Here is a 110,228-nt window from a genome sequence, read left to right as displayed (position 1 = left end):
CTCGCGGCGGTGACGCTCCGCGGGATCGCCGCCGTGATCGGGGTCGCGCCGTCGCTCGTCGCCCACTACCGCCCGAACATGGAGGACCTGGTCGGCGAGACGTTCCGCACCGTCGCGGCAGCCGAGGTCGCCGAGGTCCGCGCGATCGTCGCCGCTGCGCCCGACCCGGTCTCGGGTCTCCGCACCCTGCTCGGCTGCATCGCCGATCCCGCGCGCGACGACGTCGCCACCCTGTGGGCCGACGCGTGGAGCATCGGCCGCACGAACGCGGCACTGGCGACCGCGGCACGGGACGTCATGGACGACTGGCAGCTCCTCGCGACCACGGTCGTCGTCGACGGGGTGCGCGGGGGCGTGCTGCGGACCGACGACCCGGACGGCGTGGGACGCCTGCTCTTCGCGCTCGTCGACGCCACCAACGGGTACGCCCTGGTCGACTACCTCGACCGACCGACCCGCGAGGGCCTGGTGCGCACGACGATCGCCCGAGCGGTGGGCCTGGACGGGTCAGCCCTGTCGGGGTGACACCCGCCGCAGTGCCACCCACTGCAGCAGCATGATCGTCTTGCCGTCGGCGATCCGGCCGTCCTCGACCATCGCGAGCGCCTCGTCGAGTGCCAGCTCGAGCACCTCGATGTCCTCGCCCTCGTCCTCGACCCCGCCGCCCGCCTCGACCCGGTCCGCCGGTGTGTACGCACCGACGTAGAAGTGGACGCGTTCGGTCACCGAACCGGGGCTCATGAAGACGTCGCCGACGCGCACCAGGTCGCCCAGCCGGATGCCGAGCTCCTCGGCGGCCTCGCGTCGGACGGCGGTCTCGGGGTCGTCCTCGTCGAGCAGCCCCGCCGCCGCCTCGATCAGCATCCCGTCCGGATGCCCGTTCACGTACGCCGGCCACCGGAACTGCCGCGTGAGCAGGACGGTACGGCGCTCGGCGTCGTACGGCAGCACGGTTGCACCGTTCCCGCGGTCGTAGGTCTCGCGCTGCTGCCGGTCCCACCGGCCGTCCCGGCGCCGGACGTCGAGCGTGGTGCGACGGAGCACGTGCCACCCGTCCGACACGACCTCGACGTCCCGCACGACGACGTCGGGGTTGCGGTCGAGGTCACGGCCGACGGCGTCGAGTCCGGTCCGCCCACGGGCATCGGGGACGTCGACGCCGGGACGAGGGGCTGCTGCACGATCATCGGTCACCTGGTCACGCTAGCGGGGCGGCCGCTTGCACGACCCGACCGCCCGGTACCGTGCAGCCATGACCAGGACACCGTTCACCCGTCGCCCGGATCGACCGCAGGTCGTCACGGTGTCGATCGTGCTCTGGCTCCTCTGGGTCGCGGTCTGCCTGGTGGCGACCGTCCTGCAGTTCGTGGCGGGCGCGGACGGGAACGCCCTCGGCACGGTCCTGACGGTGCTCGTCGCGGTCGCGGTCTGGGGACTCGTCGGGTGGGCGGTCGTCCGCACGGCCACCGGATCGCGGGTGGCACGCATCGTGCTGGTCGTCGTCGCCGTGGCCCGTGCCGTGCTCAGCATCACGAGCGGCGAAGTCGGACTCCTGACGATCGCGCTGTCGGTCGTCGCCGCGGTCCTCCTCTTCCTGCCCAGCGCGCGCCCGTTCTTCGCCCGCAGCGATGCGGGAAGAACCGACCACGGGTTCTCCGGACCCGGCGTGTCGGGGTCGAGCCGGGCCTCCTGGCCGGATCCCGACCACCCGACGGACGCCGATCGGACCTGATCCGCCATCCGGCGACGGCCGCTCCGGGACGCCCCGGAAGAACACGAAAGGCCCCGGATTGCTCCGGGGCCTTTCGCTGTTTCGCCTGGTGCGCGAGGGGGGACTTGAACCCCCACGCCGTTTCCAGCACACGGACCTGAACCGTGCGCGTCTACCAATTCCGCCACTCGCGCCAGCCCCAAAACACTACCACGCACAGACTGCCCCCTGCGCCAACCACTACCATGCAGTGGTTGACGACCGACGACTCTGGAGACACATGGGCCTGCTGGACAACTTCGAGCGAGGGCTGGAGCGCGCCGTGAACGGCGCGTTCGCGAAGACCTTCCGCTCCGGTGTGCAGCCGGTCGAGATCTCCAGCGCCCTGCGCCGTGAGCTCGACACGAAGGCCGCCGTGGTGTCGCGAGAGCGCATCCTGGTGCCGAACGAGTTCACCGTGCGCCTCGCGCCGCCGGACTTCACGCGCATGAACGACGTCGGCCGTCCGCTCATCGACGAACTCACGCAGATGGCCCACCAGCACGCCGTCGCGCAGAACTACTCGTTCTCCGGTCCGGTCACCATCCGGCTGCAGCAGGACGGCACGTTGTCGACGGGCATCCTGCAGATCGACTCCACCACGGTGCAGCGCGACGTCGCGTGGATCGCCGTGCTCGACATCGGCTCGCAGCGGCACCGCCTGCAGCGCGGACGCACCGTGATCGGCCGTGGCAGCGACGCCGACATCACCATCGCGGACACCGGGACGAGCCGGAAGCACGTCGAGGTCCTGTGGGACGGCAAGCACGCCCAGGCCACGGATCTGGGCTCGACGAACGGCTCGAAGCTGAACGGACAGCACTTCCAACAGGCGATCGTGGAGCCGGACTCCACCATCGAGATCGGTCGTACCCGTATGGTGTTCCGGGTGATCCCGGAGAACGACGGAGGTGCTCGATGACCACAGGCCTGACCCTGCTCGTCCTGCGCTTCGCGTTCCTCGCGGTGCTCTGGCTGTTCGTCTTCGTGATCGTCTTCGCCCTGCGCAGTGATCTCTTCGGCCAGCGCGTGCGCACGATCCCCACGGATTCCAAGTCGGCTCCCTCCGGACCGACGACCCCGACGATCCCCGCAGCGGCGGCGCCGGCAGCGGCCTCGGGTGGCGCGTTCACCGACCTGATCGGGCAACCGACCCAGGCGACGCAGTCCGCATCGCCAGCCGCGACCCGCCTCGTGATCACCGAGGGCGCGCGTGAGGGCATGGAGATGCCGCTCGGCGGAGGACCGATCACGATCGGTCGCTCCAGCGAGTCCAACGTCGTGATCCGCGACGACTACACCTCGACCAACCACGCCCGGCTCGACCTGCGCGCCGACGGCTGGCTCCTCACCGACCTCGAGTCCACGAACGGCACCTTCGTCAACGGTCAGAAGGTGAGCGCTCCCCTGATCGTCGCGGAGCGCACGCCGATCACGATCGGGACGACGACGTTCGAGCTGCGGCGGTAACCCGGCATGACCGCTCGCACGTTGAGCGCCGCTGTGTCCCACGTGGGCCGCATCCGCGCGAACAACCAGGACTCCGGCTACGCCGGGGCGCACCTGTTCGCGGTCGCGGACGGCATGGGTGGGCACGCTGGCGGCGACGTCGCCTCGGCGATCGCGATCCGGCGCATCAGGGAGGTGGACCGCGAGTTCCCCTCGGCCCACGACGCCGAGTTCGCGTTGCAGTCGGCCCTGATCGCCGCGAACCAGCTCATCACCGAGACGGTCTTCGAGCACCAGGAACTGACCGGTATGGGCACCACGGTGTCCGCGATGATCCGGGTCGGCGAGCAGATCGCGATCGCGCACATCGGTGACTCGCGCATCTACCGCCACCGTGACGGCGAGCTGCAGCAGATAACGTCGGACCACACCTTCGTGCAGCGCCTGGTCGACAGCGGCCGGATCACCCCGGAGGAAGCCGCGGTCCACCCCCGTCGCTCGGTGCTCATGCGGGTGCTCGGCGACGTCGATGCCGCACCCGAGGTCGACACCGCGATCATGGACATCCAGCCGGGCGACCGCTGGCTGCTGTGCTCCGACGGCCTGTCGTCGTACCTGGCCGAAGAGCGCATCCGGCACGCCCTGGCGTCGAACATGGACGCCAACCAGGTCACGCAGCGCCTGGTCAAGGAGACCCTCGACCACGGCGCCCCCGACAACGTCACCGTCGTCGTCATGGACGTCACCGCGGACGAGGTCGACGACGACGATGACGCGGCCACCACCGTCGGGTCCGCGGCCGCTCCCCTGACCTTCGAGGCGTCGACCGGTCGCAAGCCGATCCGCCTCCCCACGATCCTGCTGCACCCCCTCAAGGTCACCACGGCTCCGGAGGACTCGCACTTCGAGCCCGAGTCCGACCAGTTCTTCGCGGAGCTCATCGCCGAGGACCGCCGACGCCGCATCCGACGTCGGGTCTCGTGGACGGTCGCGCTCGTGGTGGCCGTCGCCGCCCTGGTGGGGGCCGTGTTCCTCGGCTGGCGGATCACCCAGGACCACTACTACGTCGGCACCGACCGCGGCACGGTCGCCATCTACAAGGGCGTGCAGCAGTCGATCGGACCACTGGCGCTGTCGGACGTCTACGAGGACACCGACATCACGGTGTCGATGCTGCCGGACTACACCCGCGAGAACGTCCGCTCGACGATCAACGCGCAGTCGCTCGGTGACGCGCGCGACATCGTCGACCGACTGCGCAAGGCCGCCGAGACCGGGCAGGACCAAGCCGGTACCGGCGGTGACGGCGGATCCACCTCGTCACCCTCGCCGTCGCCGACCCGGTCGTCGACGCCCACGCCGACCCCGACCCGGGGCTCGCGATGAGCAACGCCACCGCCCAGTCGTTCACGCAGGCGATCACGATCAAGCTCCGTGAACCCGCACGTGCTCGGAACCTCGAGCTCGTGCTGCTCGTCATCGCCTGCGGCATCTGCGCCGGCGCGATGGTCCTCGTGCAGCTCGGCACCAAGGGGCGGCTGTTCGACACCTCGGTGCTGTGGGTCGGCGCGGGCATCCTCGGGCTCGGGCTCGTGATGCACGTCGTGCTGCGGGTCGTCGCGAAGAACGCCGACCCCTTCGTCCTGCCGATCGCACTCGTGCTGAACGGCATCGGCATCGCGGAGATCTACCGCATCGACGTCCACAACGGCCTGACCGGCTGGGACGCCATCGGTGTGAAGCAGATCGTCTGGACGATGCTCGCGATGGTCCTGGCGATCACCACGCTGCTGCTGGTGCGGAACCACCGGTTCCTGCAGCGGTACCGCTACATCTTCATGTTCCTGACGATCGCGCTGCTGCTGTTGCCGATCCTGCCCGGCATCGGCCAGAACATCGGTGGCGCACGCGTCTGGATCAAGATCGGGCCGTTCTCCTTCCAGCCCGGTGAGCTCGCGAAGATCACCATGGCCCTGTTCTTCGCCGGCTACCTGGTGACCGCCCGCGACTCCCTGTCGATCGTCGGCAAGAAGTTCCTCGGCATGACGTTCCCGCGCGCCCGTGACCTCGGCCCGATCCTGGTGATGTGGGGCGCCGCGATGGCGGTCCTCGTCTTCCAGCGCGACCTCGGCACGGCGCTGCTGTACTTCGGCCTGTTCCTCGTGATGATCTACGTCGCGACCGCGCGCATCAGCTGGGTCGTCATCGGCCTCGCGCTGTTCGTCGGCGGCGCCCTCGTCGCGCAGAGCGCCCTCGAGTACGTGCACGGCCGGTTCGAGCAGTGGCTCGACCCGTTCAACCAAGAGGTCTTCAGCCGCGACACCCAGGCCAGCTACCAGCTCGTGCAGGGGCTCTTCGGCTTCGCGAACGGCGGCATCACCGGCACCGGCCTCGGCCAGGGGCGCCCGTACATCACACCGGTCGCCAACGCGGACTACATCATCGCCTCGCTCGGTGAAGAACTCGGCCTGATCGGCGTCTTCGCGATCCTGGCGCTGTTCATCGTGCTGGCCTCGCGCGGCATCCGCGTCGGGTTCATGGCGCAGGACGACTTCGGCAAGCTGCTCGGCGTCGGCTTCGGCTTCGTGATCGCCCTGCAGGTGTTCGTCGTCGTCGGCGGCATCACCCGCGTGATCCCGGTGACCGGCCTGACCACACCGTTCATGGCCGCGGGTGGTTCCTCGCTCATCGCCAACTGGATCATCGCCGCGATGCTGCTGCGACTCACCGATTCCATCCCCGCCGAACAACGCGTCCAGCAGGGCGCGATCCCCGCCGCGAGCGGGCGGTCTGCGCGCGCGACCAGGAAGGAGCGTCGTCGATGAACCGACAGCTCCGCGGTGTCTCGACCGTCATCGTGCTCATGTTCGTCGCACTCTTCGTGTCGACGACGTCCATCCAGTTCTTCTCGGCGGACTCCCTCCGCGCCGACTCCCGCAATTCACGCACCATCTTGGACAGTTACTCGACCAAGCGCGGTGCGATCCTGGTCGGCGGCAGCCCGATCGCCGAGTCGACCCCGGTGGACGACCAGTACGAGTACCAGCGCAAGTACACCAACGGCGAGCTGTACTCCGCCGTCACCGGGTACTTCACCATCGGCCAGGGCAACACCGGCATCGAGAGCGCGGAGAACACCGTGCTGTCCGGCAACTCGGACGCCTCGTTCTTCCAGAACCTCAACTCGATCCTCACCGGCCAGGACGTCCAGGGCGACAACGTCAACCTGACGATCGACCCCGCCGTGCAGCAGGCCGCGTACGAAGCCCTCGGCACGAACAGCGGCGCCGTCGTCGCCATCCAGCCGAAGACCGGCAAGATCCTCGCGATGGTCTCGAAGCCGAGCTACGACCCGAACACCCTCACCTCGCACGACACCGCGAAGGTCAAGGAGCAGTACGACGCCCTGCTCGGCGCCTCGTCGTCCCCGCTGCAGAACCGCGCGATCGGCGGCGACCTGTACACGCCCGGATCCGTCTTCAAGCTGGTCGTGGCATCCGCGGCGCTCGAGGGCGGCAAGTACAACCTCGACTCGACGTTCCCGAACCCGTCGCGCCTGCAGCTCCCCGGCACGAGCTCGTACATCAACAACGCCGAGGGCGGCACGTGCGGCGGCGGCGACAAGGTCAAGCTCCGCACGGCCATCCAGTACTCGTGCAACATCCCGTTCGCCGAGCTCGGACAGAAGCTCGGGTACGACGCGATCAAGAGCATGGCCGACAAGTACGGCTTCGGTGACGCCATCGAGGTCCCGATGTCCGCGACCGCCAGCCAGTACCCCGAGGTCGACTCCACCGCGCAGCTCATGCTCAGCGCCTTCGGCCAGGCGAGCGTCCGGGTGTCCCCGCTGCAGATGGCCATGGTGTCGGCCGGCATCGCGAACGGCGGCAAGGTCATGCAGCCCTCGCTCGTCGACTCGATCACCACGAGCGACCTGAAGACGGTCGAGTCCTTCTCCCCGAAGCAGTACAGTGATCCGCTGTCCTCCTCCGAGTCCGCTGACCTCACCGAGGCCATGCAGAGCGTCGTGAACGCCGGGACCGGAACGAATGCCAAGATCGACGGTGTCGACGTCGCAGGGAAGACGGGCACGGCCGAGGGCGGAACAGGCGATCCCTACACGCTCTGGTTCACCGGGTTCGCGCCCGCGAAGGACCCGGAGGTCGCCGTGGCGGTCGTCGTCGGAGACGGCGGCGGGCTCGGTCAGTCGGGAGTCGGCAACACGGTCGCGGCCCCGGTCGCGAAGAAAGTCATGGAGGCGGTGCTGAACAAATGAGACCCACCAGCGGACTCACCTTCGGTGGGCGGTACCAGCTCTCGTCCCGGGTCGCCATCGGCGGCATGGGAGAGGTGTGGCAGGCCACCGACCTCGTCATCGGCCGAACCGTCGCACTCAAGATCCTCAAGGACGAGTACCTCGGCGATCCCGGGTTCCTCGAGCGCTTCCGCGCCGAGGCCCGGCACGCTGCGCTCGTCAACCACGAGGGCATCGCCAACGTCTTCGACTACGGCGAAGAGGACGGCAGCGCCTACCTCGTGATGGAGCTCGTCCCCGGCGAAGCGCTGTCGACCATGATCGAGCGCGAGCACACGCTGCCCGTCGACAAGGTCCTGGACATCGTCGCGCAGACCGCGAACGCCCTGCAGGCCGCACACGCGGTCGGCCTGGTGCACCGTGACATCAAGCCCGGCAACCTGCTCATCACGCCGGATGGCCGGGTCAAGATCACCGACTTCGGCATCGCGCGCATCGCCGACCAGGTCCCGCTCACCGCGACCGGGCAGGTCATGGGCACCGTGCAGTACCTCTCGCCCGAGCAGGCGAGCGGGCATCCGGCGTCGCCGTCGACCGACATCTACTCGCTCGGCATCGTCGCGTACGAGGCCCTCGCAGGTCGTCGTCCCTTCACGGGCGAGTCGCAGGTCGCGATCGCGATGGCGCACATCAACGAGCAGCCGCCGGCGTTGCCCGGGGACATCCCCGAGCCCGTCGCCGCCCTCGTGATCTCGTGCATCGCGAAGAAGCCCGCCGACCGTCCCGCCACCGCCGCCAACCTGGCGCGCGCCGCGCAGGCGCTCCGCCGTGGTGACGTCGCAGCGGCCACCGTCGCCGTCCCCGCCATCGCGCAGGGCGGCACCGTCGCGTTCAACCCGCCGCAGGGTCAGGGCAACGACGCCGCCACGGCACTGCTCGGCACCCAGTCCGGCGCGGCAGCCGCGGGCGCCGGCGGACCCGGCGCACCGGTGTCCCCGGCGGACGACGCGGCCGAGGAACCGAAGAAGAAGCGCGCCTGGATCTGGTGGGTCGTGGGTGTCGTCGTGGTGCTCGCGATCGCCGCCGTCATCGGCGCGTTCGCGCTGAACGGGTCCCCCGATCCGAGTCCGTCGCCGTCCAGGTCCGTCTCGAAGAGCCCCCGCCCCTCGCAGACGCCGACCCCGACTCCGACGCCCTCGCCCACCGAGACCCGCGTCACGCTGAGCAACGACGAGTACGTCGGCATGTCCACCGCCGAGGCCGAGTCACAGCTCCAGAACCTCGGCTTCCAGACGGCGGTCGAGGACGGCGACGCCGCACCGAACGCCGACCAGGCGAACACGGTGCAGTCGATCACGCCGACGGGCAGCGTCCTGCAGGGCTCGCTGGTGACCATCCGGCAGTACACGACGCCGCCGTCGGTGGCCAAGCCCGCCGCGGCGAAGGCCGGCACCGTGTCGTCCGACGGCTCGGTCCTGTTCAGCTGGCAGGCGTCCGAGTGCCCCGTCGGGTACACGGTCTCGACGTACACCTGGGTCGCGAAGAACGGCAAGGACGCGTCCGGTGCGACCTCGGGCACGATCTCGTCGACGGCGGTGACCATCCAGGCAGACGCCGTGGACACCCCGGTCACCTTCGTGTACTCGGTCACGTGCGGCTCCAACGGCAACACCCTGCCGAAGTCGCCCGGCTCGGACGCTGCGACGGCGACCTGGACCGCGGACGAGACGGATCCGGGCGACACCACGGACCCCACCGACGGGACCAACCCCACCGAGACCCCGATGGACGGCAACTGAACGACCCCCGGACGGGGACTGTCGACACCGTTCGGTAACGGTTCGGTCGACCCCTCGCTGACCAGCGTCTCACCAGGTGGTGCTGCCGTACACTAGCCCGGACGGACAGACGGAGGAGTACGTGCCAGAAGGTGTGACCGCGGGGATCACCCTCCTCGCCAACCGTTACGAGATCGGTGATGTCATCGGCCGAGGCGGCATGGCAACCGTGCACCTCGGCAACGACACCCGTCTCGGTCGCAAGGTCGCGGTGAAGCTCCTGAAGCCGAGCCTGGCCAACGACCCGGCGTTCCGCACCCGGTTCCGGCAGGAAGCCCAGGCCGCTGCACGCATGGCCCACCCGACGGTCGTCCGGGTGTACGACGCCGGCGAGGAGACCGTGACCGAGACCTCGGGCGCCGAGGTGCAGGTCCCCTTCATCGTGATGGAGTACGTCGAGGGCCGTCCGCTCTCCGACATCATCGCCGAGGGTGCCGTCGCTCCGGCCGAGGCCGTCCGCATCACCGAGGGCATCCTCACCGCGCTCGAATACTCGCACCGCGCCGGCGTCGTGCACCGCGACATCAAGCCCGCCAACGTCATGGTCACGCACAACGGCCAGGTCAAGGTCATGGACTTCGGCATCGCCCGCGCCATCACCGACACCTCCGCCACGGTCGCGCAGACCACGTCGATCCTCGGTACTGCGTCGTACTTCTCGCCGGAGCAGGCCCGCGGCGAGACCGTCGACGCCCGCACGGACATCTACTCCACCGGTGTCGTGCTGTTCGAGCTCCTCACCGGCCGTGCGCCCTTCCTCGGCGACACCCCGGTGGCAGTGGCCTACCAGCACGTCAGCGAACAGCCCGTCGCCCCGTCCTCGATCACGCCCGAGGTCTCTCCGGCACTCGACGCCGTGACCCTGCACGCCCTGGTCAAGGACCGCACGCGCCGCTTCCAGAACGCCGCCGAGTTCCGCTCGGACCTGCAGCAAGCCGCTTCGGGCCGGGTTCCGGCGTCCACCAAGAAGATCCAGCAGAACGCGGCGAACGACGCCTCGACGGTGCTGTTCGGGGTCGACCCGCGCACCACGTCGAACCCCGCCGCGGCCTTCCGTGAGCTCGACGACGACACCGCCGAGCACCGCCCGCAGCGCACCCAGAACCGTCCACCGGTGGCGTGGATCTGGGTCGGCATCCTGCTGACGGTGGCGGTCATCGTCGGGGTCGTGTTCTTCGTCGCCAACCTGCAGCCGGGCAAGCCGCCGGTCTCGTCGTCCGTGAGCGTGCCGAACGTGACCGGGTCGACCTACAGCGCAGCGGTCAGCGCCCTCGAGAAGAAGGACCTCACACCGGTCAAGGTCGAGGAGAACTCCGACGACGTCGACAAGGGCATGGTCATCCGCACCGACCCGGGCTCCGGGATCAACGTGGGCCGGAAGTCCAACGTCGACGTGGTCGTGTCCCTCGGCCCCCAGCGGCTCCCGGTCCCCGAGTTGAACGGGCAGTCCCAGGCAGCCGCGCAGCAGACGCTGGAAGACGCCGGCTTCCGCGTCGGCGCGATCAGTTCCGACTACTCGTCCGACCTGCCAGAGGGCACCGTGATGAGTTCCGACCCCGAGTCCGGTTCGCTCCACACCAAGGGCATCGTGATCAACCTGACGGTCTCCAACGGCAAGGTGCAGCTGCCGAACGTCACGAACCAGCAGTTCGCCGATGCCAAGGCGTCGCTCGAGCAGCTCGGTCTCACCGTGACACCGTCACCGTCGGACTCGTGCACGGGTGGCCTCGTCACGCAGCAGGACACCCCCCAGGGCGACGTCGCCCAGGGAAGCGCGGTCGCCCTGACCTACTGCGCCGCGTCGAGCCAGCCGACCAAGGCCCCGTCCTCCGACGACGGGAACGACAAGGGTGACAACGGGGACAACGGCGGCGACAACGGCGACGGTCGCTGAACGTCCCGATCCGGAACGACGCCACTGCGGCCGTCGAGCAGGCCACACGGACACGCGTGCGGCCTGACGGACCGGTGACGGGCCTCCCGTCGGCACGCTGACGGCCAGGAGGCCCGGCGCCTCCCCGCCACGCGTCCGTGCGCCCGTCGGGTCGTCTCGTCCACTGCTCCAGGTGCGTCGCCGCGAGACACCGCCGGCCGCGCCCTCCTGACGCGTCAGGCGCGGTGCGTCGCGATGAGCGGGCCGAGCCCGTCGGCGCGCTCGGCAGCACCGGACAGGCCGGTGGTCTCGAGCCAGTTGCCGACCATGCGGTAGCCGCCCTCGGTCAGGACCGACTCGGGGTGGAACTGCACGCCGTAGAGGGGGTGGTCGCGGTGCTGGACGCCCATGATGACGCCACCGCCGGTCCGGGCCGTCACGGTCAGTTCGTCGGGGACCGTACCGTCGACGATCGCGAGGGAGTGGTACCGCGTCGCCGTGAAGGGGTGCGGGACTCCGGCGAAGAGCGTGCTGTCGTCGTGGTCGACCTGCGAGGTCTTGCCGTGCATGAGCTCGTCGGCGTGCGTGACCGTGGCGCCGAGGGCTTCTGCGATCGCCTGGTGGCCGAGGCACACCCCGAGCAGCGGGGTGCCGGACGCGATCGCCGAGTGCACCGTCGGGATCGAGACCCCGGCGTCGGCCGGGGTGCCCGGGCCGGGCGACAGCAGCACGCCGTCGTAGTCGGCGATGCGGTCGGCGATCTCCGACTCGGGGAAGGCGTCGTTGCGCACCACGTCCGTGTCGGCCCCGAGCTGCTGGACGTACCCGTTCAGCGTGTAGACGAAGCTGTCGTAGTTGTCGACGACGAGGATCCTGGTCATGGCGGTTCACCGTACTCGTGGGGGATGTGTGCAGCGGTCTGCGGGCCGATCCACACACGTGGTCACGGTAGGATACCGGCCATGGCCAGTGACAAGGACCGCACCAAGCCCGCCCGGACGACCCGAGCCGACTCGGTCGACACCGCGGGGGACGCCCCGAACCCGGTGTGGTTCAAGCCGGTCATGTTCGGCTTCATGATCATCGGCCTCGTCTGGGTGATCGTCTTCTACATCTCGAACGCGACCCTGCCGGTGCCGAGCCTCGGCTCGTGGAACATCCTGGTCGGCTTCGGCATCATGTTCATCGGCTTCCTCATGACCACCCGCTGGCGCTGATCCGCAGCCTCGAGACACTCCGACGCCCGTCGCACCACTTGGTGCGGCGGGCGTTGTCGTTCTCCACAGGACTTGCTGCCGCTGATCCCCAGATCATCGAGGATCCGGCCGGTTCTCCACACTTCTCCACACTCTCCACATCGTCATCCACACCCCGACCCCGGAGTTATCCACAGCCGAGTCCACAATGGGGATAATCACACGCGTGTAACTCACTGGTTTCTCCACACCTGTGGATAACTCGGCAGACGCCTTGTGGACGAGGACTTGTCGAGCCCGGGTCGCGCCACGAGGGGACGGTGGGACGACGAACGCCCCGCCGCGGATGCGACGGGGCGTTCGGTGACGTGTGTCCGGATCGGGTCAGCTGATGGTGACCGCGTACCCGACTGCGGTGAGGACGATGCCCACCAGCGCAGAGGCGACGAGCAGGCCGATCTGCAGCGGCCGCTGCCGGATGTTCCGGGTCTTGGCGAACACGAAGCCCACCAAGAAGCCGCCGATGATCCCGCCGACGTGCGCCTGCCACGAGATGTTCGTCCCCGGGAGGAACCCGACGACCAGGTTGAGGCCCATGATCACGAGGAGCTGTACGGCGTTCTGCCCGAGGCTCCGCTGCAGCACGAAGAACGCCGCGAAGAGCCCGAAGATCGCACCGGACGCCCCGACCACCCAGGTACCGGGGGCGAGGAACGTGACGAGCATCGAACCGAAGATCCCGGTGATGAAGTACAGCGCCACGAATCGCCAGGCACCGAGCATGTTCTCGAGCATCCGGCCGAAGATCCACAGCGCCCACATGTTGAACAGGATGTGGAGGATGCCCGAGTGGACGAAGAGCACGGTCACGACCCGCCACGGCTGCGTGGGCAGCAGCAGCGAGTTGTAGGCGAGCAGGCTGGTGAAGAAGCCCCCACTGACCTGGTCGAGCAGCCAGACGGCGACCGTGATCGCCACGATGACGACCGTCGCCTTCTGGTCGAGCATCGCGAAACGCCGCCGCGCGACCGTCAGCCCGCTGGGGGCTCCGGACGCACGGCGGTTCGCGGCGAACTGCGCGCGCTGTTCACGCACGCACTCCGGGCAGTGCACCCCGACTGCCGCCGGCGTCTGGCACTCCGGGCAGATCGTCCGCCCACAGCGCTGGCAGAGCACGAAGCTCTGCCGGTCCGGATGCCGGTAGCAGGTGTTGTTCGGGTTGTACGCCTGGTCGGTCACGTGAGGATCAGACGCCTTCGACGTCGATGCTCTGGATGACCACGTCCTCGACGGGCTTGTCACGGCCGTCGGTGGGGACACCCTCGATGGCGTCGACGACGGCACGCGACTCGTCGTCGGCGACCTCACCGAAGATGGTGTGCTTGCCCTGCAGCCACGGCGTCGCCACCGTGGTGATGAAGAACTGCGAGCCGTTGGTGCCACGGCCACCCTGGATGCCGGCGTTGGCCATGGCGAAGATGTAGGGGTTCTGGAACGTGAGCTCGGGGGAGATCTCGTCGTCGAAGCGGTACCCCGGGCCACCGATGCCCTGGCCGAGCGGGTCACCGCCCTGGATCATGAAGTCCTTGATGATGCGGTGGAACACGACGCCGTCGTAGAGCTTGTCGGTGGAGACCTTGCCCGTACCCGGGTGGGTCCACTCCTGCTTGCCCGTGGCGAGGTCGACAAAGTTCTTGACGGTCTTCGGTGCGTGGTTGCCGAACAGGTTGACGCGGATGTCGCCCTTGTTGGTGTGGATCGTTGCGACAGCGGTGTGCAGAGACATGTTCCGATTCTCGCATGCACCGGCTGCGTACGGACCGGACCCACAGGTGAGGCTCCGTGACCTGTCAGGGACTCTGGTGGCAGGATGGGGTCACGCCGATCCGATGGAGGTACCAGATGACGACGATCGAGATCCCGCGCAAGCGTCGGAAGCAGATCAAGAAGCTCAAGGGCCAGACCGCCTCGCTCCTCGGAGAGCAGCGCAAGGTCCTCGAGCACGCGAACGCGATCCTGGCGGAAGCCCGGTCGAACGCAGCCGACGCAGCCCGCAAGGACATCGCCCCTCGTGTGCAGAACGCGATCGACAACGGGATCCGTCCCGCGGTCGCGACCGGGGTCCACGCTGCGACGTCCGCAGCACAGAACGCTTCGCACAAGTTCCAGTCCGAGGTCATCCCCGGACTGGTGTCGACCGCCGGCTCCGTGCTGAGCGTGACCGACCTCGCGAAGGACCCCCGGGTGAAGAAGATCGTGAAGAACGCCCAGAAGAAGGGCAAGAAGGCCAAGAAGGCTGCTGTGAAGTACGTGCCGTCACAGCAGAAGAAGGGCATCGGCTTCGGTGGTGTCGCACTCATCATCGTCGGCGTCGTCGCCGTTGCTGGTGCTGCGTACGCCGCGTACCAGACGCTCCGCGCCGACGACGACCTGTGGGTTGCCGACGACGCTGACACGGCGGAGAAGCCTGCCGCCTGACCTCCACGGTTCGTACGAAGGGCCCCGGCACTCCGCCGGGGCCCTTCGTCGTTCCGGGCGCGGCGCTGCGAGGACGCGCTCGTGTTCCCGGGTCCGGCGCTGCGAAGACACGCCCGTCGGCCGGCGCCGAGGACGCGCCCGTCGCCGAGGTTCCACAACACGCCGCCCGTTGCCCGCCGAGGTTCCACGGAAGGCCTCAGGAGCGCTCGAGATCCCAAGATCTCGGAACCTCGGCGCACCAGCACCCGCCCGACCCGAGCACGCACGACGACGCGCCGCAGGGGCGGCGGCGCGGATGAGCAGAGAACGAAGCCCCTGGGCAGACGACGAAGTCGTCAACCAGGGGCTTCCGCGAGTGGAGCCTGGGAGAATCGAACTCCCGACATCCTGCTTGCAAAGCAGGCGCTCTACCAACTGAGCTAAGGCCCCGAGTGCCACCGAGGTGATCGGCGGCGGGATGGAATTGTCGTGTGTTCCGAAGAACTGGTGGGGCTACAAGGACTTGAACCTTGGACCTCTTCGTTATCAGCGAAGCGCTCTAACCGCCTGAGCTATAGCCCCTCAGACCGGATGAAAGCCTACCCCACGGATCTCGCAGAACGAAATCGAGCGATCAGCTCACCCGGCCCGGGTGTGTCAGTTGTTCGTGAAGCCGACGAGCAAGCCGCCGGTGATGCGGACACTGAGGTTGTAGAGGACGCTCACGATGGCGCCGAGCACGGTGCCGACGACCACGTTGAGGATGCCCACGACGATGGAGAACCCGAGCACCTGACCCAGTGAGAACTGGTCCATGATCGAGTAACTGTTCTGACCGGTGACATCCTTCAACAAGGCGTCCACCTGCGTGAACACGCCCGTCTGGTTGAGGATGACCCACACCAGCGCCGTGGCGACCACGAGCACGATGCTGCCGGCCAGGGCGATGAGGAAGCTGAGCTTCACCATCGACCAGAAGTCGACGTAGACCAGCCGCAGCCGCACTTGGCGGGTGCCGACGGGTCGCTTCGCCTTCTTCTGGAGCTTCTCGGCGACACTACTCATTGCTTGACTGGTCCTCTCCGGCCTCGTCCGCGACGGGCTCGGTGTCGATGGGATCAGTGGAGTCCGGGGCCGCTTCGGAAGGGCTGACCGTCTCCACCGGGCCCGCTGGCTCGATCTCGGCGTCGTCCTGGTCGACCAGGTTCCGCTCGGTGTTCTGGGCCACTGCGATGATCTTGTCGTTCGCCGCGAACCTGGCGAAGACGACACCCATGGTGTCGCGACCCTTGGCAGGGACCTCGGCCACGGCAGACCTTACCACCTTGCCCGATTGCAGCACGACGAGCACTTCGTCGTCCTCACCGACGATGAGAGCACCCACAAGGTCGCCTCGGTCGGTCGCCAACTTCGCCACCTTGATGCCGAGACCACCGCGTCCCTGGATGCGGTACTGGTCGACGGCGGTGCGCTTGGCGTACCCGCCCTCGGTCATCACCCAGACGAAACCGTCGTCCGCCACCACGCGTGCGGCCAGGAGCGAGTCGCCGTCGCGGAAGGACATGCCCTTCACACCCGAGGTCGACCGACCCATCGGCCGCAGGGTGTCGTTCGTCGCGGTGAACCGGAGCGACATGCCCTGTCGGGAGACGAGCAGCAGGTCGTCGTGCTCGTCGACGAGCAGCGCCTGGCGGAGCTTGTCGCCGTCGCGCAGGTTGATCGCGATGATGCCACCGGTGCGGTTGGTGTCGTACTCGGTGAGCGCGGTCTTCTTCACCAGCCCGTGCTCGGTCGCGAGGACGAGGTACTGCGCGACCTCGTAGTCACGGATGTCGAGCACCTGCTGGATCTGCTCGTCCGGCTGCATCGCGAGCAGGTTCGCCACGTGCTGGCCCTTGGCGTCGCGGCCGGCTTCCTGCAGCTCGTACGCCTTGGCACGGTAGACCCGGCCCTGGTCGGTCAGGAAGAGCAGCCAGTGGTGCGTCGTCGTGACGAAGAAGTGCTCGACGATGTCGTCCGCACGGAGCTGGGCGCCACGGACACCCCTGCCGCCGCGGTGCTGCGAGCGGTACTGGTCGCTGCGCGTGCGCTTGACGTACCCGCCGCGGGTGATGGTGACGACCATCTCCTCTTCGGGGATGAGGTCTTCCATCGACATGTCGCCGTCGTAACCGAGCATGATCTCGGTGCGGCGGTCGTCGCCGAAGCGGTCGACGATCTCCTCGAGCTCGTCGCGGATGATCGTGCGCTGCCGGGTCTCCGACGCCAGGATGTCCTGGAAGTCGGCGATCTTGCGCTCGAGCTCTTCGGCCTCGTCGTGGATCTTCTGTCGCTCGAGGGCGGCCAGTCGACGGAGCTGGAGTTCGAGGATCGCGCGTGCCTGGATCTCGTCGACGGACAGCAGGTCCATCAGGCCGGAGCGGGCCTCTTCGACGTCGGGCGACCGACGGATGAGCGCGATGACCTCGTCGAGGGCGTCGAGCGCTGCGAGGTAGCCGCGCAGGATGTGCGCGCGCTTCTCGGCCTCGCGCAGGCGGAACTGGGTGCGGCGGACGATGACGTCGACCTGGTGCGCGACCCACGCCGAGATGAACCCGTCGAGCGGCAGGGTGCGGGGCACACCGTCGACGATCGCGAGCATGTTCGCGCCGAAGTTCTCCTGCAGCTGCGTGTGCTTGTACAGGTTGTTCAGCACGACCTTGGCCACGGCGTCGCGCTTGAGCACGATCACCAGGCGCTGGCCGGTGCGACCCGAGGTCTCGTCGCGGATGTCCGCGACGCCGGCGAGCTTGCCGTCCTTGACCAGGTCGGCGATCTTGATCGCGAGGTTGTCCGGGTTGACCTGGTACGGCAGCTCGGTGACCACGAGGCAGGTGCGACCCTGGATCTCCTCGACGTTGACGACGGCACGCATCGTGATCGAACCACGACCGGTGAGGTAGGCGTCCTGGATGCCCTTGGTGCCCAGGATCTGCGCACCGGTCGGGAAGTCCGGCCCCTTGATGCGCTGCATGAGCGCGGCGAGGAGCTCTTCGCGCGTCGCCTCGGGGTTGTCGAGGGCCCACTTCGCTCCCTCGGCGACCTCGCGCAGGTTGTGCGGCGGGATGTTCGTCGCCATGCCGACGGCGATGCCGACGGAGCCGTTGACCAGCAGGTTCGGGAACCGGGCCGGCAGGATCGCGGGCTCCTGCGTGCGACCGTCGTAGTTGTCCTGGAAGTCGACGGTGTCCTCGTCGATGTCCCGGACCATCTCCATGGCGAGCGGCGCCATCTTGGTCTCGGTGTACCGCGGCGCTGCTGCACCGTCGTTGCCCGGCGAGCCGAAGTTGCCCTGACCGAGGGCGAGCGGGTACCGGAGCGACCACGGCTGCACCAGTCGGACGAGCGCGTCGTAGATCGCCGAGTCGCCGTGCGGGTGGAACTGCCCCATGACGTCACCGACGACGCGGGAGCACTTCGAGAACGCGCGGTCCGGGCGGTAGCCGCCGTCGAACATCGCGTAGATCACGCGACGGTGCACCGGCTTCAGGCCGTCGCGGACCTCGGGCAGCGCACGGCCGACGATGACCGACATCGCGTAGTCGAGGTAGGAACGCTGCATCTCGAGCTGCAGGTCGACCTGCGAGATGCGGTCACCGGAGACGACGATGTCCCCGCTGTCGCCGTGGACGATCTCGGGCTGCTCGTCGGGGGCGTTCTCGTTGTCGTCAGCCATTGGCTTGCGTTACCTTTCTGACGGCCGGGAGGCCGTGGTGACGTTCGTCGCGGTGGACGCGACCACAGGTGGTCCGGACCAGAGCGCGCGGCTGGCACCGCGCCTCCAGGCCAGGGTCTAGATGTCCAAGAAGCGGACGTCCTTCGCGTTCTGCTGGATGAACTGGCGACGTGCGTCGACGTCTTCACCCATCAGCGTCGAGAAGGTGCTGTCCACTGCGGCCGCGTCCTCGAGCGTGACCTGCAGGAGCGTGCGGGTGTCCGGGTTCATCGTGGTGTCCCAGAGCTCCTTGTAGTCCATCTCGCCGAGGCCCTTGTAGCGCTGGATGCCGTTGTCCTTCGGGATCCGCTTGCCGGCGGCGATGCCCGACTGCATCAGGGCGTCGCGCTCCCGGTCGCTGAACACGTACTCGTGTGCGGCGTTCGACCACTTCAGCCGGTACAGCGGCGGCTGCGCGAGGTACACGTAGCCGCGCTCGATGAGCGGACGCATGTAGCGGAACAGCAGGGTCAGCAGCAGCGTGGTGATGTGCTGGCCGTCGACGTCGGCATCGGCCATCAGCACGATCTTGTGGTACCGGGCCTTGTCCGGGTCGAAGTCCTCACCGATGCCGGCGCCGAACGCCGTGATCATCGACTGGATCTCCTGGTTGGCGAGCGCCCGGTCGAGGCGTGCCTTCTCGACGTTCAGGATCTTGCCGCGCAGGGGCAGGATCGCCTGGGTCATCGGGTTGCGACCCTGCACGGCGGAACCGCCGGCGGAGTCGCCCTCGACCATGAAGATCTCCGACAGGGTCGGGTCCTTGGACTGGCAGTCCTTCAGCTTGCCGGGCATGCCACCCGACTCGAGCAGCCCCTTGCGGCGGGTGGTCTCGCGGGCCTTACGGGCCGCGAGTCGCGCCTGCGACGCCTGGATCGCCTTGCGGACGACATCGCGGGCCTGGGTCGGGTTGCTCTCGAACCAGTGCGTGAGCTCGGCGCCGACGACACGCTGCACGAAGCCCTTCGCCTCGGTGTTGCCGAGCTTCGTCTTCGTCTGGCCCTCGAACTGCGGTTCGCCGAGCTTCACGGAGATGACGGCCGTCAGCCCTTCACGGATGTCGTCACCCGTCAGGTTGTCGTCCTTCTCCTTGATGATCTTCGTCTCGCGCGCGTACTTGTTCACCAGGTACGTGAGCGCCGCGCGGAAGCCCTCTTCGTGGGTGCCGCCCTCGTGCGTGTTGATCGTGTTCGCGAAGGTGTGGACGCTCTCCTGGTACGAGGTGTTCCACTGCATCGCGACCTCGAGCGCGATCTTGCGCTCGGTGTCCTCGGACTCGAAGCCGATGACGTCCGGGTGGACGAGGTCGGCCTTCTTCTGCGCGTTGATGTACTCGACGTAGTCGGCGAGACCGCGCTCGTACATGAAGGAGTCGTTCCGCGCCTCTTCCCCGTCTTCCGGGGTGCGCTCGTCGCGCAGGTTGATCCGCAGGCCCTTGTTGAGGAAGGCCATCTGCTGGAACCGGGTGCGCAGGGTCTCGTAGTCGAAGACGACGGTCTCGAAGATCTCGGCGTTCGGCCAGAAGGTGATCGTGGTGCCGTGCTCGTCGGACGGTTCGTCCTTGGTCAGCGGTGCGACCGGGACGCCGTCGGTGTAGCTCTGGCGCCAGACGTGGCCCTGCTGTCGGACCTCGACGTCGAGCTCGGAGCTCAGCGCGTTCACGACGGAGGAACCGACGCCGTGCAGACCACCGGACACCGCGTACGCGCCGCCGCCGAACTTGCCGCCGGCGTGCAGGACGGTCAGGACGACCTGGACGGTCGAGACGCCCTCGGCCGCGTGGATGCCGACCGGGATGCCACGGCCGTTGTCGACCACGCGGACGCCGCCGTCTTCACGGATGGTGACGTCGATGGTGTCGCAGTACCCGGCGAGGGCTTCGTCGACGGAGTTGTCGACGATCTCCTGGACCAGGTGGTGCAGACCGCGGGGCCCCGTCGAACCGATGTACATACCGGGACGCTTGCGGACCGCCTCGAGCCCCTCGAGCACCTGAATCTGGTCTGCTCCGTAGGACGGTTCGCTCTGCGGGGTCTCCGCGTCGAGCGGGTTCTGCGGGTCGTCTTCAGATTCTGATGCCATGTCGAGCGTGCTCCTGCCTGCGCGCGGAACGCCCGCGCACTGCACCTCCCAGTCTACCGCAGAGGCCCCTGTTTCGAGGGCTCATCCGGCCCACAGGCGGGCTTTTTTGGCACCACAGGATGATTTCGTCGGCTCAACCGTAGGTGTCGCGAGGACCGCGCCCCTGGACCGTCCTGGGGCCGCGTTTCCAGGTGGGGACGTCCGGCCCCGAAACCCGGATCGACTCGACCCCGGCTTCCGGGTGCCGCTCGGCGATGGTCGTCGTGACGCTGGCACGCATGAGTCGGAGCTGTGTCGCCCAGGCCGTCGAGTCGCACCGGATGACCAGCGCACCGTCGTCGATGGTGACCGGGGTGGAGTGCTTGGCGAGTTCCTCACCGACGACGCTCGGCCAGTCCACGAAGAGCTCCGAGCGGGCCAGGGGTTCGGTCCACCCGAGCTCGTTGGCCAGCGATCCGACGACGTCGCCGAGCCCTCGGGGTTCACGGCCTCGGCCGTAGGGGACGGTGTCGGCGTCGAACTCGCGGGAGCGCCGCCGGCGGGCGTCGACCCCGCGCTTCGACGGGTCGCCGAAGACGGCTCGGAGGTGTCGGTAGAGTCGCGACGGCTCGGTCGGCTTCCACGGGCGGGGCATCAGGCGTCGGCTTCCGGCGGGGTCGCATCGGTCACGATCCTGCCCGCCTCGATCCGCACCGTGTGCGCGGCCAGCTGCGCGGGCACGTCCCCGAACACCGCTGCCGTGATGAGCACCTGCTCGTAGTCGGCCACGGCGTTCCCGAGGCGTTCCCGCCGGGATTCGTCGAGCTCGGCGAACACGTCGTCGAGGATGATGATCGGGTCGCCGAGGTTGGACTCCGCCCGCAGGATCGACGCGCTCGCCAGCTGGATCGCCAGCGCGAAGGACCAGGACTCGCCGTGACTGGCGTACCCGCGGGCAGGTAACCCGTTGAGCTGGAACAAGACGTCGTCCCGGTGCGGCCCGACGAGGGTCAGCCCGCGGTCGAGCTCGTCGCGACGACGCCGCTCGAGGGCAGCTGCGAACGCCTCGGCCGCAGCGGTCACGCTCACCGGTTCGTCGGGGGTGCCGAGGACCGGGTCCGTCGCAGCTGCGGCCTCCGGGTCACCGCCACGGATCGAGAGCACACCGGCGATCGAGGCATCGTGGTCCTCGCCGGCGACGGTGGCGTACGCCTCGGCGACGAACGGTGCGAGCCGGCGGGTCAGGTGGTCGCGCGCGGCGACGATCTCGGCACCGAGTCCGACCAGCCGGTCGTCCCAGACGTCGAGCGTCGACAGCGCGTTCGCCTTGGCGCCGGTGGAACGGGCCGACTTGAGCAGGGTGTTCCGCTGGCGGAGCGTGCGGTCGTAGTCGGCCAGGACCCCCTGCATCCGCGGTGCGATCTGGCCGAGCAGTTCGTCGAGCATGCGGCGGCGACCGGCCGGCTCGCCACGGACCAGGGCGAGGTCCTCGGGAGCGAAGAGGACGGAGGTGCAGTAGCGCGGGAGTTCACGGGGCTTGATCGCCGACCGGTTCACCTGCGCACGGTTCGCCCCGGTGCGGTTGATCTGCACCTCGGCGAGGATGCTGCGGTCCTCGTGCGCCAGGCGGGCGCGGACGATCGCGGCGTCGCAACCCTGGCGAACGAGCGCGGCATCCGTCGGGACCCGGTGGGACCCGAGCGTCGACAGGTAGCCGATCGCCTCGACCAGGTTGGTCTTGCCCTGCCCGTTCCGCCCGACGAACAGGTTCGGCCCGCGTGCGAGATCGACGTCCGCCTCCCGGTAGTTCCGGAAGTCGGTGAGTTGGAGATGGTCGACGTGCACGCGGGCCGAGTCCGGGTTTCCCCGGGTGGTCCTAGGACTTCTTGACGGCGTGACCGCCGAACTGGTTGCGGAGCGCCGCGACGGCCTTCATCGTCGGGGACGCGCTGCCCTGACGCGAGACGAAGCGCGCGAAGATCGACGCCGACAGCGCCGGCATCGGAACGGCGAGCTCGATGCCCTCTTCCAGCGTCCAGCGACCCTCGCCCGAGTCCTCGACGTAGCCCTCGAGCTCGTCGAGCTTCGGGTCTTCGTTCAGGGCCAGGACCATGAGGTCGAGCAGCCAGGAACGGACGACCGTCCCGCGCTGCCACCCGGCGAACACGGCGGGGACGTCGGTGATCAGGTCCTTGGCCTCGAGGAGCTCGTAGCCCTCGCCGTAGGCCTGCATGATCGCGTACTCGATGCCGTTGTGGACCATCTTGGCGTAGTGACCCGCGCCGATCGGACCGGCGTGCGAGAAGCCCTCTTCGCGCGGGCCCTCGGGGCGCAGTGCGTCGAAGACCGGCATGGCGAACTCGACGTCCTTGACGTCACCGCCGACCATGAGGCCGTAGCCGTTGTCCTTGCCCCACACGCCGCCGGAGACCCCGACGTCCATGTAGCGGATGCCGCGCGCACCGAGCTGCTCGGCGTGCGTGGTGTCGTCGAGCCACTTCGAGTTGCCACCGTCGATGACGAGGTCGCCCTCGTTCAGGACGCCGGCGAGCTCGGTGATGACGTCGTCGGTGATCTTGCCGTGCGGCACCATCACCCAGACGAGTCGCTGACCCTCGGGCAGGGCGCCCGCCAGGTCTGCGAGGCTCGCGACGTCGGAGACGGCGGGGTTCGCGTCGTAACCGGTGACCTCGATCCCTGCGTTGCGGAGACGGGCACGCATGTTGTTGCCCATGCGACCAAGGCCGACAAGACCGATGTGCATGATTTCCTCTTCTGTTTCGTCGTCGCGCTGAGTCCGCAGGTGGTGCGTCAGCGCAGTGTTCCTGTTGCGCCTATCGCAGCAGCAGGTTGGGCTGCAGCAGGTACCGGTATCCATCGGTCGCGGCAGCCTCTTGCGAAGTCTGGCCGGTGATCAGCACCGGGCCCGGCTTGTTGGGGTTCTCCGTCTTGGTGAAGGAGATGCGGACGAACTCGGAGTGCACCGCGTTCAGTCCGTCGAGGAGGAAGGCGGGCTTCAGCGAGACCACCGTTTCCTCTCCGGTCAGCAACGCACTGATCGACTCTGACGCCTGCGCTTGTTCGGATCCGATCGCCTCGAGCGTGAGCCCGTCGACCGTGAAGGAGAACCGGAGCGCTGCTTCGCGCTCCAGGACGAGTGAGACCCGTCGGACGGCTTCGACCAGCTCGGCGGTGTTGATCACCGCGTGGTCGTTGACGTTCTCGGGGAAGAGCCGGCGGACCGGCGGGTAGTTGCCCTTGATGAGCAGGGAGGTCACCGTCTTGTCGTCGGCGTGGAACGCGATGAGCTCACGGTCCGAGTTGCCGCTGATCGAGACCGAGACGGTGGACGCCGACCCGAAGGTGCGACCGACCTCCTGCAGGGTGCGGGCGGGGACGAGCGCGTGCAACGGGTCCGAGCCGACGCGGCCGGAGTCCCACGCGATGGTGCGGACGGCCACGCGGTACCGGTCCGTGGCGATGAGCGACAGGTCGTTGTCACCGACCTCGAGCTGGACACCGGTGATGACGGGGGTGACGTCGTCGCGGCTCGCTGCGACGGCGACCTGCGACACCGCCTCGGAGAAGGCGTCGCCGGGGATGACACCGGTCTGCGGACCGATCTCGGGCAGCGTCGGGTACTCCTCGACCGGCATGGACAGCAGCGTGAAGTGCGCCGATCCGCAGGAGACCGAGATCTTGGAGTCCTCGGTCGTGAAGGTCACCGGAGCGTTCGGCAGTCGGCTCGCGATGTCGTTCAGCAGGCGACCACTGACCAGGACCGTGCCCGGGTCGTCGATCTGCGCCGAGATGGACGTCTGCGCGGAGACCTCGTAGTCGAACGACGAGAGCGTCAGACGATCGCCGTCGGCGTGGATCAGGACGCCCGACAGGATCGGGAGGGTCGTGCGCTGTGGGAGGAGTTTCACCGCGAAGGAGACGGCTTCGGAGAAGACGTCCCGGTTGACCTCGAACTTCACAGCTGGAACCCCTGTCGATCGGCTTGGACTGTCCGGCCGCCCCATTCTGGCACAGGCGGACGTGGGCCGGATTTCTTGTCATGCCGCCGTCCACAAGGTTGTCCCGCGGAGATGGATCGTTAACCAGGAGTAATGGTGTTAACGCCTGTGCACACTGTGGATAACCCTGTGCATGCCGGTCGGCCGTAGGGAACTACACGGTTGTGACTTGTGGGCGGTCTGTGGGCGACGTCGGGATGAATGAATCTCATCTATCCACTTCCACCCCCAGTTTCCACAGGAGGCCCCCTCGCTGTGAACAACCGGGCGGCGTGTCCTCCACAGTTATCCACAGGCTATCCACACTGTGAGAACTCCGGCCCATGGAACCGTCTCAGATGGTGGATGCGCCCGGGGACGTACCGATCTCAGCGGTAGCGGCGGTCCTGCTTGATGCGACTCGTGAGCTCGGTGACCTGGTTGTAGATCGACCGCCGCTCCTTCATGAGCTCGGTGATCTTCTTGTTCGCGTACATGACCGTGGTGTGGTCGCGGTTGCCGAACAGCTGCCCGATCTTCGGGAGCGACAGGCTCGTGAGCTCGCGGCACAGGTACATCGCGATCTGCCGGGCGGTGGCGATCGCCTGCGAGCGGGACGAGCCGTACAGGTCGTCGACGGAGAGCTTGAAGTACTCCGCGGTGTGGTTGATGATGTCCGTCGGCGCGACGACGTTGTCCTCGTCGAGGGTGATCAGGTCCTTGAGGACGGTCTGCACCAGGGCCATGTCGACGGCCGTCCGGTTCAGGCTCGCGAACGCCGTGACGCGGATGAGCGTCCCCTCGAGCTCGCGGATGTTGCTCGACACCTTCGAGGCCATGAACTCGAGGATGTCGTCCGGCACCTGCAGGTGGTCGGACTGCGCCTTCTTGCGGAGGATCGCGATGCGCGTCTCGAGCTCGGGCGCCTGGACGTCTGTGATCAGACCCCACTCGAAGCGGGAGCGCATGCGGTCCTCGAAGCCGGTCAGGTGCTTCGGTGCGACGTCGGACGTGATGACGACCTGCTTGTTGTGGTCGTGCAGCGTGTTGAACGTGTGGAAGAAGGCCTCCTGCGTGGAGTCCTTCCCCTGCAGGAACTGGATGTCGTCGATCAGCAGGATGTCGATGTCGCGGTAGCGCTGCTGGAACTGGTTCGAGCGGTTGTTCGCGATCGAGTTGATGAAGTCGTTGGTGAACTCCTCGCTCGACACGTACCGGACGCGGATCCCCGGGTAGAGGCTCTCGGCGTAGTGCCCGATGGCGTGGAGCAGGTGGGTCTTGCCCAGTCCGGAGTCGCCGTAGATGAAGAGCGGGTTGTAGGCCTTCGCCGGAGCCTCGGCCACCGCGACCGCTGCGGCGTGGGCGAAGCGGTTCGACGAGCCGATGACGAAGTTGTCGAAGTTGTACTTCGGGTTGAGCCGCGACTCGGGCCGGCCGCTCGTGCCCGGGGAGTCGATCTGGCTCGGCACGAAGGGTGCCTCGATGTACTGGCGGGGTGCGGCGCTCTGCTCCACCGCTTCCTGGACGGGCTCGGCGTACTCCGGCACGTTCGGGTCGACGCGCGGCTCGGACGCCATGTCGGGGTTCACCGTGATGGCGAAGTTCGCGACCGAGTCGTCACCGATGCGGGCGACGGCCTCGGTGATCGGGATGCGGATCCGCTGCTCGAGCATGCCGCGGGTCAGGTCGTTGGGGACCTCGAGGTACAGGGTGCCGGCGAGGACGCCCTTCGGTTCGACCAGGTTGAGGAACCCGTGGAGCTGCGGCGTGATGCGGGGGTCTTCGCTGAGGATTCCGAGTACGGATGACCAGAGGTCCTCGACGGGGTCGGCCGGCATCGTCATGTCGCGCTCGTCTCCAGGTGTGTGTCGTGCGTTCGGTGCCGGACCGGGGTGCGTCCTGCTGGGTCGGACGTGCCGGAGTGCCGCGGGGTGTGGCGCTCAGCGGACCGTGTCGTGCGCCGGCGGTTCGACGGGGTCTCGGGGGCTTCGTCGACGCCTCGTACCGCGCGTGTTCCCACAGGGTTGTCCACAGTGTTGTCCACGACCGCCCGGATCCGTCGGACAGGAGTACTTCCCTGTCGTACCGGGGCGCGGGGCCGATCGATGACCCCACTGTAAAGGACCGGGCCGGGTCGCACCGAACGGAAGTTGTCCCCAATGTGGAGAATGGACTGCAGCGGTGTCCTCGACGCCTCCGGCACCGAGGCCGGCCTGATCGGCGTTTGACCTGCTCGCTGCTGTCACGTACCGTTAACCAGTTGACTGCGGCCGATTGGTCGCGCCCATCTGCGTCGTTCGACACCGAGCGATGACACATACATACGTGACGGCTCGCCGCGAGCAGCCGTGTGGAGAGATCATGAGCAAGCGCACCTTCCAGCCGAACAACCGTCGCCGCGCCAAGAAGCACGGCTTCCGCCTCCGCATGCGGACGCGTGCCGGCCGCGCCATCCTGTCGGCGCGTCGCGCCAAGGGCCGCACCGAGCTCTCGGCCTGATCAGGCTCACCGCCTGATCCGGTCCTCGGTCTGACCCCGGCATCGCAGTGTTGGCCAGCGCCAACCGCATCGTCCGCGGGGACGACTACCGGAACGTCGTGCGTCGTGGTCGCAAGAGCGCCACGGCGCACGTCGTCGTGTCCGTGGTCCGTCGCTCGACGGACCCCACCGGACCGTCGCGGTTCGGGTTCATCGTCGCCAAGACGGTGGGCAACGCCGTGACCCGGAACCTGATCAGGCGGCGGCTCAAGGCGATCGCGCACGGCATCCTCGCCGACTCCCCCGTGGGGTACGACGTGGTGGTGCGCGCACTGCCAGCCGCATCGCAGGCCGGATGGCCTACCCTGCTCGAAGACGTCGTGCGCTCCTTCGCGCGCGGGGTGGAGAAGGCAGCATGAACCGCACTCTGTGGACCCGGCTGGCCTGGGTCGCCGCGTTGCTCCCACGCAACGCGTGCGTCGTCGTGCTCCGCGCCTACCGTGCAGTGATCTCCCCGCTGTACGGCAACGTCTGCCGGTACCACCCGTCGTGCTCCCGGTACGCCCTCGAAGCGATCCAGCAGTACGGCGTCGTCCGCGGATCCGCGATGGGCGCCTGGCGCATCGCTCGCTGCAACCCCTGGGCTGCAGGCGGGATCGACGACGTCACGGAACGTCGTCGCCCGTTCGTCGTCAACCGGTTCGGGTTCGTCCTCGCGCCGATCCCGCAGCAGCCGCACCCCGCGGTCGGAACGGCCCGGCCGGTCCTGCTCCCCCAGCGCACTCGAAAGGCGTAGTCGTCCCCATGGACATCATCGGTACGATCCTCTGGCCGCTCAAATGGGTGGTCTCCGCCATCCTCGTCGGCTTCCACTGGATCTTCGAGAGCATCGGCATGGACCCGGGCGCGGGTATCACCTGGGTCCTCTCCATCATCTTCCTGACCTTCGTGGTCCGCGCCGCGCTGATCCCGATCTTCGTGCGGCAGATCAAGTCGCAGCGCCGTATGCTCGAGGTCGCGCCGCAGCTGAAGAAGATCCAGGACAAGTACAAGGGCAAGAAGGACCAGTTCTCGCGTGAGGCCATGAGCCGCGAGACCATGGCGCTCTACAAGGAGACGGGCACCAACCCGCTGAGCTCCTGCCTGCCGCTGCTGCTGCAGATGCCGATCTTCTTCTCGCTGTACTCCGTGCTGCACGAAGCGCAGATCAACAAGACGGGCATCGGCCTGCTCACGAACGACCTCGCGGCATCGTTCGGCAACGCGGCCCTGTTCGGTGCTCCTCTGCACGAGACGTTCACGAACGCCTCCGGGTGGGAGGTCCGTGCGATCGCCGGCTTCATGATCGTGGTCATGACGGCCTCGCAGTTCATCACGCAGCTGCAGCTCGTCGCCAAGAACATGTCGCCGGAGACCAAGGCGTCGCCGATGTACCGCCAGCAGAAGATGATGCTGTACATCCTCCCGCTGGTCTTCGTGATCTCGGGTCTGAGCTTCCCGCTCGGCGTCATGTTCTACTGGCTCGCCTCGAACGTCTGGACGATGGCGCAGCAGTACTTCGTCATCCGCAGCATGCCGACGCCCGGTTCCGAGGCGGCCCTGGCACGAGAGGCACGCCTGGCCAAGAAGGCCCAGCGTCGCGGGATCGCGAACCCGGTGCTCGCCGAGGCCGGTGCCGGTGCTGGCGCCGCCGAGATCGAGGCCGTGCGCGTCACCACCCAGCGTTCGCAGCCGGTCGGCAAGCAGCGCTCGAAGAAGAACGGGAAGAAGTAAGTGACCGAGCAGGACACCGCCGCAGCCGTCGACACCACCGCGGTCCCGGACGAGGACGGCCGTGACGAGGCCGACATCGCGGCGGACTACATCGAGGAACTCCTCGACATCTGCGACCTCGACGGAGACATCGAGATCGAGGAGCGCGCCGGTCGCGTCTACCTGTCGGTCACCGACGACGGCGAGGCGCTCCGAGTCCTCTCGAAGCCGGACACCGTCACGGCCCTGCAGGAACTCACCCGCATCGCCGTCCAGGCCGAGACGGGCGAGTTCAGTCGGCTCATCCTCGACGTGGGCGGTTCCCGTGATGCTCGTGCCGACGAGCTGCAGCGACTGGTCGACACCGCCGTCGAGCGCATCGAAGCCGGATCGTCGTCCGCAGCACTCCCCCCGATGTCATCGTACGAGCGCAAGCTGGTCCACGACCTCGTCGCTGAGAAGGGCTTCCACTCGGAGTCCGAGGGTGAGGGTCGGGACCGCCACACGGTCGTCACCCGATGACGGACGAGTCGGTGTCCTCGGCCTCCGTTCCCGCACCTTCGGACGCTGCTCCGGTGCTCGAGGCTGAGCCTGCAGCTGCGTCCGCGCTCTTCGGCGATCAGATCGAGACGGCTCGGTCGTTCACGAACGAGCTGGCTCGCCGGGGCGAGGAGCTGGGCCTGATCGGCCCGCTCGAGTTGCCTCGACTCTGGACTCGACATATCCTCAACTCTGCATTGCTTGCGCCCCTCCTGGAGGCCCGTGGCCGGGTTGCCGACGTCGGCTCGGGTGCAGGACTGCCCGGTCTCGTGCTCGCGATCGCCCGTCCGGACGTGCACTTCACGCTCATCGAGCCGATGGAGCGTCGAGTGGACTGGCTCACCCGTGAGGCGAGCCGGCTCGGACTGTCGAACGTGACGGTGGTCCGCGGCCGCGCCGAGGACGTGTCTGACGACATCGTGGTCGATCAGGTCACGGCGCGCGCCGTCAGTGCATTGTCGAAGCTCGTCCCGATGACGGTTCCACTCGTCCGCTCGGGCGGGCAGCTCATCCTGATGAAGGGTGCGCGAGTCGACGACGAGATCGACAAGGCACGCAAGGTCATCCTGCGCCAGCACCTCTCGGACGTCGAGGTCCTCGAGCTCGGGGACGGTGTGGTCGCAGAGACCACGCGCGTCTTCCGGGCTACAGTTGACTGACCCTGCGGCTCGGATCGGGACGACTGATCCCTTGCTGCTCCACGTTTCACGTGAAACATCGAACCGGGGAAGAGGCACTCGTTGAGCTCATCGACCGATTACGACGCGTCGACTCCGCTTGCTCGCGAGATCGCCGATCTCAACCGCCGGCGCCGTGCGATCGCGACGCAGCAGTTCCCGTTGCCCCCGAAGACGCGGATCATCACCGTGTCGAACCAGAAAGGCGGCGTCGGGAAGACCACGACGACTGTCAACTTGGCCGCCGGGCTCGCCCACGGTGGCGCACGGGTGCTCGTGATCGACCTCGACCCACAGGGCAACGCGTCGACGGCCCTGGGCGTCGACCACCAGGCTGAAGTCGCGAGCATCTACGACGTCATCGTCGACGAGGCTGCGATGGCCGACACCGTTCAGCGGTCCCCCGAGTCCGACACCCTCTGGTGCGTCCCGGCGACGATCCACCTGGCGGGTGCTGAGATCGAGCTCGTCTCCTTGGTCGCGCGAGAGCAGCGGCTGCGTACGGCGCTCGACCTGTACCTCCAGTCGCTGGACGAGCCGTACCACTACGTCTTCATCGACTGCCCGCCGTCCCTTGGTCTCCTGACGATCAACGCGTTCGTGGCGGCGCAGGAAGTCCTGATCCCCATCCAGTGCGAGTACTACGCGCTCGAGGGACTCAGCCAGCTGTTGCGCAACATCGAGCTCATCGAGCGGCATCTCAACCCGAACCTCCGGGTCTCGACGATCCTGCTCACCATGTACGACGGTCGGACCAACCTGGCGAACCAGGTGGCGAACGACGTGCGTGAGCACTTCGGTGACCAGGTCTTGAAGGCGATGATCCCCCGGTCCGTTCGGGTGAGTGAAGCGCCGAGTTACGGACAGAGCGTCGTCGCGTACGACGTGAACTCCACCGGGTCGCTCTCCTACTTGGAAGCGGCCGCCGAGATCGCAGCACGAGGAGCGCAAGACTGATGGCACCCAAGCGAACCGGACTCGGCCGCGGCATCGGCGCGCTCATCCCCACGGCGACGGACCAGCAGGACCGCCCCGTCGATGTGTTCTTCCCGACCGGTGGGTCGCCGGCGTCGGTACCCACCGCGGACGAACTCGTCGCCGTTCCGGGAGCCCGACTCGCGAACCTCAACCCGCTGGACGTGATCCCGAACGGGCAGCAGCCCCGCAAGGAGTTCCGCGAAGAAGAGTTGCAGGAGCTCGTCCACTCTATCCGTGAGATCGGTGTGCTGCAGCCCATCGTGGTCCGCCCGATCCCCGGGGCTGTGGGGACGGAGCCGCAGTACGAGCTCATCATGGGTGAGCGGCGCCTCCGGGCGACCAAGGAGCTCGGGCTCACAACGATTCCGGCGATCGTCAAGGAGACGCCGGACGACGCGATGCTCCGGGACGCCCTGCTCGAGAACCTGCACCGGGCGCAGCTCAACCCGCTCGAAGAAGCTTCGGCGTACCAGCAGCTCCTGGCGGACTTCGGGATCACGCAGGAACAGCTCGGTCAGCGCATCGGCCGATCGCGTCCCCAGATCACCAACACCATCCGTCTGCTGCGGCTCCCCTCCCCCGTGCAGCGACGAGTCGCCGCCGGCGTACTCTCGGCCGGTCACGCCCGCGCGATCCTTGCTGCGCCCGACGCCGAGGCGATGGAGTACCTCGCCGAGAAGATCGTCAACGAGGACCTGTCCGTTCGTGCTGCCGAAGCGATCGCGCAGCAGTTGGCCACGAAGACTCCGCCGAAGACCGCGCCGCAGCCCTCCAAGAACCAGGCGCACTTCAACGACCTTGCTGAGCGCATCGGTGACCGCCTGAACACACGGGTCAAGATCGCTGTGGGTGCCCGGAAGAGCTCCGTGACCATCGACTTCGCGAACGGCGACGACCTCAATCGCATCCTGTCGGAGCTCGGGATCAGCGACGTCTCGTCCTGACGGCTCGCCGACGGCGCTGTGCGGCCCGTAGGGGGCTTCGCAGGCCCGGTACGGGTGTCGGTGCCACCGAGGGAGAATTCGACCCGATACGGGGCGCGGAGCGGTTCGACTGATCGAAGTTCACGAGCAGCGAACGGGAAGGCCGGACGTTTCACGTGGAACACTGCAAAGCTCAAATCATGAGATTCCGGAATCCCGAGCCGCTCTGGCGTGACGTCGTCGGTCAAGAACTCCGCGCTCGTCGCCGTGGCCGCGGGGACACCCTGCACGACGTCGCTCGCCGTGCAGGGGTGTCGCCGCAGTACTTGTCGGAGATGGAACGGGGGCGGAAGGAGCCTTCGAGCGAGATGCTGGCAGCCGTGGCGGGCGCACTCGAGAGCTCGTTGCTGGACTTGACCGCATCGGCAGCAGAACAGCTTCGCGAGCGAGCACGTTCGGCAGGTACCGGTGGCGAACAAGTGCGGAGCGCGTTCGTTCTCGCAGCGTGACGCTTCGCCAGTCAGCGTCGAGTGATCACGTGGTCCACGAGCCCGTACTGCTGGGCCTGACGGGCCGTGAAGACGCGATCGTGATCCGTGTCGGCTCGGAGTCGGTCGACACTCTGGCCGCTGTGCTGGGTGAGTAAGTCCTCGATCTCGGCCCGGATCCGGACGACCTCGTCGGCCTGCAGGATGAGCTCGGGAATTGCCCCCTGTCCCTGAGCAGCGGGCTGGTGGAGCACCACCCGAGCGTGCGGCAGGGCCGATCGCTTTCCTTCGGCGCCCGCGGCGAGCAGGACGGCTCCGACACCGATTGCCTGTCCGACGCAGGTGGTCGCGACGGCGGGGCGGATGAACCGCATGGTGTCGTAGACGGCGAGCATGGCACTCGGGTCGCCGCCGTCGCAGTTGACGTAGAGCTGGACGTCCGAGTCCGGGTTGTCTGACTCGAGGAACAGGAGTTGCGCGATGAGGGCATTGGCGACGCCAGCATCGATCGCGGTACCGACGTAGATGATCCGCTCGGTGAGCAGGTGCGAGTAGACGTCCAGGACCCGGTCGCCGCGAGCATCCCGCGCGATGACGTTCGGGATCGTGTACGCGCTCAACGGTCTCCCTCCCCTGCCGCGGATCCGCCGAAGCCCGTCACCGTGGAGCGGGGCTGCTGGGGCCGGATCACCGAGAAGTCCTCGACGATCACGTCGACGAACCCGTAGTCGAGGGCTTCCTGCGCGGAGTACCAGTGGTCGTGCAGCGAGTCCTCGAAGATGCGGTCGACCGTCTGCCCGGTGTCCGCTGCGATGAGTCCCAGCACGGTGTCGCGGGTGTCACGGAGGTGGTCTGCCTGCAGCGCCACGTCCACCGCACTCCCCCCGATCCCCGCTGATCCTTGGTGCATCAGGATCCGGCTGTGTGGCAGTGCTCGCCGTTTGCCAGGAGTACCCGAGGACAGCAGGAACTGGCCCGCACTGCAGGCGATCCCGAACGCGAGCGTGCTGACGTCGTTGGGGATCACTCTCATGAGGTCCCGCAGTGCGAGCATCGCCGGGACCGAGCCTCCGGGCGAATGGATCCAGAGCGCGATGTCGTTCCAGGGGTCCGCCGTCGCGAGCTGTACCAGCTGCGTCATGAGGACGGTGCCGTTGTCGTCGTCGAGTGGGCCGTCGAGTACGAGCACGCGTTGGTCGAGAAGGGCACGCCGGTGCTCGGTCGTGAAGGCTGCGGGGGGTGGTGTATCGGTCATGCGTCCACCGTGCGCCGGCAGATGATCAGACGCATCCGATGCTGCTCAGAGCAGATCAGCTCTCAGCAGCGAAGCGCGGGTGTCGACGTTCCACGTGGAACATCGACGCTTGCGAACGCACGTGTTCCACGTGGAACACGGAACGTGGGAGCGTACGGATCAGGCGTGGTGGTCGCGGATCGCCTGTTCGGCGAGCTCTGCGTACGTCCACCCGAGATCGAAACCGGATGCGGAGAGTGCCTGCGGCAGCAGGGATGTCTCGGTCAGACCCGGGAGCACGTTGGCTTCGAGGAACCACGGCGTTCCGGCGCCGTCGATGATGAGGTCCACACGGGACAGGTGGCGGAGGCCGAGGGCTGCGTGTGCCGCAACGGCGGCGTCGGCTGCAGCGGTCGCGAACTTGTCAGACAGTCGAGCGGGCGTGTAGAACGTCGTCTCCCCCGCGTTGTACCGCGCCTCGAACCCGTAGATGCCGTTCCGCGGAACGATCTCGACGGCGGAGAGCGCCACCGGCCCGTCGCCCGTGTCGATGATGCCGACAGCGACCTCGGTACCGCGGATGAGCTGCTCGACCACAACGTCGTCGCAGTACGTGTAGGCCGTGACCATGGCACGCGGCAGGTCGTTGACGTCATCGACGAGTGTCACGCCCTGCGCGCTGCCGCCGCGTGCCGGCTTCACGGCGAGCGGGACCGGGTGCTCCCCCGCGATGGCCTTGAGCACCCCGACGGCGCCGAGTTCACGGAACACGTCGTGGGACAGCGTGACGGATCGAGGAGTGCGGACGCCTGCCCGCGCGACCAGCGCTGACGCCGTGGGCTTGTCCCATGCCAACCGGGCCGACGTGGAACGTGAGCCGACGAACGGGATGTCCACCGCCTCCAGGATGCCCCGCAGGGCCCCGTCTTCACCGGAGGCGCCGTGCAGAGCCGGCCACACGACATCCGGGCGGGACTCGGCGAGGGCCGGCAGCAGCAGCGCGTCGGCGTCGCGGAGGTCGACCTGCCAGCCGTACCCGGTCAGCGAGTCGGCGACTCGTCGCCCGGAGCGCAGGGAGACGTCACGTTCGTGTGAGATCCCTCCGGCGACGACGACGACGTGACGACGAGTGAGCTCAGCCATGGGGATCCTCCGGTGTGGAACGACGGTGCTGGTAGGCCACGCACCGCGGAAAAGCGCTGATCAGGAGATGTTCGGCGGCGGAGCGCTGACCGAGGACGTCTCGCGGACGACGCTGTTCGGCCGAGTCGTCGGGCCGAACGTCTCGATCAGCTCGAGTTCGTCGTTGACGACGTTGGCGAGCCGCTTCACGCCGACGCGGATCTGCTCGGGGGTCGGGTAGCAGAACGACAGACGGATGTGCCCGCCGCCACGGCCGTCCGCGTAGAAGGCCGTCCCCGGCGTGTAGGCGACGAGCTCCTTCACGGCGCGTGGCAGCATGCCCTTCGAGTCGAGGGACTCAGGGAGCGTCAGCCAGACGAAGAAGCCACCGTTCGGCTTCGTCCAGGACAGGTCCGGCAGGAACTCCCCCAGTGCGGACAGCATGGCGTCACGGCGCTCTGCGTAGATGCCCCGGAAGGTGTCGACCTGACCCTTCCAGTCCGCGGCGTCCAGGTAGGCGTTCACGACGTACTGCCCGAAGGAGTTCGGGGCGAGGACGGCGGACTCGTTGGCGAGCACGAGCTTCTCGCGGATCGCGTGCGGTGCGAGCGCCCAACCGACGCGGAAGCCGGGTGCGAGGGTCTTCGAGAAGGACCCCAGGTACACGACACCCTCTTCGTCGATGGAACGGATCGCCTGCGGTGCCGGCTCGTCGAACCAGAGGAGCCCGTACGGGTTGTCCTCGAGCACCAGGATGTTGTTGGACCGGCAGATGTCGAGCACCTCGATGCGGCGCTCCCGACTCATGGTGACGCCGGCGGGGTTGTGGAAGTTCGGGATCGTGTAGAGGAACTTGATCCGCTTCCCTTGCGTGCGCAGGTTCGCGATCGCCTCGCGCAGCGCCTCGGGCACCAGCCCGAGTTCGTCGGTCGTCACGTGGACGGTCTCGGCCTGGTACGACCGGAACACACCGATCGCACCGACGTAGGACGGGGACTCGGCGAGGACGACGTCGCCCGGATCGATGAACAGCCGCGTGACGAGGTCCAGCGCGTGCTGCGAACCCGTCGTCACGACGACGTCCTCGGCACTGGCACGGATGCCCTCGAGGCTCATGACGTCCACGATGTGCTCCCGGAGGGACCGCAGACCCTGTCCGCCGCCGTACTGCAGCGCCATGGCCGCGTGCTCGTTCATCACGCGGTCCAGGGAGCCCGTGACGAGCTCTCTCGGCAGCGCGGAGACGAACGGCATGCCGCCGGCCAGCGAGACCACCTCGGGGCGCGAGGCGACGGCGAACAGGGCTCGGACCTCGGAGGCGCTCAGCCCGGCGGTGCGCTGAGCGTAGGAGTCGTACCAGGGGTCGAGGCTGTTGCCGTTCGTCATACCGTGCTCCGATCAGTGAGACATTCCCGCCACACTACGACATCGACCCCGGAAACCCGGGCTCCGCGGCGGGGGCCGATCCGCAACGGGTGGCATGCGAACGCCCCGCCCGCGTCTGCTGAGCAGGACGAGGACGGGGCGTTCGGTGGTGCTGGTGCGACCTACGCGAGGAACTCGGCGAGGTCGGCCTCGAGCGCGGGCTTCGGCTTGGCGCCGATGACGGTCTTGACGACCTCGCCGCCCTTGAAGACCTTCATCGCCGGGATCGACGTGATCTGGTAGTTCATGGCCGACTGGGGGTTGTCGTCCACGTTGAGCTTCACGATCTCGATCTTGCCGGCGTGCTCTTCGGCGATCTGGTCGAGGATCGGCGAGACGGCGCGACACGGGCCGCACCACTCGGCCCAGAAGTCGACCAGGATCGTCTTGTCGGACTTGAGGACCTCGTCCGAGAAGGTGGCGTCGGTGACAGCCTTTGCGTTGGACATGGGTGTCCTTTCGTGAGAAGTCGGTACTGGGTGTGGAACCGCGGACGGGCCCCCGGCATTCCGGGGCCGTACGGGTCAGGCGGAGATGGTGACCGGCTCGACCGGGGTCTCGCCCGCAGCAGCGTCGGTCAGCGTGTCCTCGAGGTCGGCGAGGTACTTCTCGGCGTCGAGCGCGGCGACCGCACCGGAACCGGCGGCCGTGATGGCCTGGCGGTAGGTGTGGTCGAGCACGTCACCGGCGACGAAGACCCCGGGGACGCCGACGGCCTTGGACGTTCGGCCCTCGACGGCGATGGTGCCCTCGGGAGCGAGCTCGAGCTGACCGTGCACGAGGTGCACGCGGGGGTCGTTGCCGATCGCGATGAACAGGCCGTCGAGGGCGAGTTCGCTCTCGGTGCCGTCCACGGTGTCCTTGAGGGTCACGCCCGTCACAGCGGAGTCACCCTGGATGCCGATGACCTCCTTGTTCCACGCGAACTCGATCTTCGGGTCGTTGTGGGCACGGTCCTGCATGATCTTCGACGCACGGAGGGTGTCCTTGCGGTGGATCACGGTGACCTTGTCAGCGAAGCGGGTGAGGAACGTCGCTTCTTCCATCGCGGAGTCGCCACCGCCGACCACGGCGATGTTCTTCTGACGGAAGAAGAAGCCGTCGCAGGTCGCGCACCACGAGACACCGTGGCCCGAGAGGCGCTCCTCGTCGGCGATGCCGAGGTGGCGGTACGCCGAACCGGTCGCGTAGATGACCGCGAGGGCTTCGTAGGTCTCGCCGGAGCCGACGGTGACCTTCTTCACGTCGCCGGTGAGGTCGACGGAAACAGCGTCGTCGTACAGGACCTCAGCGCCGAACTTCTCGGCCTGCTCCTGCATCTTGATCATGAGGTCGGGTCCCTGGATCCCCTCGGGGAAGCCCGGGAAGTTCTCGACCTCGGTCGTCTTGGTGAGTTCCCCGCCCGTCTCGACGCTGGACGCGACGATGAGCGGCTTGAGCTCTGCGCGCGCGGCGTAGATGCCGGCGGTGAACCCGGCCGGACCGGAACCGATGATGATGAGCTGGCGCATGCCTGACTGCCCTTCCGTTGCGTGCTGACCGGGTCAACACATCGTACCGGCGCGGCATTCCGCGACGTCCGGGAAGCGTGCGGTCAGCGACCGAGCTTGCTCTTCACCATGCCGACGGCGTTCTTGATCTCGCCGTTCTTGGCGACGACGAGCGCCCCGAAGTACACGAGGACCATGACGGCGCCGGTCAGGACGATGGTGATGAGTGCCCCGGTGCGGTCGGACATCGCGAACCCGGCTGCGGAGAACGCCCCGAAGAAGTTCACGACCAACAGGCCGACCACGCCGGCGATCAGCGCCGCGATGACGAACTGCACGTGCGAGCGGGTCACGACCGGTCCCTCGATGCTGCCGAGCTTGCGGCGCACCAGGACGAGGGCGACGATCGTCTGCGCGGTCCCGGCGAGGGTCGTGCACGCGGCCACACCGATGCCGATCACGGAGGTCGGGAACGTCGACACCGCGAGGGCACCGATGACGAACAGGACGGACTGGATGCACTGCATCAGGAACGGGGTCCGGTGGTCGTGCATGGCCCAGAACACGCGCTGGATGATGAACAACATGCTGAACAGCACCAGGCCCGGCATGTAGGCGACCAGGACGGCGCCGACCTGCAGCGCGCTCTCGAACGTGCCCTCGTACAGCCGGCCGAACGGCACCGCGACGACGACCAGCGCCACCGACGCGAAGACCGTGAAGAGTCCGACGATGCGCAGGGACAGCGACAGGTTGCGACGGACCGATGCCAGGTCGCCGCGTGCAGCATCGTGGCTCATCCGGGTGAAGTACGCCGTCGCGATGGAGACCGTGATGATCGAGTGCGGCAGCATGAAGATGAGCCACGCGTTGCCGAGCACCGCGTTGCCGGGTCCGTCGCCCTGACCCTTCCACGCGACCGATGACTGCACGATGCCGGCGACCTGCGTCACCAGGATCATCGCGAAGAGCCATCCGGCAGCGGTGCCCGTGGACTTCAGGCCGACGCCGCGCCACCGGAAGTCCGGTCGGAACGACAGCCCTGCACGCTTCCAGAACAGCGGGAGGAACGCCGCCTGGGCGAACACACCGAGCGAGGCGCTGCCGGCGAGGAGCGCGATCTTCGCCGGCGTCCAGTCGTCGACGGCGCTGCCGCCGCTGCCGTAGAGGGCGATGAACACCACGAGCCCGGCGATGGCGATGACGTTGTTGAGCAGCGGCGCCCAGGTGAACGGTCCGAAGACCTGCTTGGCGTTGAGCACCTCCCCCAGCAGCGAGTACATCGCGTAGAAGAGGATCTGCGGCAGGCACCAGAACGCGAAGGCGACGGCGAGGTCGGTCGCAGCAGGACCCCTGGTGTCCGAGGACGTCGTGTACAGGCGGACCAGGAGCGGTGCCAGTGCGGTCGCGACGATCGTGATGACGATGAAGACCGACCCGCCGAGCGTCACGATCTTGTTGACGTAGGCCTGCCCGCCGTCGGTGCCGTTCTTCATGGCGCGGACGATCTGCGGGATGAGCACGGCCGACAGCAGGCCACCCGCGATGAGCGCGTAGATGTTGTTCGGCAGCTGGTTCGCGACGGCGAACGCGTTCGCAGAGGGACTCGCGTTCTGCCCGATGGCGTAGGCGAGCACGAAGGTCTTGGCGAAACCGAGGATCCGGCTCACCATCGTCCCCGCCGCGAGCATCGCACTCGCACGCCCCAGGTTGCGCTCGGCGACCGGTTCCGCGTCGACGTCGGGCTGGGGCTGGGTGGCGCTGATGGTCGGCTCCTCGGGGTCGCGGGCGTCCGCGACGCGGCTGGTACGGGCGTCGGACGGGAGGCCCGGTTCGGCCCCGGCACGGGCGATCGCGTCCTGCAGGCGGTCGCCACCAGGAGCCGCGACAGCGGCCGTGCCGGAGCCGGCCACGGCGAACGCGGTGGGTGCCTCGGCGCGGTGATCCGTGCCTCCCGGTCCGGCGACCGATCCCGCGGGCGAGGCGGGCGCGCCGGGCGCACCCGGCTGCACGGCGAGCGGGCGGTTGGGGTCGTCGTCGTCCTCGTCGTCGAGTTCGCCGTTGCGACGACGGATGCGCTTCCGGATGCTGCGGAAGATGCCGAAGCCGAAGATCGCGATCAGCGCGACCGCTGCGGCGGCGGTGATGACCGTCTCCCACTGCGCCTGGACGTTGAGCTCGACGGTGGCCGGCTGGGCGATCGCGACGCCGGTCGGGCTCGACAGGGACATGGTCAGCTCGACGTTGCCGTTCGCGACCGACTGCACGGGGACGGTCGCTCGGGTCGACGAGTCCGGTTGGATCTCGACGACGATGTCGTTGCGGACGACCCGGAGGGCGGAGTTCGACGGCTGGACGGCCAGGTGCACCGTCACCGGGTAGTCGGAGCTGTTGCGGATGGAGACCGGCAGCGAGGACCGGTCGCCGAGCAGGGTCAGGCTGCTCGAGTCGACGATCCCGACCTCGGTGGTCTGCTTCGCCCAGGCGGCCGTGCGGGCGTCGACGGCGGCCGTCAGCCCGTCGTTGTCCCCCCGCCACGCGTTCGACGCGATGGCGAGCAGCCGGAGGCGTGCGGGTGCGGTCAGTTCGGCGGGGGTGTCGAGGATCGTGGCGAACGCGGAGAGCCCCTGTTCACCCTGCACCAGGCGCTTGAGCTGTGCGATGCGGCCGGCCCCGGTGGACGCGCTGTTGAGCGTGAGTGACCCGGCGACGGCGTTCGACGCCGTGGAGAGGTCGGAGGGCGCCACCCAGGCGGTGCCCTCGAGGGCGTCGAGGGTCTGGCTGAGGCGTGCGGAGTCCGAGGGCCAGTCGCGACCGAGGGTCAGCAGGATCGGCCCCGTGGCGGTGCCGTCGCGCGCCGAAGTGGCGAGCGTCGCCGTGAGTTCGGACATCGCCGACGACCAGCTCTGGCGGTCCGGTGCGGTCGCGGCCTTACGCAGGAGGGACGACATCGACTGGTCGGACACCAGGACGTGGTCGTCACCGATCTTCTCCGACGCCGAGACCGTGGCGTTCGCGCCGGCGGAGGTGTTCCCGCTCGAGACGATGGTGGTGTCCTTGTCGGCCCGCTGCAGTGCCGTGAGGTCGGCCGCGGTCACGGTGCCCTCTGCCGGCCATGCGATGGAGTCCATCGAGTACGGGAAGTCCAGCAGCTGCTCGGTCGTCGGCAGCGTCTCCGTGGTCTCGCCCGAGCCGGCGTCGGTGGTGGCGTCGTCGCTCGGGGACGCGGTGCTGCTCGGGGTCGTCGTCTGGCCGGGCGTCGCGGTCGGGGTCGGTGCGGGAGTCTCGGCGCCGGGGAAGTTCTCGGTCTTCACGGACTGGTCGAGCGAGATCGGAGCGAGGATGCCATCGGACCCGGCCTGGCGCAGCCCGGTGACGTCGGCGTCGGCGTACGACAGCGCGAAGGTCTCGTTGCGCAGGGACTCGAGGCGCTGGAGCCATGCGGTCGCCGCGGACGGCGCGTTCTCGCCGAGGATCCGGATCGAGGCGATGATGCGGGGGTCGACCGCGACGGCGACGTTGTGGTCCTCGGCGGCGTCGAGCTGCTGCGTGAGGGTGCCGTCCACCGAGGTCGCGGCGGCCAGGACGGCCGCGCTGAGGATGCCGTCGGTGGACTTCGGGACCGTCACCGGCATCGCCACCGAGACGCTGACCGGCACCTGCTCGAAGTCCGGGTACCAGGTGATCGCGGAGCGGGCGACGGCGAAGGTCTCACCGGCCGTGTACTCGGCCGCGATGCGTCGCGCACCGAACGAGGAGTACCCGCCGAGTGCCACGTTGCCCGAGACGATCTCGACCGAGTCGATGGTGACCGATCGGTGCGCCGGGACCTCCGGGATGTCCACCGAGTCCATCGGGGCGCCGAGGTAACCGGTCGTGGTGGTGTCGGCAAGCCAGTCGGCGAGGACGTCCCGCGTGCTCACGGAACGGAAGATGTCGAACTCGGCGGTGCCGGCGGGCAGCGCGGTGTCGGTGTCGTTCGTGACGGTCACCGAAAGGGTGAGGTCTTGGTCGCGCTGCACGATCCCACGGTTGGCGGGGGCGACCGAGATCGTGGCCTTGCCCGCATCGGCAGCAGCCGGATCAGCGAGGTGGGTCTTGGCCGACGAGACCGTCGCAGCATCGGCGTGCGGGGCGCTGACGGGCGCGACGACCAGGCCGAGCGCGACGAGGGTCGACGCGGCTGCGGCGAGCGTGGTGCGGAGGATGTGCATACGGAAGCGGGCCACGGGGTCGGTTCGGGCCGAGCACGAGTGTATGAGGCGTGACCATGAACAGGTCCCGTGCGCGCGGGGTTGTGGAGAACTCGGGGCCTCGATCTGGGAGGATGAGCACCGTCATGCAGTCCGTTGCCCAGGCCGTCGAACGACTCGACGCACTCGCCACCACCGAGCCCGTCGACCTCCTCGCTCGGGCCTTCGCCGACGCCGGACACGAGCTGGCCCTGGTCGGCGGACCCGTGCGGGACGCCTTCCTCGGTCGCCCCGTCACCGATCTCGACTTCACGACGAGCGCCCGTCCGGACGACATCCTGCGCATCGTCGAACCGATCGCGAGCGCCACGTGGGACGTCGGCCGCCAGTTCGGCACCATCGCCGCGCGGGTCGGTGGCGAGCAGGTCGAGATCACCACCTACCGCAGCGACGTGTACGACGGCGAGACCCGCAAGCCCGAGGTCGCGTTCGGCGACACCATCGAGGACGATCTGCTCCGCCGCGACTTCACCGTCAACGCGATGGCGCTCCGGCTGCCGGCGCGCGAGCTCGTCGACGTGCACGGCGGTGTCGAGGACCTGCTGGCCGCCCGCCTCCGCACCCCGCAGGCCGCCGTGGTGTCGTTCCGCGACGACCCGCTCCGGATGATGCGGGCAGCGCGGTTCACCTCGCAGCTCGGGTTCACCGTCGACGACGACGTCCGCGCCGCGATGGAGGACCTCGTCGACTCCATCGACATCGTGTCCGCCGAGCGGGTGCGCGACGAGCTCGTCAAGCTGCTCAACACGAGCGACCCCGTGCCGGGCATCCGACTGCTCGTGGACACCGGCCTCGCCGAGCGGTTCCTTCCCGAACTGCCCGAGATGCGGCTCGAGATCGACGAGCACCACCACCACAAGGACGTCTACGAGCACTCCTTGACGGTGCTCGAACAGGCGATCGGGTACGAGGCCGAGCGGCACGCGGGCGAGGCCCCGGACACCGTGCTGCGGCTCGCGGCACTGCTGCACGACATCGGCAAGCCGGCCACGCGCAAGCTCGAGCCCGGCGGCGCCGTCAGCTTCCACCACCACGACCTGGTCGGCTCGAAGCTCGCGAAGAAGCGGCTCCGGGCCCTGCGCTTCGACAACGACACGATCGCCGCGGTGTCCCGCCTGATCGAGCTGCACCTGCGGTTCTTCGGGTACACCGAGGGCGCCTGGACCGACTCGGCCGTCCGCCGCTACGTCCGCGACGCCGGCCCGCAGCTCGAGCGGCTGCACGAGCTGACCCGCTCGGACGTCACCACCCGGAACCGGCGCAAGGCCGACCGGTTGGCGTTCGCGTACGACGACCTGGAGGACCGCATCAAGGTCCTCGCCGAGCAAGAGGAGCTGGAGTCGATCCGGCCCGACCTGACCGGCGACGACATCATGCGGATCCTCGACATCCCGCCGGGGCGCGCCGTGGGTGAGGCCTACCGTTTCCTGCTCGAGGCGCGGATGGACGACGGGCCGCTCGGGGCCGACGCAGCCGAGGCGCGCCTGCGCGACTGGTGGGCCGCGCGGGGCGCGACCGGCTCCTGAGGCGACGCCGGCGCACTGGACGCGACCGCCGGACGGACGCGACGGTTCTGCACAGACCGGTGGCGCGCCTCCAGGCCGTCGGGTAGTCTGTGCAGGTTGCCCGGCGCGTGTCTGCGCGCTGTGGCACATGCATCAACCCTCCTGCCCCGGGAACTGCCCGGGGCCGCTGAGACCAGAGGAGGTGGGTTCCGCATGCACCAGTACGAACTGATGGCGATCCTCGACCCCGAGATCGATGAGCGCACCGTCGCTCCCAGCCTGGACAAGTTCCTCGCTGTCATCCGCAACGACGGTGGCACCGTCGACAACGTGGACGTCTGGGGCCGTCGCCGGCTCGCTTACGAGATCGCCAAGAAGTCCGAGGGCATCTACGCCGTCGTCGACTTCACGTCCTCGCCCGAGGCCGCCAAGGAGCTCGACCGTCAGCTCGGTCTCTCCGAGGCCGTGCTCCGCACGAAGGTCCTCCGCGCCGAAGAGGGCATCGCGCAGGTCGCCGCCCAGAAGCAGCGCGACGAGGCACGCGCAGCCCGCAAGGCTGCCAACGCCTCCGCAACCGCGACCGCGAGCGCCGAGTAACCCGTGGCCGGCGAAACCGTCATCACGGTGGTGGGCAACCTCACCGCGGACCCCGAGCTGCGCTACACGCAGAACGGGCTCGCAGTGGCGAACTTCACCATCGCCTCCACGCCTCGCACGTTCGACCGTCAGGCGAACGAGTGGAAGGACGGCGACGCGCTGTTCCTCCGCGCGAGTGTGTGGCGGGAGTTCGCCGAGCACGTGGCGGGGTCGCTGACGAAGGGCTCGCGCGTCATCGCGCAGGGCCGTCTGCGTCAGCGTTCCTACCAGGACCGTGAGGGTCAGCAGCGCACGAGCATCGAGCTCGAGGTCGACGAGATCGGCCCGTCGCTCCGGTACGCGACCGCACAGATCACCCGCGCAGCGGGTGGCGGCGGCGGTCGTGGCCAGGTCGGCGGCGGCAACGGCGGCGGTCAGCAGGGCGGCGGCAACGGCGGCTGGAACAACAACGGTGGCGGCAACGCCTCCGCTGGTGGCCAGTCCGACGAGCCGTGGTCCCCGCAGGGTGGCCAGCAGGGCGGCGGCAACGCACAGTCGAACGACGTGTGGAGCACCCCCGGCGGCAACTTCGACGACGAGACCCCGTTCTGATCCTCCTGGTCCCGACGGACACACAACTCTTCTTCTAAGGACAAATCACTATGGCTGGAAAGAGCACCGGCGACCGCCGGAAGCCTCGCGGCAAGGGCGGCAAGAACGCCGCCCCCGCGAAGTCGATCAAGGTCGGCGTCATCGACTACAAGGACGTTGCGACCCTTCGCAAGTTCATCTCGGAGCGTGGAAAGATCCGCGCCCGTCGCATCACCGGCGTCTCCGTCCAGGAGCAGCGCCTCATCGCCCGTGCCGTGAAGAACGCCCGTGAGATGGCGCTCCTCCCCTACGCCGGCTCCGGCCGCTGATCGGAGGTCGACACATGTCGAAGCTCATCCTCACCCACGAGGTCTCCGGCCTCGGTTCCGCTGGTGACGTCGTCGACGTCAAGAACGGCTACGCCCGCAACTACCTCATCCCCCAGGGCTTCGCTGTCGCGTGGTCCAAGGGCGGCGAGAAGCAGGTCGAGTCGATCCGTGCCGCGCGCACCGCGCGTGAGCTCGCCACCATCGAAGAGGCACAGGACCTCAAGATGAAGCTCGAGAACGCGACCATCTCCCTGGCGGTCAAGGCCGGCAAGGACGGTCGTCTGTTCGGCTCCGTCCGTCCGGGCGACGTCGCTGACGCCGTCCAGGCGCAGGGCGTCGGCTCGCTCGACAAGCGCAAGGTCGAGGTCCCCGCGACCATCAAGACCGTTGGTGACCACGAGGCCACCGTGCGTCTGCGCGAGGACATCACTGCCGTGATCTCGCTCAAGGTCGTCGCTGCCAAGTAGCACTGACGTTCCGCTCCACGACGGGCGGGTCTCCTTCGGGAGGCCCGCCCGTCGTTGCGTTGGCGGGCTCGGCTTGGCTGGCTGGTTACCTCTCAGGCGCGGTCCGGCTTGCTGGGAACGAACCGAGAACACTTCCCACAGGAGGGGCTCTTGTCAAGTCGTTTTACACAGTGGAAACGTGTCAAATCGGAACCTTCAAGGCGTACTTGAACCCCACTTTTCCACACACGGTGTGAACGAGAAAACCCCTGGTCAAGCGGTCGAAAGTGTGTTCCCATGCCTCGCTTTCCACAGGTTCATCCACACTTCTCCACACAGCATCCCGGCGTGTTCCGCAGTTCGTCCACAGAGTTATCCACAGGTCCGTTTGTTGGGGATAACTCTGCGGCCGTAGCTTGGCCCAGCGACTCGGGGATGTCGGTCGCTGGGGGTAAAAAGTCGTTGCGGGTGTCGGACCATCGTGTCCGGCCCTGCGTCGTTCAACAGAGGAGAGAGTGTGTCGATCGCGCATCTTGAGCCCGCACCGCAGGAGTACGCGGAGCGCGGCATGGAACGCACCCCGCCGCACGACCTGTTGGCTGAGCAGTCGACCATCGGCGGCATGCTGCTGTCGAAGGACGCCGTCGCCGACGTCATCGAGACCGCTCGTGGTGTGGACTTCTACGTCCCCAAGCACGAGGTCATCTTCGACGCGATCCTGTCGCTCTACTCGCACGGCGAGCCCACCGACGTCATCGCGGTCACCGACGAGCTGACCAAGACCGGTCTGCTCTCCCGTGGCGGTGGCGCCGAGTACCTGCACAGCGTGACGAGCATGGTGCCGACCGCGGCGAACGCCGGGTACTACGCCGGCATCGTCGCCGAGAAGGCAGTCCTCCGTCGCCTCGTCGACGCCGGTACCCGCATCGTGCAGATGGGCTACGCGTCCGAGGGTGAGGTCACCGACCTCGTCAACAGCGCCCAGGCCGAGGTCTACAACGTCGCCGGCGGCGTGCAGACCGAGGACTACGTCCCCCTGACCGATGCCATCTCCGCCGCCCTCGACGAGATCGAGGCCGCCAAGGGGCGCGACGGCCAGATGACCGGTGTTCCGACCGGGTTCGCACAGCTCGACGGCCTGACGAATGGCTTCCACCCCGGACAGCTGATCATCGTCGCCGCTCGACCCGCCCTCGGGAAGTCCACGCTCGCGCTCGACCTGTGCCGCGCCGCCGCGATCAAGCACGACCAGACCGCCGCCTTCTTCTCGCTCGAGATGGGTCGCGCCGAGATCGCCATGCGTCTGTTGTCCGCCGAGACCAGCGTGCCGCTGCAGAACATGCGCAAGGGCACCGTGGACTCGCGCGACTGGACCACCATCGCGCAGACCCGTGGGCGCATCAACGACGCCCCGTTCTTCATCGACGACTCCCCCAACATGACGCTGGTCGAGATCCGCGCCAAGTGCCGTCGACTCAAGCAGCAACACAACCTCAAGCTCGTCGTCATCGACTACCTGCAGCTGATGACGTCGGGCAAGAAGGTCGAGAGCCGCCAGCAAGAGGTCTCCGAGTTCTCGCGTGCACTGAAGCTCATGGCGAAGGAACTCCAGGTCCCCGTCATCGCGCTGTCCCAGCTGAACCGTGGTCCCGAGCAGCGTGCCGACAAGAAGCCGGCGATCTCCGACCTGCGTGAGTCCGGGTCGATCGAGCAGGACGCCGACATGGTCATCCTGCTGCACCGTGAGTCGGCGTACGAGAAGGACAACCCGCGGCAGGGTGAGGCCGACCTCATCGTCGCCAAGCACCGCAACGGGCCGACGGACACGATCACCGTGGCGTTCCACGGGATGTTCTCGCGGTTCGTGGACATGCCGCAGTAGGGTCTTGTGTCGCTGTGACTGTTCACGGAGGCCGTCGCGTGCTCACGGAATCTGTCGCTGAGGCCGTTGGGCGACAAGATCAATGAGCAACGCGCTGTGTACGACGGGGCGCTCCTGGCGTGGGTCCGAGACGCCCTTTGGTCACCTGACCATCCTCGTCGCGGCAGTGGGCTGGGCAGGACTGCGCCTTTTGCGTAGATACGGGCGCAGGCCGAATCTGCGGGCGCGGATGTGAACGACAGATCCCCCGAAGACGCCTAGCGCGCCAAGCGGCCTGACGACAGGCCGCGGACCGCTTCCTGAAGACAACAACCCTCGCCGATTGAGGGCGTGGGTGGGGGAGCTCTTTCGGTGCCGACCACTGCGGGGCAGCCCTGGGTCAGGAGTGCTAGCGATCAGGCGCCAGTTGCCGAGCCGGCGTCGTTCCGCACGCGCGCAACGGCACGTTCAGCGGTGACTCTCGTTGGGAATGCGGTGCCTGAACGCGCAAGGTTGATTTGGGAACGGCATGCCCGCCAACGCCACTCGCCGACTGCGTTGACGTAGACCACGAACCGCACGCTTGAAGAGATGGCTTTGAAAGCCGACGCTGCTCGCTGAGCGCTGAGAAACGTCTCGAACCCGGTCCCTGCCCGAGCGACGAGCTCGTTCTCCGATGAGTGCAAACGCCAGATGAACTGTCCGTTTTGCATCGGGACCGAGGTGAATCGAAGGGACATCGTGTCCCTGCTTCCGTTGCGGTGAGGCTGACTGCCTCGCGTTTTTTGTCCTGTCGCGGCGGACAGACGAGGGACGTCGCGATGGGCGGCGAGGAGCACAGCAGGAGCAAGCAGCTCGAGGCGATGCCGCAGGTGGTTCCGGACGCATTCAACCACTGGTTCCCGTCTTCCGCTCTGTGATGGAACCTGGCCAGACCCTGTCGCCCGCGGTCGGGACTCTCGCGACCAATGCGGAAGGTCCTACAACTGTGTGGGGGTGTTCTGTGGAGCACCCGTTCGCCGCTGCGATGGTTGAAGGCGGGACAGGCCCAGGGCACTACGCTCTTCGCCGACATCGAGCGAGCAGCCCGCGAACGAGTTGCCTTCCTCGCCGCCGGAGACTTGCACATCGACTGGGCCCGCGGAAGGTCAGCGTCCTCCTCCAGCGCACGATCGAGCCCATCTCCCTGCAGGATCCTCCGCTGTAGCGGGGCCTGAGCCTCGGAATGATTCGGAGGAGAACCGCGGGCGATGGTCGGCAGCGCGTTCCACCTGTCGAGTCCGAAGCCGCAGCCACTGCGGGTCGGGCTGCTCTCGACGCCTTTCGCGCCCCAGCGAACTCCTCGTGCACGTCCTCGACGTCAGCGAAGACTCGCACGCGTAGTACGTCCGCCCAAAGACTCCGAGGGAGCTCGAGATCCACCCGTCGGTCGAACCAGCCGAGGGTCAGGTCGTGCGGGCACCGAAGGCGCTTGTAGGGCTGTCGGGGCTGGTGACCTCTCTGATCAACCTGCCGCGCCACGATGGTCGCCGGTGTCCTGGCGCGACGCATTGACGCCAAGTCGGTCTGCCAACCAGTCCAACGCTCGACGCATGTACTCCCGGGCGACCGGTGCGTTCGGCACGACCGACTCGAACGCATGCGGTGCGCCCGCGACGGCCTCGAACGTCGTCTCGACTCCAGCCGACTCCAGAGCAGCGGCGTACGCCTTGTCCTCGGCGAAGAACAACTCGATGTCGCCCGCGCCGATCCAGGCCGGGGGAAGCCCGCTGAGGTCCGTGCGTCGCGCGGGTGATGCGTACGGCGGGAGGTCCTGTCGACCGGGGTGCTTCCCGAGGTAGGCGCTCCAGCCGATCCGGTTCGACCGGTTGTTCCAGAGGAAGTGGCCGAGCGCGTCCAGGCTGCGATCGGCCGCGGTCCGGTCGTCGAGCATCGGGCAGAAGAGCCACTGCGCTGCAGGCTGCACGGGCAGTTCGTCGCGGATGCGCTGGGCGAGCGACGCGGCGAGGCCGCCGCCGGCGCTCTGCCCGCCGACGGCGACACGCTCGGGGTCGATGCCCCGGTCGGCCGCATGCTGCTGCACCCACTGCCACGCCTCGAAGCAGTCGTCGAGGTGCGCCGGGAACCGGTGCTCCGGCGCGAGCCGGTGTTCGACCGAGACGGTGACGATGCCGAGGTCTTGTGCGATGCCAGCGAGACGCGCGTCTTCCTGCGCGGCGTTCCCGATCACCATGCCACCCCCGTGGATGAACAGGAGCGCTGCGCCGGTGCCGCCGCCTGCCGGCGTGAAGACCCGCACTCCCCCGCCTGCTGAGAAGTCGAAGCGCTCGCGAGTCACGCCGTCCGGGAGCTTCGCCTCCGGCAACGCGGCCAGCATCCTCCGGACCAGCCGGATCCGCCACGGTCGCCCGATGGGCGGGTTCGGAGCGAACCGGAACACCGAGCGGAGCTGCGGGTTCAGCGCGGAAGCCTTCATGGTCGTGGTCCTCTCGAGCGGTCACGACGCGGCGTCGTGATCTTCCCGAGCGTACCGCCGCCAACCGAGACGGTCGCGAGCGATCACACGGTGCTCGGGCTGGGATCGACCGCGAGCGCACGGAGGGCGTTCGCGACCTCCGTCGGCGCCTCGTGCATCGCCGAGTGGCCGGCGTCGACCACGGTGAGGCGGGCAGCGGGGATCAGTGCTGCGAGCTCGCGAGCGTCGGCGATTGAGCGGGCCCGGTCGTGGACACCGTGCACCACGTGCGTGGGGACGGCGAGGTCTGTGAGACGGGGCCGGAAGTCGACCGCGGCCTGGCTGGCGAGCACGGCCGCGACGGCGTCCTGACGAACCGCGTCCGACCATGTGAGCCAACGGCGACGCAGTTCCGGCGGAAGCGGCTCCGCGAACGAGCGGTCCAGGACGTCGGCACGCAGGGACGCTCCCCAGTCGACGTCGACCCGACGGATGATCGCGTCGACATCGCCGTGTCCGGTCATGCTCGCACCCGTTCCGGTGAGCAGGAGCCCCGCCACGAGATCGGGACGCTCGAGCGCGAGTTCGAGGGCGATCGCGCCCCCGGTGGAGTGCCCGCACAGGCACACCGGACCGAGGGATCGGGATTCGATCCGGCCGGCGACCGTCCGGGCAATGTCCGACACCGTCCACGGGCCGGGACCGGTCAGCCACGGAACGACGTCGACCTCGACCGCATCGCCGAGTTCACGGTCGAGCAGATCGAAGATCTCCGGCGGGCAGAGCGTTCCGGGCAGCGCGACGACGGTGGCGACCATTCCTCCATCTTCGCTGATGTCCCGATCCGGGGAACCGGTGTTCAGCTCCTCACCGCTCCATGGCACGCTCGACTGCGCGCATTCCCTGGTCGAGCGCGCGGAGGTCGTCGAGCGCGAGTCGTTCGATGACGGCGACGCCGTACTCGGGGCGGCGGGCCATCAGTCGCTGCACGGCCTCCCGGCCACGACCGGTCGCGCGGAGCCGTCGTACGCGCTGGTCGTCGGTGTCCGTCACCCGCTCGGTGACGCCCTGCGCGACGAGGCGGTCGACGATGCCCGACATCGATGCGAGCGACACGTCGAACGACGACGCCAGCGCCGTCAGCGTCGTGCCGGTGTCAGCGGTGACGAGGACGGTGAGGACCTTGAGCTGCTGGATCGTCAGCTCGAGCGACAGCAGCGGCTCGACGATCGCAGCGAGGGCACCGTTCTCGAACCGGGACGTCATCGTCGCGATCCGTCGCTCGAGCACCGCGCGCTCGTCGTCCGTCTGGGCCACCTCCTCAGGGTACGGCGGACGCTGCCAGGTTTCACCGAGCGCGGGTACTTAGCGTTGGGTTAAGTAATCGAGAGGACTCCATGACCGACTCCACCACCGCTGTCCAGACCGAAGCCGACCGGCTCGCCGAGCAGATCGACGTCGACGCGCTCCGAGCGAAGTATCGCCGGGAGCGCGATCGTCGCATCCGCCCGGACGGCGCTTCGCAGTACCGCCGGGCGGCCGGCTCGTTCGGCTACTACGCCAAGGACCCCTACACGGCGCGCGTCGACCGTGTGCCGATCACCACCGACGTCGAGGTGCTCGTCATCGGTGGTGGCTTCGGTGGGCTCGTCACCGCGGCACGGCTCCGCGAGTCCGGCGTCGAGGACATCCGGATCATGGACGAGGCCGGCGACTTCGGCGGCACCTGGTACTGGAACCGCTACCCCGGCATCCACTGCGACATCGAATCCTACGTGTACATGCCGCTGCTCGAGGAGGTCGGCACCGTCCCGAAGTGGCGGTACGCCCCGGGAGAGGAGATCCGCCAGCACGCGATGGCGATCGGACGCACGTTCGACCTCTACCGCGACACCCTGTTCCAGACCCGCGCGACCGAGCTCCGCTGGGACGAGGAGACGTCGGTCTGGGACGTCTCGACGGACCGCGGCGACCGGTTCCGCGCGCGCTTCGTGATCACCTCCTCGGGCACGCTGACCGAGCCGAAGCTCCCCGGCATCCCCGGGATCGAGACGTTCCAGGGGCACACCTTCCACACCAGCCGCTGGGACTACGGCTACACGGGCGGGAACGCCGACGGCGGACTCAGCGGGCTCGCCGACAAGCGGGTCGCCGTGGTCGGCACCGGTGCGACGGGCATCCAGGTCGTCCCGCACGTCGCGCGCGACGCGGAGCACCTGTTCGTGTTCCAGCGCACCCCGTCGACGATCGGCGTCCGCGACAACCGGCCGACCGACCCGGAGTGGGCGGCCTCGCTGCGCCCCGGGTGGCAGCGGGAACGCCAGGAGAACTTCATCCGCACGATCTCCGGCGCCCCGGTCGACGAGGACCTCACCCAGGACGGCTGGACCGAGACGGCACGCATCCAGCGCACCATGATCACGGGCACGGTCGACGAGTCCGTCGAACCGGCCGAGCGAGAGCGTCTGGACGAGCTGCTCGACTTCCAGAAGATGAACGAGCTCCGTGCGCGCGTCGACGAGGTCGTCGAGGACCCGGCGACCGCCGAGGCCCTCAAGCCCTGGTACCGGTACATGTGCAAGCGGCCCGGGTTCAGCGACCTGTACCTGCAGGCGTTCAATGAACCGAACGTCACGCTCGTCGACACCGCCGACGCCGGCGGCATCACGCGCATGACCGAGACGGGCGTCGTGGTCGGCGACACCGAGTACGCCGTCGACTGCGTCGTCTTCGCGACCGGGTTCGAGGTCGGCGTCTCCGGCGTGCTGTCCGGCACGCTCCCGGTGTACGGGCGGGACGGCACGACGCTGCTTGAGGCGTGGGCGCGCGGCCCTCGGACGCTGCACGGCTTCACGACACACGGGTTCCCGAACCTGTTCCAGCTCGGTCCCCTGCAGAACGCCAACTCGGTCAACTTCGTGCACATCCTGCAGGACCAGGCCGAACACATCGCGGAACTCGTCCGCATCGCCCGTGCCGAGGGCGCCCGGTACGTCGAACCGACGGAAGCGGCGCAGGAGGCGTGGGTCCGGGTGATCGCCGACCGCGCGATCGACAACGACGACTTCCGCGCCGAGTGCACGCCCGGCTACTACAACCGCGAGGGCAGCGCGACGTCCGGCAACACCTCCTTCGGTCCCGGCCCCGTCGTCTTCCGGGACGTCCTCCAGCAGTGGCGCGCGCGCCACGTCGACGAGGTGATGGTCGCCTGACGACGTGACCAGCTGACGGACTGGAGGCGCGGTGCGGCCTGGCACCGCGCCTCCAGTGCGTCCTTCATGCATTCCTGCATCACGGCCGGTTCCCGATTCCAGCTGCTGCTGGCAGCATGGCGACGTGCCTACTTACCAGCTCATCGCCGCCCTCGGCAGCTCGTTCGCAGCCGGTCCGAACATCGAACCGGTCGTCGACCGAGCGGCCATGCGATCCGGGAACAACTACGCGCACCAGCTCGCGGATCTCTTGGACGCGGAACTGGTGGACCTCACGGTGTCCGGCGCGACGACCGCGAACGTCATCGACACCCCGCAGCAGGTCGCGAAGGGCGTCTCGTTCCCGCCGCAGATCGACGGGGTGCCCGCAGATGCGGACGTCGTCACCATCACCGCAGGGGGGAACGACCTGCAGTTCGCCGGGGCCATGCTGTACAGCGCGTGGTCGCACGCCGAGCCCGACGGCCAGATGGCCTCGCTGCTCGGGCAGATGTTCACCGACGGGATCCCTGCTCCGACTCCGGCGGCCGTCGAGCAGGCCACCTCGGGCCTCGTGTCGGTCATCGAGCGTGTCCGTCAGGCGGCCCCGGCCGCGCGGATCGTCCTCGTGGACTACCTCACCGTCCTCGACCGAGACGTCACCCCCGCCGCCACGACGTTCACCGCCGACGAGCTGGACCGGTTCTTCGAGATCCAGGACGCGATCGTCCGGGTGTTCGCCGACGCCGCGGCCAGGACCGGCGCGGAGCTCGTCCGCGCGTCGGCGATCAGCACCGCGCACGCCCTCGGGTCGGTCGCACCGTGGGTGCAGCCATTCCACCAGGACATGCAGCGCACCGGCGGGTCGTTCCACCCGAACGGCGCGGGGATGGCTGCGATCGCGGTCGAGATCGAGCGGCTCCTCAACGCCTGAGGACTCGTCAGCCGAGGACGTCTGCCCATCCCGGGTACTTCGCCGACACCGTCTCCGCGTGCCGGATGAGGTCCCGCCCGTCGTCGGGGAGCCGGTGCGGGTCCCATGCCAACCCGAACGACCGCGACGCGTCATCGGATCGGATCAGCACCGACTTCGTCCGCGCACTCGGCGTCGCATCGGCGGGGAGCACGGCGATGCCCATGCCGGCTGCGACGTAGTCGCGGACAGTGAGCAGGTTGTCTGCCTCGAGCACGATGCGCGCTGCGAACCCCGCCGATGCGCAGAGTGCGTCGGCTCGGCGACGGGCATCGAACCGACGGTCGAGCGCGAGGAATGCCTCACCGCGCACGTCGGCGAGGGCGACGTCCTCCCGCCCCGCTGCCCAGTGACCGGCGGGCACGACGAGCACCAGGGCCTGCCGACCGAGCGGCATCCACCCGAGGCGTTCCGGCGGCCGGGGCGCTGTGATGGTGATGTCCATCCGACCCTCCGCCAGCGCGTCGGCGAGTTCCGCACTGGAGCCCTCCCGGTGGACGACGACCACGTCGGGTCGGCCACGCAGGAAGGACGTGATGAGCTCGCCGGCGACCGTGGGACCGAGCGATCGGAGGAACCCCACGGTCAACGTCGGCCGGGCCGACTCGCCGCGCACCTGTCGCAGGGCATCGTCGATGGTGTCCAGCGCGTCAGCTGCAGCGGCGGCGAGCACCCGGCCCTGCTCGCTGAGCGCGACACGCCGGCCGGACCGTGTGACGATCGGGAACCCCAGATCGCGTTCCCACGCCGCGATCGCCCGGCTCAGCGTGGGCTGACTCGTGCCGCTGCGCGCGGCTGCGTTCGTCACCGTGCCCTCGGCGGCCAGCGCAGCCAGCTGCGCCAGTGCCGGGGCGAGCGAGCTGGCTCGTCCTTCATGCATGAATGAATGAGACATCCTTACCGGGGGTGGACGCAACCCGGCCTCCACCCCAGGCTGGGTCCATGACCGATTCGCGCCCTCAGTGGTCCACCCGCCGGGCAGAGAAGCAGCTCCGACTCGCGCAGCTCGGACTCGGCGCCGGGACGAAGTTCGTCGATGCCGACAGGATCGACGACGTCCTGACGACCCTGATCCGGCCGCACGACCGGGTGTCGCTCGAAGGCGACAACCAGAAGCAGGCCGACTTCCTCGCGCAGTCACTCGCCGAGGTGGACCCTGCTCGCCTCCACGACCTGCACCTGCTGATCTCGTCGGTGAGCCTCCCCGCCCACCTGGACGTCTTCGAGCGCGGCATCGCGTCTCGGCTCGACCTCGCCTTCGCCGGACCACAGAGCCTCCGGCTCGCGCAGCTCGTCGAGGACCGTGTGGTCTCGATCGGTGCGATCCACACGTACGTCGAGCTGTACGCGCGCATGTTCGTCGACCTGGCGCCGCGGGTCGCGCTCATCTGCGCAGAAGCGGCCGACGCAGCGGGCAACCTCTACACCGGCGCCAACACCGAGGACACCCCGACGATCGTCGAGGCCACCGCGTTCCACGACGGCATCGTCATCGTGCAGGTCAACCGCATCGTCGACGAGCTCCCCCGGGTGGACATCCCGGGCGGCTGGATCGACGTCGTCATCGAGAGCCCTCGGCCGTACAAGCTCGAGCCGCTGTTCACGCGGGACCCGGCGAAGATCGGACGCGTCGAGATCCTCAAGGCGATGATCGCGATCCGCGGCGTCTACGAGCGGCACGAGGTCGCATCCCTGAACCACGGCATCGGCTTCGACACGGCGGCGATCGAACTCGTGCTCCCGACGTACGGCGAGGAACTCGGCCTCCGTGGGCGGATCGCGAAGCACTGGGTCCTGAACCCGCACCCCACGTTGATCCCGGCGATCGAGAGCGGATGGGTCGAATCCGTCCACTGCTTCGGTGGCGAACCCGGGATGGAGCGCTACGTCGCGGCACGACCCGACGTGTTCTACACCGGCAGCGACGGCAGCCTCCGCTCGAACCGGGTGCTCGCCCAACTCGCCGGCCAGTACGCGATCGACATGTTCATCGGCTCGTCGCTCCAGATCGACGGCGACGGGAACTCGTCGACGGTGACGGCGGGTCGGCTCGCCGGGTTCGGCGGTGCGCCGAACATGGGTCACGACCCGCACGGGCGACGCCACGGCAGCGCCGCATGGCTGGACCTCGCGTCGGGCGACGGTGCGAACCGCCGAGGGCAGAAGCTCGTCGTGCAGCTGGTCGAGACCTTCAAGGCCGGCGGCACCCCGACGTTCGTCGATCGTCTCGACGCCGTCGACGTGGGCGCGCAGGCGGGCATGCCGCTGGCACCGGTGATGATCTACGGCGACGACGTCAGCCACGTCGTGACCGAGGAGGGGGTCGCGTACCTCTACAAGGCGGCGAGCGTCGCCGAACGTCGCGAGGCGATCTCCGCAGTGGCCGGTGCTACGCCGATCGGACTCCGGGCCGATCCGGACGTCACGGAACGTCTCCGCCGTGACGGCGTCGTCGCGTTCCCGGAGGACCTCGACGTCGACGTCCGCCGAGCCGACCGGTCGCTCCTCGCCGCGAAGAGCATCGGCGACCTCGAGGCGTGGTCCGGTGGACTGTACGATCCGCCCGCCCGCTTCCGGAACTTCTGAACCGATGACCCGACCGTTGACGCCGACGATGATCGCGACCGCCGCAGTCGAAGCGATCATGACCGAAGCGCTCCTGACACCGAAGCCCGGACTCGTGGACCGCAGAGGAACCGGCGGTCACACCGACATGGACCTGGCGATGCTCCTGCGCTCCGCCGAGAGTCTGTTCGACACGTTCGAGGCCCTGGCCCACGCCGGATCTAGTTCGGCGCCCGGGCAGCTGCTCCGCGACGAGGTTGGCGCGCTCGGACGGGAGGGCGAGCACGTGATGCTCGAGACCACCGGGGGCGTGAACACGCACCGCGGCGCACTCTGGACGATCGGCCTGCTGGCCACCGGCGCGGGCGCCACCGGTTCGGCGTCGGGCGCAGTCGCGTTCGCCGCGGAGCTCGCTCGACGCCCCGACAGTGCCGGCCCTCCACGAGCCTCGTCGCACGGGCAACGAGCGGTCCGACGGTACGGGGTGAGCGGTGCCGTTGGTGAAGCCGTCGCGGGGTTCCCGCACATCGTCCACGTCGCGCTCCCGATGCTCCGCGGTGCTCGCGCAGGCGGTGCCACCGACGAGACCGCACGGCTGCGCGCGCTGCTCGCGCTCATCGCCACGGTCGATGACACCTGCATCCTCCACCGGGGCGGTGCCGACGGTCTGCGGTGGATGCAACGTCTCGCGCGACGCACGCTCGACGCACCACGGTTCGGCGTCGCGTTGCACCGCTTCGCCGACGAAGCAGATCGTCGACGCCTCTCACCGGGCGGGAGCGCAGACCTGCTCGCCGGGGCCCTGTTCGTCGATTCCCTGTCCCGCTCGTCCGTCTCGACTTCGTCCGCCAACCTGGAGCTCGCTCATGCGCACCTTTGAATTCGAATTCCCCGGCGACCGCCCGGCGACCCGTCGGGCCCATGCCGGCGTCGTCGGCTCCGGAGACCTCGAGGTACTCGTCGTCCCGGGCCCCACGGCGGCCGCAACGGTGCAGGTGCGCACCAGCGTCGACGGATTCGACGACGTCTGGCGCAACGTGCTGCACCGGTTCTTCGCCCGCTACCGGTTGACGGGCACCATCGAGATCAACGACTTCGGGGCCACTCCGGCGATGGTCTCGATCCGCCTCCTGCAGGCGCTCGACCAAGCCACCGGTGACCAGGAGGCCGACGCATGAACGACGTCATGCAGTACGTGCAGCGCGACAGTTTCATCGAACGGGATGCCCGATCGCGGGCCTTCGCCCTCCTCGATCGAGGATCTGCACGCGAGATGCTCGACCCCTTCGACCACCTCGAGTCTCCGTGGTTGGAACGGCAAGGAGTCGTCCCCGCCGCCGACGACGGCGTCGTCGTCGCCCTCGGGACGCTCGAGGGATCCCGCACGGTCGTCATCGCCATCGAGCAGGCGTTCCAGGGTGGGGGCATCGGCGAGGTCTCCGGGGCGAAGATCACCGCCGCGCTCACGAAGGCCGCGTCGGAGAGCCGCGCGGGCCGACCGACAGCAGCCGTGCTGCTCCTCGAGACCGGCGGCGTCCGCCTGCAGGAGGCGAACCTCGGTCTCGCCGCGGTCGCCGAGGCCTGCGCCGCGGTGCTCGAGCTCCGCGCTGAACAGCCGGTGGTGGCGGTCATCGCCGGCGGCCTCGGGAGCTTCGGCGGGATGAGCATCGTCGGCGGCCTGTGCTCCACCGTCATCATGACGCGTGAAGCCCGGCTCGGACTGAACGGCCCCGAGGTCATCGAATCCGAGGGCGGGATCGCAGAGTTCGATGCGTCCGACCGCGCTCTCGTGTGGTCCATCGACGGTGGCGCGCAGCGACATGCGCTCGGCCAAGCCGACGACCTCATCGCCGACGACACGGAGACGATCCGCCGGGCAGTGGCCGCGGCGATCGACGCGGGACCCGTCGACGTCCCCGCTTCGCGCGCCCTCGACGTCCTCCGCGACCGCCTGGCCGCCGTGGACCCGACGGACCCGCCGTCCCCGGCCGCGCTTCCCGACCGCTTCCGGGACGCCCCGAGGGCGAAGCGTCCGTCCGCGGCGCCGGACGGGGAACCTGTTGAGCACCGGAGTCGTGGACACCGCTGGCTCGCGGCCCTGGCCACGAGCGCGCCGGACCGGATCGCACCGACGGTCCTCGAAGCGCAGGCCCGCTTCGGCGGAGGCGATGCGACCCTCCTGTCCGTGGTGCCCGACCCGACGAGCCCCTTCCTCCGAGCGCGTCACGGCGAGGTCGGCCTCGTCGAGAGCCTCGCCCTCGCCGAGCGGGTCACGTCGATCGTCGCAGCGGCGGGAGCGCTCCCCGCTACGCAGAAGCGGCCGATCATCGCGGTCGTCGACCTCCCGAGTCAGGCCTACGGCCGACTGGAGGAGATGGTCGGGCTCCACCTGCACCTCGCCGCGGCCGTCGACGCGTACGCCACGGCGAGAGCTGCGGGCCATCCCGTCGTCGCGCTCGTCGTCGGGACCGCACTCTCCGGCGGGTTCCTCGCGCACGGTCTGCAGGCCAACCAGATCCTCGCCCTCGACGATCCCGGCGTCGAGATCCATGCCATGCACAAGCCGGCGGCAGCGCGGATCACCCGACGGAGCATCGAGGAACTGGACGCGCTCGCCCTCGACGTACCGCCGCTGTCGTACGACGTCCGGGACTGGGCGACGCTGGGGCTCTGCGACGACCTGATCGCGGTCGCTGATGCCGACGACCCTTCGGACGACGACGTGACGGTCGTCCGGGCACGCCTGGACAACGCCGTCGAGCGCGCACGCGACGGAAACCGTTCGCTGGAGGCCCGCTGGTCGGTGCAGCAGGCGGGTGACCGACGCGCAGCGACCCGCGCCGTGTGGGCGGCGATGACCGAGCAATGGCGCTGAGCACGGGACCCGACCTGCGGACGCACGACCTCGTCCTGTTCCGTGCGGACGACCACCGGCTCCCCGCCTGGGCCGACCGCAGCGACGGGCATGCGTGGGGCGTCGTACGGCGAGCGGACACACCGCCGGGGACGATCCCGCTGGGGGTGCGCGGTCGGACACGAGACGAACGACGAGCGCTCGACATCCGGTCGTCCGACGTCGTCCGGAGCGTGGCGCCGGAGACGCTCATCGACGGCGCACCGCTCATGGCGACCAACCCAGCCCTCGCACAGACGATCTCCGCCGTCGCCCGGGCCGCGCAGACCCTGCTTGATCACCGCGCATGGGGTCCCACCGGGTCCGCGGGGTTCGAACTCGCCACCGGCGTGCCCGTCGTTCACCGGACCAGTGACCTGGACATGGTCGTTCGCACCCCGGACCCGATGCCCCGCGCCGAAGCAGTGGAGATCGCCGCTTTCCTCACCGCGCTCCCGTCCCGAGTGGACTGCCTCCTCGAGACAGGAGCCGGCGCCGTCGCACTCACCGAATGGGCGGACAGGAGCCTCGCACAGGTGGTCGTCCGGACCCCGGCGGGCCCGATCCTGACCGCGGACCCGTGGTCTCCGGCGAGGTCGGCATGATCGCCTTCCTGTTCCCAGGCCAAGGGTCGCAGCGGGCAGGCATGATCGCTGCGCTCCCCGACGAACCGGTCGTCCGCTCGACACTCGACACGATCAGCGACACGATCGGCCAAGACGTCCACGACCTCGACTCGGCCCAGGCGCTGACGTCGACGTACGCGGCACAGGTCGGGCTGTTCGCCGTCGGTGTCGCCACCGATCGGTTGCTCGACCAAGCGGGCATCCGAGCCGACGTCGTGGCAGGTCACTCGATCGGCGCATTCGGCGCAGCCGTCAGCAGCGGCGTCCTGACTGTGTCGGAAGGTGCCCGCGCGGTTGCCGTCCGAGCGCGCCGGATGCAGGAGCTCCACCCGTCCGGGTACGGGCTCATGGCGGTCATCGGACTCACACGCCGGAGCGCGGACGACCTGGTCGCGGCGGTCCGTGCCGAGGATGCACTGTTCGTCGCGATGGAGAACTCCGCCGACCAGATCGTCCTCGCGGGCAGCGACGAGGCACTCGCCCGTGCGGCGACGCGGGCACCGGGGTTCGGCGCGCGCGAAGCACGCCGGCTCGACGTCGCGGTGCCGTCCCACTGCGCCCTCATGCATCCGGTGTCGGAAGCCGTCGCCGCCGTCCTCGGGACCGTCCCTGATCGGCGGCCCCGGTCGCGCTACATCGCGGCATCGACCGCCCGGGTCGCTGTCTCCGGCGCTCGAGTCCGTGCGGACCTCGCCGCCGGTGTCGCCGAGATGGTGCTGTGGCGGGACTCGACCGACCTGCTCGCCGAACTCGGGACGACGCTGACCCTGCAACTCCCGCCGGGGCACACGACCGGCGCGCTCTTCGCGGCGGCGCACCCAGACATCCCGACGGTCTCGCTCGACGACTCGACCTTCGACGACGCGGTCCTGCGCGTGCGACGCTTCCGCGAACGCGGTCCGGAGTGAACCGACCGGAAGGCACCCCGACGGGGTGTGTCTGCCAGGATCGCAGTCATGGCAGTCGGTCGCGCACGGAGCGAAGCATCTCGGAGAGCCATCCTGCTGGCCACGAGGGACGATCTCACCGAGCACGGCTACGACCGACTCTCGATCGATCGCATCGCGACGGCGGCCGGCGTGGGGAAGCAGACGATCTACCGGTGGTACCCGTCGAAGAGCGAACTCGTCGCGGACTGCCTCGTCGAGGGCTACATCGTCCGCCCGATCCTCACCACCTCCGACACCGGTGACGTCCGTCGCGACATCACCGCATGGATCCGAGCGTTCGCCGAGCAGAGCCGGGTGCCGGCCGCAGCGTCGCTGACGCGGGCGATCACGGCCGCGGCGGCGGAGAACACCGCCGTCGCCGCGCACTACCAGGAGCAGGCCCGAGCGACCCAGGAAGCGCTCGTCGGACGGCTGGAGGCAGCCGTCCGGGCCGGTCAGGTCCGACCCGGCTCCGGTGTCGAGACCGTCGCGGAGACGATCGTCGGCGGCTTGCTGTACCGGATCCTGACGCGGCAGGAACTGGACGACACCTTCGTCGTCGAACTCGCAGAGCTCGTGTTCCGCGGAGTGCTCGAGCCAGCGGACTGACGAGGGAACACTCGCGCCGTGGACCACAGTGGACTACCAGCCAATTTCGAGACTTTTTGTCTCGTTGAGTGCGAGACTCGATGCGCGATCGCACCGCTCGAGGACGGCATCCGCGGGCACAGGGCGATCGCACCGGGCCGGCAACCTCCGACCCCCGATCGAACGAAGGAACAGGTCATGACCCCTCGACTCGCAGGACGAACCGCACTCGTCACCGGTAGCGGGAACGGCATCGGCAAGGAAGTCGCGCTCCGCTTGGCAGCCGAGGGGGCGAACGTCGTCGTGAACGACCTCGGTACGAGCGCCTTCGGTGAGGGCGTCAGCTCGCAGGCCGCTGACGACACCGTCGCCCAGATCCTCGCCGCCGGCGGGTCAGCCGTCGCCAACTACGACTCCATCGCCGATCCGCAGGGATGCGAACAGGCCGTGGCCACCGCGGTCGACACGTTCGGCGCCTGCGACATCGTCGTCGCGAACGCGGGCGCGCTCGTCAAGGGAGCACTGTCGGGCATCCAGGCTGACGACGCGTCGTGGCGCAAGATGGTCGACCTCTACCTCGGTCAGAAGTTCTGGTTGGCCCGTGCGGCTGTCCCGGCGATGGTCGAGCGCGGCTGGGGGCGCATGCTCTTCGCGACGTCGGAGATCGCGCGCGGGACCCAGACGAGCCCGCTCGGTGCCGTCGTCATGAACGGCAGCATCGGCTTCTCGCACGACCTGGCGAACACGTACCGCGGCACCGGCGTGACGTTCAACTCGTACGCGCCGTCGGCGGGGACGCGCACGTTCGACCTGTACAAGGACGACATGGAGGACGCGCTCCGGGCTCAGGGGGTCCCGGAGGACGAGATGGGTAGCTTCCACCTCCCGCCGGCCGAGCTCATCGCGCCGATGCTCGCATGGCTCTGCTCGGACGCCGCGGCGGACGTCACCGGTGAGGTCTTCGGTGTCACGGGGTCGAAGGTGACCCGGTGGACCGACCCGGTGGACGGTGCGTCGATCCTGAAGGACGACGACCTCCGTGCGCTGTGGACGCTCGACGAGCTCGACCAGGCCGTGCCGGCGGGACTGCTCACCGAGGGCTGAGGCAGGTCCGGACGCCACGACGACGGCCGGGCGGCGAGGAACGGTTCGTTCCTCGCCGCCCGGCCGTCTTCTGTCAGTCCAGACGCAGGACGTCGGTTCAGACGTTGAACAGATGCCCAGCGGCCGACTCCATGGCGCCGAAGCCGCCGTCGACGACGAGGTCGGTGCCGTTGACGTAGGAGGCAGCCGAGCTGTTGAGGAAGAGCAACGGCGGGACCTGCTCCTCGGCGGTCGACTCACGACCGATCGGCTGCGCCGTCGCGGCCGACAGCTCCTTCGGGTAGGTCTCCTCGATGACGTCGAGCATGGGTGTTCGGACGGCGCCCGGGGTGGTGGTGTTCACCCGGATCCCGCGAGCGATGAGCGTCGTCGACTGCTGCATCGACCAGAGGTTGAGCGCTTCCTTCCCGAAGGCGTACGCGTGGCCGGCTCGTTCCTCGTGTTCCGTGTACCAGGCCGCGCCGGCTTCGAACGAGTCGATCGCGACGAACTCCGAGAGCAACGGCAGCCGCTTCCGCCACGCGGCGCCGCCGTCGGAAGAGGTGCTGACGACGGCGGATCCCGCAGGCATCCGCTCGACGACGAGTTCGGTGAGGAGTCGTGTCCCGAGGAAGTTGACCCGCAGCACGTCGTGCGCTGGGAACATCGGCGCGAGTCCGGCGCAGTTGAAGAGTGCGTCGACCGGCGCGTCCTGGTCCGCGAAGGCCCTCCGGATCGCGTCCGGGTCGCCGAGGTCCACCGAGTCGAACGCGGCAAGTTCGAGGTCGGGCTTCCGGCGGCTCACGCCGTGCACCTCTGCGCCCAGTCCGACGAGCGCTCGCGCCGTTGCCAGACCGATGCCGGACGAGCAGCCCGTGACGATGACCCGTTTGCCGTTGTACTCCGAGAAGTCCATCTGTATTCCTCTTCGAATTCGAGCGACGAGACGGTCGTCTCGCCGACGTGGGTGTCGCGTGCGCTGTGGGGCGAGCCGCCCATGACGGGGTCCGTCGACCCGGATCGGCCGACGGGCCCCGGCGTGTCAGTGCTGTGCGGTGTGGCGTGTCAGGAACCGCTGGAGTTCCGCGTCGAGTTCCTGGTCTTCCGGCGCGCCGCCGAACCCACCGTGTGGCATCGCTTCGCCGACGTGCAGCTCTGCTTCGACGCCCGCGTTGCGGAGCTTGCGGTGCATGCGGACCGTGTTCGAGAGGAACAGGTCGCGGGTACCGGTCTTGAGGAACGTGGGCGGGAAGCCGGTGACGTCGCCGAAGAGCGGGGAGAGGTACGGCTCGTCGAGCGCCTGCCCGGCCGCGTAGAGCTCGTTCACCTCGCGGAGTGAACTGAGCAGGTTGTCGTACGCCGCATTGGTGACGAAGGAGTCACCGGACTCGGTCAGGTCGAGCTCCGGGGTGTTGAGCACGAGCGCTGCCGGCATGGGGAGGCCCTCGTCCTTGGCGCGGAGCAGGAGCGCGGCGGCGATGTTCCCGCCGGCGGACCCACCCGCGACGACGATCTCGTGCGGCTCCCGGATCTCGAGCGCCGCACGGTAGACGGCCATCGCGTCGTCGAGGGCGGCGGGGAACGGGTGCAGGGGCGGCATTCGGTAGTCGACACCCCACGTGCGCAGGCCGGCTGAGAGTGCGGAGATCCCGGTCATCGCACGGCAGACGGCGCCACCACCCATGATCAGTCCGCCGCCGTGGAAGTTGATGTGGATCCGACGGTCGTCATCAGCGACGCCGGGGCCGGTGACGACGAAGACCGGCACGCCGGCGATCGTCTCGTCCTCGGTGGACACGGGCAGTGGCTGACTGGTGAACTGCGTTGCGATGGCGGAGTCGGCCTGCTCGATCATCGCGAGCCACCCTGCGGTGTCGTCCTGCGCCGGGTAGGTGGACTCCGCCTTCGGGATCGAGAGCCACTGCTGTGCGTGCGGGCTCACCGAGGCGGGGACGGGGACTGCTTGACCCGTGGTCATCTGTTCTTCTCCTTGTTCGCGTGGTCGTGGAGCGCTGCGGCGGCTCGCGTCACCGGAGCGCGCTGATCGCATCGATCAGCATCGACGGCGGGTTGGTCGTCACGGCACCGATGACGCCGCCGTCGACGAGGAGGTCCGTCCCGGAGACGTACGACGCCTCCGGGCTCAGCAGGAAGGCCACCGCGTTCGAGATGTCCGTCGGGGTCCCGATCCGGCCGGTGCCGGAGGCGTCGATCATCGCCCGCATGTACAGGCCGGATTCACCGTCGAGCTCCTGCTGGCCCATCGCGGTCGAGATCACGCCGGGGCTGACGCTGTTGACACGTCCGCCGCGTGCACCCCACGCCTGGCTCGCATGCCGCACACGCAGCTGGTTCGCCCGCTTGGCGAGTCCGTACGCCGCGCCCGGGTCCGGAACGGCATCGCCGGACGTGAACGGCAGCTGCAGCAGCTCGTCCGCGCCGACCGTCGCCAGTGCGTACTCCTGCTCGGGGGTCAGCCCTGGGTAGGTGAAGCCGGCCATGCTCGCGATCACCACACCGGCGCCCCCGTCCGCGATGACCGACCCGAATTCCTCGAGGACGAGTGCGACACCGAGGAGGTCCACCGCGAGGATCGCGCCGATCGGGGCCTGCGTGGGCGAGAGCCCGGCGGTGTGGATGACCTGGGTCACCGGCCCGAGGGCGCTGATCGCGGCGGCGAGCTCGTGGACGGACGCACGGGACGAGACATCGACCGTGAGCCCGCGGACGTCGAACCCGTCGCTCTGGAGTGCTGCGACCTTGCTGTTGAGGAGTTCCTCGTTGAAGTCAGCGAGGACGAGGGTCTTGCCCGCTCCCTGACGTCGGGCGATCGACTCGCCCATCCCACCGGCACCGATGACGGCGACAACCTGCTTGGACATGCTTGTGTGCTCCAAAGGAATCTGAATGAGACGAGACGGTCCGTCTCGTCAGTTGAACGATACGCTTCCCGTACCGTGAGTCAAGCGACAGAACCCGAACCCCGCCGACGCAGCGAGCGCGCTCGCTCCGCGATCTTGATGGCCACCCGGGACCTGCTGGCCGAGGGAGGTTGGGAGCGCGTCACCGTCGAGGGGATCGCCGGCCGCGCGCACGTCGGGAAACAGACGGTGTACCGCTGGTGGCGCTCCAAGAGCGCGATCCTCGCGGACTGCCTGCTCGAAGGGTTGATCCTGCCGCCCCAGACCGCACTGCCGCCGAGCGGGGACATCCGCGTCGTGATGACTGCGTGGTTGCGGGGAGCCCTGGCGTACATCGGTGACTCCGAACACGAGGGTCTGGTTCGTGGTCTCATCTCGGCGGCGGCGGATGATCCTGAGCTCGCGGCGACCCTGTACTCCCGGCTCACCGGTCCCTACGAGTCCGGGATCGCAGCACGTCTGGACGAAGCCCGCGACGCTGGCGAACTCCGCCCCGACCTGTCCTCGGCCGAGATCATCGAGATGCTCTTCGGCATGATCGTGTACCGATTGCTGAGTCGCCTCGACGTTCGCCCACGTCTTGCCGACGACCTGGTGAGCGCCCTGTTCGACGGCATCGAGCCGAACTGAGCCGCGGAGCGACTCGGTTGATCACACCGCGTCGCCGCCGTCGTCACGAGACCGGAGCGGGCGTTCGTTCAGCACGCGCGACGCGGACCTTCTGCCCCTGTCGGCGCATCACAGCCGTTCGCACACGCGCCAGGAACCGGTTGGACGGCACGAACACCTGCCCCTTGATGTGGGCCCCGAACTGGTGCTTCTTGATGAATGGTCGAAGGCCGGCTTCCCACTCCGTGAGGGCGGATTCGATCGACGCCGGGTTCGCCTCCAGTGCGGCGCCGAGCGCATCCGCTCCCATCAGGCCCGCCGTTGCCCCCATGCCCGAGTAGAGCGTGAGACACCAGGCGGAATCACCGAGCAGGACGACTCGCCCTTGGTGCCAACTCGGCATCTTGACCTGGTGTACCGAGTCGAAGAGGAAGTCTGGCGCGCTCTCGAGCTCGTCGAGCACATGCGCCACGGCTCCGTCACCATCGACACCCGCATACCGCGCACGAAGCGTCTCGATGGGAGGTCGACGGAACTCGGCGTCCTCGTCCGTGGTCCGGTACGTGAGCAGGGCGGTGGGAGTCCTGTCCCCGAACGGGAACACCCAGAGCGACCGACCGGGCTCGGCGAGGACGAGGCCGTCCCGCTCCGCGAACTGCGGGACCTGGCTGTCGAGTGCGAAGGCGCAGATGATCGCGTTGAACGGCTTCATGAACTGCTCGTTCGGACCGAACACGAGCTGTCGAACGGTCGAACGGAGGCCGTCTGCCCCGATCACCAGGTCGTACGACTCCTCGGTGAGCGTCCCGTCCTGCATGTTGCGGAGGACCACGTATGCGCGGTCGGACATGGAACGGATCGCCTCCGGCGTCACGGAGTAGCGCACCTCGATCTCATCGCGGACCCGTTCCCACAGCGCCGCCTCGATGTCGCCGCGCAGCACCCCCCGAGGATGCCCCGGCTGATCCAGGAACCCGATGCTGAGCGTGCGGTCCCCGTCGGAGTCGACCTCCCACGTCTTGCTCCCTGCAGGGTTCTCGCGCGTGATGTTGCCGAGCACGCCCAAACGCTCGGCAGCCTCGCGCCCCTCGGCGAAGAGGCCGATGAAGTACCCGCCTGACCGACGCTCCGGCGCCCGCTCGATGATCACGGGCTCCCATCCCGCGTCCTTCAATCGGACTGCGGTGGCCATCCCTGCGATGCCCAGACCGACGACGAGGACCCGCTTGCTCGACTGCATGATCAAACCCTTCATGTTTGCGACGTTGTGTCGTGAAAACTTTACGACGCCGCGTCGCGAAAAGGTTGAGAGTTCGCTGCTAACCGATGGATACTGGGGAACATGCCCAAGATCCTCGCCGGCAACCTGGCCGACCACCGCAGGAAGGTGCACGACGGGTTGCTGGATGCACTCGATGCCCTGCTCGACGAGCGTGACTACGACCGGATCACGCTCAAGGACATCGCGAGCAGGGCCGGAGTCGCGCGGAACACCGTCTACAACTACGCCCCCGACAAGGCGACCCTGCTGCTCGCTGCAGTCCGCCGATCGACCGTCGGCGTCAGCGACGCCGTCGACGAGCTGGTCAACTCGACCGACCTCGATGCCCCGCAGCGCCTCGCCGCCGTGATCGACTTCCTGCTCACGTCGTTCACCCGCGGCACCCATCGCGTCTTCGTGCTCCAGGCGCAGGTCGGCTCGCTCGAGGTCGAGGACCAGGCGATCGCGGCGGAGTCCATCGACGCCGTGCAGTCGAGCATCGGACGCGTCCTCGAAGCTGGCGCACGTTCCGGCGAGTTCGCGCCGGTGGCGAGCATCGAACGGACGCTCGCGTTCATCAGCGGCGTCATGGCTGCTGCGGTGCGGCAGATCGCGCACGAAGAGTCCGCACCCGGCCCAATCGTCGACGAGGCCACGACCTTCATCCTGCGCGCCGTCGGCGCGCACCAGCCGCACATCGCCGTCGATATCCAGCCAGGTCGACCCGCAGTGGTTGAAGAGGCCGCCGAGCCGTGACATAGTGCGCCTCTGGGTTGTCCGTCGACACGACGTGGCTTCCATCCTCCGGGTCCACAGACCGGGACCATCTGCTCGCGAAGTGCCTCCACCCGGCGCTTGAGTGTTCCAGATCCCTCCCCGACCCGAAGGCGACCACCTTGGCGCAACTCCGTTTTCGCGACTTCCATCCCGACGACATCGACGGCATCCTGCACCTGTGGGAAGAGCTCCGGGCGACTGGCGTCGAGCCGGTGTACGGGCTCTCGGAAGTACTCGCTTCCTGCCAGCAGGACCACGCCGTCGTCGCGGTTCTCGACGATGTCGTCATCGGCGCGGCGGTCGGACGCGCCGCACATGCCCAGGGCTGGATCGTGTTCCTCTCCACGGCGTCAGCACACCAGCACCAGGGCATCGGCGGCCGTATGCTGGCTGCCCTCGAGAAGCGCATGGCGCCGATCGGGCTCTCGAAGTTGTCCGTGCTCCTCCCGGACACCGCACTGCGGGTCGACGCGTTCAAGAACCAGGGATTCGAGGCGAAGAAGAACCTCGTCTACTTCGAACGGCAGATCCCCGTCCAGCGCAACGAACTGTCAGCCCTGCGCGAGCTGGGCGGACGCCTCATGCCCCGAGGTCTCTGGGACTCCATCGGCGGAATGCAGCACGAGAAGGACCTCCTCGAACGCCGGTTGGTCATGCCCCTGGCGCGCCCCGACCTCGCGGAACGGTTTGGAGTCGTCCCACCCAGCGCAGTTGTCCTGTTCGGCCCTCCCGGGACCGGTAAGACGACCTTCGCTCGCGCCATCGCCTCACGATTGGAGTGGTCGTTCGTGGAGGTGTTCCCCTCGCGACTCGCCTCGGATCCAGCCGGTCTCGCCGGCGCGCTTCGCGAGACCTTCACGAAGATCGCCGATCTGGAGCACGCGGTCGTGTTCATCGACGAGGTCGAGGAGATCGCGGTCCAGCGCGGTGGAGAGCCGCCGTCGGCAATGCAGGGGGTGACCAACGAGCTCCTCAAGATCATCCCCATGTTCCGCGATCAGCCCAACCGGCTCCTCGTCTGCGCGACGAACTTCATCCGCGCTCTCGACACAGCCTTCTTGCGCCATGGCCGCTTCGACTACGTGATCCCCATCGGCCTCCCCGATTCCGACGCGCGGACATCGATCTGGTCGCGGTACATCCCTCCGCACGTCCTCGCGGACATCGACGTGGATGCGCTCGTCTCCAGCACCGATGGTTTCTCACCAGCCGACATCGAATACGCCGCGCAGAAGGCCTCCCAGGGGGCTTTGGAGCGTGCCCTGTCGAGTGATGCCGGTGTGGACGGCGCAGCCGGACCGAGTTCCTCCGACTACCTGGACGCCGTTGCCGACACGCGCGCAACCGTCTCTCGGGAAGTGGCAGACGCGTTCCTCGAGGACATCGAGTCCATCGCGAGAGTATGACCTCGAGCCTCACGCGGTGGGTTGAGGAAGGACCCACGAGAGTCACGCGGGCGCCGCAGCGAGCATGGATCAGGCCACCGAGGTTGACTCCGGACGGCCTGTTCGTTAGACGGCAGAGGCGCCGCTCACATGTTCCGGACGATGTCTGTCTGGAAGCTATGAACTACACCCGGCCGCGTAGCCTGTCTCAGTTACCGATGGACTACCGGACACGGCTATCAGTCGCTCATATTCACTTAGTTCACTCACGCTCGGTTCGGGCGGACCCGTGTCGGGCGAAGCCGATCGCACCAACGATTGCCGCCAGCAGTCCCATCGCAGCGATGACCAGCCCGCCGGCTACGAGCCCGACGTAACCGACGCCGGCGCCGGCGCCGAGGACGGCCATGACGAGTCCCGCAACCAGAGCCCCGACGCCGATCGCAAGGCCGAGCACGCGAGGCTGAATACGGGACAACATGCGTGCATTCAACTCTCCACTAGCGGCGTCCGGTGACTCATCGATCACTGGACAGCAACTGTTCCGACGGGTCTGAGCGCGTCCAGACTGCTGTCCAGTGATCGATCCATGTCCGGTCGCGGCTACGTTGTCGGCATGGTCGATTCGGAGCGCCGTCGCATCAACATGTTCTGCGACTACGAAGCCCGGTGGCCGCTCTGGGACGACGGCATGCTCACCCCGTCATCGCTCGGGCTGTCGCCCGGGCTCACCTCGAAGCTCCGCGCTTGGACCGACTACTACCTCGACCACGCGCGAATGAATCAGCCGTGGCTCGTCTCGAAGGAACGTGATGCGGAGTGGTATGCCGAGGGACAACGCTTGAGCGAACACCTCGCTAGGGAGCTCGGCGGCAAGGTCGAGGTCCACTACCCAGGCACATGACTCTTGGCGTCCGTTAGCCGGTCGCCCGATCAACGGTCTACCGAGCCATCCACGGTCGGGCCTCTGACTACGGCGCTCACCTCGCAGACACACTGCGCAGCGCCGCTATGTCTGTGGTTACCGACATACTTCAACCGAGCGCATCCGATGAACGCGTGCGTTCTAGGTATCGAGGATCGGGTGGAGTGAATAGACCGATGAGGATCTCACGGCCGCCAGCCGCCAGCCACCACCTGCTCGCCCAGGTTCGCGAGGCCTTTGGAAGAGTCGCGTACTCTCACAAGACTCAGGAGAAGCAAGCGGACATCTGCTTCACTAAGCATCGTTGGCAGCAGGGCGAACTCATCGCTCTGACCGCGGTCAGCTCTGGCACGTTCTTGGTCGCCGTGGTGAGTCCGTTCGCCAGCACCACGGTTACCAGCCTCGCGACGTCTACCATCGCTGTCCTGGTGACCTGGGTCTCGCTGGGATCGAAAACATTTCGTTTCCATGAAGAGGCTGAAGCCCACCGGGACACTGCGTCGCGACTGTGGGACGTACGCGAGTCATATGTTTCGCTCATCGCCGACCTAATGTCTCACGAGATCACGGACCCCCAAGCACGGGTCCGCCGCGATGAGCTGCAGGAAGCTTCGCGCGATGTCTACTCCTCTGCTCCCCGTACCACCTCGAAGGCGTACGAGCGCGCGCAGGACGGCCTCAAGAACAACGAGGAGCTGACGTTCTCCTCCCGCGAGCTCGACCTTTTGCTTCCCGAGGCGTTGCGGCTTAACGAAAGCCAGGTCTGAGGATGGAAACCGATCAGATTTTTGACGGCTTGCTGGCGAACCTCAAGGTGGGGGAAAAGGCTAAGACGGTCCGATCGCGCCGGGACGAGATCACGAAGGCCTTAAATAAGAACTTTCGAGATAAGGACGCCTCGGTCGAGTACAAGTTGATGATCGGCTCGTTCGGACGCCACACTGCGATCAGGTCTATCTCCGACCTCGACATGATCTTCATCCTGCCGTCGAGCCTGCGTGGTGACTACAGCGAGGCCAACGGCCCTCGCCGGATGCTCGAGCGCGTGCGCGACGTCCTCACGGCGCGGTACACGAACACGGATATCCGCGTCGACCAGTGCGTTGTTCGCGTGCAGTTCGTGTCTGACGCGTTCAAGTTTGAGGTTCAGCCAGCGTTCGAGAACGAAGATGGCAGCTTTGACTACCCCGACACCAAAGCGGAGTCCTGGAAGACGACAAAACCGCGCGCGGAAATTGCCGAGACGAAGGAATGCAACGATCGCACTTCGACGAACATGCGTCATCTCGCGCGGATGACACGGGCCTGGAAAAACACAAACGGTGTCAATCTCGGTGGCCTTGTCATCGACACCTTGGTCAACAACTTCTTCGCGCAAACCAGCGAGTTCGATTTTGCCAAGACCGGCTCTTTTGATGTCATGTCCAGAGACTTCTTCGAGTTCCTCATGCATGAGCCGGAGAAGGACTACTACCTGGCGCTCGGAAGCCGCCAGCGTGTCCACGTCAAGGCCAAGTTTCAGGCCAAGGCAAAGAAGGCTTACAACCGCTGCGTCTCTGCCATCGAACTCGAGGGTAAGACCGCGGCAGTCAAGAAGTGGCGTGAGGTCTTCGGTACCGGTGTGCCCCTAACAGCACCCGGAGGCACCCTCAAGGCATCTGCCAGTGCCACGTATATCGGCGCCGAAGAGTTCATCGAGGATCACTACCCGGTAGACATCACCGCGAGCGTGTACATCGACTGCGAGGTAACTCAGAAGGGTTGGCGCCCGACGTGGCTGCGCTCGATGAGACGGGTCGGAGACCCGCTTTTGGCTGGCAAGCGCATGAAGTTTCAGGTCAAGAGCTGCTCGGCTTCGGAGCCTTATGTGCTGAAGTGGAAGGTGCTCAACCAGGGTTCGGAAGCGGAGAAACGCCGAATGATCCGCGGCGACATCATTGACTCGACAGAGCCCGGTATTCGGAAAGAAAGTTCAAGCTTCCGTGGCGAACACATCGTGGAGTGCTACGTCGTCAAGGATGGAATCGTGGTGGCTCGCGACCGCATCGACGTTCCAATCAGTACGACTGTGGACGTCTGAGACCATCCGGCCATCAGCGCTACTTCCTAAACCGAGCCGCGGCCCGATAGCCAATTGTCTACCGGACGGGCTGTCTGCTCCACCGTGACGATCTGGTCGAGATCACGGTAAGTCGCGAGGCCCTCTGAGCTGACCCCACCCGAGTTCGCTCTCCGCAATGAAGTCTTGGAGATCGCTCTGCACATTGCGAACGAGGGCGTCAGGGCCGTCCTCGACCCATAAGCCGCCGGACCAACCGCGTTCGTGCAGGATGCGCCAGCGGACCACGGCACTGTTCTGCTCGACGAGATCGTCCCCGTCCAGCGCTGGGCCGGTGACGTCGTCGATCGACACGATCTCCACCGTGAGCGTTGCGAGTTCGGGGGTCGTGAGCATGAAGTGGAACATCGGCCGCAGCAGGGCGATGACTTCTGACACTTCCAAGATCTCGTCCACCACTCGAAGCTAGCGCCCGAGATCATCGGGACGCTCGCCCGCACCGAGCGTCGCTCCTGTCCGTTGATCGATGGCCTACCGGTCGATGCGTGCGAGCCAGTCGCGTACCAGGGCGGCCGTGACTTCGGGTTGCTCGAGGTGCACGTTGTGTCCAGCGGCGTCGAGGACGACGAAGCTCCCTCGCGGGTAGTGGTCTCCGAGTGCGAGCCCGTCCTCGTACCCGACGACGTCGTCCTGCCGACCGAACACATGCAGCGCCGGCGCGATGAACGGCTCCCGATGGCGTTCCTCCGGGACGGCCTCCAGCGCGTAGTCAGTGGCGATGCGGTCCATCACCGCCGTGTCGGAGCCGCGGAGCCCGGGCAGTACGTACCGCTCGAACGCCGCGAACGCGGCCGCGTCCTGGATGACGCTGACCTCCTCGAACGCTTCTCGAGCGTCACCGGCATCTTCGAGGACGGACGGGTCGATGTGCAGCACGGTGCGTGGGGGGACGGCACGGTCTGCGTGCACCGGATGCACGACACCTGCCAGGGTCGCGACGCCGAGCACGTGGTCTCGGCGTTCGTGCGCGACGTGTCGGGCGATCATGCCGCCGAACGAGTTCCCGATGACGGCGAAGGGCTCGTCGCCGAGGTGGTGGTCGATCTCGGCGAGTACCTCGTCGGCCACGTCGACCGCGCTCTTCGCGGTCGCGGTCGCCGCGGCGGCTTCGGCCCATGGCAGGTCGAGGAACACCATCCGCCAGGGCAGGTCCTGCACCGCGTCCGCCAGTGGCAGCATGATGCGGTGGTCCACACCGAACCCGTGGAGGGCGACGAGCGGACGACCAGAACCGAGAACGCGCGTGATCACCTGGTAAGCCTATGAGTCGCCCATATCGACAGCCGGTCGTTCTCCGGGCACTTCGCTGCCGATTTCGAGCCATACTTCACTCGCCATGGTCGCACTGCACAGCGATCGCGGATCTCAGCCCCGAGCCCGCCCCGCGTACGCCCGCGCCTTCATCCGGTTCCCGCAGGTCGCCATGGAACACCACTTCGCGGTGCCGGGGCGGCTGTGGTCGACGAGGAACAGGTTGCACGCATCGTTCGCGCAGGCGCGGAGCCGCCCGGGTAGGCGAGCGCTGACGGCCGACCAGGCGAGCACGACCCGTACCGGCAACCGGTGGTCCGGGTCGTCGGTCCGGAGCTCCCAGGCGACGCCGTCGCGGGAGACGTGCGGGGTCCGCACGGTTCCGTCGACGATGCGCGTGAGCTCGTCGACGGCCGCGGCCGTGTCGCCACGGACGACGGACTGAACGGCATCACGTGCACGACGGAGCTGTTCGCGTTCCGTAGCGGTGCCGGTCCCACCCCAGTCCCGTGCCAGCGCCGCTGCGCCCGACCCCTCCAGGGAGTCGGTCTGGCGTCCGTCGACCACGGGTGCGCTGTTCAGCACCTCGAGCAGCAGTGCTTCGTCGTGGTCCACCGGTCCATGCCTTCCCGTGCACCGTCCGGTGCGCAGTGGCCATGCTACCGTCGTGGTAACCAGTAAAACAATCCAAAGGGGTTAGTCATGGTCGCTGTTCATCACCGCACCGTGTCCGTCGACGGACTCGACGTCTTCTGGCGCGAGGCTGAGCCGTCGGATGCACCCGTCCTCCTGCTGCTGCACGGGTACCCGTCGAGTTCGCACATGTTCCGGCACCTGATCCCGGCGATGGCTGATCGGTACCGCGTCATCGCGCCGGACCACATCGGTTTCGGGCGCTCCTCGGCACCGTCCGTCGACGACTTCGACTACTCGTTCGCGGCCCTCGCCGAGACGACCCGGCGGTTCCTCGAAACGATCGGAGTCGACCGGTACACGATCTACGTGCAGGACTACGGCGCTCCCGTCGGATGGCGCCTCGCTCTCGCCGACCCCGACGCGGTCACGGGGGTCATCTCGCAGAACGGCAACGCCTACGAGGACGGCTTCGTCCCCGACTTCTGGGATCCGATCTGGGCCGACGCCGCCCAGCGCACCGACGCGACGCGCGACGCGCTCCGTCCGGCCCTCGGGCGAGCGGCAGTCGAATGGCAGTACACCCACGGGGTTCCGGATCCGACGACGGTCGACCCGGACGCCTGGGAGCACGACCTCGCCCTGCTCGCGCGACCGGGGCAGGACGACGTGCAGCTGGCGTTGTTCCGCGACTACGCGACGAACCGCGCGCTCTACCCCGACGTACACGCCTGGCTGCGGGAGTCCAGGGTTCCCGTGCTCGCGATCTGGGGCAGGAACGACGAGATCTTCGCCGCAGCGGGTGCCCGGGCGTTCCGACAGGACGTGCCCACTGCGCGGATCGACCTGCTGGACGGCGGACACTTCCTGCTCGAGTCGGACCTCGATCGCGTCGTGACCACGATCCGGCAGTGGCTCGCCGACGAATGACCGGGCGCCGAGCCTGACGATCGACCGTCAGACTTGGCCACCTGGCCAAGTACGGCGGTACGGTCGGATCATGACCCTCCAGCAGGAGCACCGCAGCGTCGAGGAACGACGCGAGCAGCTCGTCGACGCCGCGATCGCCGTCCTGCGCGACGGCGGCATCAGCGCCGTGACCACCCGCGCGGTCACCGCCCGCGCCGGCCTGCCGCACGGCGCCTTCCACTACTGCTTCGCATCGAAGGCGCCGCTCTTCCGAGCAGTGCTCGAACGCCAGCTCCGCACGGCCATGGCGGTCGCGTTCGCACCGCCGGTCACGCGGCTCGACCTGGAGGCCCGGATCGCCTCCGGCCTGTCGGCCCACCTCGCGCAGACGCGCGACGATCCAGCGACCGCACTCGCCGTCGTCGAGCTGGTCACCCACTCACGACGCGACCCCGACCTGCAGGACCTGGCCGCGTGGGAGCAGCACGCGTACCTCGACGCCGTCCGCGAGCAGGTCGACGAGTGGACCGCCGAGGACGGCATCCGCTGGGCAGTGCCGGTCGAGCACGTCGTCCGGCTGCTCATCGCGACCGCCGACGGCATCAGCTCGACGTGGCTCGCCGACCGGGACGACACAGCCGCACAGGCCACCGTCCGGGTCGCGGCACGGGCGATCGCGGCCCTGGCGGACGGGAGCGACGCATGAAGTGGCTGTTCCTCGGGACCGCGATCGCCGCCGAGGTCACGGCGGCGCTCTCCATGCAGGCTGCCGTCGACCAGCCCGGGTGGTACGCACTCGTCGTCGTGGGCTACCTCGCCGCGTTCGCGATGCTGATCCTGGTGCTGCGCGCTGGCATGGCGGTGGGGGTCGCCTACGGCATCTGGGGAGCCTCCGGCGTCGCCCTGACCGCGGTGCTCGCCGCCGTGCTGTTCGGGCAGGCACTCACGCTCACCATGGTCGTCGGCGTCGTGCTGATCGCCGCCGGGGTGCTCCTGGTCGAGATCGGCTCGCAGCGAGCCCTCGCCGCACGGAAGCGCGCGACGCTGGAGCGGGGGGCGATCTGATGGCGTGGGTCCTGCTCGCCGTCGCGATCGTCTCGGAGGTCGGCGCGACGATCAGCCTCAAGCTCGCCACCGACGGCAAGAAAGTGTTCTTCGTGCCCGTCGTCGCGGGGTACCTCGTCGCGTTCAGCCTGCTCGCCGTCGCCCTGACGCTCGGCCTGCCGATCGGGGTCGCCTACGGGATCTGGGCCGCGACCGGTGTCGCGCTGACCGCGATCCTGGGCCGGGTGCTCTCCCGCGAACCCTTGACGGCGCTCATGCTCGGTGGGATCGCACTGATCATCGCCGGGGTCTTCCTCGTCGAACTCGGACACTGACCGGGGGCTGCGTCGAAACCGAACCTGCGCCAGAATCGCACCATGACCGACAACCGTGACGAGCAGCCGCGTGTGATCGCCGTGAGCCGCGACAGCGTCCATCGGTTCAGCAAGCCCGTCGTCGACGAGGTGACCCTGGTCGAGGGCTGGGGCATCGAGGGCGATGCCCACGCCGGCACGACCGTGCAGCACCGCTCCCGCGTGGCACGTGATCCCTCGCAGCCGAACCTGCGGCAGGTCCACCTGCTCCACGCCGAGGTGTTCGACGAGGTCGCTCAGGCCGGGTACCAGCTCGAGCCGGGCCAGATGGGCGAGAACGTCACGACCCGCGGTGTCGATCTGCTCGGCCTGCCGACCGGGACGGTGCTGCACCTCGGCAACGAGGCGTGCGTCCGGGTGACGGGCCTGCGGAACCCGTGCCAGCAGATCAACGGGTTCGAACCGGGTCTGTTGCGCGAGGTGCTCGGGCGGGACGAGGACGGTGCGGTGGTGCGGAAGGGCGGCGTGATGAGCGTCGTCGTGACCGGCGGTGTCGTCCGGACGGGTGACCGCATCCGCGTCGAGCTCCCCGCCGGCGAGCAGCAGGCGCTGCAGCCGGTCTGACGAGCACCCGAGCGCCCAGGCTCGGCCCCTACTCCCCCGCCGCCGCGGCCTGCTGGTACAGACTCGTCGCCAGGTCGTTGAGCACTTCGTGCAGCTCGCCGCCGTGCGCGCCGTCGACCGCCCGGAGCATGGCGGCGTAGCGCTGCCGGTAGTCCGCGACGACGTCGTCGCCGGCCGGCAGCAGCCGCAGCAACGACCCACGCCGGTCGTTCGGGTTCGGCGCGCGCTCGAGCAGTCCGGCGGTGCTCATCCGGTCGATCATGTTCGTCACCGCGCCTGAGGTCAGGCCGAGGTACCCGGCGACCTCCGTCGGCGTGGAGTAGCCGGTGTCGCTGATGAGCACGAGTGCTCGGAGGGCGTTCTCGTGCACCCCGGCCCGTGCACTGAGCTGGTTCACCAGGCTCGCGTTCGCGCGCACGACGGCGGTGAACGCGGCCATGAGGTCGGCGGCGTCGTCGGGTGCGGCGGGGGTCACGGGGGGAATCCTTGCATGTCGGGAACCCGGGGGACAGGAGCGTCCCCCGCACTGGGGTAGTTGTGCGAGTGGCTAACTTGGTCAAGCAATGACTATCTTAATGATTGAAGCAAATCAGCCCGAGTGACTTGCTTCCCCCAACCACTGCGAACCACCGAACCGATGAGGTACACCGTGTCCACCAAGCTCCGCACCTCCGCGCTGAAGCGGATCCGTTTCGCCCCCGTGGCGCTCCTCGCCGGCATCTTCGCCGCCGTGCTCCTCTCCCTCTCGCTCACCGGCACCCTGTCCGGGTTCGCGGCGAGCATCACGAACAGCAGCAACACCGCCGGCAGCGGCACGCTGATCATGCAGGAGCAGAACGCCGGCGCGACCGTCACCTGCCTCAGCACCGACGGCGGCTCGGTCTCGACGAACTCCGCGACCTGCTCGACGATCAACAAGTTCGGTGGCAGCACGACGATGACGCCGGGCAACACGGTGAACACCGCGATCTCGATCAAGAACACCGGAACCGCGGCCGCCAGCACCTTCACGCTGAACCCGGGCGCCACCTGCACCCAGTCGGCGAACGGCTCGGCCAACGGCACCGCGACCGACCTCTGCGCCAAGATGAACCTCGTCATCACCTCGGGTTCGACCACGGTCTTCAGCGGCACCCTCGCCAGCTTCAAGGGCGCGGCGGCCTCGGCCTTCACGATGCCGGCCGCTCCGGCAGCCGGTGTGAGCGTCCCGTTCAACTTCGCGGTGACCCTCGACTCCTCGGCGGGCAACACCTACCAGGGCCTCGCGGCCTCGGTCCCCATGACCTGGACGTTCACGGCCTGATCCCGCCCCGGGTCGGTGCCCCCAGCCGCCCCGTGACGAGCCCGTGACCCCAGACCGGCGACGCTCGACCGACCCCCCTCCGGCCGAGCGTCGCCACCCCCGTTCCACCAAGCGCAGCGAGCGCTGAGCCGAACCCCCCGAGCCGCAGGAGCAGCACATGAGCCAGACCGCAGCGATCCCGCTCAGCGGCACGCTCGACCGTCCGGTCCTCCGGGGCCGCGCGGTCACTCGCTCCGAGACCGCCCTCGCCTGGCTGCTGGCGCTGGTGGCCGCCGTGTTGCTCACCGCCGCCGTCCTCTTCCTTTCCGCCGGCGGCCGCTGGTTCGTCGTCGAGACGCCCTCGATGGGTGAAGCAGCCCCGGTCGGCACCCTCGTGCTCGACCTGCCGGTCGACGTCAGCACCCTGCACGTCGGCGACGTCGTCTCGTTCGAGACCTCCGCGAACCCCGACGTCGTCTACACGCACCGCATCATCGCGATCGACGCCGACGGCGGCCTGCACACCCGCGGCGACGTGAACGGCGCGGTCGACCCGTGGACGCTGTCGCAGGCCGACGTGATCGGCACCCCGGCGCTCCTGGTCCCGCACCTCGGCTGGTTGTTCCGCGCCGCGCCGATCCTGCTCATCGGCACGTTGCTGATCCTCACCCTGACCAGTGCCTTCACCGACCGGGTGACCCGCACCTGCCTCCGGATCGCCGGCTCCGCCCTGACGGTCTCCTATGCGGCGTTCGTCCTGAAGCCCTTCGTCAACGTGACGACCATCACGAACACCTCGAGCCCGACGGGCGTCGAGGCCACCGTCATCTCGTCCGGCATCTTCCCGGTGCGCATCGACGCCCACGGCGGCAACACCGTGCACCTGGTCGACGGTGAGGTCGGCCGCGTGGTCATCCACGAACTCACGAAGAACGGGCACTACCAGCTGACCTCGAACATCGACCTCGACCCGCTCGGGTGGGTGGCGCTGATCGCCGTGTGCCTGGTGCCGCTCGTCGCCTGCCTGGCCGTCGGTCGCGTCGAGGCGGTGCGCGCATCGTGATCCTCCGTCGCCTGCGTGACGGCCGTGTCGTCGCCCTCCTGCTCGTGGTCGCCCTGGCCGTCGTCGTCCTGCTGAACCAGTTCGCCCCGACGCGCTCCGCCTACAGCGCCACCGTGCGGAACGACACGAACACCGCCGCGACCGCGCCGTACTTCACCTGCACCGGTGCCGTCACCGCCGATGCCGCCAACGCGCTCTTCGCCTACCGGCTCACCGAGTCGACGAACGCGAAGACCGCGACCGACTCGTCGGGCCGCGGTGCGAACGGCACGTACCAGGGCTCGATGACCACGGCCACGACGACCCCGATCGCCTGCCCGCGGGACAGCGGCAGCGCCTACGTCCTGAACGGTTCGACGAGCTACGTCTCGACCCCGACCTCGTACGCCAACCCGACGACCTTCAGCGAAGAGGTCTGGTTCAAGACCACGGTCGCCGGTGGACAGCTCATCGGCTTCGGCAGCAGCCAGACCGGCGGATCAGGGCAGCACGACCGGAAGCTCTACCTCAACACGAGCGGACAGCTCGTCTTCGGGACCTACAACGGCACGACCCAGGTCGTCACCTCGCCCAAGGTGTACACCGACGGCACGTGGCACCACGCCGTGACGACGATGTCGCCGACCAACGGCATGCGCCTGTACGTCGACGGCACGCTGGTCGCCTCGAACACGACGTACAAGACGCCGGAGAACTACACCGGCTGGTTCCGGATCGGCTACGACACCATCGGCGGGTGGCCGGGTTCGCCCGCCAACGCCTACTTCACCGGGTCCATGCGGTACGCGGCCGTCTACGGGACGGAACTGTCCGCGAGCCAGGTCGCCGCGCACGCAGCAGCCGGTCGCTGACGCGCCGCAGGGCGGACGGGAGGCCCGTGGCGGGCCCGCCACGGGCCTCCCGTCTGCCCGCGGACGCGCCCACCCCGCCGGTGAGGTTCCGAGATCTCGGAACCTCACCGGCGTGCAGCGCCCCGATCGGAACCTCGGCGGAACGCGGGCGGGGTGTCGTGGAACCCCACGCTGTCCGGCACCGCCGCGGGCCTTCCGTCAGGAACCGGGGCGGGCGCACCAACCCCCGGATTCGGCGCGACGAATACCGCTGATCAGGCCTTTTCGTGTTGAGTACCGTGCCAGTATCGACAGGTCCTGAGACGTCGGCGTCTCCGTCCGACCGTCTCGAAAGGCGCCGCCCCCATGTCGTTCTGGGCCCTCTTCCTCATCGCGCTCGGCGTCTCCGCAGACGCCTTCGCCGTCGCCCTCGGCAAGGGCCTGCACATGAAGCGCTTCGACGTGCGGCACGCCCTCGTCATCGCGCTGACGTTCGGTGCGTTCCAGGCGCTCATGCCCCTGCTCGGCTGGTTGCTCGGGTCGGCGTTCGCCCGCTCCATCGCGTCCTTCGACCACTGGATCGCGTTCGGGCTGCTCGCGCTGATCGGCGGCAAGATGCTGTGGGAGGCGTTCTCGAAGCACGAGGACACCGAGCAGGACACCGACAGCCTGCCGATCCGTGAGCTCCTGGTCCTGGCGGTCGCCACGAGCATCGACGCCCTCGCGGTCGGGGTCACGCTGGCGTTCCTGCCGGTGTCGATCGGCGGCGCGGTGCTGCTCATCGGTGTGACGACGGCGGTGCTGTCCTTCGCCGGCGTGGTCGTCGGGCGCCGTGTCGGAGCCCGGTTCGGCAAGCCGGCAGAGATCGCCGGCGGTGTGGTCCTCATCCTGATCGGAGTGAACATCGTGCTCGAGCACACGGGCGTCATCGGCTGAGGTCGCGGACGGGCGCGATTCGTCAGATGTCGAGGACGCCGTCCACGGCGGCGTCACGCGCAGGGATGTCCCGGGTCGCGATGTCCTCCTCGAGGTACACCGTCACGTACGTCCAGTCCTCGACGTGGCCGGCCTCGTCGAACACCCGGTAGCGCCGACGGAGCCGCAGGTACGGCACGTCGCTGTGCTCGAACGACACGACCAACTCGGTCGCGGGCCACTCCCCGTCGACGACGACCTCGACGTTCCGGTAGGCGCTCGCCGCACGGCGGGGCTCCGGGTGTTCGCGGGTCCACAGGATCCCCGGCTCGGCCAGCGACTCGAACACCCCGACGAGTGCGGCGACCGCCTGCTCCTTCGTCGACTCGTCCGTGTCGTGCAGGGGCCACCGCGCGCCCTCGACCCCGGTGATGTCGAGCCGCTCGATCCACGGGGCGCGAGCCGCTTCGAGCCGTGCTTCCTCGGCCTCCCACGACGACTCGTCCTCGTCGTCGACCACCGTTCGTGCCGGCAGGTCATCGGTGGTGATGGTGGTCGGCAGACCGTCGGAGAGGTCGACGTCGACCTCGCGGTACTGGTACGTGTACAGCAGCCCGCCCGTGGTGTCCGGGATCCGCCGGGGCCCGGTGGGCGCGTACCGGACGGTCAGCACCGAGCCCTCGCGACCGACGCCCTCGACCAGGTGGTCGACAGCGATCGTCGCGCGGGTGCCGTCCGGTCGCACGAGCACGAGGTCGGTCGCCGGGGTGGGCAGCGGCGGACCCGGGTCCGCGACGGGCTCCATCGACGGGACGAAGCCCTCGGACTCGTCACCGAAGCCGATGCTCCAGGTGTACGGACCACCGTCGTCCTCGTCGTCGAGCAGTTCCGGGTCGTCGTGATCGTGCTCGGCGGCCGCCTCGGCCTCGAGCGTCGCCGTCCACTCCTCCGGTGTCGGCCAGAACGGCTCGGCCGGCGCCCACGGCAGGGCCTCCGGGTCGACGCCGTCGAGCGGATCGTCGGCGTCGGAGTCGTCGGAGCCGTCGGCATCCGCATCGACGTCCACGTCCTCGTCCTCGTCGTCTCCGTCCTACATCGACGCGGGTCGTGGATCACCGATCCACAACCCGTCCACGTCGGCACCGAGCGGCTGGCGATCCCCGAGGTCGACCGCGGTCGTCACACCGGTCGGCGTGACGTGCACGGCGGACCGGGACACCGCGTCGCCACCGTCACCGTTCGACTCGTAGACGACCCACGCACCCTCGGTGGTCGCCAGGACGCGCACGTCGTCGACCGCACCGTCGGGCAACGGGGCGTCGGGCCACGTCACCCACCGCACGTCCTCGCCCGTGACGACCGCTGCGACCGGACGTGTCGCGTCCGGCACGATCGTCGCGTCGCTGACGGCGACGGCGTCCGCGGGGTCGAGGAAGCTGCTCATGCTGCGACCGTACTGCAGCCGTGTGGCCGGGCCGAGAACGGACGGGAGGCACGCGGCGGGCCCGCACCGCGCCTCCCGTCCGCCTGCTGCTGGTCCACCGGCCGCACACGCCTCCGCCACCCGGCGCATGATGGCCACATGTCCCGCATCCTCGTCACCGGCTCGACCGACGGCCTCGGGCGGGCGACCGCCGACACCCTGCTCCGCGACGGGCACGACGTCGTCGTGCACGCCCGGAGCACGGCACGTGCGGAGGCGATCGCCGACCTGCTCGACCGTGGCGCCACCCTCGTCGTCGCCGACCTGTCCGACCGCGACGCCGTGATCGCCGCCGCGCGCGACCTCGACGCCGGCGACCCGATCGACGCGGTCGTGCACAACGCCGGCGTGATCTCCGGCCGTGCGTTGGTGCCGGTCAACGTCGTCGCCCCGTACCTGTTCACCGCGCTGCTCCACGCGCCGACCCGGCACGTGTACCTGAGCAGTGGGATGCACCGCGGCGGCCGCCCCCGACTGGACGGCGTCGACTGGGACGGCACCGCGGAGACGAACACGTACTCGGACACCAAGCTCTTCGTGACCGCGCTCGCCGCCGAGGTGGCAGGGCGCCGGCCCGGCGTCCTGAGCAACGCCGTCGATCCGGGCTGGGTGCCGACCAAGATGGGCGGCGCGGGGGCGTCGGACGACCTCGAGCTCGGGCACCGCACGCAGGAGGCCCTCGTGACCGACCCCGACGCAACCGTCAGCGGCGGTTACTGGTTCCACGGAGAGCGGCAGGAGCCGCACCAGGCGGTCGCTGACCCGCAGTTCCGCCGCCAGCTCGTCGACGCCCTGGCAGCGGCGACGGGCATCACCCTCTGAAGCAGGACTGGAGCAGCATGTCGACGGTCAGGGTCCACAACTTCGCGATCTCGCTCGACGGGTACGGCGCCGGAGCCGACCAGTCGGTCGACCGGCCGTTCGGGCACGCCGACGGTCGACTCATGGGGTGGTTCGCCGCCACCGCGACCTTCCGCGCGATGCAGGGGGCGTCCGGCGGGACCACCGATGTCGACGACGAGTTCGCCCGCGCCTGGGGACCGGAGATCGGTGTCGAGATCATGGGGCGGAACAAGTTCGGACCCCAGCGCGGACCGTGGCCCGATGACGGCTGGACCGGGTGGTGGGGCGACGAACCGCCGTTCCACACGCCCGTGTTCGTGCTCACGCACCATCCGCGCGAGCCCCTCGAGATGGCGGGCGGGACGACCTTCCACTTCGTCGACGCGACCCCGGCGGAGGCGCTCGCGCTCGCCCGCCAGGTCGCACCGGGCCGGGACGTCCGGATCGGTGGCGGGGTCGAGACCGTCCGCGAGTTCCTGCAGGCCGATCTGGTCGACCACATGCACCTGGTCGAGGTGCCGATCGTGCTCGGCCGGGGCGAGCGGCTCTGGGACGGACTCGAGGGGATCGAGGAGCGCTTCGCCGTCGAGACGGTCGCGTCGCCGTCGGCGGTCGTGCACCGCACGTTCACGCGGGTGGCGCGCTGATCGCACGGGCCGGCGGACGAACCTGAGCCGTCGTGTCGGCCGGGGACTACCGTCGACCGCAGGTGACCCAGGCCCCCGGCTGCCGGCACGATCCCTTCGTCCGATGCCGACCGGAAACGCCATGTCCTCCTCGCAGACCGATCTCCCACACCAGCACGACCCGACGAGCTGGACCGCGCTCGAAGTCGGCCGGTGGGAAGCCCGCTCCGGCCGGTCCCACATCGGGACCGTCGTCTTCACGAACCGGTACGAGGTCCGTGGGTGGTCGGGCGAGGTCTTCGGCGACCACACGAGCCTGGAGAGTGCGAAGGCACAGGTCGAGGCGACGGCGCGGTGGAGCCTCGGTGAGCGACCGTGGTCACCCGACGGAGTCGACTGATCAGTCCATCGCGTCGTCGTAGATCCCGATCAGGCGGTCCAGGAACGCCAGCACCGTGGCGCGTTCACTGTCGTCCATGTCGGCGACGACGTCCTCGATCCCCTCGATCAGTGGCAGCACCAGGTCGTACGCACGGTCGGAGGACCGCTCGGCCGCGATGACGACGAGCTTGCGGCCGTCGCTGGGGTGCCGCTCGCGCGTGACGTGGCCGGCGGACTCGAGTCGGTTGAGCACGAGGGTCATGGCAGCGGTCGAGATCTCCAACCGTCGCGCGAGCTCGGTCGGGGTGGACTGGCCGTGGCTGATGAGGTGGTCCATCGCCTCGAGCCCGGCCGCGTCGACGGCGAGCGCCCGGGCGAGGTGTCGCTCGAACCGCTGCTGGCGGACCCCGACCTGTTGGACCCGAGCGCGGATGTCGTCGTCGGGCAGCGGTCGTCCGTCACGGCGGGCCGCTTCGCGGTCGCGTCGGTCGTCGCGGTCGCTCCGGGCGTCGCGGTCTCGTCTTCCGTCGGTGGGCGCTGTCGGTTCGTCGTGCGGCACGAGGTCGATGGTAGTCGTGTACATTGCCAATCTCATTGGTAATCAAGATTCGAGGCAACATGTCGACCGACCGCAAGCGCGTCCTCATCTCCGGTGCGAGCATCGCCGGGCCCGCCCTGGCCTACTGGCTGCACCGCTACGGCTACCAGACGACGATCGTCGAGCGCGCCCCGGAACTCCGGACCGGCGGCCAGAACGTCGACGTGCGGGGTGCCGGGCGCGAGGTCTCGCGGCGGATGGGCATCGAGGACGACATCCGTGCCGCCACGACGGGTGAGGTCGGCACGCGGTTCATCGGCCGCTCCGGTTCGGTCATCGCGGAGTTCCCGGCGGGCACCACGGATTCGGGCGGCGCCACCGCGGAGCTCGAGATCCTGCGCGGTGACCTGGCGCAACTGCTGGTCAGCCGGACCACCGACACCACCGAGTACCGGTTCGGCGACCGCATCACCGGCATCGCGGACAACGACGGCGGCGCCGGCGACGGCGTGACCGTGCAGTTCGAGCACGCCGCGGACGAGCGGTTCGACCTGGTGGTGGCAGCAGACGGCATCGGGTCGAGCACCAGGCGTCTGGTCTTCGGCGACGAGCCCGAGATCCGGTCCCTCGGCCTCGAGACGTCCTACGCGACGATCCCCCGGACCGACGCGGACGACGACTGGTGGCGCTGGTACAACGCGCCAGGTGGGCGGTCCGTCACGCTCCGGCCGGACCCGCACGGCACGATCCGCGCGACGCTGTCGTTCGTGACCGACCGGACGCGGGAGCGCGCCGGCTCCGAACGACGGACGATCGAGGAACAGCGCCGACGCCTGCGCACCGTGTTCGCGGACGCCGGGTGGGAGGCGGGTCGTGTGCTCGAGGGCATCGACGCCGCCGGCGACCTGTACTCCGAGTCGATCGGGCAGGTCCGTGCGCCGCGGTGGTCCGAGGGTCGGGTCGCGCTCGTGGGCGACGCCGCCTACTGCGCCTCACCGGTCAGTGGCATGGGCACGAGTCTGTCGCTCACCGGGGCGTACGTGTTGGCCGGTGAACTCGCCGCCCACGTCGACCACCGCGACGCCTTCCGTGGCTACGAGCGCATCATGCGGCCGTACGTCGCGCAGGCGCAGCAGCTCCCGCCAGGGGTCCCGCGGGTCGCGAACCCGAAGAGCCGACTCGGGATCGCTGCGTTCGGTGCTGCGGTCCGGGTCGCCTCGACGCCGTTCATCGGTCGGCTCGGCGATCGGTTCTTCACACCTCCGGCGGACGCCATCGACCTGCCGGACTACGCGCACCTGGAGTAGCGCTCCGATCGCCGCGCGATCCGCGTCGCGGATCGGACCGTCAGGAGCCTGACCGGGCCGACTGCGGCTGGTGGACGGTCGACGTGAGGGACGGGAGGCCCGTGGCGGACCCGCCACGGGCCTCCCGTCCGTCCCGCACCACGTCTCAGGCCGCGACCGCTCCGTCTGCCGGCTCGCGCAGCGCCGGGCAGTGCTCGGCAGTCGGGTGCTCGCTGATGGCGATGACCTCGTCGAGCCGGCCGCGCGCGGCCTCGAGCTCCGCCATCTGCGCCGTGATCCGGTCGCGCTCGGCGACGAGCAGCGCGAACGACTCCGGCGTCGCGTGCCCGCTGTCCACGCACGGCAACAGCTGCACGATGGTGCGGCTCGGCAGACCGGCGGCGAACAGCTGCTGCACGAGCTGCACGCGTTCGACCGCCGGGGTGTCGTAGACGCGCTGCCCGCTGGTGGTCCGCGACGCCGTGAGCAGTCCTTGCTCTTCGTAGTAGCGCAGTGAGCGCACGCTGGCGCCCGTCTCTGCGGCGAGGTCGCCGATCCGCATGCGGTCTCCGATCCGGGGCTTGCCCCTGACATGGATGTGAGGTCTTAGCGTAACCGAGCCGCTGCGGGAGACACCCGCGCGGCAGGAGGAGACACCATGGACATCGCTGGATCGGTCGCACTCGTCACGGGCTCGAACCGGGGAATCGGACGCCGCTTCGCCCTGCAGCTGCTGGAGCGCGGCGCCACCAAGGTCTACGCGACCGCACGCCGACCCGAGCTCGTGGACATCGAGGGCGTCGTGGCGCTGCCGCTCGACATCACCGACCAGGCGTCGGTCGAGGCGGCGGCCGCAGCCGCCGGCGACGTCACCCTGCTCGTGAACAACGCGGGCATCTCGACGACGGGCTCGCTGCTCACCGACGACCTGACCGATGCACGCCGCGAGATGGACACGCACTACTGGGGGAACCTCGCGATGATCCGGGCGTTCGCGCCCGTGATCGAGCGGAACGGCGGCGGCGGCATCGTGAACGTCCTGTCCGCACTGTCCTGGTTCGTCTACCCGGGATCCGGCGCGTACGCGGCGGCGAAGGCCGCCGAGTGGAACCTGACGAACGCGGTGCGGCTGGAGCTCGCCGGCAAGGGGATCAGCGTGCAGGGGCTGCACCTCGGGGCGGCGGACACGGACATGATGGCCGGCTACGAGGGGCCGAAGGTCGACCCGGCCGACGTGGCGCGGGCCGCGCTGGACGGCGTCGAGCGGGGGGTGGCCGAGGTCGTCGTCGACGAGTGGAGCCGCGGGGTGAAGGCGTCGCTGTCGCAGGACCCGTCGGCGTTCTACGCGCAGTTCGCCTGAGTGGCGTGGCGCCGGGGCGTGGTGGAGCCCCGGCGCCGGGTCGCGGCGCCGGGTCGCGGCTGGGAGTGCGCACATCCGCGGGCCCCAGACTGGCGCTCGGTGTCGCCGTACCGAGTCCGAGATCCTCTCGAGCTCCCGCGGGGAGCCGCCGAGGGAGTCATCATGACGGACCAGTCGGAGGCGGCCTCGACGCTGCTCGCGCTCACGAATGTGGTGGCCTCCGGCCTGCCCACCGAGCTCGGCAAGCCCACGGCGGCGGCGAAGTACGACGACGTCCCCGCGGAGCCGAGCCACTCCGTGCCGGAGCCGTCGCGCGTCAGCGCGGTCTGACCGTGACCGCGCGATTCGGCGTGCCCGGCGGGCGACGCCCGCGCGGCACTGCGCTAGCGTTGCAGCACGCGGGGACCGGATCAGCCCCGCCCACACGGACCCGGACGGTTTCCTCGCGATGAACGACTTCACGACGGCAGTCTCCGCACTGCAGGCCGCACCCGACGGCACCGACATGTGCCCGCCGTTCCTGACGACGCTGCCCGTGACCGGGGTCGGCATCTCCACCCTCGGCAACCCACTCGGGTCGGCGACGGTGTGCGCGAGCGATGCGCGCGCCGAGCGGATCGACGAGATCCAGTTCGACCTCGGGGAGGGACCCTGCTGGGAGGCCCTCACCAACCAGCGGCCTGTGCTCGAGCCGGACCTGTCCCGCACGCTGAACCCGGCGTGGCCGGTCGCGCGCGAGGAACTCCTGCGGGCAGGGGTCGGCGCCGTCTTCTCGTTCCCGATGCGCATCGGGACGATCCCGGTCGGGGCGGTCGACCTGTCCGTGGACCGCGAACGCACCCTGACCGTGGGACAGATCCGCGGCGCGGTGGAGCTCACCGAGGTCGCGGCCCGTCGGGTGCTCCGTGATGCGCTGCTCGCCGCGGCCGCAGACGGCCGCGCCGACATGGACACGAGCCGTTACTCCCGACGAGAGGTGCACCAGGCGACCGGCATGGTCGCAGCACAGCTCGGGGTGGACGTCACCGACGCCCTCCTCGTGCTGCAGGCGCACGCCTTCGCCACCGAACGCACCGTCCGCGACGTCTCGAACGACGTCATCGCTCGCCGCATCGACCTCGCCCGGCCGTACGGTTCCGAGAACTGAGGAGCACGCACCATGGCACCGACCCGCGAGCGCCGGCTCATCGACACCTTCGTCACGCTGACCGACACCCTCGTCGACGAGTACGACGTCGTCGACCTCCTGCAGAACCTGGTCGACAGCGTCGTCGACATCTTCGACGCCTCGGCGGCCGGCATCCTGCTGGCCAACCAGCACCAGGAACTCGAGGTCGTGGCGTCGACCAGTGAGCGGTCCAGCTTCGTCGGACTCCTGCAGCTCGACGCCGGCGAAGGACCGTGCGTGGAGTGCTTCGCGACCGGGCGTCCGGTGTCCGTGAGCGACCAGGCGGAGATGCAACGCCGGTGGCCGACGTTCGCCGCCGCGTCCGCCGAGTCGGGGTACGCGTCGGTGCACGCGATCCCGATGCGGTTGCGGGACACCACGCTCGGGTCGCTCAACCTGTTCCGCGAGACCGAGGGGACGCTGAACCGCGACGACGCCCTGGCAGCACAGGCCCTGACCGACGTCGCGACCATCAGCATCCTGCAGCAGCGGACGCTGCAACACGCGGCGCTGACGCAGGCGCAGTTGCAGCGAGCCCTCGACAGCCGGGTCGTGATCGAGCAGGCCAAGGGCTTCGTGGCGTACACGCACTCGGTCGACACCGAAACGGCCTTCGTGCTGTTGCGACAGTACGCCAGGGCCCACCAGGAGCGGCTCGCCGACGTCGCCCGAGCCATCGTCGATCGCCGACTGGTCCTGCCCGCTTAGCTCGGAGCGCACCCGGCGAGGCGGCGTACCGTCAGCGACAACTCGTAGCCCGGGACCCCGGTTGCAGCAGGACCGCTGAGACCAGGAGGACACCATGGCCGACGAACTCGTCGTACCGACCGGCTACCGGAAGACCGAACGCCGGTCACCCCGCAGCGACACCACCTCGACGTACACCGCGCTGCTGGCGCAGGTCCGTTCCGCCGGGCTGCTCGGACGCCGTACGGGCTGGTACTGGGGCCTCATCGCCGTGCTCGCCGTGCTGCTCGGCGTCACCGGCGGGGCGTTCGCCGTGCTGGGCGGCTCCTGGTACCAGCTGATCGTGGCCGGCGTGCTCGGCGCGCTGTTCACGCAGTTCGCCTTCCTGTCGCACGAGGCCGCCCACCGACAGGTGTTCGCATCGCACCACTGGAACGACCGAGCGGCCCGGTACGCGGGCACGTTCCTGACCGGTATCAGCTACGCGTGGTGGATGAACAAGCACACCCGCCACCACGCCAACCCGAACACCGTCGGCAAGGACCCCGACATCTCGTTCGACGCGATCTCGTTCCGGCCCGAGGACGCTGCCAGGCGAACCGGGTTCCTGCGCGTGCTCGTACGCGTGCAGGGGTACGCGTTCTTCCCGATGCTCCTGGTCGAGGGTGTGAACCTGCACTGGCAGTCGATCCGCACGTACACCAGCCGTGGCCCGGTGAAGCGGCGGTGGGCCGAGGGATCCGTCTTCGTCGGGCGGTTCGTGCTCTACCTGGGCGTCGTGTTCTGGTTCCTGCCGGTCGGCATGGCCTTCGCGTTCCTCGGCGTGCAGCTCGCCGTGTTCGGGTTCCTCATGGGCATCGCGTTCGCACCGAACCACAAGGGCATGCCCGTCATCGAACCCGGCCGCCGCGTGGACTTCTTCTCACGCCAGGTCCTGACCTCGCGCGACATCGGCGGCGGCGCGTGGGTCGAGTACTTCATGGGCGGCCTGAACCACCAGGTCGAGCACCACCTGTTCCCGAGCATGGCCCGACCGAACCTGCGCGCGGCCCGGGACATGGTCCGCAGGTACTGCGCCGACCAGGGCGTGCCGTACACCGAGACCACCCTGGTGCACTCCTACGTCATCGTGGTCCGCTACCTCAACGAGGTCGGTCTGGCGGCGCGCGACCCGTTCGCGTGTCCGATGGTCGAACGGCTGCGCTGACCCACCGCGACGGCGGAGCCCGGCCTGTCCTGTTGGCGCAGCCCTGGACCTGACGGGTACCCATCGGCGAGCATGGACCCGATCAGGGACGGCGGGCACAGGTGCTCGCCGCGGGAAGGGCAACCATGCGTCCTGTCAGGAACACACTCACCACCGGGGCGGTCATCGCACTCGTCGTCGGCCTCACCGCCACGGCGGCACCCGCGCAGGCGGCGGCGCCGAGCGCGTCGGCGGCCGGCAGCCGTTGCGCCGCGGGGACGCTCTCGGTGCAGACGCTCCGGACGGGGTGCACGGTGGCGTCCGGCACGGTCGTGTTGCCGGACGGCCGCACGTTCGCCGTGCCGGCCCCCGGTGAGAGCGTGATGGCGAGCAGCTCCGCGGCGCCGGGTGCTCCCGAGCTGGCGGAGGTCGTCATCGCGAACACCGGTACCGGGGGTGTCGCGGTCCGCATCGACGAGGCGTGGAGCGGTTCGGCACCGGCGGTGCGCCGCGAACAGGCGAGGAGCGCAGCAGCCAACGCCGCGGCCAGCCAGGCGGCTGCCGCGCCGGCCGCCACGACCGCGGCCAGCACCAAGTGCACCAGCACGGCCAACGCACGGAACGGGTACCGCTGGCCGAGCACGGTGCAGTGGTACTACAACGAGTCCGGCCAGAAGTCGTCGTACGCGAAGGACGCCCTGCGCAAGGCGGCGAACACCTGGACCGGCACGATCACGTCGTGCGGCCGCACCGTGACCTCGTCGGCGCGGAACTCCTACGTCCGCCTCGCGACCCAGGCCCCTGGACTGACCGACAAGGGCGGCTGCACGGCGAGCAACGGCTACAGCGTCGTCGGCTGGGGCAAGCTGCCCGCCGGCACCCTCGGAGTGACGTGCGTCTGGTACGACGGCAACGGCATCGCGAAGGAGTCCGACCAGCGGTACGCCACGAGCTACAACTGGAGCTCGACGGCGACCTGTTCGGGCACCCGGTTCGACACCCAGGCCGTCGCCACCCACGAGTGGGGACACCTGTACGGACTCGGCCACGTGCAGACCGGCACCGATCAGGTCATGGAGCCGTCCGGCGGGTACTGCGACACCGGTTCACGCACGCTCGGGTTCGGCGACATGACCGGCATCGCGGCGATCTACTGAGCCGCGGCTGCTCGCTGCGGCCCGTCGTCAGACCGCGTCGGCGCGCAGGAAGTCCGCGATCGGGGTCGAGCCCGAGTTGAACCGGATGGTGTTGCCGGCCGTGCCCGGGTTCTCGAGCACGTCGGCGATCACGTGCGCGACGTCGCCGCGCGGCACGTCGCTCGACGAGCCCGCCCAGTCGACCGAGCCCGTGGCGTCGTCGTCCGTCAGGGTGCTCGGCGCCACGATGGTCCACTGCAGACCGGAGTCGCGCACCACGGCGTCGGCGATCGCCTTCGACTGGGCGTAGGCGAAGAAGTCGTCGTCCTGCGGCACCCCGTGGTCAAGCTGCGACCCGGACCACGACACCATCACGTAGCGGTCGACCCCGGCCTGCTTCGCACCCTGCACCGACAGGATCGCGGCGTCGCGGTCGATCGCCCACGTGCGGTCGACCGAGCCGCCGCCGGCACCGGCGGACCAGACGACGGCGTCGTGACCGTGGACGAGCTCCGCGAAGTCGGTCAGGGACTGCTGCTGGATGTCCGCGACCAACGGCTCACCGCCGTGGGCACGGATCTCGTCGGACTGGTCCGCGTCGCGGATGACCGAGGTGACCGAGTGGCCGCGGTCGCTGAGGATGCGGGTGGTGAGGAGTGCGACCTTGCCGTGGCCGCCGAAGACGATGACGTTGCTCATGCGCCGGACGCTACTCGGGCCGGCTCAGTACCCGCAGTCCGTGAGGACCCTCGGAGCGCTCGCGGCCCGCGTGCGTACGGTCGGACCTGATCACGACTGGAGACACGATGAGCACGCAGCACGAGCAGCACACCCTGGTCCGCACCCTGGTGCTCGGCATCCTGAGCGGTGGCCGCAGCGCCACCCCACTCGCGGTGCTGGCGCTGAACCACGACCGGTCCTCGCTGAAGGGGTCGTGGCAGGACTGGAAGGTCTTCAGCACCCCGCTCGGCCGCGGACTCCTCGTCGCCTCGGCCGTCGGTGAACTCATCGGTGACAAGTTGCCGATGACCCCGAACCGCATCTCCCCCGCCGGCCTGATCGGCCGCATCGGGTCCGGTGCGCTCGTCGGCGCAGCGCTCGGCACGACCGGCAAGCGCGACCTGCGCATCGAGGGCGCGATCCTCGGTGGCGTCGGTGCGATCGTCGGGTCGTTCGTCGGCTGGGGTGCCCGCAAGCTCGTCGGCGCCACCACCCGCCTGCCCGACCCGGTCGTGGCGCTCGCCGAGGACGCCGCGACCATCGCCGGCTCCGTGAAGGTCATCACCGCCGACTGATGCGCATCGTCGTCATCGGAGCCACCGGTCACATCGGCACGTTCCTCGTCCCCCGCCTCGTCCGCGCCGGTCACGAGGTCGTGGCCATCAGTCGCGGCACCAGCACCCCCTACGCCGACTCCCCCGAGTGGCAGCAGGTCGAACGCATCACCGCGGACCGCGAGCAGGAGGACCGCGACGGCACGTTCGGAGCGCGGATCGCCGCGCTCGGCGCCGCCGCCGTCGTCGACCTCGTCTGCTTCACCGAGTCGTCCGCCGCCGCCCTCGTCGAAGCGCTCCGCGACACGGGAACGCACCTCGTGCACTGCGGATCGATCTGGCGCGCGGGTGCATCCCGTGTGCTGCCGATCACCGAGGACGACTTCACGCCGCCCTTCGGTGACTACGGCGTGCAGAAAGACGCGATCGCCCGGATGCTCAAGAAAGAAACCGCGTCAGGGGGTTTGGCGACGACGACGCTGCACCCGGGTCACATCAGCGGTCCGGGCTGGATGCCGATCGGTGCGCTCGGCAACCTCGACCCGTCGGTGCTGACGAGGTTGTCCGCCGGCGAGGCGATCGAGGTCCCCGGCCTCGGCGCCGAGACCATGGCCCACGTGCACGCGGACGACGTCGCGCAGGCCTTCCAACTCGCCGTCGAACACCGCGAGGCGGCGGCCGGCGAGGACTTCTTCATCACGGCCCCGACGGCGCTCACCGCGCGTGGGTACGCCCACCTGGCAGCGTCGTGGTTCGGCCAGGAGGCCCGGCTCGACCCCGTCAGCTGGAACCGGTTCCGTGAGACCACGACTCCAGAGCACGCTGGCGCGAGCTGGGAGCACCTGTCACGCAGCCAGGTGTTCAGCGTCGAGAAGGCCCGCCGTCTGCTCGGTTACGCGCCCGGGTTCACCGCTGAACAGACGGTGCTCGACGCCGTCCGCTGGCAGGTCGAGCACGACCAGCTCGAGGTCGCCGGGCCCCTCGTCGTCTGAGGAGCACACCTCTCCACGACGTTGCCCTTGCGCTTGATATTAGTTGCAGGTATTATCAGTCGCAGGTAATGTCGCCGCATGCAGATCGACTGGCCGCGAGAGTTCAACGACCAGCTCGATCGTCTTGAGACCGACACGACCGAGCGTGGGCGAAAACGTCTGCAGTTGCTGACGTTCATGCTCAAGCGGTTGCGGGACCTGGACTCCACTCCGGTCCAGGACACCGCGATGATCAAGCGTGTTCGGCAGTCCAAGCAGCATCCGGTCTGGCGTGTGTCGCACCCCTACGTCGCGGGAGTGGCGCTGCGCTTGATCTGTTGGTTCCCGCCGGACGAGGACCGAGTCGTGGTGGCACTGTTCTCCGGCGACAAAGCGTCGATGGGTGACGTGTTCTACGACACGGTCGGCGTCCGAGCTGATCGCCTGGTCAATCGATGGCGGAACGAGACCGAGGAAGCATGATGGGCAAGAAAGACTTCGTACGCGGGAACGACCGCCTCGAACAGATGATGCAGCGGCCGGGCGTCGCAGACGCGGTGGCCGCACTCGAGGTCGAAGCGGACGAACTCGACCGCATCTACGCGATGAGCCTCGCGATGGTCCGCGAAGCGGGCAAGCGCACCCAAGCCGAGATCGCGCACGAGCTCGGCATCAGTCAGGGCGCGGTGTCCCAGATGGAGCGGCGCGAAGACATGCTGCTCTCCACGCTCCGCAGCTACATCACCGCGACCGGTGCCGAGAACCCACGCATCATCGTGACCGTCAACGGTCACGACGTCGAGCTCGCGATCTGAGTTTCAGTCGGCAGGCGCACCCTCGTTCACGGCGGCGAGTCCGTTGAGCGTCCGAGGGTAGCCGATCACCGGCACCAGGACGGTGAGCACGGCGAGCAGCTGCTGCCGGGTGTTCCCGACGTGCAGGTTGCCCGCGACGTGTCCCGTGACCTGCGCGTCGGCACCGCCCAGCGCGACGAGGACCGCGAACGTCAGCAGCTCACGCGTCGGCAGGTCGAGCCCGTCACGTCCGACGGTGTCACCGAAGCAGTTGCCGGACAGGAAGCGCTGGAAGTGCACGGTGTCGTCGGCCGCGTTCTCGTACATCGCGTCGACTCGTCCGGCGCCGACGACGGCGCTCTGGACCGCACGGCCCCGTTCGAGTCGGTCGCCGGGGGTGGTCGTCGACTGACCCGGCAACGGCAGCTCGACACCGCGCGCGGTCAGCACGTCGTTCGTGATCGTGAGGAAGTCCGAGGCGCGCGCGGACCCGACGTAGGCGACGGCCTGGTAGCCGATCTCCTTCGCCTCGACCGGGGTCAGTGACCCGTCGAGCGCGGTGCCGAGCAGCTGTCGGAAGGCGGCCTGCGCGCCGGCGGCGATCATCGCGCCGAGCTGCACGACCGCGCGGTCGTGGCTGCTGAGCGACGCGTGCTGCAGCGTCTCGTCCACGAAGTCGGCGTGGAACTGGGCGAACTCGGGGTCGGTCTCGGCGAACGTCATGCCCCCGACGCTACGACCGCCCCGCCAGCCGAGGGAGGTACGGGCCTCCCCCCTTTCGTCGGGGACGACCCGCCTAGCGTGGCAGCCGTGCCCGGCGAGACCCGCGGGCACGGAGAGGAAACCATGGAGTACCGCCAGCTCGGACGCACCGGCGTCGAGGTGAGCCCGCTCGCTCTGGGCACCATGATGTTCGGTCCGTGGGCGAACGCCGACGTCGACGACTCGATCCGGATCATCCACCGCGCCCTCGACGCGGGCATCAACTTCGTCGACACCGCCGACGCCTACTCGGACGGCGTCTCCGAGGAGATCGTCGGCAAGGCCATCAAGGACCGCCGTGACGACGTCGTGCTCGCCACCAAGTTCTTCATGCCGATGGGCCAGGGTTCGAACCGCTCCGGGGGCTCGCGCCGCTGGATCATGCAGGAGGTCGAGAACTCCCTGCGCCGCCTCGGCACCGACCACATCGACCTGTACCAGGTGCACCGTCCGTCCCCGACGACGGACGTCGAGGAGACCCTGGGCGCCCTGACCGACCTGGTCCGCCAGGGCAAGGTCCGGAACATCGGATCGTCGTCGTACTCGGGTGCCGAGATCGTCGAGGCCCAGTGGACCTCGGAGCGCCGTGGCCTGGAGCGCTTCCGCACCGAGCAGCCGCCGTACTCGATCCTGGTGCGCGGCATCGAGGAGGACGTCCTGCCGACCACGCAGCGCTACGGCATGGGCACCCTCGTCTACAGCCCGCTCGCCGGCGGCTGGCTCAGCGGCCGCTGGCGCAAGGACGCTCCCGGGACCCCGACGGCGAAGCACCGCCCCGCGGCCCGGTTCGACATGTCGACGCCCGCGAATCAGCGGAAGCTCGACATCGTCGAGGAACTCGCACTCCTGGCCGAGTCGCAGGACATGTCCCTCATCGAGATGTCGCTGGCGTGGGTGATCCGGCACCCCGGCGTCACGAGCGCGATCATCGGCCCGCGCACCATGGAGCAGCTCGAGTCGCAGCTCCCCGCCGCCGACCGCGTGCTCAGCGACGAGGTCCTGGACCGCATCGACGAGCTCGTCGCACCGGGCGTCACGATCAACCCCGACGACAACAGCTACGGGCAGCACACCCTGGTACCCGCCGCACGTCGCCGGTGAACGCGGCCGACTGACGGACGGGAGGCCCGTGGCGGCATCGCCACGTCCCTCCCGTCACGGCCGGCGCGCCGCTGGCGCGTCACGCCGGAACCGGCGGGTGGGGCCCACCTCCCGTCCGCACGGTTGTTGCGTCAGCGACGTCGGAACAGCTCGCCGAGGTGCCACGGGCCGGGCGCGAGCCGCACGGCGGCCTCGGCACGCACGCGCTCCTCGAGCGCACGGTCGCGGGTCAGGTCGTGGATCTCCTGCTCAGCGCGCCAGCGGAACCGCAACCGGCCGAGGAACCCGAGCGGTGCGAGGGGCGCGGTGGTCGGGACGGACTCGGTCTCGCTCATGCGTCCTCCGGTTCCGGGACGGCTGCGGCCGTCGTGGCGACGAGGTTCGCGAGCAGCTGCAGACGCTCCTCGGACGGTGAGCCCGGCTCGGTGCCGTAGGCGATGAGCGTCAGACCGGTGTCGGTCGCGAGCTCCATGGTCTCGTACGTCAGGTCGAGGTCGCCGACCTCGGGGTGGTGCACCCGCTTCGAGCCGTTCAGGTGCCGCATGACGCCGTGTGCGGCCCAGCGCTGCCGGAACTCCTCGCTGCGGGTCGAGAGTTCGCCGATCAGGTCGGTCAGCCCCTTGTCGTAGGGCGACCGGGCCGCCTCGGCACGGAGCACTGCCACCATGTCGCTCGCGACGACGTCCCAGTCGCGCCAGAACTCCTGACCGCGTGGGTCGAGGAACGCGAAGCGGGCGGTGTTCGGGGTGCCGGCGGGGTCGAGGAAGAGCGGGGAGTACAGCGCACGTGCCAGGGCGTTGCCGGCCAGGAAGTCCGAGCGGCCGTTGCGCACCCACGCGGGCATCGTCATGCCGTCGAGCATGCGCTGCACGTTCGGTCGGACCTTCGACGTCGGGGGCTTCCGCCGCGTGGTCGCCGAGGCGTTCTGCACGCGGGCCAGGTCGAACAGGTGCGCGTGCTCGGCGTCGTCGAGGCGCAACGCACGCGACAGCGACTCGAGCACGCTCTCCGAGACGCCGGTGAGGTTCCCGCGCTCGAGGCGGATGTAGTAGTCGACGCTCATGCCCGCGACGAGCGCGAGCTCCTCGCGGCGGAGACCCTTGACCCGTCGGGCGCCACCGAAGTCGGGCAGGCCGACCTGCTGCGGCGTGACGCGCTCGCGGCGGGTGCGGAGGAAGTCGCGCACTTCGCTCTTGGTGTCCATGCGTCCACGGTAGGACGGTGCCGGGCGGGGAAGAAGGGGTTGCTGGTACCCGTCAGGCGGATTCGCGAGCGCGTTCCGCGATCTGCTCCGTCGCCGCCCACGAGGCGAGCAGGCGGAGCGCGTCGGCGGTCGGGCTGCCCGGGGTCGCCGGGTAGATCGTGAGCGCGAGCCCGGGGTCCTCGGCGAGTTCGAGCGTCTGGAAGTGCAGCTCGAGCGGGCCGACGACGGCGTGCCGGAAGGACTTCACGCCGGCGTAGTGGCGGCGGACGTCGTGCGCCGCCCAGAGCGCGCGGAAGTCGTCGCTCCGCATCGACAGCTCGCCGATGAGGGCTGCGAGGTCGCGGTCGTTCGGCGTGCGGCCGGCCTCGCGCCGCAGGATCGCGACGTTCGTGTGCGCCGCCCGCTGCCAGTCCTGGTAGAAGTTCCGGGCCTGCGGGTCGAGGAAGATGAAGCGCGAGAAGTTCATCGGCCGGGCCGGTGCCGCCACCAGGTCCGCGTGCATCGCGTAGCCGAGCGCGTTCGCGGCGACGATGTCCTGCCGGTTGTTGATGATCATCGCCGGCGCATCGGTGATGACGTCGAGCAGGTACTGCAGCTCCGGGCGGACGGCGGCCACCGGCACGACCTTGCCCGCGCGCCGCGGTGTCGCGTTCTGGTGCCGGGACAGATCGCGCAGGTGCTCGAGCTCGGCGGCGTCGAGCTGCAGTGCGCCGGCGATGGCCTCGAGCACGCTGTCCGAGACGCCCTGCAGGTTCCCCCGCTCGAGCCGTGTGTAGTAGTCGATGCTGACCCCTGCCAGCCGCGCGACCTCTTCGCGCCGGAGCCCGGTGACCCGACGGCGGGTGCCGAAGGTCTCGACCCCGGCCTGCTCGGGGGTGATGCGGGCGCGACGGCTGGACAGGAAGTCGCGGGCTTCGTCGCGGTGGTTCATGTCGTCACGGTAACGGGCCGGGGAGCGTGCGAGCGAGGGGCTGCCGGAACCCCCGTGGGGCGAGGTCGCTGGCTCAGCCCGCCGCCCGGGTGATCGGCACGGACACGATGCGGTCGTCCCCCGCTGCGGGGTCACCTCGGCCGTCGGTGTTGTTCGTGACGAACCAGAGCGTGTCCGCCGGCCCCTCGAGCACGGTCCGGATCCGGCCGAAGTCGCCCGGGAAATACTCGGTCGACGTCCCCGGGTCGTCCGCCGGGATCGCCCGGAGCACCTCGCCGCGCAGGTTGGCCACGAACACGGTGTCGTCGACGACCGTCAGGCCGCTCGGGGACGCCTCGTCCGTCGACCACTGCTGCACCGGGTCGACGAAGCCCTGGTCCTCGCCGCCCTCCCCCTCGACCTCGGGCCAGCCGTAGTTCTCCCCCGCTTCGATGACGTTCAACTCGTCGAGGGTGTTCTCGCCGAACTCCGACGCGAACATCGTGCCGTCCGACGACCAGCCCATGCCCTGCACGTTGCGGTGCCCGAGGCTCCACACCGGGGACCCGTCGACGGGGTTGTCGTCCGGCACGTCGCCGTCCGGGGTGAGCCGCAGGATCTTGCCGGCGAGCGAGTCCTCGTCCTGCGCGTCGCTGCTCGCGCCGGCGTCCCCGACGCTGGCGTAGAGCATGTCGTCCGGGCCGAACGCGATGCGGCCACCGTCGTGGAACGTGTTCGACGGCAGCCCGTCGATGATCGTCGTGACGTCACCGAGCGCCCACGACCCGGCGCTGCCCGTCAGTTCGAACCGTTGGATCCGGTTGCCGTCGTCGGCCGTCGAGTACACGAACAGGTCGTCGTCGTGCAGGGCCAGGCCGAGCAGTCCGCCCTCGCCGCCGTGGCTGACGCCGTCGACGGTGCCCACCTCGCGCGTCGTGCCGTCGTCCTGCAGCTCGAGGACCCGGGCGGAGTCGCGCTCGCTGATCAGGGCGTCGCCGTCGTCGCCGGTGCGGACGACGGACCACGGTGCCTCGAGCCCCGTGACGACATCGGTGGTGTCGCCGTCGGGCGCGGTCTGCCCGGTCGGCAGGTCGGCCGGGGCGGTCGCCCGGGCGCTCGCCGACGAGCCGCGGTCGTCGTCCGGCGCGGCGTCGGCACAGCCGCCCAGGGCGAGTGCGGCCACCGCGGCGATGCCCGCAGCGGACCAGCCGCGTCGGGTGCGGGTCGGGCTCGGCTGCTGGGTCGGGTGTTCGCTGCTGTCCACGGTGGTCCTCCCGGATCGTGCGTCGATCACACACGCCGTGTTCGGGAAACGGCTGAGGGGTACGGCCGGCACCTCCCTCCGATGCGCACATCGGCCTACCGTCGGGGCCATGGAGATCCAACCGAAGCAGCCGACCGTCAAGAACCCGGCCGCGCAGTTCACCGGCGACGTGTACCTCGACGCCATCGCCAGCCCGAGGGAAGCAGGCCAGTCGATGACCGTCGCGAAGGTCCGGTTCCTGCCCGGCGCCCGCACCGCCTGGCACTCGCACGCCAACGGCCAGACCCTGCACGTCACCGAGGGCGTCGCGCGCATGGGCACGCGTGACGGCGGCGTGATCGAGGTCCAGCCGGGCCAGACCGTCTACACGCCTGCGGGTGAGGAGCACTGGCACGGTGCGACCCCGACGGACTCCATGGAGCACCTCGCGATGCTCGACCTCGCCGACGACCCGGCGACCACCACCACCTGGCTCGAGCACGTCACCGACGAGGAGTACTCCGCATGACCACCATCGCCATCATCGGGGCCGGCAAGGGCCTCGGTCTCGCCGTTGCCGAACGCTTCGGCCGCGAGGGCTTCTCGATCGCCCTCGTCTCCCGCAACCAGGACCGCCTGGACGGCCTCGCCGCGTCGCTGCGCGAGCAGGGCATCACGGCCGCCGGGTTCGCCGCGAACGTCCGTGACGGCGATTCGCTCCGCAGCGCCCTCGAGCGTGCGACCGAGCAGCTCGGCCCCATCGAGGTGCTGCAGTACAGCCCGCTCCCCGCCAAAGAGTACATGCGTCCGGTGCTCGAGACCACCGCGGACGACCTGGTCGGCCCGATCGAGTTCTCGGTCTACGGCTCGGTCAACGCGGTGCGCCAGGTGCTGCCCGGCATGCGCGCGATCGGCCACGGCACGATCCTGTTCGTGAACGGCGGCAGTGCGGTCCGTCCCGGCGCCCGGGTCACCGGCACCTCGGTCGCCTTCGCGGCCGAGAGCGCCTACGCCCAGCTCCTGCACGACGCCGTGCGCGACGAGCAGGTCCACGTCGGTCAGCTCATCATCCCGTTCGGCATCGACGACGGGCAGCCGGAGCACTCCGGCGAGTCCATCGCGGATCGTCTGTGGGCCATCCACGCCGAACGCGGCGAGTTCCGCACCTACGCCGAGGCGCTGCCCGACCCCGCCTGAGCGCGGTTCGCGCCGCGCGCCGCTTCGTGAGCAGAAATGGTCGGGTCCACTGACGGCCACCCGACCATTTCTGCTCACGATGTCGCGGACGGACGGACGGACGGACGGACGGGAGGCCCGTGGTCACGCCGCCACGGGCCTCCCGTCCGCCACGGGGTCAGGTCGAGAGCACCGCGACGGCACGCGCGGCGCGTGCGGCGACGTCCGCCGCCGTCGGCGCCGGAGCCAAGCCGAGCAGGCGCTGGCGGTGGAGCTCGCCGAGCAGCAGCGTGAAGAGCTCGGCGGCGGTCTCCGGAGTCGCTCCGGCGCGGACCAGGGCCTGCTGGGCGGCGAGCGGTCCGGCCTCGTGGAACTCGCGGGCGAGCCCGGGTGACCGCGTCGACTCCGCGATCACGAGCCGGTGCAGGGCGACCGCGCGGTCCGAGAGCAACGCGCTGCCGATCGCCGTGGCCGTGGACACGAGGTCCCCGGTGGGCTGGTCGGCGTACGGGTGCTGCCGGCGGACGACCGCGCGCAGGATCGCGGGCTTGTCGCCGAACGCCGTGTAGAGCGTGCGCTTGGTGACCCCGGACTCGGCGGCGACGCGGTCGAGCGCGACGCCCGCGAACCCGTGCTCGAGGAACAGGTCGGTCGCGACGTCGAGGATCCGCTCGTCACGGGCGATCCGCTCGTCGGCGGTCGGACGTCCACGCTTGTTCACGGACCCATCCTAGCCGTAATGATACGCTCACGTTTCATTACCGAGGAGGGTCCATGACCAATGTGGTCTGTCACGTGGCGATCGCCGATGACTGGGAGATGAGCCGCGGGTTCGGCGAGTACGAGGTGTCGACCCGAGGGGTGCCGCTCGAGCCAGGCGGGTACGTCCGCGTCACCACACCCGACCGGGTGTCCGGGGTCGTCGCCGAGCGGTACGGCGACCTCGCGCTGCCCCTGCTCCGGATCGACCTGAGCGTCGCAGGGCTCGCGGCCGCGGGGGTGACGGTCGAGTGGGTCGACGGGGTCCCCCGGGTGCGCGGTCCGATCCCGATGGACGACGAGGTCGTGCTGGCCGAGGTGCCCATCGCCCGGCGGTGAGCGATCGGTGCGAACGACGACCACTTCGTGAGCAGGAACGGTCGAGTCCGCCAACAGCGACCCGACCATTTCTGCTCACGAAGTACCGCGCCCTAGGCTGGAAGCGATGTCCAGCGTCCTCCTCACCGTGCACGTCGTGGCGGCGCTGCTCACCCTCGGGCCCGTCGCGGTCGCCGGGAGCATGTTCCCGAAGCCGGCCCGCGCGCTCGTCGCCGATCCGGACGACCAGGGGGCCCGAGCGGTCGCCAGGGTCCTGCACCGGATCTGCCACGTGTACTCGATCATCTCGCTCGCCGTTCCGACGTTCGGCACCGCCCTGGCGTTCGAGATCGGGGCGCTCGACGAGGCCTGGCTGCTCGTCTCGATCGGTCTGACCGCAGTGGCTGCGGGGATCCTCGCGTTCGGGGTCCTGCCGGAGCAGCGCGAGGTCCTGCGCGGCAACGGGACCGAGCGCTCGCCGCGGAAGCTCGCCGCCCTGGTCGGCCTGTTCAACCTGGTCTGGGTCGTCGTCGCCGTCCTCATGGTCGTGCAGCCCGGCGTCTGACCCGGGCTGCATCGGGGCGGCGCCTCGTGCGGCGCCGCCCCACACCTCAGTGCGCCCGCCGCACCGCCACCCGCCGCCGACCCCGCGACGTGAGCCACGCCCCCGCGGTCACCACGACCGGCAGCCCGATCGCGAGCAGGGCCAGCGTCGTCCAGTCCGGCGCGAACGGCAGGTGGTTCGTCCCGGACACGGGGGTCGTGAACCGCAGGGTCAGCGCCCGGATGGGCAGGAGTCCCAGCAGGGTGCCGATCACCGCGCCCACCGAGGCCAGGATCGCCGCCTGCCAGGTGGACACCCCGCGGCGCAGTCGTGGTGCGGCCCCGATCGCGTCGAGCACCTCGTCGTCACGGCGCCCATCGGACCGCGCGAGTCCGATCGCCACGGCGGTCGCCCCGATCGTGACGGCGGCGGCGAGGGCCAGCACGATCGCCCGGATCAGCGCACCGTTGTCGACCGGGCCGGCCTCGTAGGTGAACTGCGGGCCGCTCCACCGCGCACGGTCGTCACCGCCGTAGCTCTGCCACGCCGAGCTCAGTTCGTCCCACTGCGCCGGCTGGATGTCGTGCGGCAGCGTCGTGACGAGCATGCCGTCGACGACGGGGACGCCGTACTGCTCGGCAGTGGCCTTCGTCATGAAGACGCCGACCTTGACCCGCGGGCTCTGCACGTCGAGCACCGCGGGGATCGAGACGCTGGCAGCGGGCCGGGTGCGCTCCGTGATCGCCTGGCTCTCCCATGTCCGGTCGTGGAACGTGTCGATGCGGACCGCACCGTCGTGGGCGTACTCGGGCCAGAGGGACACGGCCTTGCCGCCCTCGAGCGCCTCACGGACGGCGGCGGACGGTCGGTGTCCGGTGAGCACCGCGTAGTCGTCCACGGTGCCGGCCCAGATGTGCGGGCTCGACACGGCCGAGGTGTCGAGGTAGTACGAGCACGAGGTCGTGTCGTTGACGGGGCAGTCGTACGGCGTCCACCGGTGCGGGACGGTGATCGTCGACGGCGTCTCACCCGGCACCTCCTGGGGCACTCCGAGCACCCGAACGCGGTCCTGGTCGAGCACGCCGGACACGACCTCGGCCGCGTGGGCGGTCAGTGCCGCGTCGTGGTGGCCGGTGGCACCGCCCTGCTCCGTCTCGGTCTGGACCTCGGTCGTTGCGACCCCGAGCGCCGTCGAGTACTCGTACCCGCGGACGAGCTGGGTGTGGCTCGACGCGTTCCACGTGATCACGACCGACGCGACGAACACGACGCTCATCACGCTCGCGAGCACCGGGACGGTGCGGAGGGGGTTCCGTCGGGCGTCGCGGGCAGCGAGTCGGGCCGACAGCCCCGCCCGAGCGGTGAGCCGGGTGACGAGTGCGAGCAGCCACGGGGAGCAGATCGCGATGCCGAGCTGCATCAGGCACGGGCCGATCGCGACCCCGGCGCCGACGACGAAGGCCCAGCGGTCCTCTTGCACCGGACGGTCGTTCAGCATGAGCACGCCCACGCCGCACACCAGGGTCATCACGGCACCGGCGACCACGAGCGTCGGACCCCAGATGCGCCGGCGACGACGAGCCGGACGGCTGACGGGGACCGGTCGGAGCGACCCGCGCAGCGCTGCGAGCACGTTGATGCGGGTGGCGGACCGTGCGGCGACGAGCGCTGAGACGAGACCGGCGAGTACCCCGGCCGCGGTGATGGACAGCAGCATGAGCGGTGGCACGTGCATACCGGGGAACGACACGACGTTGCCGTTGTCGATCAGCCGGAACACCGCCACCCCGAGGCCGGTGCCCACCGCGACGCCGAGGACGGCACCGACGAGCCCGAGCACCAGGCCGGAGCCGGCGACGATCGTCCGGACGATCCGCTTGTCGCCGCCGACGCTCGTGACGATGGCGTACGAACGGGTGTCGGCGCGGGTGCCGACCAGGAACGCGGCCCCGGCGAGCAGGGCCACTTCGAACATCGCGAAGGCGCCGAACAGTGCCATCGCGCCGAGGTACCAGCCGAGCGACGAGGTGACCTGGCCACCGGAGAGCCCAGCGTCCGGCGGGTCGAGCACGACGGGGCGCGACTGCACGACGATGCCGTGCGCGTTGAGCTGCTGGATCTCGGACCACGTCGGGGCGTCCGACGGCAGGTACACGGTGACGTCGGCCAGTCCGGCGTCGTCGGTGGTGTCCGTGGTCGACAGCGTGGTCCCCCACGGCAGCAACACGCCCTGCGACGCGGGGTCCCTGCCGAGGTCGATCATGGTGCCGGCGATCGTGAAGCGCTTCGTGACCGGGTCCGTCAGGTCGACGGTGTCACCGATGTGCGCGCCGAGTCGCTCGAGCGTCGCCGGGGTGACCATCAGTTCGCTGCGCGTGGTGGGCACGGCACCGTCGAGCACGTGCCAGTGGCCCTCGAGCGACGGGTCCCACACGCTGCCCTCGTCGGCGGAGAGCCCCACCGGACCCCGCGGTCCCTGCAGGACAACCGGCGTGCTGCCGACCGGGATCGCCAGCGCGCCGTCGGGCACGTGGGCGAGGACGTTCGTGAACGGTGTGTCCTCGTCGGCCTTCGAAGCCGGGCTGTTCCGCTTCGTGTCGGTGTACTGCCATTCCACCGGGTCCTGCCGCATGCCGGGCACGTCCGGGCCGGACACCCGCATCTGCGCGGACGCCTGCCCCAGGTCGTAGTCGAGCCGTTCGGTGACCGTGGCCTGCGTCGACTGCACGACGACCGCCACCGCGGCGAACCCGGCGGTGGGGATGCCGATGAGCGCGATGATGAGCGCCGCCCGACCGGCCTTCGCGAAGGCCAGTCGACGCCCCAGGCGGAGCGCCGGTCGGAGGGCGAACGGCGTCCGGCCGGTACCGGGACGCCGACGCCGGCTCACGACGCGGTCCGGTCCGACAAGGTGAGCTCGACGCCCGAGTACACGGTCTCGTCGACCACGCGACCGTCGCGCAGGAAGACGATCCGGTCCGCCCAGGCAGCGTGCCGGGCGTCGTGGGTGACGAGCAGTGCGCCGGCTCCGGCATCGACGTGCCGCCGGAGCATGCGGAGCACGACCTCGCCGGTCTGCGAGTCGAGGGCGCCGGTCGGTTCGTCCGCCAGCACGAGCCGACGTTCGCCGACGACGCCCCTGGCGATCGCGACGCGCTGCTGCTGCCCACCGGACAGGTCGTCGGGGTAGGAGTCGGCGCGGTGTGCGAGTTCGACGTTGTCGAGTGCCAGTTCCGCGGCGCGGCGGGCCTGCGAGGCCTTCCAGCCGTCGAGCTCGAGCGGCAGCGCCACGTTCTCGACCGCGGTGAGCGAGGGGATCAGGTTGAAGTCCTGGAACACGAACCCGATGAGGCGACGGCGGAGGGCCGCGAGTTCCTTGGCTGGCCGGTCGGACACGAAGTCGCCGTCGATCAGCACCTCGCCGCTCGTCGGCGGCAGCAGGGTGCCGGCGCAGGCGAGCAGCGTCGACTTGCCGGAGCCCGAGGTCCCCATGACGGCGACCATCTCACCGCGCTGGACGGTCAGGTCGATGCCGGCCAGCGCCGTGACGGCCTTCGCGCCGGAGCCGTAGTGCACGCTGACGGCGTCGAGCTGCAGGAGCGGTGCGGCGCTCACCGTGCACTCCGCGCGGTGTCGGCGGTGGTCGGGGACGAGGAGCCAGCGTCAGCCGCCGGGTGCTCGTCCGGCCGGTACCGCGCCACGGTCGACTCCACGTGGTCGAGCCACCGCACCTCGGCCTCGGCCTGGAACACCATCGACTCGAGCACGAGCGACCACGCCAGGTCCGTCGCGGGATCGGTCGTGCGCTTGAGCCGGGTCAGGTCCTGCAGGTTCCGGATCGCGGCACCGCGCTGCACCTGCACCAGGCGCTCGACGTCGACGCCGGGCACCGTCACGGCGAGCGCGAACTTGATCGCGAGTTCGTCACGACCACGCTTGGCGGGCACCGGCTCGCTGAACCAGCGCGCCACTTCCCCGCGACCCGCGTCGGTCACCGTGTAGACGACGTGGCCGTCGTCGTCGGTGTCGCCGCGGGCCACGAGGCCGTCGCGTTCCAGGCGGTCGAGCGTCGTGTAGACCTGGCCGATGTTCAGCGGCCAGCTCCCGCCGGTGCGGTGCTCGAACTCCCCCCGGAGCTGGTACCCGTACCCGGGTCCCCCCACCAGCAGCGCGAGTACGCCCATCCGTACGCTCATGACACTTCCCCGTCTCTCGTCCACCATGGACATACCGAGTATGCCCATACCGCGTATGCATCCGCAACCACGAAACGGACTGGAGGCCCGTGGCGGTCTCGCCACGGGCCTCCAGTCCGCCGTTTGGTCGCGTCCGCGACCGACGTGTCAGGAACCCAGCTTCGACAGCTCCTCGAACTCGTCGTCGGTCAGCTCGATGGTCGCGCCCTGCAGGTTGTCCTCCAGGTGCGAGACGCTCGACGTGCCGGGGATCGGGAGCACGACGGGCGAGCGCTTGAGCAGCCAGGCGAGCGCGAGCTGCGCCGGCGACGCACCCTTGCGCGACGCGATCTCGGTGAGCGGGGAGTCCTCGCCGGTCAGCCCGCCGGTCGCGAGCGGGAACCACGGGATGAACGCGATGCCCTGCTCGGTCGACCAGTCGAGGAGCTCCTCGGCGTCGCGCTTCTGCAGGTTGTACAGGTTCTGGACGGAGACGATCGTCGCGATCTCCTGGGCTGCCTTGACGTCGTCGACCGACACCTCGGACAGGCCGATGTGCCGGATCTTGCCCTCGTCCTGCAGCTTCTTCAGCTCGCCGACCTGGTCCTCGAGCGGGACCTTCGGGTCGATGCGGTGCAGCTGGAACAGGTCGATGCGCTCGAGGCCCAGACGACGGAGGCTCATCTCGGCCTCCTGTCGCAGGTACTCCGGACGGCCGACCGGCGGCCACTCGTTCGGGCCGGTCCGGGTGAGGCCGGCCTTCGTCGCGATGACGACGTCGTCGCCGTAGGGGTGGAGCGCCTCGTGCAGGAGCTCCTCGGCGACGTAGGGGCCGTACGAGTCGGCGGTGTCGAAGAAGTCCACGCCGAGCTCGACGGCGCGCTTGAGGACGCGGACGGCCTCGTCGTGGTCCTTCGGCGGCCCCCAGACTCCGGGGCCGGTGAGCTGCATGGTGCCGTAGCCGAGGCGGTGGACCTCGAGGTCGCCCCCGATGCGGAAGGTGCCGGAGGCGGTGGCCGGACGGTTCGTGGTGTCGGTGCCTGTGGTCATGTCCCCGGTCTACGCCGGAGGCGTTGCCGGTCCCTGAGTCGGTGTCCCCCGGCCCTCCGACCGGTCCGGACGCGGGTACGGCGTCTCGCCACGTTCCAGCCCGGCGACGAGCTTCGTCAGCCGGCTCGTCCGCGAGGGCGCACTCGGCGCCGTCGTGATCCGGTGCAGCACGGCGTACCGGTTCGTCGCGTCGAGCTCGGCGAACAGGGCGGCTGCCGTGGGCGCGGCGTCGAGTGCCGCCCGCAGGTCCTCGGGGACGGTGGCGCTCGCCGCTCCGGCGTAGGCACGGTCCCACCGGCCGTCCTCCTTCGCCCGGTCGATCTCGGCCTGCCCTCGCTCGCGCATCCGGCCGTCGGCGATCAGCGTCGCGACGAGCCCGAGGTTGCGCTGCGACCAGAGTGAGGCCTTCCGTCGCGGGGTGAACCGCTGCCGGAACGTCGCGTCGTCGCGCCCGCGCTTCTGCCCGTCGATCCACCCGGAGCACAGCGCCTCGTCGAGGGCGGTGTCGTAGGTCAGGGTCGTCGGCTCCGTGAAGCCCTTCTTCGCGAGCACGAGCCACACCCCGTCGGCGTCGTCCTCGTGCTCGTCGAGCCACACGCGCCAGGCAGCGGCGTCCGGCAGCACCAGGTCGACGATGTCCATGCGGTCATCGTAGGGCGCGGTCGGTCGGCCGGCCTGGTCCGAGACTCGGTGAGGGCGACAGTTCTCGCGGTGCGCGCCACGAGAACTGTCGCTCACACCGAGACTCGCGTGCGTCGGGCCGAGACTCGTGCGGCGTCAGACCCAGTTCGGCTGGTCGAGCACGCCCGTCGGATCGGCCTGTTCCGCGATCCGGTGCAGGCGCGAGGTGTTGTCCCCGAAGTAGGCCGACGGGTCCGTGATGGCCGCGTCGCAGTAGTTCGCGTACGCCGCGTCGCCCCACGCCGGCCGCATGGCCTTCCGGAACCCCCGCGCGTACGCGTCGAAGGGGGCCGGGTCCGCGCCGTCGGCGAAGACCGCGGTGTACTGCACGGTCATGAGCGCGGACCGCCACGGGAACGCCGAGTCGGTCCGCCCGACGTCCGCCACGACGCCGCCGAGGGCATCGAGCGCGACCCCGCCCTCGAGGTTGCCGTCGACGTCGCCCGCCGCCGCCGCCCGGGTGACGAGCACGTCGATCTGCGCGTCGGTGAGCTTCGCCGATCCGATCGACGACGTCGCTGCCTCGGACACCCGCTGCGGCTTCCCCGCCAGCGCGGACATCGCGGCGCCGTAGGTGAGCACCCGCCCGGTGTGGGCGAGCGGCTTCGCGCCGGTGGCGGCGATGAAACCGTCGACGGAGGTGTCGGCGCCGGTCTTCGATCCGGTCCACACGCCGGTCACGGTGACCGTCGGGGCGGTGTGCCGACTGCCGTTCAGCAGCTTGAGCGTCGACCACAGCTTCGGGTCGGCGGTGGGCGCCCAGTCCTGCCAGGCGCGCACCACGGCAGCGGCGGCCGACCACGCGAACGTGATGCTGAAGAGCAGGACGGGAGGCGCGGCCTGCGTCCGGTACGTCAGTGCGGTCACGACGCCGACGGTTCCACCGCCCCCACCGCGGCAGGCCCAGAACAGGTCCGGTTCGCTGGACGTCGAGACCTCGTGCACGGTGCCGTCCGGGGTGACGAGCGTGACGCCGGTGAGCTGGTCGCAGGTCAGCCCGAACGAGCGGACGAGCACGCCGACCCCACCGCCGAGGGTGAGCCCGCCGATGCCGACGGTCGGGCAGGAGCCGGCGCCGATCGCCCGTCCGGCCGTCGCGAGCGCGGCG

119 protein-coding genes and 3 tRNA genes (2 of these 122 running past the window's edge) are annotated in these 110,228 nt (G+C 69.1%); 70 read left to right on the top strand and 52 right to left on the bottom strand.

Annotation, left to right across the window (positions count from 1 at the left end):
• Positions 1-525, top strand: the 3' portion of a protein-coding gene (locus ABH929_RS02335; RefSeq protein ID WP_263054936.1) for a TetR/AcrR family transcriptional regulator. 93 nt of this gene lie to the left of the window's left edge; 525 of the gene's 618 nt are visible here — the last part of the coding sequence; its start codon lies off the left edge, out of view; it ends in the stop codon at positions 523-525.
• Here ABH929_RS02335 and ABH929_RS02330 read toward each other — a convergent pair.
• The gene (locus ABH929_RS02330) at positions 508-1,194 is read right to left on the bottom strand and encodes an NUDIX domain-containing protein (RefSeq protein ID WP_263089313.1); all 687 of its coding nucleotides are present in this window, start codon (positions 1,192-1,194) and stop codon (positions 508-510) included. The genes ABH929_RS02335 and ABH929_RS02330 overlap by 18 nt on opposite strands.
• Positions 1,195-1,252: 58 nt before the next feature.
• On the opposite strand from ABH929_RS02330, the gene ABH929_RS02325 reads away from it, so the two are divergent.
• Complete coding sequence (locus ABH929_RS02325; protein ID WP_263054937.1) at positions 1,253-1,732, top strand: hypothetical protein; 480 nt, start codon at positions 1,253-1,255, stop codon at positions 1,730-1,732.
• An 86-nt stretch (positions 1,733-1,818) separates the two neighbouring features.
• Here the strand turns inward: ABH929_RS02325 and ABH929_RS02320 are convergent.
• Positions 1,819-1,905 (bottom strand) — tRNA-Leu (locus tag ABH929_RS02320).
• An 86-nt stretch (positions 1,906-1,991) separates the two neighbouring features.
• Here ABH929_RS02320 and ABH929_RS02315 point away from each other — a divergent pair.
• The 7 genes from ABH929_RS02315 to pknB all read left to right on the top strand — a co-directional run bounded on the left by ABH929_RS02315 (position 1,992) and on the right by pknB (position 11,186).
• Positions 1,992-2,672 (top strand): DUF3662 and FHA domain-containing protein, encoded by a 681-nt coding sequence (locus ABH929_RS02315; protein WP_123292929.1) that lies wholly within the window; start codon positions 1,992-1,994, stop codon positions 2,670-2,672.
• Entirely contained in the window at positions 2,669-3,220 is a 552-nt protein-coding gene (locus tag ABH929_RS02310) for an FHA domain-containing protein (RefSeq protein ID WP_263054938.1), read from the top strand. Before ABH929_RS02315 ends, ABH929_RS02310 begins: the two co-directional genes overlap by 4 nt.
• 6 nt (positions 3,221-3,226) lie before the next feature.
• Entirely contained in the window at positions 3,227-4,585 is a 1,359-nt protein-coding gene (locus tag ABH929_RS02305; RefSeq protein WP_159572928.1) for a Stp1/IreP family PP2C-type Ser/Thr phosphatase, read from the top strand.
• Positions 4,582-6,024: an FtsW/RodA/SpoVE family cell cycle protein gene (locus ABH929_RS02300; protein WP_263054939.1), complete on the top strand. Its 1,443-nt coding sequence runs from the start codon at positions 4,582-4,584 to the stop codon at positions 6,022-6,024. The genes ABH929_RS02305 and ABH929_RS02300 overlap by 4 nt, the downstream gene beginning before the upstream one ends.
• Positions 6,021-7,475, top strand: coding sequence for a penicillin-binding protein 2 (locus tag ABH929_RS02295; protein WP_263054940.1), 1,455 nt, complete (start codon positions 6,021-6,023; stop codon positions 7,473-7,475). The genes ABH929_RS02300 and ABH929_RS02295 overlap by 4 nt, the downstream gene beginning before the upstream one ends.
• The gene (locus ABH929_RS02290) at positions 7,472-9,253 is read left to right on the top strand and encodes a serine/threonine-protein kinase (RefSeq protein WP_263054941.1); all 1,782 of its coding nucleotides are present in this window, start codon (positions 7,472-7,474) and stop codon (positions 9,251-9,253) included. The genes ABH929_RS02295 and ABH929_RS02290 overlap by 4 nt, the downstream gene beginning before the upstream one ends.
• A 133-nt stretch (positions 9,254-9,386) precedes the next feature.
• Complete coding sequence (gene pknB / locus ABH929_RS02285; RefSeq protein WP_263089378.1) at positions 9,387-11,186, top strand: Stk1 family PASTA domain-containing Ser/Thr kinase; 1,800 nt, start codon at positions 9,387-9,389, stop codon at positions 11,184-11,186.
• A gap of 215 nt (positions 11,187-11,401) precedes the next feature.
• Here pknB and ABH929_RS02280 read toward each other — a convergent pair whose 3' ends face one another.
• Positions 11,402-12,046, bottom strand: coding sequence for an aminodeoxychorismate/anthranilate synthase component II (locus tag ABH929_RS02280; RefSeq protein WP_263054943.1), 645 nt, complete (start codon positions 12,044-12,046; stop codon positions 11,402-11,404).
• Positions 12,047-12,127: 81 nt separating this feature from the next.
• Between ABH929_RS02280 and ABH929_RS02275 the strand changes: the two genes are divergently transcribed.
• The gene (locus tag ABH929_RS02275; protein ID WP_263054944.1) at positions 12,128-12,382 is read left to right on the top strand and encodes a cell division protein CrgA; all 255 of its coding nucleotides are present in this window, start codon (positions 12,128-12,130) and stop codon (positions 12,380-12,382) included.
• Between the two features lie 363 nt (positions 12,383-12,745).
• On the opposite strand, the gene ABH929_RS02270 is transcribed toward ABH929_RS02275, so the two are convergent.
• On the bottom strand, positions 12,746-13,600 hold the full coding sequence (locus tag ABH929_RS02270; RefSeq protein ID WP_263054945.1) for a rhomboid family intramembrane serine protease: 855 nt from the start codon (positions 13,598-13,600) through the stop codon (positions 12,746-12,748).
• Positions 13,601-13,607: 7 nt separating this feature from the next.
• Positions 13,608-14,147 carry a peptidylprolyl isomerase gene (locus tag ABH929_RS02265; RefSeq protein ID WP_111083688.1) on the bottom strand — a complete coding sequence of 180 codons (540 nt, stop codon included), beginning with the start codon at positions 14,145-14,147 and terminating at the stop codon, positions 13,608-13,610.
• A 116-nt stretch (positions 14,148-14,263) separates the two neighbouring features.
• Here ABH929_RS02265 and ABH929_RS02260 point away from each other — a divergent pair, with 116 nt between their 5' ends.
• On the top strand, positions 14,264-14,839 hold the full coding sequence (locus ABH929_RS02260; RefSeq protein WP_111083687.1) for a hypothetical protein: 576 nt from the start codon (positions 14,264-14,266) through the stop codon (positions 14,837-14,839).
• A gap of 356 nt (positions 14,840-15,195) precedes the next feature.
• On the opposite strand, the gene ABH929_RS02255 is transcribed toward ABH929_RS02260, so the two are convergent.
• The 10 genes from ABH929_RS02255 to dnaA form a co-directional block, all read right to left on the bottom strand.
• Positions 15,196-15,268, bottom strand: a tRNA-Ala gene (locus tag ABH929_RS02255).
• Positions 15,269-15,323: 55 nt separating this feature from the next.
• Positions 15,324-15,400, bottom strand: a tRNA-Ile gene (locus ABH929_RS02250).
• 75 nt (positions 15,401-15,475) lie between these two features.
• Positions 15,476-15,883: a DUF3566 domain-containing protein gene (locus ABH929_RS02245; RefSeq protein ID WP_263054946.1), complete on the bottom strand. Its 408-nt coding sequence runs from the start codon at positions 15,881-15,883 to the stop codon at positions 15,476-15,478.
• Positions 15,876-18,533 carry a DNA gyrase subunit A gene (gene gyrA / locus ABH929_RS02240; protein ID WP_216834274.1) on the bottom strand — a complete coding sequence of 886 codons (2,658 nt, stop codon included), beginning with the start codon at positions 18,531-18,533 and terminating at the stop codon, positions 15,876-15,878. The genes ABH929_RS02245 and gyrA overlap by 8 nt, the downstream gene beginning before the upstream one ends.
• A gap of 117 nt (positions 18,534-18,650) precedes the next feature.
• The gene (gene gyrB / locus ABH929_RS02235) at positions 18,651-20,654 is read right to left on the bottom strand and encodes a DNA topoisomerase (ATP-hydrolyzing) subunit B (RefSeq protein WP_131845069.1); all 2,004 of its coding nucleotides are present in this window, start codon (positions 20,652-20,654) and stop codon (positions 18,651-18,653) included.
• A 133-nt stretch (positions 20,655-20,787) separates the two neighbouring features.
• Complete coding sequence (locus ABH929_RS02230; protein WP_111083686.1) at positions 20,788-21,288, bottom strand: DUF721 domain-containing protein; 501 nt, start codon at positions 21,286-21,288, stop codon at positions 20,788-20,790.
• A complete protein-coding gene (gene recF, locus ABH929_RS02225; protein ID WP_404559979.1) occupies positions 21,288-22,478 on the bottom strand; it encodes a DNA replication/repair protein RecF in 1,191 nt (396 codons plus the stop codon). Before recF ends, ABH929_RS02230 begins: the two co-directional genes overlap by 1 nt.
• A 31-nt stretch (positions 22,479-22,509) precedes the next feature.
• Positions 22,510-23,397 carry a phosphogluconate dehydrogenase (NAD(+)-dependent, decarboxylating) gene (gene gnd / locus ABH929_RS02220; protein WP_111083684.1) on the bottom strand — a complete coding sequence of 296 codons (888 nt, stop codon included), beginning with the start codon at positions 23,395-23,397 and terminating at the stop codon, positions 22,510-22,512.
• A 70-nt stretch (positions 23,398-23,467) separates the two neighbouring features.
• On the bottom strand, positions 23,468-24,613 hold the full coding sequence (gene dnaN, locus ABH929_RS02215; RefSeq protein WP_111083683.1) for a DNA polymerase III subunit beta: 1,146 nt from the start codon (positions 24,611-24,613) through the stop codon (positions 23,468-23,470).
• Positions 24,614-25,020: 407 nt separating this feature from the next.
• Complete coding sequence (gene dnaA / locus ABH929_RS02210; protein WP_111083682.1) at positions 25,021-26,475, bottom strand: chromosomal replication initiator protein DnaA; 1,455 nt, start codon at positions 26,473-26,475, stop codon at positions 25,021-25,023.
• Between the two features lie 517 nt (positions 26,476-26,992).
• On the opposite strand from dnaA, the gene rpmH reads away from it, so the two are divergent.
• From rpmH to ABH929_RS02165, 9 genes are all read left to right on the top strand, one after another.
• A complete protein-coding gene (gene rpmH, locus ABH929_RS02205; RefSeq protein WP_022889115.1) occupies positions 26,993-27,130 on the top strand; it encodes a 50S ribosomal protein L34 in 138 nt (45 codons plus the stop codon).
• Between the two features lie 47 nt (positions 27,131-27,177).
• Positions 27,178-27,528 (top strand): ribonuclease P protein component, encoded by a 351-nt coding sequence (gene rnpA / locus ABH929_RS02200; protein ID WP_123937122.1) that lies wholly within the window; start codon positions 27,178-27,180, stop codon positions 27,526-27,528.
• Positions 27,525-27,905, top strand: a complete 381-nt coding sequence (yidD, locus tag ABH929_RS02195; RefSeq protein ID WP_165901008.1) for a membrane protein insertion efficiency factor YidD — start codon at positions 27,525-27,527, stop codon at positions 27,903-27,905. Before rnpA ends, yidD begins: the two co-directional genes overlap by 4 nt.
• A gap of 8 nt (positions 27,906-27,913) precedes the next feature.
• Entirely contained in the window at positions 27,914-28,882 is a 969-nt protein-coding gene (yidC, locus tag ABH929_RS02190; RefSeq protein WP_123292941.1) for a membrane protein insertase YidC, read from the top strand.
• Positions 28,883-29,383, top strand: a complete 501-nt coding sequence (locus ABH929_RS02185) for a R3H domain-containing nucleic acid-binding protein (RefSeq protein ID WP_263054948.1) — start codon at positions 28,883-28,885, stop codon at positions 29,381-29,383.
• On the top strand, positions 29,380-30,060 hold the full coding sequence (gene rsmG / locus ABH929_RS02180; RefSeq protein WP_404559978.1) for a 16S rRNA (guanine(527)-N(7))-methyltransferase RsmG: 681 nt from the start codon (positions 29,380-29,382) through the stop codon (positions 30,058-30,060). The genes ABH929_RS02185 and rsmG overlap by 4 nt, the downstream gene beginning before the upstream one ends.
• A gap of 81 nt (positions 30,061-30,141) precedes the next feature.
• Positions 30,142-31,035, top strand: coding sequence for a ParA family protein (locus ABH929_RS02175; RefSeq protein WP_276582658.1), 894 nt, complete (start codon positions 30,142-30,144; stop codon positions 31,033-31,035).
• Positions 31,035-32,000 carry a ParB/RepB/Spo0J family partition protein gene (locus tag ABH929_RS02170; protein WP_404559977.1) on the top strand — a complete coding sequence of 322 codons (966 nt, stop codon included), beginning with the start codon at positions 31,035-31,037 and terminating at the stop codon, positions 31,998-32,000. Before ABH929_RS02175 ends, ABH929_RS02170 begins: the two co-directional genes overlap by 1 nt.
• A 179-nt stretch (positions 32,001-32,179) precedes the next feature.
• Positions 32,180-32,488 (top strand): helix-turn-helix domain-containing protein, encoded by a 309-nt coding sequence (locus ABH929_RS02165; RefSeq protein WP_263089314.1) that lies wholly within the window; start codon positions 32,180-32,182, stop codon positions 32,486-32,488.
• A gap of 11 nt (positions 32,489-32,499) precedes the next feature.
• Here ABH929_RS02165 and ABH929_RS02160 read toward each other — a convergent pair whose 3' ends face one another.
• The 7 genes from ABH929_RS02160 to ABH929_RS02130 form a co-directional block, all read right to left on the bottom strand.
• Positions 32,500-33,087, bottom strand: a complete 588-nt coding sequence (locus tag ABH929_RS02160) for a ClpP family protease (protein ID WP_263054950.1) — start codon at positions 33,085-33,087, stop codon at positions 32,500-32,502.
• The gene (locus ABH929_RS02155; protein ID WP_404559976.1) at positions 33,084-33,722 is read right to left on the bottom strand and encodes a ClpP family protease; all 639 of its coding nucleotides are present in this window, start codon (positions 33,720-33,722) and stop codon (positions 33,084-33,086) included. The genes ABH929_RS02160 and ABH929_RS02155 overlap by 4 nt, the downstream gene beginning before the upstream one ends.
• Before the next feature lie 159 nt (positions 33,723-33,881).
• Entirely contained in the window at positions 33,882-34,844 is a 963-nt protein-coding gene (locus ABH929_RS02150; protein ID WP_263054952.1) for a D-alanine--D-alanine ligase, read from the bottom strand.
• Positions 34,845-34,904: 60 nt separating this feature from the next.
• Positions 34,905-36,209, bottom strand: coding sequence for a PLP-dependent aminotransferase family protein (locus ABH929_RS02145; protein WP_123339332.1), 1,305 nt, complete (start codon positions 36,207-36,209; stop codon positions 34,905-34,907).
• 161 nt (positions 36,210-36,370) lie between these two features.
• A complete protein-coding gene (gene trxA / locus ABH929_RS02140; protein ID WP_017887828.1) occupies positions 36,371-36,697 on the bottom strand; it encodes a thioredoxin in 327 nt (108 codons plus the stop codon).
• 75 nt (positions 36,698-36,772) lie between these two features.
• Positions 36,773-37,759 (bottom strand): thioredoxin-disulfide reductase, encoded by a 987-nt coding sequence (gene trxB, locus ABH929_RS02135; RefSeq protein ID WP_111083668.1) that lies wholly within the window; start codon positions 37,757-37,759, stop codon positions 36,773-36,775.
• Between the two features lie 83 nt (positions 37,760-37,842).
• A complete protein-coding gene (locus ABH929_RS02130) occupies positions 37,843-41,967 on the bottom strand; it encodes a DUF6049 family protein (protein WP_404559975.1) in 4,125 nt (1,374 codons plus the stop codon).
• A gap of 110 nt (positions 41,968-42,077) precedes the next feature.
• On the opposite strand from ABH929_RS02130, the gene ABH929_RS02125 reads away from it, so the two are divergent.
• The 6 genes from ABH929_RS02125 (at position 42,078) to dnaB (ending at position 47,320) form a co-directional block, all read left to right on the top strand.
• The gene (locus ABH929_RS02125) at positions 42,078-43,517 is read left to right on the top strand and encodes a CCA tRNA nucleotidyltransferase (RefSeq protein WP_263055260.1); all 1,440 of its coding nucleotides are present in this window, start codon (positions 42,078-42,080) and stop codon (positions 43,515-43,517) included.
• 192 nt (positions 43,518-43,709) lie between these two features.
• Positions 43,710-44,093 carry a 30S ribosomal protein S6 gene (gene rpsF / locus ABH929_RS02120; RefSeq protein WP_111083667.1) on the top strand — a complete coding sequence of 128 codons (384 nt, stop codon included), beginning with the start codon at positions 43,710-43,712 and terminating at the stop codon, positions 44,091-44,093.
• A gap of 3 nt (positions 44,094-44,096) precedes the next feature.
• Complete coding sequence (locus ABH929_RS02115) at positions 44,097-44,684, top strand: single-stranded DNA-binding protein (RefSeq protein ID WP_123311310.1); 588 nt, start codon at positions 44,097-44,099, stop codon at positions 44,682-44,684.
• A gap of 50 nt (positions 44,685-44,734) precedes the next feature.
• Positions 44,735-44,992 carry a 30S ribosomal protein S18 gene (gene rpsR / locus ABH929_RS02110; RefSeq protein ID WP_017887834.1) on the top strand — a complete coding sequence of 86 codons (258 nt, stop codon included), beginning with the start codon at positions 44,735-44,737 and terminating at the stop codon, positions 44,990-44,992.
• Between the two features lie 14 nt (positions 44,993-45,006).
• The gene (rplI, locus tag ABH929_RS02105; RefSeq protein WP_111083665.1) at positions 45,007-45,459 is read left to right on the top strand and encodes a 50S ribosomal protein L9; all 453 of its coding nucleotides are present in this window, start codon (positions 45,007-45,009) and stop codon (positions 45,457-45,459) included.
• Between the two features lie 496 nt (positions 45,460-45,955).
• Positions 45,956-47,320 (top strand): replicative DNA helicase, encoded by a 1,365-nt coding sequence (gene dnaB / locus ABH929_RS02100; protein WP_111083664.1) that lies wholly within the window; start codon positions 45,956-45,958, stop codon positions 47,318-47,320.
• 1,483 nt (positions 47,321-48,803) lie between these two features.
• On the opposite strand, the gene ABH929_RS02095 is transcribed toward dnaB, so the two are convergent.
• The 3 genes from ABH929_RS02095 to ABH929_RS02085 form a co-directional block, all read right to left on the bottom strand.
• Positions 48,804-49,775, bottom strand: a complete 972-nt coding sequence (locus tag ABH929_RS02095; RefSeq protein ID WP_404559974.1) for an alpha/beta hydrolase — start codon at positions 49,773-49,775, stop codon at positions 48,804-48,806.
• Positions 49,776-49,858: 83 nt separating this feature from the next.
• Entirely contained in the window at positions 49,859-50,572 is a 714-nt protein-coding gene (locus ABH929_RS02090) for an alpha/beta fold hydrolase (RefSeq protein WP_404559973.1), read from the bottom strand.
• Between the two features lie 49 nt (positions 50,573-50,621).
• On the bottom strand, positions 50,622-51,071 hold the full coding sequence (locus tag ABH929_RS02085; RefSeq protein WP_263055255.1) for a MarR family transcriptional regulator: 450 nt from the start codon (positions 51,069-51,071) through the stop codon (positions 50,622-50,624).
• Between the two features lie 80 nt (positions 51,072-51,151).
• On the opposite strand from ABH929_RS02085, the gene ABH929_RS02080 reads away from it, so the two are divergent.
• Positions 51,152-52,966, top strand: coding sequence for a flavin-containing monooxygenase (locus tag ABH929_RS02080; RefSeq protein ID WP_404559972.1), 1,815 nt, complete (start codon positions 51,152-51,154; stop codon positions 52,964-52,966).
• A 124-nt stretch (positions 52,967-53,090) separates the two neighbouring features.
• On the top strand, positions 53,091-53,879 hold the full coding sequence (locus ABH929_RS02075; RefSeq protein ID WP_404559971.1) for an SGNH/GDSL hydrolase family protein: 789 nt from the start codon (positions 53,091-53,093) through the stop codon (positions 53,877-53,879).
• A 7-nt stretch (positions 53,880-53,886) separates the two neighbouring features.
• Here the strand turns inward: ABH929_RS02075 and ABH929_RS02070 are convergent, their stop codons facing one another.
• A complete protein-coding gene (locus tag ABH929_RS02070) occupies positions 53,887-54,798 on the bottom strand; it encodes a LysR family transcriptional regulator (RefSeq protein ID WP_404559970.1) in 912 nt (303 codons plus the stop codon).
• A gap of 62 nt (positions 54,799-54,860) precedes the next feature.
• On the opposite strand from ABH929_RS02070, the gene mdcA reads away from it, so the two are divergent.
• The 8 genes from mdcA (at position 54,861) to ABH929_RS02030 (ending at position 62,623) form a co-directional block, all read left to right on the top strand.
• Entirely contained in the window at positions 54,861-56,504 is a 1,644-nt protein-coding gene (gene mdcA, locus ABH929_RS02065) for a malonate decarboxylase subunit alpha (RefSeq protein ID WP_404559969.1), read from the top strand.
• Between the two features lie 4 nt (positions 56,505-56,508).
• Positions 56,509-57,363 (top strand): triphosphoribosyl-dephospho-CoA synthase MdcB, encoded by an 855-nt coding sequence (gene mdcB / locus ABH929_RS02060; RefSeq protein WP_404559968.1) that lies wholly within the window; start codon positions 56,509-56,511, stop codon positions 57,361-57,363.
• Positions 57,350-57,661: a malonate decarboxylase subunit delta gene (locus ABH929_RS02055; RefSeq protein ID WP_404559967.1), complete on the top strand. Its 312-nt coding sequence runs from the start codon at positions 57,350-57,352 to the stop codon at positions 57,659-57,661. Before mdcB ends, ABH929_RS02055 begins: the two co-directional genes overlap by 14 nt.
• Positions 57,658-59,358 carry a biotin-independent malonate decarboxylase subunit beta gene (locus tag ABH929_RS02050; protein ID WP_404559966.1) on the top strand — a complete coding sequence of 567 codons (1,701 nt, stop codon included), beginning with the start codon at positions 57,658-57,660 and terminating at the stop codon, positions 59,356-59,358. Before ABH929_RS02055 ends, ABH929_RS02050 begins: the two co-directional genes overlap by 4 nt.
• Positions 59,349-59,981 (top strand): malonate decarboxylase holo-ACP synthase, encoded by a 633-nt coding sequence (locus tag ABH929_RS02045; protein ID WP_263055248.1) that lies wholly within the window; start codon positions 59,349-59,351, stop codon positions 59,979-59,981. The genes ABH929_RS02050 and ABH929_RS02045 overlap by 10 nt, the downstream gene beginning before the upstream one ends.
• Complete coding sequence (locus ABH929_RS02040) at positions 59,888-60,910, top strand: ACP S-malonyltransferase (RefSeq protein WP_404559965.1); 1,023 nt, start codon at positions 59,888-59,890, stop codon at positions 60,908-60,910. The genes ABH929_RS02045 and ABH929_RS02040 overlap by 94 nt, the downstream gene beginning before the upstream one ends.
• Positions 60,911-60,958: 48 nt before the next feature.
• Positions 60,959-61,540 (top strand): TetR/AcrR family transcriptional regulator, encoded by a 582-nt coding sequence (locus tag ABH929_RS02035; RefSeq protein WP_404559964.1) that lies wholly within the window; start codon positions 60,959-60,961, stop codon positions 61,538-61,540.
• A gap of 177 nt (positions 61,541-61,717) precedes the next feature.
• On the top strand, positions 61,718-62,623 hold the full coding sequence (locus tag ABH929_RS02030; protein ID WP_404559963.1) for an SDR family NAD(P)-dependent oxidoreductase: 906 nt from the start codon (positions 61,718-61,720) through the stop codon (positions 62,621-62,623).
• 97 nt (positions 62,624-62,720) lie between these two features.
• Here ABH929_RS02030 and ABH929_RS02025 read toward each other — a convergent pair whose 3' ends face one another.
• From ABH929_RS02025 to ABH929_RS02015, 3 genes are all read right to left on the bottom strand, one after another.
• Positions 62,721-63,518 carry a coniferyl-alcohol dehydrogenase gene (locus ABH929_RS02025; RefSeq protein ID WP_263055244.1) on the bottom strand — a complete coding sequence of 266 codons (798 nt, stop codon included), beginning with the start codon at positions 63,516-63,518 and terminating at the stop codon, positions 62,721-62,723.
• Positions 63,519-63,644: 126 nt separating this feature from the next.
• A complete protein-coding gene (locus ABH929_RS02020; protein WP_404559962.1) occupies positions 63,645-64,580 on the bottom strand; it encodes an alpha/beta hydrolase in 936 nt (311 codons plus the stop codon).
• Positions 64,581-64,629: 49 nt separating this feature from the next.
• On the bottom strand, positions 64,630-65,484 hold the full coding sequence (locus ABH929_RS02015) for an SDR family oxidoreductase (RefSeq protein ID WP_263055242.1): 855 nt from the start codon (positions 65,482-65,484) through the stop codon (positions 64,630-64,632).
• A 75-nt stretch (positions 65,485-65,559) separates the two neighbouring features.
• On the opposite strand from ABH929_RS02015, the gene ABH929_RS02010 reads away from it, so the two are divergent.
• Positions 65,560-66,153, top strand: a complete 594-nt coding sequence (locus ABH929_RS02010; RefSeq protein WP_404559960.1) for a TetR/AcrR family transcriptional regulator — start codon at positions 65,560-65,562, stop codon at positions 66,151-66,153.
• Between the two features lie 43 nt (positions 66,154-66,196).
• Here the strand turns inward: ABH929_RS02010 and ABH929_RS02005 are convergent, their stop codons facing one another.
• A complete protein-coding gene (locus ABH929_RS02005; protein WP_404559959.1) occupies positions 66,197-67,510 on the bottom strand; it encodes an FAD-dependent monooxygenase in 1,314 nt (437 codons plus the stop codon).
• On the opposite strand from ABH929_RS02005, the gene ABH929_RS02000 reads away from it, so the two are divergent.
• Positions 67,475-68,149 carry a TetR/AcrR family transcriptional regulator gene (locus ABH929_RS02000; protein WP_263055239.1) on the top strand — a complete coding sequence of 225 codons (675 nt, stop codon included), beginning with the start codon at positions 67,475-67,477 and terminating at the stop codon, positions 68,147-68,149. The genes ABH929_RS02005 and ABH929_RS02000 overlap by 36 nt on opposite strands.
• A gap of 140 nt (positions 68,150-68,289) precedes the next feature.
• Entirely contained in the window at positions 68,290-69,576 is a 1,287-nt protein-coding gene (locus tag ABH929_RS01995; protein WP_404559957.1) for an ATP-binding protein, read from the top strand.
• A 241-nt stretch (positions 69,577-69,817) separates the two neighbouring features.
• Here the strand turns inward: ABH929_RS01995 and ABH929_RS01990 are convergent, their stop codons facing one another.
• The gene (locus ABH929_RS01990; RefSeq protein WP_263089318.1) at positions 69,818-70,084 is read right to left on the bottom strand and encodes a hypothetical protein; all 267 of its coding nucleotides are present in this window, start codon (positions 70,082-70,084) and stop codon (positions 69,818-69,820) included.
• 87 nt (positions 70,085-70,171) lie between these two features.
• Here ABH929_RS01990 and ABH929_RS01985 point away from each other — a divergent pair, with 87 nt between their 5' ends.
• The 3 genes from ABH929_RS01985 (at position 70,172) to ABH929_RS01975 (ending at position 72,560) form a co-directional block, all read left to right on the top strand.
• Positions 70,172-70,459, top strand: coding sequence for a hypothetical protein (locus ABH929_RS01985; RefSeq protein WP_263089319.1), 288 nt, complete (start codon positions 70,172-70,174; stop codon positions 70,457-70,459).
• Between the two features lie 197 nt (positions 70,460-70,656).
• Complete coding sequence (locus tag ABH929_RS01980; protein WP_404559955.1) at positions 70,657-71,247, top strand: SLATT domain-containing protein; 591 nt, start codon at positions 70,657-70,659, stop codon at positions 71,245-71,247.
• 2 nt (positions 71,248-71,249) lie between these two features.
• Positions 71,250-72,560, top strand: a complete 1,311-nt coding sequence (locus ABH929_RS01975; RefSeq protein WP_263055234.1) for an SMODS domain-containing nucleotidyltransferase — start codon at positions 71,250-71,252, stop codon at positions 72,558-72,560.
• Positions 72,561-72,662: 102 nt separating this feature from the next.
• Here the strand turns inward: ABH929_RS01975 and ABH929_RS01970 are convergent, their stop codons facing one another.
• The 3 genes from ABH929_RS01970 to ABH929_RS01960 all read right to left on the bottom strand — a co-directional run bounded on the left by ABH929_RS01970 (position 72,663) and on the right by ABH929_RS01960 (position 74,465).
• A complete protein-coding gene (locus ABH929_RS01970; RefSeq protein ID WP_263089320.1) occupies positions 72,663-72,995 on the bottom strand; it encodes a hypothetical protein in 333 nt (110 codons plus the stop codon).
• A gap of 75 nt (positions 72,996-73,070) precedes the next feature.
• Positions 73,071-73,850 (bottom strand): alpha/beta fold hydrolase, encoded by a 780-nt coding sequence (locus ABH929_RS01965; RefSeq protein WP_404559954.1) that lies wholly within the window; start codon positions 73,848-73,850, stop codon positions 73,071-73,073.
• 114 nt (positions 73,851-73,964) lie between these two features.
• A complete protein-coding gene (locus ABH929_RS01960; protein ID WP_263055231.1) occupies positions 73,965-74,465 on the bottom strand; it encodes a CGNR zinc finger domain-containing protein in 501 nt (166 codons plus the stop codon).
• An 87-nt stretch (positions 74,466-74,552) separates the two neighbouring features.
• On the opposite strand from ABH929_RS01960, the gene ABH929_RS01955 reads away from it, so the two are divergent.
• The 5 genes from ABH929_RS01955 (at position 74,553) to ABH929_RS01935 (ending at position 77,374) form a co-directional block, all read left to right on the top strand.
• A complete protein-coding gene (locus ABH929_RS01955; protein WP_404559953.1) occupies positions 74,553-75,413 on the top strand; it encodes an alpha/beta fold hydrolase in 861 nt (286 codons plus the stop codon).
• Between the two features lie 70 nt (positions 75,414-75,483).
• A complete protein-coding gene (locus tag ABH929_RS01950; protein WP_263055230.1) occupies positions 75,484-76,098 on the top strand; it encodes a TetR/AcrR family transcriptional regulator in 615 nt (204 codons plus the stop codon).
• Positions 76,095-76,457, top strand: coding sequence for a DMT family transporter (locus ABH929_RS01945; protein WP_404559952.1), 363 nt, complete (start codon positions 76,095-76,097; stop codon positions 76,455-76,457). The genes ABH929_RS01950 and ABH929_RS01945 overlap by 4 nt, the downstream gene beginning before the upstream one ends.
• On the top strand, positions 76,457-76,771 hold the full coding sequence (locus ABH929_RS01940; RefSeq protein ID WP_404559950.1) for a DMT family transporter: 315 nt from the start codon (positions 76,457-76,459) through the stop codon (positions 76,769-76,771). The genes ABH929_RS01945 and ABH929_RS01940 overlap by 1 nt, the downstream gene beginning before the upstream one ends.
• Positions 76,772-76,813: 42 nt before the next feature.
• A complete protein-coding gene (locus tag ABH929_RS01935) occupies positions 76,814-77,374 on the top strand; it encodes an MOSC domain-containing protein (protein ID WP_404559949.1) in 561 nt (186 codons plus the stop codon).
• Between the two features lie 28 nt (positions 77,375-77,402).
• On the opposite strand, the gene ABH929_RS01930 is transcribed toward ABH929_RS01935, so the two are convergent.
• Positions 77,403-77,849: a MarR family winged helix-turn-helix transcriptional regulator gene (locus ABH929_RS01930; RefSeq protein ID WP_263089321.1), complete on the bottom strand. Its 447-nt coding sequence runs from the start codon at positions 77,847-77,849 to the stop codon at positions 77,403-77,405.
• A gap of 174 nt (positions 77,850-78,023) precedes the next feature.
• Here ABH929_RS01930 and ABH929_RS01925 point away from each other — a divergent pair, with 174 nt between their 5' ends.
• The 4 genes from ABH929_RS01925 (at position 78,024) to ABH929_RS01910 (ending at position 81,485) form a co-directional block, all read left to right on the top strand.
• Entirely contained in the window at positions 78,024-78,677 is a 654-nt protein-coding gene (locus ABH929_RS01925) for a hypothetical protein (protein WP_404559948.1), read from the top strand.
• A 157-nt stretch (positions 78,678-78,834) separates the two neighbouring features.
• Positions 78,835-79,719 (top strand): S26 family signal peptidase, encoded by an 885-nt coding sequence (locus ABH929_RS01920; protein WP_205463455.1) that lies wholly within the window; start codon positions 78,835-78,837, stop codon positions 79,717-79,719.
• Positions 79,716-80,570, top strand: coding sequence for a LamG domain-containing protein (locus tag ABH929_RS01915; RefSeq protein WP_404559947.1), 855 nt, complete (start codon positions 79,716-79,718; stop codon positions 80,568-80,570). Before ABH929_RS01920 ends, ABH929_RS01915 begins: the two co-directional genes overlap by 4 nt.
• A gap of 345 nt (positions 80,571-80,915) precedes the next feature.
• Positions 80,916-81,485 carry a manganese efflux pump MntP family protein gene (locus ABH929_RS01910; protein WP_404559946.1) on the top strand — a complete coding sequence of 190 codons (570 nt, stop codon included), beginning with the start codon at positions 80,916-80,918 and terminating at the stop codon, positions 81,483-81,485.
• 22 nt (positions 81,486-81,507) lie between these two features.
• On the opposite strand, the gene ABH929_RS01905 is transcribed toward ABH929_RS01910, so the two are convergent.
• Both ABH929_RS01905 and ABH929_RS01900 read right to left on the bottom strand, forming a co-directional pair.
• Positions 81,508-82,530: a hypothetical protein gene (locus ABH929_RS01905; protein WP_404559945.1), complete on the bottom strand. Its 1,023-nt coding sequence runs from the start codon at positions 82,528-82,530 to the stop codon at positions 81,508-81,510.
• 24 nt (positions 82,531-82,554) lie between these two features.
• Positions 82,555-82,908 (bottom strand): hypothetical protein, encoded by a 354-nt coding sequence (locus ABH929_RS01900; RefSeq protein WP_404559943.1) that lies wholly within the window; start codon positions 82,906-82,908, stop codon positions 82,555-82,557.
• A 138-nt stretch (positions 82,909-83,046) separates the two neighbouring features.
• Between ABH929_RS01900 and ABH929_RS01895 the strand changes: the two genes are divergently transcribed.
• From ABH929_RS01895 to ABH929_RS01885, 3 genes are all read left to right on the top strand, one after another.
• Complete coding sequence (locus ABH929_RS01895) at positions 83,047-83,769, top strand: SDR family NAD(P)-dependent oxidoreductase (RefSeq protein ID WP_404559941.1); 723 nt, start codon at positions 83,047-83,049, stop codon at positions 83,767-83,769.
• A 17-nt stretch (positions 83,770-83,786) separates the two neighbouring features.
• Complete coding sequence (locus ABH929_RS01890; RefSeq protein WP_263055338.1) at positions 83,787-84,437, top strand: dihydrofolate reductase family protein; 651 nt, start codon at positions 83,787-83,789, stop codon at positions 84,435-84,437.
• Between the two features lie 121 nt (positions 84,438-84,558).
• Positions 84,559-84,816: a hypothetical protein gene (locus tag ABH929_RS01885; protein ID WP_263055337.1), complete on the top strand. Its 258-nt coding sequence runs from the start codon at positions 84,559-84,561 to the stop codon at positions 84,814-84,816.
• Here ABH929_RS01885 and ABH929_RS01880 read toward each other — a convergent pair whose 3' ends face one another.
• Entirely contained in the window at positions 84,817-85,380 is a 564-nt protein-coding gene (locus ABH929_RS01880) for a MarR family winged helix-turn-helix transcriptional regulator (protein ID WP_404559938.1), read from the bottom strand. It lies immediately after the preceding gene.
• A gap of 35 nt (positions 85,381-85,415) precedes the next feature.
• Between ABH929_RS01880 and ABH929_RS01875 the strand changes: the two genes are divergently transcribed.
• Positions 85,416-86,642: an FAD-dependent monooxygenase gene (locus ABH929_RS01875; protein ID WP_404559937.1), complete on the top strand. Its 1,227-nt coding sequence runs from the start codon at positions 85,416-85,418 to the stop codon at positions 86,640-86,642.
• A 145-nt stretch (positions 86,643-86,787) separates the two neighbouring features.
• Here ABH929_RS01875 and ABH929_RS01870 read toward each other — a convergent pair whose 3' ends face one another.
• Positions 86,788-87,183 (bottom strand): MerR family transcriptional regulator, encoded by a 396-nt coding sequence (locus ABH929_RS01870; RefSeq protein WP_131877865.1) that lies wholly within the window; start codon positions 87,181-87,183, stop codon positions 86,788-86,790.
• Between the two features lie 96 nt (positions 87,184-87,279).
• Between ABH929_RS01870 and ABH929_RS01865 the strand changes: the two genes are divergently transcribed.
• From ABH929_RS01865 to ABH929_RS01840, 6 genes are all read left to right on the top strand, one after another.
• Positions 87,280-87,981: an SDR family oxidoreductase gene (locus ABH929_RS01865; RefSeq protein ID WP_404559935.1), complete on the top strand. Its 702-nt coding sequence runs from the start codon at positions 87,280-87,282 to the stop codon at positions 87,979-87,981.
• Positions 87,982-88,143: 162 nt separating this feature from the next.
• Positions 88,144-88,311 (top strand): hypothetical protein, encoded by a 168-nt coding sequence (locus ABH929_RS01860; protein ID WP_404559934.1) that lies wholly within the window; start codon positions 88,144-88,146, stop codon positions 88,309-88,311.
• Positions 88,312-88,429: 118 nt separating this feature from the next.
• Positions 88,430-89,128, top strand: coding sequence for a GAF and ANTAR domain-containing protein (locus ABH929_RS01855; protein ID WP_404559932.1), 699 nt, complete (start codon positions 88,430-88,432; stop codon positions 89,126-89,128).
• A 12-nt stretch (positions 89,129-89,140) separates the two neighbouring features.
• On the top strand, positions 89,141-89,857 hold the full coding sequence (locus tag ABH929_RS01850; protein ID WP_404559930.1) for an ANTAR domain-containing protein: 717 nt from the start codon (positions 89,141-89,143) through the stop codon (positions 89,855-89,857).
• A gap of 94 nt (positions 89,858-89,951) precedes the next feature.
• Positions 89,952-91,043, top strand: coding sequence for a fatty acid desaturase family protein (locus tag ABH929_RS01845; protein WP_404559928.1), 1,092 nt, complete (start codon positions 89,952-89,954; stop codon positions 91,041-91,043).
• 125 nt (positions 91,044-91,168) lie between these two features.
• A complete protein-coding gene (locus ABH929_RS01840) occupies positions 91,169-92,179 on the top strand; it encodes a matrixin family metalloprotease (RefSeq protein ID WP_404559926.1) in 1,011 nt (336 codons plus the stop codon).
• Positions 92,180-92,206: 27 nt separating this feature from the next.
• Here the strand turns inward: ABH929_RS01840 and ABH929_RS01835 are convergent, their stop codons facing one another.
• Positions 92,207-92,857: an SDR family oxidoreductase gene (locus ABH929_RS01835; RefSeq protein ID WP_263055328.1), complete on the bottom strand. Its 651-nt coding sequence runs from the start codon at positions 92,855-92,857 to the stop codon at positions 92,207-92,209.
• 107 nt (positions 92,858-92,964) lie between these two features.
• Here ABH929_RS01835 and ABH929_RS01830 point away from each other — a divergent pair, with 107 nt between their 5' ends.
• From ABH929_RS01830 to ABH929_RS01815, 4 genes are all read left to right on the top strand, one after another.
• Positions 92,965-93,453, top strand: a complete 489-nt coding sequence (locus ABH929_RS01830) for a DUF4126 family protein (protein WP_123671330.1) — start codon at positions 92,965-92,967, stop codon at positions 93,451-93,453.
• Positions 93,453-94,424: an NAD-dependent epimerase/dehydratase family protein gene (locus ABH929_RS01825; RefSeq protein ID WP_404559923.1), complete on the top strand. Its 972-nt coding sequence runs from the start codon at positions 93,453-93,455 to the stop codon at positions 94,422-94,424. Before ABH929_RS01830 ends, ABH929_RS01825 begins: the two co-directional genes overlap by 1 nt.
• Before the next feature lie 78 nt (positions 94,425-94,502).
• Positions 94,503-94,886 carry a hypothetical protein gene (locus tag ABH929_RS01820; protein WP_404559922.1) on the top strand — a complete coding sequence of 128 codons (384 nt, stop codon included), beginning with the start codon at positions 94,503-94,505 and terminating at the stop codon, positions 94,884-94,886.
• A complete protein-coding gene (locus ABH929_RS01815) occupies positions 94,883-95,218 on the top strand; it encodes a helix-turn-helix domain-containing protein (protein WP_404559920.1) in 336 nt (111 codons plus the stop codon). Before ABH929_RS01820 ends, ABH929_RS01815 begins: the two co-directional genes overlap by 4 nt.
• Positions 95,219-95,221: 3 nt before the next feature.
• On the opposite strand, the gene ABH929_RS01810 is transcribed toward ABH929_RS01815, so the two are convergent.
• Positions 95,222-95,920, bottom strand: coding sequence for a carboxymuconolactone decarboxylase family protein (locus ABH929_RS01810; RefSeq protein WP_404559918.1), 699 nt, complete (start codon positions 95,918-95,920; stop codon positions 95,222-95,224).
• 123 nt (positions 95,921-96,043) lie between these two features.
• Between ABH929_RS01810 and ABH929_RS01805 the strand changes: the two genes are divergently transcribed.
• The gene (locus ABH929_RS01805; RefSeq protein WP_404560467.1) at positions 96,044-97,060 is read left to right on the top strand and encodes an aldo/keto reductase; all 1,017 of its coding nucleotides are present in this window, start codon (positions 96,044-96,046) and stop codon (positions 97,058-97,060) included.
• 131 nt (positions 97,061-97,191) lie between these two features.
• On the opposite strand, the gene ABH929_RS01800 is transcribed toward ABH929_RS01805, so the two are convergent.
• The 4 genes from ABH929_RS01800 to ABH929_RS01785 form a co-directional block, all read right to left on the bottom strand.
• A complete protein-coding gene (locus ABH929_RS01800) occupies positions 97,192-97,395 on the bottom strand; it encodes a hypothetical protein (protein ID WP_404559917.1) in 204 nt (67 codons plus the stop codon).
• Positions 97,392-98,264, bottom strand: coding sequence for a helix-turn-helix transcriptional regulator (locus ABH929_RS01795; protein ID WP_165901010.1), 873 nt, complete (start codon positions 98,262-98,264; stop codon positions 97,392-97,394). Before ABH929_RS01795 ends, ABH929_RS01800 begins: the two co-directional genes overlap by 4 nt.
• Before the next feature lie 52 nt (positions 98,265-98,316).
• Positions 98,317-99,195: a helix-turn-helix transcriptional regulator gene (locus ABH929_RS01790; RefSeq protein ID WP_404559915.1), complete on the bottom strand. Its 879-nt coding sequence runs from the start codon at positions 99,193-99,195 to the stop codon at positions 98,317-98,319.
• 73 nt (positions 99,196-99,268) lie between these two features.
• Positions 99,269-100,438: a PQQ-dependent sugar dehydrogenase gene (locus tag ABH929_RS01785; protein WP_404559913.1), complete on the bottom strand. Its 1,170-nt coding sequence runs from the start codon at positions 100,436-100,438 to the stop codon at positions 99,269-99,271.
• A 109-nt stretch (positions 100,439-100,547) separates the two neighbouring features.
• Between ABH929_RS01785 and ABH929_RS01780 the strand changes: the two genes are divergently transcribed.
• Together ABH929_RS01780 and ABH929_RS01775 are read left to right on the top strand one after the other, a co-directional pair.
• On the top strand, positions 100,548-100,946 hold the full coding sequence (locus ABH929_RS01780; protein WP_263089325.1) for a cupin domain-containing protein: 399 nt from the start codon (positions 100,548-100,550) through the stop codon (positions 100,944-100,946).
• Positions 100,943-101,614 carry an SDR family NAD(P)-dependent oxidoreductase gene (locus ABH929_RS01775; RefSeq protein ID WP_404559912.1) on the top strand — a complete coding sequence of 224 codons (672 nt, stop codon included), beginning with the start codon at positions 100,943-100,945 and terminating at the stop codon, positions 101,612-101,614. The genes ABH929_RS01780 and ABH929_RS01775 overlap by 4 nt, the downstream gene beginning before the upstream one ends.
• A gap of 157 nt (positions 101,615-101,771) precedes the next feature.
• Here ABH929_RS01775 and ABH929_RS01770 read toward each other — a convergent pair whose 3' ends face one another.
• The gene (locus ABH929_RS01770) at positions 101,772-102,314 is read right to left on the bottom strand and encodes a TetR/AcrR family transcriptional regulator (protein ID WP_205463423.1); all 543 of its coding nucleotides are present in this window, start codon (positions 102,312-102,314) and stop codon (positions 101,772-101,774) included.
• A 53-nt stretch (positions 102,315-102,367) separates the two neighbouring features.
• On the opposite strand from ABH929_RS01770, the gene ABH929_RS01765 reads away from it, so the two are divergent.
• Both ABH929_RS01765 and ABH929_RS01760 read left to right on the top strand, forming a co-directional pair.
• Positions 102,368-102,691, top strand: coding sequence for a hypothetical protein (locus ABH929_RS01765; RefSeq protein WP_404559910.1), 324 nt, complete (start codon positions 102,368-102,370; stop codon positions 102,689-102,691).
• 106 nt (positions 102,692-102,797) lie between these two features.
• Complete coding sequence (locus tag ABH929_RS01760; RefSeq protein ID WP_404559908.1) at positions 102,798-103,235, top strand: hypothetical protein; 438 nt, start codon at positions 102,798-102,800, stop codon at positions 103,233-103,235.
• A 46-nt stretch (positions 103,236-103,281) separates the two neighbouring features.
• On the opposite strand, the gene ABH929_RS01755 is transcribed toward ABH929_RS01760, so the two are convergent.
• The 6 genes from ABH929_RS01755 to ABH929_RS01730 form a co-directional block, all read right to left on the bottom strand.
• Positions 103,282-106,104 carry an FtsX-like permease family protein gene (locus tag ABH929_RS01755; protein ID WP_404559907.1) on the bottom strand — a complete coding sequence of 941 codons (2,823 nt, stop codon included), beginning with the start codon at positions 106,102-106,104 and terminating at the stop codon, positions 103,282-103,284.
• Positions 106,101-106,829, bottom strand: coding sequence for an ABC transporter ATP-binding protein (locus ABH929_RS01750; RefSeq protein ID WP_263055301.1), 729 nt, complete (start codon positions 106,827-106,829; stop codon positions 106,101-106,103). The genes ABH929_RS01755 and ABH929_RS01750 overlap by 4 nt, the downstream gene beginning before the upstream one ends.
• Positions 106,826-107,410 carry a PadR family transcriptional regulator gene (locus ABH929_RS01745; protein WP_404559905.1) on the bottom strand — a complete coding sequence of 195 codons (585 nt, stop codon included), beginning with the start codon at positions 107,408-107,410 and terminating at the stop codon, positions 106,826-106,828. Before ABH929_RS01745 ends, ABH929_RS01750 begins: the two co-directional genes overlap by 4 nt.
• Positions 107,411-107,557: 147 nt before the next feature.
• Complete coding sequence (locus ABH929_RS01740; protein WP_404559903.1) at positions 107,558-108,439, bottom strand: aldo/keto reductase; 882 nt, start codon at positions 108,437-108,439, stop codon at positions 107,558-107,560.
• A gap of 9 nt (positions 108,440-108,448) precedes the next feature.
• Positions 108,449-109,081 carry a YdeI family protein gene (locus ABH929_RS01735; RefSeq protein WP_404559902.1) on the bottom strand — a complete coding sequence of 211 codons (633 nt, stop codon included), beginning with the start codon at positions 109,079-109,081 and terminating at the stop codon, positions 108,449-108,451.
• A 135-nt stretch (positions 109,082-109,216) separates the two neighbouring features.
• Positions 109,217-110,228, bottom strand: the 3' portion of a protein-coding gene (locus ABH929_RS01730) for an FAD-binding oxidoreductase (RefSeq protein ID WP_404559900.1). The gene runs 539 nt beyond the window's last position; the window shows 1,012 of its 1,551 coding nt (coding positions 540-1,551); its start codon lies off the right edge, out of view — the gene reads right to left on this strand; it ends in the stop codon at positions 109,217-109,219.

It is taken from the genome of Curtobacterium sp. AB7, from assembly GCF_044909335.1.
Taxonomy (GTDB): domain Bacteria; phylum Actinomycetota; class Actinomycetes; order Actinomycetales; family Microbacteriaceae; genus Curtobacterium.
Note: the sequence above shows the minus strand (reverse complement) of the source record. Positions and strands in the feature narration are given on the sequence as shown.

What these genes read in the sequence shown, in the direction of transcription:
- ABH929_RS02325 (WP_263054937.1), top strand. Translation starts at nt 1,253, where the DNA reads ATGACCAGGACACCGTTCACCCGTCGCCCGGATCGACCGCAGGTCGTC.
- ABH929_RS02315 (WP_123292929.1), top strand. Translation starts at nt 1,992, where the DNA reads ATGGGCCTGCTGGACAACTTCGAGCGAGGGCTGGAGCGCGCCGTGAAC.
- ABH929_RS02310 (WP_263054938.1), top strand. Translation starts at nt 2,669, where the DNA reads ATGACCACAGGCCTGACCCTGCTCGTCCTGCGCTTCGCGTTCCTCGCG.
- ABH929_RS02305 (WP_159572928.1), top strand. Translation starts at nt 3,227, where the DNA reads ATGACCGCTCGCACGTTGAGCGCCGCTGTGTCCCACGTGGGCCGCATC.
- ABH929_RS02300 (WP_263054939.1), top strand. Translation starts at nt 4,582, where the DNA reads ATGAGCAACGCCACCGCCCAGTCGTTCACGCAGGCGATCACGATCAAG.
- ABH929_RS02295 (WP_263054940.1), top strand. Translation starts at nt 6,021, where the DNA reads ATGAACCGACAGCTCCGCGGTGTCTCGACCGTCATCGTGCTCATGTTC.
- ABH929_RS02290 (WP_263054941.1), top strand. Translation starts at nt 7,472, where the DNA reads ATGAGACCCACCAGCGGACTCACCTTCGGTGGGCGGTACCAGCTCTCG.
- ABH929_RS02280 (WP_263054943.1), bottom strand. Translation starts at nt 12,046, where the DNA reads ATGACCAGGATCCTCGTCGTCGACAACTACGACAGCTTCGTCTACACG.
- ABH929_RS02275 (WP_263054944.1), top strand. Translation starts at nt 12,128, where the DNA reads ATGGCCAGTGACAAGGACCGCACCAAGCCCGCCCGGACGACCCGAGCC.
- ABH929_RS02265 (WP_111083688.1), bottom strand. Translation starts at nt 14,147, where the DNA reads ATGTCTCTGCACACCGCTGTCGCAACGATCCACACCAACAAGGGCGAC.
- ABH929_RS02260 (WP_111083687.1), top strand. Translation starts at nt 14,264, where the DNA reads ATGACGACGATCGAGATCCCGCGCAAGCGTCGGAAGCAGATCAAGAAG.
- ABH929_RS02245 (WP_263054946.1), bottom strand. Translation starts at nt 15,883, where the DNA reads ATGAGTAGTGTCGCCGAGAAGCTCCAGAAGAAGGCGAAGCGACCCGTC.
- gyrA (WP_216834274.1), bottom strand. Translation starts at nt 18,533, where the DNA reads ATGGCTGACGACAACGAGAACGCCCCCGACGAGCAGCCCGAGATCGTC.
- gyrB (WP_131845069.1), bottom strand. Translation starts at nt 20,654, where the DNA reads ATGGCATCAGAATCTGAAGACGACCCGCAGAACCCGCTCGACGCGGAG.
- ABH929_RS02230 (WP_111083686.1), bottom strand. Translation starts at nt 21,288, where the DNA reads ATGCCCCGCCCGTGGAAGCCGACCGAGCCGTCGCGACTCTACCGACAC.
- gnd (WP_111083684.1), bottom strand. Translation starts at nt 23,397, where the DNA reads ATGCACATCGGTCTTGTCGGCCTTGGTCGCATGGGCAACAACATGCGT.
- dnaA (WP_111083682.1), bottom strand. Translation starts at nt 26,475, where the DNA reads ATGACGATGCCGGCCGACCCCGTCGAGGACCTCTGGTCATCCGTACTC.
- rpmH (WP_022889115.1), top strand. Translation starts at nt 26,993, where the DNA reads ATGAGCAAGCGCACCTTCCAGCCGAACAACCGTCGCCGCGCCAAGAAG.
- yidD (WP_165901008.1), top strand. Translation starts at nt 27,525, where the DNA reads ATGAACCGCACTCTGTGGACCCGGCTGGCCTGGGTCGCCGCGTTGCTC.
- yidC (WP_123292941.1), top strand. Translation starts at nt 27,914, where the DNA reads ATGGACATCATCGGTACGATCCTCTGGCCGCTCAAATGGGTGGTCTCC.
- rsmG (WP_404559978.1), top strand. Translation starts at nt 29,380, where the DNA reads ATGACGGACGAGTCGGTGTCCTCGGCCTCCGTTCCCGCACCTTCGGAC.
- ABH929_RS02170 (WP_404559977.1), top strand. Translation starts at nt 31,035, where the DNA reads ATGGCACCCAAGCGAACCGGACTCGGCCGCGGCATCGGCGCGCTCATC.
- ABH929_RS02165 (WP_263089314.1), top strand. Translation starts at nt 32,180, where the DNA reads ATGAGATTCCGGAATCCCGAGCCGCTCTGGCGTGACGTCGTCGGTCAA.
- ABH929_RS02155 (WP_404559976.1), bottom strand. Translation starts at nt 33,722, where the DNA reads ATGACCGATACACCACCCCCCGCAGCCTTCACGACCGAGCACCGGCGT.
- ABH929_RS02150 (WP_263054952.1), bottom strand. Translation starts at nt 34,844, where the DNA reads ATGGCTGAGCTCACTCGTCGTCACGTCGTCGTCGTCGCCGGAGGGATC.
- ABH929_RS02145 (WP_123339332.1), bottom strand. Translation starts at nt 36,209, where the DNA reads ATGACGAACGGCAACAGCCTCGACCCCTGGTACGACTCCTACGCTCAG.
- trxA (WP_017887828.1), bottom strand. Translation starts at nt 36,697, where the DNA reads ATGTCCAACGCAAAGGCTGTCACCGACGCCACCTTCTCGGACGAGGTC.
- trxB (WP_111083668.1), bottom strand. Translation starts at nt 37,759, where the DNA reads ATGCGCCAGCTCATCATCATCGGTTCCGGTCCGGCCGGGTTCACCGCC.
- ABH929_RS02125 (WP_263055260.1), top strand. Translation starts at nt 42,078, where the DNA reads ATGCAGTCCGTTGCCCAGGCCGTCGAACGACTCGACGCACTCGCCACC.
- rpsF (WP_111083667.1), top strand. Translation starts at nt 43,710, where the DNA reads ATGCACCAGTACGAACTGATGGCGATCCTCGACCCCGAGATCGATGAG.
- rpsR (WP_017887834.1), top strand. Translation starts at nt 44,735, where the DNA reads ATGGCTGGAAAGAGCACCGGCGACCGCCGGAAGCCTCGCGGCAAGGGC.
- rplI (WP_111083665.1), top strand. Translation starts at nt 45,007, where the DNA reads ATGTCGAAGCTCATCCTCACCCACGAGGTCTCCGGCCTCGGTTCCGCT.
- ABH929_RS02095 (WP_404559974.1), bottom strand. Translation starts at nt 49,775, where the DNA reads ATGAAGGCTTCCGCGCTGAACCCGCAGCTCCGCTCGGTGTTCCGGTTC.
- ABH929_RS02090 (WP_404559973.1), bottom strand. Translation starts at nt 50,572, where the DNA reads ATGGTCGCCACCGTCGTCGCGCTGCCCGGAACGCTCTGCCCGCCGGAG.
- ABH929_RS02080 (WP_404559972.1), top strand. Translation starts at nt 51,152, where the DNA reads ATGACCGACTCCACCACCGCTGTCCAGACCGAAGCCGACCGGCTCGCC.
- ABH929_RS02070 (WP_404559970.1), bottom strand. Translation starts at nt 54,798, where the DNA reads ATGCATGAAGGACGAGCCAGCTCGCTCGCCCCGGCACTGGCGCAGCTG.
- mdcA (WP_404559969.1), top strand. Translation starts at nt 54,861, where the DNA reads ATGACCGATTCGCGCCCTCAGTGGTCCACCCGCCGGGCAGAGAAGCAG.
- mdcB (WP_404559968.1), top strand. Translation starts at nt 56,509, where the DNA reads ATGACCCGACCGTTGACGCCGACGATGATCGCGACCGCCGCAGTCGAA.
- ABH929_RS02055 (WP_404559967.1), top strand. Translation starts at nt 57,350, where the DNA reads ATGCGCACCTTTGAATTCGAATTCCCCGGCGACCGCCCGGCGACCCGT.
- ABH929_RS02050 (WP_404559966.1), top strand. Translation starts at nt 57,658, where the DNA reads ATGAACGACGTCATGCAGTACGTGCAGCGCGACAGTTTCATCGAACGG.
- ABH929_RS02045 (WP_263055248.1), top strand. Translation starts at nt 59,349, where the DNA reads ATGGCGCTGAGCACGGGACCCGACCTGCGGACGCACGACCTCGTCCTG.
- ABH929_RS02040 (WP_404559965.1), top strand. Translation starts at nt 59,888, where the DNA reads ATGGGCGGACAGGAGCCTCGCACAGGTGGTCGTCCGGACCCCGGCGGG.
- ABH929_RS02035 (WP_404559964.1), top strand. Translation starts at nt 60,959, where the DNA reads ATGGCAGTCGGTCGCGCACGGAGCGAAGCATCTCGGAGAGCCATCCTG.
- ABH929_RS02030 (WP_404559963.1), top strand. Translation starts at nt 61,718, where the DNA reads ATGACCCCTCGACTCGCAGGACGAACCGCACTCGTCACCGGTAGCGGG.
- ABH929_RS02025 (WP_263055244.1), bottom strand. Translation starts at nt 63,518, where the DNA reads ATGGACTTCTCGGAGTACAACGGCAAACGGGTCATCGTCACGGGCTGC.
- ABH929_RS02020 (WP_404559962.1), bottom strand. Translation starts at nt 64,580, where the DNA reads ATGACCACGGGTCAAGCAGTCCCCGTCCCCGCCTCGGTGAGCCCGCAC.
- ABH929_RS02015 (WP_263055242.1), bottom strand. Translation starts at nt 65,484, where the DNA reads ATGTCCAAGCAGGTTGTCGCCGTCATCGGTGCCGGTGGGATGGGCGAG.
- ABH929_RS02000 (WP_263055239.1), top strand. Translation starts at nt 67,475, where the DNA reads ATGCCCAAGATCCTCGCCGGCAACCTGGCCGACCACCGCAGGAAGGTG.
- ABH929_RS01985 (WP_263089319.1), top strand. Translation starts at nt 70,172, where the DNA reads ATGGTCGATTCGGAGCGCCGTCGCATCAACATGTTCTGCGACTACGAA.
- ABH929_RS01980 (WP_404559955.1), top strand. Translation starts at nt 70,657, where the DNA reads ATGAGGATCTCACGGCCGCCAGCCGCCAGCCACCACCTGCTCGCCCAG.
- ABH929_RS01975 (WP_263055234.1), top strand. Translation starts at nt 71,250, where the DNA reads ATGGAAACCGATCAGATTTTTGACGGCTTGCTGGCGAACCTCAAGGTG.
- ABH929_RS01955 (WP_404559953.1), top strand. Translation starts at nt 74,553, where the DNA reads ATGGTCGCTGTTCATCACCGCACCGTGTCCGTCGACGGACTCGACGTC.
- ABH929_RS01950 (WP_263055230.1), top strand. Translation starts at nt 75,484, where the DNA reads ATGACCCTCCAGCAGGAGCACCGCAGCGTCGAGGAACGACGCGAGCAG.
- ABH929_RS01945 (WP_404559952.1), top strand. Translation starts at nt 76,095, where the DNA reads ATGAAGTGGCTGTTCCTCGGGACCGCGATCGCCGCCGAGGTCACGGCG.
- ABH929_RS01940 (WP_404559950.1), top strand. Translation starts at nt 76,457, where the DNA reads ATGGCGTGGGTCCTGCTCGCCGTCGCGATCGTCTCGGAGGTCGGCGCG.
- ABH929_RS01935 (WP_404559949.1), top strand. Translation starts at nt 76,814, where the DNA reads ATGACCGACAACCGTGACGAGCAGCCGCGTGTGATCGCCGTGAGCCGC.
- ABH929_RS01920 (WP_205463455.1), top strand. Translation starts at nt 78,835, where the DNA reads ATGAGCCAGACCGCAGCGATCCCGCTCAGCGGCACGCTCGACCGTCCG.
- ABH929_RS01910 (WP_404559946.1), top strand. Translation starts at nt 80,916, where the DNA reads ATGTCGTTCTGGGCCCTCTTCCTCATCGCGCTCGGCGTCTCCGCAGAC.
- ABH929_RS01900 (WP_404559943.1), bottom strand. Translation starts at nt 82,908, where the DNA reads ATGAGCAGCTTCCTCGACCCCGCGGACGCCGTCGCCGTCAGCGACGCG.
- ABH929_RS01895 (WP_404559941.1), top strand. Translation starts at nt 83,047, where the DNA reads ATGTCCCGCATCCTCGTCACCGGCTCGACCGACGGCCTCGGGCGGGCG.
- ABH929_RS01890 (WP_263055338.1), top strand. Translation starts at nt 83,787, where the DNA reads ATGTCGACGGTCAGGGTCCACAACTTCGCGATCTCGCTCGACGGGTAC.
- ABH929_RS01885 (WP_263055337.1), top strand. Translation starts at nt 84,559, where the DNA reads ATGTCCTCCTCGCAGACCGATCTCCCACACCAGCACGACCCGACGAGC.
- ABH929_RS01880 (WP_404559938.1), bottom strand. Translation starts at nt 85,380, where the DNA reads ATGTACACGACTACCATCGACCTCGTGCCGCACGACGAACCGACAGCG.
- ABH929_RS01875 (WP_404559937.1), top strand. Translation starts at nt 85,416, where the DNA reads ATGTCGACCGACCGCAAGCGCGTCCTCATCTCCGGTGCGAGCATCGCC.
- ABH929_RS01870 (WP_131877865.1), bottom strand. Translation starts at nt 87,183, where the DNA reads ATGCGGATCGGCGACCTCGCCGCAGAGACGGGCGCCAGCGTGCGCTCA.
- ABH929_RS01865 (WP_404559935.1), top strand. Translation starts at nt 87,280, where the DNA reads ATGGACATCGCTGGATCGGTCGCACTCGTCACGGGCTCGAACCGGGGA.
- ABH929_RS01860 (WP_404559934.1), top strand. Translation starts at nt 88,144, where the DNA reads ATGACGGACCAGTCGGAGGCGGCCTCGACGCTGCTCGCGCTCACGAAT.
- ABH929_RS01855 (WP_404559932.1), top strand. Translation starts at nt 88,430, where the DNA reads ATGAACGACTTCACGACGGCAGTCTCCGCACTGCAGGCCGCACCCGAC.
- ABH929_RS01850 (WP_404559930.1), top strand. Translation starts at nt 89,141, where the DNA reads ATGGCACCGACCCGCGAGCGCCGGCTCATCGACACCTTCGTCACGCTG.
- ABH929_RS01845 (WP_404559928.1), top strand. Translation starts at nt 89,952, where the DNA reads ATGGCCGACGAACTCGTCGTACCGACCGGCTACCGGAAGACCGAACGC.
- ABH929_RS01840 (WP_404559926.1), top strand. Translation starts at nt 91,169, where the DNA reads ATGCGTCCTGTCAGGAACACACTCACCACCGGGGCGGTCATCGCACTC.
- ABH929_RS01835 (WP_263055328.1), bottom strand. Translation starts at nt 92,857, where the DNA reads ATGAGCAACGTCATCGTCTTCGGCGGCCACGGCAAGGTCGCACTCCTC.
- ABH929_RS01830 (WP_123671330.1), top strand. Translation starts at nt 92,965, where the DNA reads ATGAGCACGCAGCACGAGCAGCACACCCTGGTCCGCACCCTGGTGCTC.
- ABH929_RS01825 (WP_404559923.1), top strand. Translation starts at nt 93,453, where the DNA reads ATGCGCATCGTCGTCATCGGAGCCACCGGTCACATCGGCACGTTCCTC.
- ABH929_RS01820 (WP_404559922.1), top strand. Translation starts at nt 94,503, where the DNA reads ATGCAGATCGACTGGCCGCGAGAGTTCAACGACCAGCTCGATCGTCTT.
- ABH929_RS01815 (WP_404559920.1), top strand. Translation starts at nt 94,883, where the DNA reads ATGATGGGCAAGAAAGACTTCGTACGCGGGAACGACCGCCTCGAACAG.
- ABH929_RS01810 (WP_404559918.1), bottom strand. Translation starts at nt 95,920, where the DNA reads ATGACGTTCGCCGAGACCGACCCCGAGTTCGCCCAGTTCCACGCCGAC.
- ABH929_RS01805 (WP_404560467.1), top strand. Translation starts at nt 96,044, where the DNA reads ATGGAGTACCGCCAGCTCGGACGCACCGGCGTCGAGGTGAGCCCGCTC.
- ABH929_RS01800 (WP_404559917.1), bottom strand. Translation starts at nt 97,395, where the DNA reads ATGAGCGAGACCGAGTCCGTCCCGACCACCGCGCCCCTCGCACCGCTC.
- ABH929_RS01795 (WP_165901010.1), bottom strand. Translation starts at nt 98,264, where the DNA reads ATGGACACCAAGAGCGAAGTGCGCGACTTCCTCCGCACCCGCCGCGAG.
- ABH929_RS01790 (WP_404559915.1), bottom strand. Translation starts at nt 99,195, where the DNA reads ATGAACCACCGCGACGAAGCCCGCGACTTCCTGTCCAGCCGTCGCGCC.
- ABH929_RS01780 (WP_263089325.1), top strand. Translation starts at nt 100,548, where the DNA reads ATGGAGATCCAACCGAAGCAGCCGACCGTCAAGAACCCGGCCGCGCAG.
- ABH929_RS01775 (WP_404559912.1), top strand. Translation starts at nt 100,943, where the DNA reads ATGACCACCATCGCCATCATCGGGGCCGGCAAGGGCCTCGGTCTCGCC.
- ABH929_RS01765 (WP_404559910.1), top strand. Translation starts at nt 102,368, where the DNA reads ATGACCAATGTGGTCTGTCACGTGGCGATCGCCGATGACTGGGAGATG.
- ABH929_RS01760 (WP_404559908.1), top strand. Translation starts at nt 102,798, where the DNA reads ATGTCCAGCGTCCTCCTCACCGTGCACGTCGTGGCGGCGCTGCTCACC.
- ABH929_RS01745 (WP_404559905.1), bottom strand. Translation starts at nt 107,410, where the DNA reads ATGAGCGTACGGATGGGCGTACTCGCGCTGCTGGTGGGGGGACCCGGG.
- ABH929_RS01740 (WP_404559903.1), bottom strand. Translation starts at nt 108,439, where the DNA reads ATGACCACAGGCACCGACACCACGAACCGTCCGGCCACCGCCTCCGGC.
- ABH929_RS01735 (WP_404559902.1), bottom strand. Translation starts at nt 109,081, where the DNA reads ATGGACATCGTCGACCTGGTGCTGCCGGACGCCGCTGCCTGGCGCGTG.